The following is an 87056-nucleotide window of genomic DNA, read 5'->3' on the forward strand; positions in this document are numbered from 1 at the left end:
CACCTGGCTTAGTTTTGCCTTTGCTATAGAAATTAACCAAATTTGAACTCTGGTACCCTCGCATAGGTGCCAGAGTTTTGCTTTTAACACGAACCTGACAGCTATGTCTGACCTTTTTAATTTTGAAGCTTACAGCGCCAACATCACCAATTTTGTAATGGTGTATGGGATGCGCCTGGTGGTGGCCGTTATCACACTGTTAGTTGGCCTTTGGGTCATCAACTGGCTCAACCGCATGATGTATAATCTGATGGTGAAGAAGGACGTGGACGTATCGCTGCGCCCGTTCCTGAAGAGTGTGCTGGCCGTGGCCATGCGCGTGTTGCTGATTATTCTGGTGATTGCGCAACTAGGCGTCGAGATGACTTCGTTCATCGCCATCCTCGGATCGGCCGGTCTGGCCATTGGTTTGGCCCTGCAAGGTAGCCTTGCCAACTTCGCCGGCGGTGTGCTGATTCTCACTATCAAGCCCTTCCGGGTAGGCGACTACATCGAAGCGCAGGGACAGGGGGGCACCGTGGACATGATCAACATTTTCAACACGGTACTGAAAACACCTGATAACAAGACGATCTTTATACCCAACGGCCCGCTGGCCAACAGTGTGGTGGTGAACTACACGATCGAGAAAACTCGCCGCGTGGAGTTGAAGTTTATCGTTTCGGTGAACAACGACATCGGCAAAGTACGCCAGATTCTGCAGGACCTAATAAAGGGCGACGAGCGTGTACTGCCTGACCCGGCACCTGCCATTGTGGTAACCGATTTTGCCGAGCATTCCCTTTCGCTGAGCGTGCGCGTCTGGGTGAACAAAGAGAATTACTGGGCCTTCTTCTGGGACATGAACGAACGTGCCAAGTCAGCTTTTGAAGAGCAGGGTATCCAAATGCCGGTGCCGCGTAGAGAAATGGTAAGCAGTACCAGTGGGCAGACCCCAAAGGCAGTGCCGCAGGTATAGCTAGGAGGTATAGACTTAGAAACAAAACCGGCAGTTCAGGTATGAGCTGCCGGTTTTGTTTTTATGGATGTTTTGGACAAGATGAAATAGTATTAGATCGAGCTATTCAACTCTCCGCAATAAACGGTAATAAATCGCATTTCCTTTGCCATCATCTAATGACATGATGATATCACCTTTTTTGGCAAGCCCTTCTACATCCCTGGCAAATAAATTTACGCCCCATACCTCCTGGTAATTTTTGATATCCGGGTTATCGATGGTTATAAACTGACCATCATAGGTATAGTTCGGTGTCCTACTTTTCGGTAAAGTTTTAAACAATTCATCCAGCTCTTTTGCCGTGTGGCTCCCATCCATTGAAGTCATCATAGAATAAACCTTGCCGTCTTCATAGAAGGCAAACCATTGGTAAGGTTGAGGCCACGGGTCAACCTGATTCACTTCCTTTTTGGGCAGCTCTACCATTTTCCAAAACCCTACCAACTGTTGTCTTGACGGAGGTCCTCCGGCATCAGATTGTGAAGAATTAGTATTTTGTTCTGCAGCTACTGTGGATGGTCCTTGTTGAGCCTTTTGGGTTGTGCTGCACGCAGTTGCGAACGAGATGGTTAGAATAAGGAGTAAAATTCTTTTCACAAGATTCTTTAAATGCGCTGCAGTCACTTCACAGAAGTTTGATGTAATTACAACGAAGGTATACTCCTCCCCTAATCAAACTTAATAGCCCGAACAGGCTTAATGCGCGCGACCATGGCGGCAGGGATCAGGATGGCGAGCATGGTCATCATGAGGGTGATGACGTTGAGGGCGATGATGATGCCGAAGTTCCAGCTGATGGGCACAGTATCCATGTAGTAGTTTTCGGGATCGAGCGGGATGAGCTGGAAGTAGTACTGGATGGCGCAGAAGCCCAACCCGATCACGTTGCCCCACAGCATCCCTTTGAGCGTCAGGCTGAGGCCGCGGAAGTAGAAGATCTTTCGTATTTGAGCGTCGGTGGCCCCAATGGCTTTGAGCACGCCAATCATGCTGATGCGCTCGATGATCATGATGAACACCGTGGACACCATGTTGAAAGTCGCCACGAAGATGATCAGCACCAGAAAGATGACCACGTTTTTGCGCAACAGCTGCAGCCAGTCAAAGAGCTGGGCATGCCGGTCGGTTATTTTTTCGAGCTGCAGGTCGTAGTTCATCTGGTCGAATACCTGGTCGGCCACCACGTCTATCTGATCGAAATCCTTGAGCAATATCTCCACGCCGCCTACCAGAGTATCGGGCCAGTTGTTGAGCTCGCGAATCAGTTGCAGATCGCCGATAACGAACACCTCGTCAAACTCCTCCAACCCTGTGTTAAACACCCCGGCCACCCGCAGTTTTCGGGCTCGCGGCGGATTCTGGATGAAGTAAAAGATTGCCTCGTCCCCTACCTTAAGCCGGAGTTTGTTGGCAATTTTCCGGCTGAGCATCACGTCTTTGGAAGAGGCCGTATCTGAGAATGTCACCACCCCGCCCTCATCCAGATTGTCCCGCATGGCGCTCAGGTCATAATCTCTGCCTACGCCCTTCATCACCACGCCCAACACCTCGTCTTGTGTTTTGATGATGGCCGTTTTGCGGGCGAAGCCCTGTATATGCTTTATGCCCGCTATTTCTTCGGTGCTGTTTATACCTGTGGCTGTGCTGATGGGCGCGCCCTCGAAGGAATTGTTGGTATCATACTTACTGATCTGCAGGTGCGCCCCGAAGCTGAAAATCTTGTTCCGTATCTCATCACGGAAGCCTTCCAGAATCGCAAACGACACAATCATGATGGCAATGCCTGCAGCTATGCTTATAATTGCTATTTTTGTCACAGACGTGGTGAAAGAACCAGCCTGTACTTCGGAAATCTTATCAGATATGAATTTGGATACGTTCACTCGCTTGCGTCTAAACTGCCTTAAATATAGGTATGAATTTTGACTTCGTACCGCTTAAATTCGTTTTTGCCACCTAAACATACATACACTTACCCAACACGCATGATACAACCCATCTTAATCCTCGGTGCCCTATTACTTGGCCTCAACAGCTGTTCGCCTAAGCAAAGCCCCGCCACAACCGCGGAGCAAAACATACCCGCAACAGAAACAGCCACCGCCCCTGAAACGCCTGCAGCCAAACCGCTGGTACTGGGCGCCGAGCAACTGGACCGTTACCTGAAGCACCTGGAGGGCAAGCGTGTGGGTATGGTCGTGAACCAGACCTCTGTGATCGGCAAAACCCACCTCGTGGACACCTTGATCAGCCGCAGCGTGGAAGTGACTACCATTTTTGCCCCTGAGCACGGTTTCCGCGGTGAGGCCGATGCTGGTGCGCACATCAAAGACGCGAAAGACACCAAAACGGGACTGCCGATCATCTCGCTTTACGGCAGCAACAAGAAGCCTTCTAAAGCGCAAATGCAGAACCTCGACGTGCTTGTGTTTGACATTCAAGACGTGGGCACGCGCTTCTATACCTACATCAGCACCATGCACTACGCCATGGAGGCCTGTGCCGAAAACGGCAAGAAGATGCTTGTGCTGGACCGCCCCAATCCGAACGGTCACTACGTAGATGGCCCGGTGCTGGAGATGGAGCACAAGTCCTTCGTGGGCATGCACCCGATTCCGATTGTGCACGGCCTCACAGTAGGCGAACTGGCCGAGATGATCAACGGTGAGAAATGGCTGGAAGGCGAGAAAAGCTGCGACCTGACCGTGATCAAGATGGAGAACTACGACCACACGATGGCGTATGACCTGCCGGTGCGCCCTTCTCCGAACCTGCCAAACGCCCAGTCTATTGCCCTATACCCGTCCATCTGTTTCTTTGAAGGAACGAACGTGAGCGTGGGCCGCGGTACGCCTACGCCTTTCCAGGTGATCGGTTCGCCTTTCTACCAGAAGAAGGACTACTCGTTTACGCCTGTCAGCACACCGGGTGCCACTGACCCGCCGCATAAAGGTGTCAAGTGCTACGGCATGGATTTGACCGATCCGTCGTTTGCGCAGCCTTTCACCCTGAAGTACCTGTTGGAGATGTACAACAACTCGTCCAGCAAGGAAAAGTTCTTCAACAACTTCTTCGAGAAACTGGCGGGTACCTCGGAATTGCGCAAGCAAGTGATTGCCGGCAAAACCGAAACCGAGATCAAAGCCAGCTGGGAGCCTAACCTGTCGGACTACAAAGTGCTCCGCAAAAACTACTTGCTATACCCTGATTTTGAATAGAACCATGCCTGATCTACGCATTGTGTTCATGGGTACACCCGATTTTGCGGTGCCTACCCTGCAAGCACTCGTCGAACATAACTATAAGGTAGTAGCTGTGGTGACGGCACCTGACAAACCGGCGGGCCGCGGCCAGAAGATTCAGCAGTCGCCTGTGAAAGAGTACGCCGTGTCGCAAGGTATACCGGTGCTGCAACCAACCAACCTGAAGTCGGAGGCTTTTCTGGAAGAACTTCGCAGCTACCAGGCAAATCTGCAGATTATTGTGGCTTTCCGCATGCTGCCGGAGGTGGTGTGGGCCATGCCGGAGCTTGGTTCTTTCAACATCCACGGTTCTTTGCTGCCGCAATACCGGGGGGCGGCGCCTATCAACTGGGCCATCATCAACGGTGAGGAAGAAACCGGCGTGACCTCTTTCTTCCTCAAGCACGAGATCGACACCGGCGACCTGATCTTCCAGGACCGCCTACCGATACTGGAAGACGACGACTTTGGCAGCATGTATGAAAAGCTGAAGCACAAAGGCGCTGAACTGGCCGTGCGTACAGTACAAGCCATCGAACGCGGCGAAGTGCAGCCACAGCCCCAGCAAACATCAGCCGAGACCAAACATGCTCCGAAGATCTTCAAAGAGACCTGCGAGATAAACTGGAACCTGTCCGCCCGTCAAGTACGGGACTTCATCCGCGGCCTCTCGCCTTACCCAGCCGCCTGGACACGTTTCGATGGGAAGACGTTTAAAATTTTCAAGACACAAGTGCTGGAGGATACCGCCTATACCTTAGCGCCAGGCCAAATCAAAACGGACAACAAAACCTACCTGCATGTACAGACTGATGATGGAGTCCTCGCTATTTTAGACCTCCAGATAGAAGGCAAAAAGCGCATGCCGGTGCAGGATTTGCTCAGAGGGTATAAGTTTGAGGTATAGATTATTTTCAGGTATAACCTTAAGCATTTCAGCTTAAATTTAGTATCGACTGAAAAGCACATTAGCACATTAATATGATCGCCATCGTCGTAGCCATAGCCGAGAACAACGTCATCGGGAAGGACAACCAGTTGATCTGGCACCTGCCCGCCGACCTGCGTCATTTCAAGCAAAAGACCATGGGGCACCCCATGATCATGGGCCGCAAGACGTTTGAGTCCATCGGCAAACCTCTCCCCGGCCGCACCACGATTATAGTCACTCGGCAGGAAGATTATCAGGCTGAAGGATGTATTGTAGTGAACTCCGTTGAAGAGGCGATTGCAAAAGGCCGAGAGCTTGACAGCGAACAGGTGAGCATTGTGGGTGGCGCTGAAATCTACAAGCAGGCCCTCCCCTATGTAGATACACTATTCCTGACGGAGGTGCACCATGCCTTTGACGGGGATACTTTTTTCCTTGAGTTGAAGCAAGAGGAATGGCAGGAAGTGAGTTCTGAAAGCCACCAGCCGGATGAGAAAAATAAGTATACCTATACCTTTAAAGAGCTGCGCCGCAAGGTATAGCCGCAAAAAAGGGGCACCTTTGGGTGCTCCTTTTTATTTATTATAGAATTGGTCTACGCTTTAGCGCAGAATGTAAATCTTGCCATAGCCGTTCACGAAGCCTTTATCACCTTTCTTCCAGATGTGCTTCATCTCTTCAGCATCTTTCGGCATTACCACGCGGTACAGGTATACGCCATTGGCCAGTTTGTCGCCATACATGTCAGTACCGTCCCAGGCATATTCCGTTTTGTTGTTTCCAATACGGATCGGCCCGATTTCCTCCCGCAAAATCTCCTTCACAATCTTGCCCGTTACCGTCATGATCTGGATTTTAAAGTCATTGGGAATTACGCCGCCGGTCAGGGTAAAGATAAACTGTGTCTTCGTAGAGAATGGGTTCGGGTATGGGTAGAAGTTCGTGATTTTCGACTCGTTCTCTACCTCGAAATTGATCTTGTAGTCTTTTGAACCTGAATCTTTCCCGGAAGCATCTTTACCTCGAACCGTTAAGGTATACCGACCATTTTCGAGTTTTTCAGGCTTATACTCAAATCGAAAGTCATTTTTCTCATCGGCTGGGCTCACATGGAGTTCACCCGGTTTAGCCTCCTTCTTAACATCATACTGCCCCTGAATATTTGGTCCTTCAAGATAAACTTCCATCGCATCAGCATTCTCCAGGTATACATGTTTATTCTCATCTTTCATGGTAATACTGATAAGCGGACTAGGTGCCACCAGTTCTCCATCCATGATATGCACCCCGTCGAAAGCCACATCCATAATAGGGTGCAGCTTCGATTTTACGGCAAAGTTCACTTCGTAAATGTTGTTCTGATACTGCTGTTCCGGCTGCAATTGTGGGTTAACATACATCGACAACTTGTAGCTACCATCTAAATCAAGCGTCGACAAAGTATGGTTGAACGTAGCCGTCTTGTTGCCCTCAAGAGCTTCAATTTTGAACCGTGATACACGTGGCTCTATACCTTCTCCTGTCAGTGTCACTTCTACAGTAATTGAGTCGCGAAAAGCATACGGCGTCACGTTTTGAAAGGCCATTGGCATCTCAATCCGACCTCTACCCGCTTGCTGTGTTATTATTTCATCACTCACTTCTACTAAGTCTGGCCGGATAACTCCTTCAGGAGCCGCTTGGTAATACACCATCCACTGTTTCAGCTGTGGCGCAGTTCGGTCTTCTGTATCGGTCAGCTGTGCCTGAAGCTGTAAGTGCGGATATTGGGCTGCATTTATCTGGCTTAGGTCAAATGCCTTTGAAGTGATATTATCATTGAGCAAATCACGGTTGCCTTCCGAGTTTATACCATACAGGCTTAGTTTATAACTATCATTACCAGCTTTATAGCGTTCTATGTTATGGTGTAGGCTACCCCAGCTTAAGGCGGGCCCGATGAGGCTGGAGGTGATGGCGCCCTGGGTGTTAGTTGTTTGCATCAGGTATCGAAGAACAATACCCTGCGCTGTAGGAGGTATATCTCCATCTGCATTAGCGCCTATCTCCTGGATAGAACCAACAGTAGCACCTTTCTGCCCAATTATCGCTAAGGGGTAACCTGTCTTTATTTCATCAATTAACTCTGAACCGATGTTCCTAAAAGCCGCTTTTAACTCAGGAGTGAATAAATCAAATGGCACTTTGTTGACGGTGACACCTACCACATAATGTCCTGCAGGAATTGCATTCAAAAAGCGCAACATGTTTGCTCTAATGGTAGGATTATTCAGATCTCCAAATTGATATAAATTCCACATGAATTTACAAGGAGAAAATCCAGGAACAGTTACGTGATTAAGATTTTTGCTATCTAACACAAAGAAAAACATTCTTGGAACAGAACTAGCTTTAAAATTACCACAAGCTGCATCTATTTCAGATACACCATTTATATAGATGCCATGAGGCGGCATATCAAACCTTTCATCCCCACCTACTGTCCTGATTTCAAAGTTTTTAGTTACAGGGCTAAACTCAAGCTTATTAGAGTTACTTAATCGAATCCCATTTAATTCTGCTTCATTGTATTGGCCTGCATGACTTTGTGACCATCCGCCTTCATTGTTTTTGATATACCTGAATGATCCATTCACCCAGACGGTGTCTTCGCCTTGCTCAAATTTGTCAAATCGGGCTCGCCAAAAAAATACGGTACTGTCAGCATCTAGCTTATGTATGGGAAGACTTACCTCCCAAGCTGGCAATACCCCTGGGCTTGCCTGATGCGTTAACTTTATGCCTGAGTTAAAGACATGGGAAGTATCCAACTCAAAGTATACACCTTTAGGTTCCGCCCTTAGTTGCGTTGATTGAACTACCAAGTTTACAGTTGGACTATTAACTATAGAGTAATTCATTGGCGCTAATAAAGATATTCCTGAACGCGGCAGAAAATGGGATATCACCAATACGTTGTTGTTCTCGTTCAATTCATCAATCAGCCCCGTGTTATCGAGGGTAATCTCGAACCTGTTTATACCTGCCCCAGTAGAATCTGTATTTGGAAGCACTAACTCAAAACTCCCTTTGTAATAGATAGGCTTCACCTTAATTGAGACAGGTTCCTGTGCTGTGCCATTTGGCAAAATTCGTTTTACGCCAATGCTTACTGAGTCATTAATGGCTTTCCCTAGATTAATTGAATTCACACGAAGCACAAACTTTTTAGATAAGGCGATTGCTACCTCTCCGGATTCATCTCGCACCGTTACTGTATTGCTGTCGAAAGCATAGTCAGGCTTACTAGGTGCATATAATTTTACTGCAGGGTCCCCCTGTAGCACCATCTGCGTCATAGTAGCTACATGGTCTCCTCTTTGATAAAGTGAACTGGAAGCTATATATCTCCTGATAGTTTCTTTATGAATCTCGCCGATTGTACGGCCATAAAACTGGTTGTCACTAAAAGCGATTTGATAAAATCGGTTTGAGAATTCATTTAAGGGTCCGTCACCTCCAATATAGGATTGCGCCATAAAAGATATTGCCCCACGGTCAGGTGTCATCAGCCAGTCTTCCCCAAATGAAATTTTATTATAAATAGAAGCATCCCCACTATAACATCCATTCATGATAATGGCAGGGTACTTTCCCTTATTTCTATAACCATTTAGATTTGAAGAGGCAAAACCAATCTCAACGTCTGTAACATCTATGGCACTGTGTCCAAAAAAGGTAAGTAAGGATATACCTGCATTTACTTCATCAGATACATTGACATAAGTTGTATAATCTTTAAAATCTCTTCTGTACTTTTCAATGACGTTAGCTCCTAACAAGGGGCCTTCTGCAATACGTCTATAATTTGTTAGCCAATCTGCATACTGGTTCTGCTGCATACCATTTGCTCCCCCGCCAAGCTGAAGAATATTTTTTCTCCAAGCCAAGCCACCCGGCAATGATTCATGCTCCTTTACTTTATTTAAGTACGCGATGATATTTTCACCAGTGGTGGCCGACAGACGCCCAGTAGGCACACGCGGTTCATAGCGATTATTCCGAAAGTCGGAAGAAAAGAAAACGTCTGAAGAAGGCATCACACCTGTTGGCACCAAATCCATTTCATGCACTTTAGGATGCCGATCTCCTATGTGATAGAAGCTGTATTTGTTATTATGAATACTCCTATAATCCTCCCAAGCATACTTTAATCCTTTACCAATGATAAAAAGCTGTTTTTCGCGGTCTGAAGTGAGCATGAAGGTCATGAACTTACGTACAGCATTCGAAGAAAACTCACCATAGTGAAACTGATTAACAACTTGGTCAATCTGTACAACTAAAGTATCATAACCGCCACCAGCTGCTGCGGCTCTATAGGCAGCATATTGTTTTGGAGCAGGCATTTGGGAACCGCCTACGGCTTTCATCAAGCGCTTATTAGTAAGGATGATATAATTATGCGCATTCGTGTTAATGTTCCGGAATCGCATCATTTCAGCTTTACCGACTGCTTTGAACGCCTTGTTAGTATTGGCTAATAGTACTTTATGCGTGTTATTTTCTGTGGGAACGACAACCCCCTTCCCTCCAGCGTTCATGTGTCCTTCAATTCGAATCGGGTTGAAAGGGTCAGTAACGTCGTATGCTATGGCTGCTGCATCAGCACCGTTAAAGACATAGTAAGGATTGGGGGTACGGGTTGAGTCTGTACTGAAAAGCACAGAATTGCCGACCAACTGTGTTTTTTGAGCGAATATTAATGACACATAAGAAAGCGTGACATCATTGGAGGGAGTGGCGTCTGGCAATGTCTGCACTCTAATCTTTCCATCCGAGAAGATATCGCTATACTCTATAGCTCCGCTGATTTTCAGAAACTTATCTCCTTCGATGCTGAAACGATTAATTGCTCTGGCCACCCCTGTCTGCGGAATAATGTTAAATACCCCCGCATGTAGATTCTTATTGACACCCCCAACTACGGCCTCTACTCTGGGTTTAGGTCCTGTTGCTTCAACATTGGTTATTTTAGGTATATCGTAGTTCTTAGCTACCCGCGCGGCTACAGATGTATACCCTTCCCCTTCATCCATCCAAGCCAATAGAGCATCTATTGTTCCATGCTTCTGACCATAATAATACCTATCCACAAAATATTGTGTCACCTTCTGCAAATGATACGGCTCCGCCGTCTTCCCAGCCGGCGAAGGATTCACCTGTTGCATCCGCTTACCGCCAGCAGGATTCACCGTTAAGAAATAAGCAGCGGTATCGGTATAGAGGCTATACAACTGATGCGGCTGATGCGCCGGGTTCTTGTAAAGGTCCTGGTCCAGCCGACCGTCGTTTCGCTCGCCGTAGAACTCGATGAAGTCTTCTCTGTCCAGGCGCCCGTCGGCTTCGCCGGCTACGTGAATGGCGACTTCCCTGCCTCTTCTGAAAAGCTGAAAGTGCTGTGGGTTGGTGCCGGCCAGCCCAAGGCTATCCAGGAAGCCGTGGCTGAGGCGGTGGAGGCCTGTGTTAACTACTTTAAGCTTGTAATAGGTCTTGTTGTAGTCAATCCACTCGTTGCCGTAGGGCGTGGGCGACTGGGCTTGCGCCGCTGCCTGCAGGCCGAATGCTAGCACGCTAGCGAGTAAGAACTGAAGGAAGAGTCTGTTTATTTTCATCGGCTGTAAAAATTGAAACCGTATGTTGCTAATTGAAAGAATAACCTAATGAAATGATAATGGAGTAAAGCCCCGCAGCATTCGCCGTGTTGCCGTCGCGACCATTGATGCTCGACATGGCCAAATCAATGTTCAACCCATTGTTTTGGAAGCCCACCCCAAAGTTTGGCTGCACCTTAGATGACATCCCCCCGTCAAAATTCCGGAATTGCTGGTAGTTGTTCAGACCGCCTCGCACAAACACGGTTTGGGCGTAAGCCAACTCCATCCCCACATGCGGGTCCGCGGAGGCAAAGTCAGACTTGAGGAGCACGTTGCGCCTGCCGTCAAAGGTAAAGTCTACGTCAGTGGCCAGTATACCTGTGATCTTATCGGAGAAAGTAAAGTTCTTGGCAGCCCCCAGCACTAAACGTGGCAAGGTAAGTTCAGCGGTGCTTTCGGGCAGGTCGTTGCCGGTTTGTTGGTAGGTGGCCTCCAGCGCCTCTACGTTGTGGGTCCAGGCGGTGAAGGTAGTTGTTACGTCTTTGGCCATCACGCCAAACTGCCAGGTACCGCGGCGCAGCTGGGCGCCCGCATCAAAACCGAAGCCCCAGGCATTGGCAAACTCGCCTACGTTGCGGTAAATGATCTTGGCGTTCACACCCAGTGTTAGGCCTTGTATCAGATTACTTTTGCGGGCATAGGATAACAGCATGGCATAATCAGCCACAGAGAAGAAACGGATGCTGTCGTATTGGATGTAGCCGTATTCGTTCTGCAAGCGGCGGGTATCCACGATGTCGTCGACGCCAAGGCGGATAACCGAAACGGCCAGCGCACTGCTCGAGTCGATGGGCATGGCAAAGCTGCCGAAGTCGTTTTTGGCGATGCCCGCGAACAGCTCAGAGTGCATCAGGGCGATGTTATACCTGTTCGGAAGCTGAACCAGGCCGGCCGGATTCCAAAAGCCGGCCGTAGCGTCGTCGGTTATGGCTACCTGAACGTTGCCCATACCGAGCGCCCGGGCTCCCACGCCAATGTTCAAAAACTCGTTGCTGTATTTCGGCGTGGATACCTGCGCGTGCACAGCCCCACTCACAAAACACAACACCACAATAAGTATAGAAAGGGTAAATCTGTTCATAGGCACAGGGATACTGTCACTTCAGGGGTCTTAAAAAGAATTTATTCACTCGGCTCTAAAAAAAAATTTTACCGCTCTCCAGGTATGGCAATTTGCCTCCTAACACTTCAGAAACTGAATTAGTTGACTTTATGCGACATTTTTTCGCATCCAAAAATAATCATTTTTATTCACAATTAGCTGCCGCTTAAACCCTTTGAAAAAAGATTCGTAATTATTTTTACACAGTACCTTGCGTTACATAGTACCTTTTATTAACTTTGCTTCAACATTAAACGGAATCATCATGAAAGTAGAAAACACACAAGTGCAGATGCGGAAGGGAATTCTGGAATTCTGCATACTGGAGATTATCGCTCGTGGTGAGGTATATGCATCCGATATGTTGGAGGAGCTAACAGCTGCCAAGATGATAGTAGTGGAGGGAACCCTTTATCCTCTCCTTACTCGCCTCAAGAACGCGGGGCTTCTCGACTACAGTTGGGTCGAATCTACCTCTGGGCCACCCCGCAAGTACTACACACTTACCGAGACCGGTCGCACTTTCCTGGAACAGCTCCGGGATACATGGGGCGAACTGGTAGCTTCCACTGAATTCATCATGCAAAATAAGAAAGCGCAGTAATCATGAAAAAGAACATAAATATCAACCTGCAAGGCATCATCTTCCACATCGAGGAGGATGGGTATGAGCAACTGAGCCGCTATCTTTCTTCAATTCGCAACTACTTTTCGAGCTACGAAGGGCACGAGGAGATTGTAGCTGATATTGAAGCTCGTATCGCGGAGATCTTTTCAACGCGCCTTTCTCCAGGCAAACAGGTGATCACGCTAGAAGACGTGCAGGCCTTGGTTGCGCAGATGGGTGAAGTGACTGACTTCGAGATACTCGAGCCGATGGAAGAGGAGATGTCGCACGCCAGAAAAGCCTATAGCACCGGCGGCGCTCCTGAGCCGGAGTTTGCCGAGGCTGGAGGTGCAGCCGCTACAGCATCCAGGCCAAGACGCCTGTACCGCGATGTGAGCCGCAAAGTAGTAAGCGGCGTGTCGGCGGGTATAGCCAACTACCTGAACGCAGACCCGGTGTGGATCCGTTTGATTTTCGTATTCCTGGTAATAGGCACCCCGATCACGAAGGGTATTTCAGGTTCTTTTGGCCTGATCCTCTACATCATCCTCTGGATTGCGCTGCCTGTAAACTACTCGCTGCCAGAAATCACGGTGAAAAAGCTGTTCCGCGACCCCGATGACAAAAAACTGGCGGGTGTGGCAAGCGGCATCGCCAAGTATTTCGGCGTGGATGTAGCGGTTATCCGTATCCTGTTTCTGGCCCTGATCTTTGCGGGCGGCTTTGGTATACTGGCCTACATCATCCTCTGGGTAGCGGTCCCGGAGGCGGCCAGCCTGACCGAACGTATGCAAATGCAGGGGAACCCCGTTACGCTGGCCAGTATTGAGCACACGCTCAAGGAAAACCTGAACATGAAAGACCAGAACGGGGAGGAAAGCACTGCCGCCAAGGTGTTGCTGCTACCTTTTCGCATCATCTCCCAAGTCATTAACTGGCTTGGCCGTGGATTGGGTCCCGTACTTGGTGTCCTGATTACGCTGATCAGAGTGGCTGCAGGTATAATGCTGCTGGTTATCTCACTTGGCCTAACAGTGGCGCTTTTCACTTCGCTGTTTGTGACGCTAGGTATAGTAGATGGTGATTCGGCGTTCATGATGGGTGATTTTCCGGCCTCCGTGCTTCTGGAGGGCTTTCCCCGGCTCGGACTGGTGGCAGGTTTTTTTGTAGGCCTTATTCCGATTCTGTTCCTCATCCTGCTGGCCATTGGCCTGTTGGCGAAACGCTTCTTCATGCGTCCTCTGGTGGGTTGGTCATTGTTCGGCATCTGGCTGATCAGCTTGTTCACCATGGTCGCATTTATCGCGGCGCATGCTCAGAACTTCCGTCGCTCTGGCGAAGTGGTGACCACGCAGTCATTCCCGGTGGGTCCATACCAGACTATCACGCTGGACGGGTATAACACGAACTCGTCTTATGAAAACCGTATCTATTTTGATGTGCAGGGCCACACTGGTTCAAATCTGGAAGTGCAGCAACGCCTGCAGGCCAAAGGCAAAACCGAAGCCGAAGCGAAGCAGAATGCGGGCATGGTGAATTACCGTGTGGTGCAGAATGACTCTACACTCCGTTTCGACGACGGCTTCGAGTTCGCTTCCGGTGCAGCCTACCGCAGCCAGCGCATGGACGTAACCCTGCTCATACCACAGGACAAGCAATTGCGCCTGACCAACAACTTCCTGCGCATGGTGCCAAGCAGCGCTTTCGAAGAAGAGTACAGCCGTGAGAAAACCCTGCGCAACCTCTGGCAGGTAAAAGGCAATCTGCTTGCCTGCATCACTTGCGCCTCTGATACGCTCGACGTAGCCGACAGCGATTTCAGTTACAATGCCGCTGCTACAATGGGTGCTGGCGGAAGTGTGCTGATGGACGAGTCGGAGTATAGCTCGAACAAACAGACCTACGACTTCAGCGATTTCGATGCCATCACGGTAAACGGAGCTTACCACGTGCAGATTACGCAGGGCAGTAACTACAGCATAACGGCCAGTGGCGACGCTGATGATCTGAAAAAGCTCGAAATCAGGAAAGACGGCGGTGAGTTGGTGGTAGAACATGAAGACCGCACCATCAAGCTCTTTGAAAAACAGAAAACGGTGCTGATCCAAATCACCGTGCCTGAGCTGCGCAGCCTCGACCTGAACGGTGCCATCAAAGCGGACATCGGGCACATCAAAGCCTCTGACCTGAGCCTTGGCTTGACAGGTGCTACGCAGGCTTTCGTGGATGTAAATGTGAGCCGTTTGAATGCCGATATCGCGGGAGCGTCTAAGAGCACCTTTACAGGCCGCGCCGATAACGTAAACATGGATATTGCAGGCGCCAGCAAGTTGGACGCCACCAGACTGGTTGCCAATACCGTGGAGATAGAAGCCGTTGGCGCTTGTTCTGCCGATGTGCATGCTACCAACACACTGCGTGCTGATGCCGCGGGTGCCAGCAAAGTGCGATACAAAGGCAATCCGAGCAATGTTGTGACAGACGTATCGGGCGCCAGCAAGGTGTCGCGTATGTAGTAAGTTTCCAGAAAAGGGATAAGCCGTATGGCTTATCCCTTTTCTATACTTGAAATATACCTGTTAAGCATAAGTTCTAAGAAATCATTATTGATAAATTAAACCTATTAGAATGAAAACATGCACTTCCGCGATCCTGTCGATTCTGTTAATTACCCTAATTAGCTGTTCAGAAATGACAGGGGAATTTGAATACATGAATCAGCTAGAAAAAGCTATCGCTGAAAAATATGAAACCGAGCAAGTCGAGGTAAACATCAGAAACAAAAATGAATTGACTGTATCACTCATTGACTCCAAGTTTGATGATTATAGCCCAGCTGAAAAAGAACAGGTTTCCCGGGAAATTGGAAAGCTAGCACAGGAACTTAGAGAAGATAAGGGAAAAATAAAATCAGGTGTGGTGAATTTCCGGGATGAAGAAAATTATGGTATTGCCAAAACCAGCGACACGGAAACTTTCCAGATGTACAAATAGATAAGCCTACGCCCATCGGTATATCGAAACCGTGCTTAAGCCTGTGTCAAATCGAAGCCCTATGCTCGCTTGCAACAGCAGATTATCCTGGCGAACTCACGCTCGCCAGTTCACACTCCGTTATTAGCCGCCCTTCAGTGCAAAATAAAACTTTATACTCTATTGCAGGTGCTATACCTGAGAATTTGCTTAGCTGTTTGGTGAGTTTACTTGGCGAAGTCCCAGTTCTTCCCCCTTTTTGAGGAGGAAAGCGAAGGCTTCGCCAAACTCGTTTTTAACGGTCCCCTCCAGTATTGCCTCCGTCAAGGCTTCCTTCAGCTCCCCCACTGTTTTGGACGGCTTCAGGTCGAAAGTCTCCATGATGATCTCCCCTGTGATAACCGGCTGGAAATTGCGCAGTTTGTCACTCTCCTCCACCTCTACCAGGCGTTTCTCCACCTTGTCGAAGTTTTGCAGGTAACGCTTCACTTTGCTGTCGTTTTTGGAAGTGATGTCGGCGCGGCATAGCTTCATGAGCGCGTCAATGTCATCGCCCGCCTCAAACAGTAGTCTGCGGATGGCCGAGTCCGTCACGGTTTCTTTCACCAGCGCGATCGGGCGCAGGTGCAGGCGCACCAGCTTCTGCACGAACTTCATGTGCTCGTTCAGGGGCAGCTTCAGGTCCTTGAACAGCTTGGGCACCATGCGGGCGCCACGTTCCTCGTGGCCATGAAAGGTCCAGCCTACTTTTTCGTGGTAGCGCTTGGTATCGGGTTTAGCAATGTCGTGCAAAATGGCCGACCAGCGCAGCCACAGGTCATCCGACACTTCCGCTACATTGTCGAGCACCTGCAAGGTATGGTAGAAGTTGTCTTTGTGCGAGTTGCCTTTCACTGTCTCCACCCCTTGCAACTCCGCCATTTTGGGGAAGATAATTTGCAGCAGCCCGGATGCGAACAGCAATTTAAAGCCATAAGAGGGCTTTGGCGAAAGTACGATCTTGTTCAACTCATCCGTAATGCGCTCCTGCGACACGATCTTGATGCGCTCTTTGTTGTCGATGATGGCGTCGAAGGTGTCGGGCGCTATATCGAAGCTGAGTTGGGAAGCGAAGCGGATAGCGCGCATCATGCGCAGCGGGTCGTCGGAAAAGGTGATACCCGGCTCCAGCGGCGTGCGGATGATCTTGCGCTTCATGTCCTTCAGCCCATCGAAGCGGTCAATCAGTTGGCCGTAGGTGCTCTCGTTCAGACTGATGCCTAAGGCGTTGATGGTGAAGTCGCGGCGTTTCAGGTCATCTTCCAGCGTACCGGTCTCGACCTCCGGTTTGCGGGAGTGCTCCACGTAAGATTCTTTGCGGGCTCCTACAAACTCCACCTCCCATTCGCCGGAGCGCAGCATGGCTGTCCCAAAGTTCTTGAAAACCGACACCTTGGGTTTGTGCGGTAGCTTATGCGACACGCGCTCAGCCAGCGCAATGCCGTTGCCTACGCATACTACGTCAATATCTTTAGAGGGCCTTTTCAGGACCAAATCACGCACAAAGCCCCCAATCACGTAAGCGTCTACGCCTACTTCCGCAGCTGCGGCGGCCACCGTATCGAATATGGAGTGCTCTGGTAATTTTATCGTATCCATTCAGAAAAATCAAAACCTCGGGCAATGCAGAACCGCAGGCCCGAGGCGCAAAAATAAAGAGATAAATTCAGAGCGTAGGCAAATTTTCTTTAACGTCACTAAAACAGGTATAGCCTTTGTCCTGACAGACGCTATACCTGCCCTACTCCCGGATAACCGTTTGTTTACCGTTTTTATCAATCCTGATGATACGTGAGGGACGTGTTTCCACCTCCTCTTCCTGCCGCCATTGCACTACGTGATCTACCCGTTCCTTAATCGTATCAGAAACTTCATGGAAAGCCTTCGGAGCGACTTCCCCGCTCACATTGGCCGATGTAGAGACCAGCGGGCGGCCGATCTGCTGCATCAGCCGATGGCAAAATTCTTCTTTGGTGATGCGCATGCCGATGCTGCCGTCTTCCGCGATCAGCTCCTGGGGCAGGTTCTGCGCACCCGACAGCACAAAGGTGGTCGGCCGCTCCTGTGACTCGACCAGTTTCTCAAAGTCGTCTGGCACATCGCGCACGTAGCGGCGCAGCATTTCCACGTCGCTCACCAGCACGATCATCGACCTGGACTCCTCCCGCTCCTTTATCTTAAAAATCTTTTTAACGGCTGTGGCATTCTCGGCATCGCAACCGATTCCCCATACCGTATCGGTCGGGTATAAAATAACGTTGCCAACCAGCAATTCCTCCTCTGCTGCCTGGATCGCCTTGAGTAAGTGATTCATAGTATTGGTGGTTAAATTGTTTAATTGTTAAATGGTTGTTTCTCCAAGAGTTTACACTCAAATAGAAATGATAGCTGAGTCCAACAATTTAACAATACAGCCATTCAACCATTTACCTAATCTCCTGCGTCAGTTCTATCAGCACACCGTTGGCGCTCTTGGGGTGTACGAAGCACACCAGCTTGTTGTCAGCGCCTTTTTTGGGCGATTCGTTCAGTAGCATAAAGCCCTCACCCCTCAACCGCTCCATCTCAGCCAGTATATCCTCTACTTCAAAGGCGATGTGGTGTATACCTTCGCCACGCTTTTCGATGAACTTGCTGATGGCGCTGTCGGGTGTGGTGCCCTCCAAAAGCTCTATTTTAGTGCCACCTACTTTGAAGAAAGAGGTGTTTACGGCCTCTGACTCTACGAACTCCGTTTTGTAAGGCTCCACGCCCAGCAGTTTAAAATAGAGGGCATTTGCCTCACCGAAATTTTTAACTGCTATACCTATATGTTCTACGTTTACCATTTTCAATTTGTAATTAGTCTAAGTAAGCTTTTTTTGTTAATTTTGCAGAGAATTCAAAACTAATAATTTCTCACAACTGTTAATCAGACAGGACAAAAAGAGATAAAAGATAGTGATATGCTAACATTTCCGATATACTTAGACAACAACGCCACTACACCGCTTGACCCGCGCGTGCTGGAGGCCATGATGCCGTACCTCACTGGCAAGTTTGGCAACGCCGCTTCCCGTAACCACGCATTTGGCTGGCATGCCGAAGAGGCTGTTGACTATGCCCGTGAGCAAATCGCCTCACTTATCAACTGCTCACCAAAAGAAATCATCTTCACTTCGGGCGCTACTGAGTCTGACAACCTCGCCATTAAGGGCGTGTTTGAAATGTACGCTTCGAAGGGAAACCACATCATCACGGCTACCACAGAGCACAAAGCAGTGCTGGATACCTGCAAGCACATCGAGAAAATCGGTGGCAAGGTGACCTACCTGCCCGTAAACGCCGAGGGTCTGATCGACCTGCAGCAACTGGAAGAGGCCATCACCGACAAGACCATCCTGATTTCGATCATGTATGGTAACAACGAGGTAGGCGTAATACAGCCGATCCGCGAGATCTCTGCCATTGCCAAGAAGCGCGGTGTGCTGTTCTTCACTGACGCAACACAGGCGGTAGGTAAAATTCCGGTGGATGTAGAGGCTGACGGCATTGACCTGATGGCTTTCTCTGGCCACAAAATGTACGGACCGAAAGGCGTAGGTGCACTGTATGTACGCCGCAAGAACCCACGTGTGAAAGTAACTGCCCAGATGGACGGTGGCGGTCACGAGCGTGGCATGCGCTCTGGTACGCTCAACGTGCCGGGTATCGTAGGTCTGGGTAAGGCTTGTGAGATTGCCAAGCAGGACATGGAAAAAGACACAGCACGTCTTTCAGCCATGCGCGACAGACTCGAGAAGGAGCTTTTGACCATCGAGGAGTCTTATGTGAACGGTTCGCGTGAGCACCGTCTGCCGCACGTAACCAACATTTCCTTCAAGTATGTAGAAGGTGAAGGTTTGATGATGGGTGTGAAAGATATTGCCGTTTCTTCAGGCTCTGCCTGTACATCAGCATCTTTAGAACCTTCTTACGTGTTAAAAGCGTTAGGACTAAGTGACGACCTGGCACACTCTTCGCTGCGTTTCGGTTTGAGCCGCTTCACAACGGAGGAGGAGATTGACTATGCTATCAACCATACGAAAGAGGCTGTTGCCAAACTGCGTGGAATGTCGCCACTGTGGGAGATGTTCAAAGAAGGCATCGACCTGAACTCCATTGAGTGGGCGGAACATTAAGAGTTTAATTAATAATGTATAATGAGTAATGAATAATTACTCGGTATATTTTAATCATTCATCATTATTAACTAGTAATTAAAGACAGCTATGGCTTATTCAGATAAAGTAATCGATCATTATAATAACCCACGCAACGTTGGTACGCTTGACAAAGCGAAAAACAGCGTAGGTACTGGCCTTGTAGGCGCCCCTGAGTGCGGTGACGTAATGCGTCTCCAGATTGAAGTAGATGAAAACCAGATCATCACCGACGCGAAGTTCAAGACCTTCGGTTGTGGTTCTGCTATCGCATCTTCTTCGCTGGCTACCGAGTGGCTGAAAGGCAAGTCTGTTGACGAGGCACTGGCCATAGACAACATGGACATTGTGGAAGAACTGGCATTGCCTCCGGTGAAAATTCACTGCTCTGTACTGGCTGAAGATGCAATTAAATCTGCTATCAACGACTATAGAGTAAAGAACGGCCTTCCTGCATTGGAAATACCGAAGTCTCACCACTAAGACCTGGACTCACGCATGGAGTCAACGACCGAGGTGCATGTAGAAAGTGCACGTATTCAGAAGCAGATTGAGAACCACTTAGGTTTAAGCGGTGACAGTCTGCTTTTCGAATTCAGAAAACTGGATAACAAAGTGCGTCTGGACTTGATTACGGTGAACCCGCGACACCACCAGTCTTTCCTCTTCCACACGGAAGTAGGGTATGACAGAGTGGACACGCTCCGTAAAATGTGGGACTACGTGCAGAGTTATAAAGAAAAAGAAAGCCCCTACACCGTGCAGTGGATGGCCCGTGGAGACAAGGAGTTGAACACCTCCTACTTCCGTGCCCGCAACATGTACGAGGCGCTTGACAAGTTATACTTTGGTCGCGACATGAACACGATCACTGTTTTCAGTGTGGTGCTGAATCCGGTATCATAAAAAAGAATTGGTATGATAACAGTATCAGATAAAGCAAAAGAGAAAGTAGTGAAGCTGAAGCAGGATGCCCAGCTCGACGACACGTTTCGCCTGCGCGCATCTGTAGCCGGGGGCGGTTGTTCCGGACTTTCCTACAACCTCGACTTCGACGATGAGGTGAAGCCGATGGACCAGGAGTTTGAGGACAAAGGCATCAAGGTAGTGGTAGACATGAAGAGTTTCCTATACCTGGCCGGTACTGAACTTGACTTTTCAGACGGCTTGAACGGTAAGGGTTTCTACTTCAACAACCCGAACGCCTCCCGTACCTGCGGTTGCGGCGACAGCTTCTCCGTTTAGAATAACACCAGCTTATACAGAGCAGAAGGGCCAGCTAGAAATAGCTGGCCCTTCTGCTTTTATACCTGAGGCTGGTATAGCTGTTTCTTTAGGTATAGCTTCCATACCACTCAGGTATAATTTATCTCTTCAGGAATCGTAATGTCTGCTTCTCCCCTATCTCACTTGAAAGAACCAAGGTATAGTTGCCATGTCCCAGGCGACTGACATCCAAGGAGTGAGTAAAGCCTTTCAGAATTTGCCTGAGTACCATACGACCCATTTTGTCATATACCGCCACATCATAAGTTAAATGGGCAAGTGGTAATTCTACTCTGAGTTCCTGTTGCGCGATGGTTGGGTATACCATAGCTGCTTTAGCCTGCTGATTCGTGACTGCGACAACCTGGTAATAGGTATAGGTAAGATCTTCATCCACTTGCTTCAGCCGATAATACGACGTGCCCAATAGTGGCTCCCGGTCCTGAAAGGTATAGTTTGTAGTTAGGCTCGTCGTTCCTTGCGCATTTACAATGCCTACTGTCGAGAAGTTCTTTGCATCGGTACTTCGCTCAATTTCAAAATGCTTGCTGTCATGTTCTGAAGCCGTTGTCCAATCTAACTTAACTGCCTTGCCAACGGTGCGGGCGGTAAACTTGGTGAGCTCTACTGGCAACGGGATAAAATCAGGCTCAAAATTCCAGGTAACCTTTACGTCATCAATTGCCAAGCCATGGTCTTGCTCCAATTCGTCCGGGTCGTACCAACGCAGCATGACATAGTATCCATCAGGTATAGCTTCGGGCAAGGTATAAGTGAATTCTTTCCGGTTTTGGGGTGCGTTGCCATCAACATGACCTGCTTTTCTTTTGATGATAGGACTATTGAATTGAAGGGATGGTACTGCGGTCCAGCCACGAGTATTGATATCAACTGTTACATCAAAATTAGACGGGTATGCAGCAACAGCATAGGTGAAAAGAAGCCGTTGAATATCTGTTTTCTCGCTCCCGCAGCGCCATTGCTCTGCCGCAAATGCAATATCAATTGCTGTGATGGTTTTGCCAGAAGTATTTTGGAGTAGTAAATTGTAAGTAATTTCTGTTTTAGAAGCAGTTAGGGCACCAAGCGCTCTGTCAGTTGAACTTGTATGTCCATAGCTATATAATCCGCCTGTATTTCCAGACCCAGTATTCACCAACATAATATTACTAGCAACAGTGCGGTAAACAGACCAACCATCCGGAATAAAGGCATTGACGCCTAGCTCTGCCTGTGTTCCTGTACTTGGCAACGTGTTGAAATCCTGGGTATAAGTCGTCACTAACCGTCCCATTTCTACTGCCTGCCCATGAATAGGTATAGCATAACCTGCTGCAATCCACAGCACTCCCACTGCCGCAGACTTTACGGCTCGGGCAATAATTGTTTTCATGTAATGGCTAAAAGTAAAGTTGTAAATCCTTATAGTAGAACTATTCTATCAGAAAATATTTACACTAACTCTCAGCATTTTACGAAAGTTCAAAATTGAAATAAAAAGAATTGGACTAGTAGCTCCTGCTTGAATTTGATACTAAATTACCTTACCAAGTGCTACTTGTAAAGCGTTAACTACGCTTTACGATAATGTATAATTCTGAATTATAGTAAATTGGATTCCTTAAGGATAATTATCTTAAATTCGCCCATCAACCAGACAATAATCGAATCAAGTTCACGCCCACAACCTAACTAATGAGACAAAATTTTGCTGTTATCATTCCAATGGCAAATGAGGAGAAAGATTTTCAACCTTTTGTGAATGCACTAATAGAAGTGTTGAATCAGTTAGAGTGCGGACTTGTATACTTTATTGTAGATAAGGCATCAAAAGACAGAACGTTACAATTATGTCAACAAACCTCCTCCACGGATGCAAGGTTTGTAACAGTTTGGGCACCAGAAACGAGAAATGTTGTTGAAGCTTACATTTGTGGTTATCAGGTTGCAGCCAAGGCAAAACATGATTTTATCATAGAGATGGATGCTGGTCTATCACATGATCCTAATGCAATTCCAAGATTTTTATCTCTATTGCTTAAGGATTATGACTGTGTATTTGGGAGCCGGTTTATTACTGGGGGTGCTATAATAGATTCAAATTGGGAGAGAACGTTCTTATCGAGAGTAGGCACTTCACTTTCCAATCTACTATTAGGAACTAAGATGCATGACATGACCTCCGGGTTTCAAGGGTTCAGTCTTGAAATAGTAAAAAAGTTCTTAGCTTACAACCTACTATCTGAGGCTCATTTTTACCAGACGGAACTTCGTTACCTGCTTCGTAAAACCCGATTTGTCGAAGTACCAATTCAATATAGAGCACCATCACCAAGAGTTTCTGGAAAGGCAATTTTAAACTCCATATATGTACTACTTCACTATGTAGGCAAAAGAGTTGCATTTAAGGCTCCTTCAATAAAGTAAGTATCATAACTATAACACAACTAGGAATTCCTGTGTTCTAATTCCTCCGTATGAATAAAACTTTTATCGTGATTACTTCTATTGCTGATGAGTGTCACCCGGTTCTGACAAAAATAGCTGCAAGGGCGGTCAACCACCAAGTTCCAGTGATTGTGATCGGCGACATATCTAGCCCTAAAGAATTCTATTTGGAAGGTTGTGAATTCTATTCGATTGAACACCAGGATCAACTCCCATTTAAGTTAGCTGAAAAACTACCTGTTGGCCATTACTCCCGCAAGAACCTCGGTTATTTGATGGCAATTGAAAGAGGAGCGGAAATTATAGTAGAAACAGATGATGACAATATACCACTAGCGGCTTTCTGGGATGAAAGGTCAATTGAGGCTGAAGCTCACCTTCTGGAAAATACAGGGTGGACAAATGTTTACAGGTATTTCGCCGATATTAATATATGGCCAAGAGGCTTTGCTTTAGAGCACTTACATGAAGAAATTCCAGATTTAGGCGAAACTATTTTTGTAAAAAGTCCCATACAGCAGGGCTTAGCTGATGAGAATCCTGATGTAGATGCGATATATAGACTAACTATGTCACTGCCTGTGTATTTTAAAATATCCAAGAGTATTGCATTAGGAACGAATTCCTTTTGTCCCTTCAATAGCCAAAATACAACGTGGTTTAAAGAGGCCTTTCCTTTATTATATCTACCTTCTTACTGCAGTTTCAGAATGACGGACATCTGGCGCTCTTTTGTAGCTCAGCGTATTGCCTGGACATGTGGATGGCCTATTTTATTTCATAACAGCACTGTTCGTCAGGAAAGAAACATTCACAATTTAATGAATGATTTTAGAGACGAAATTCGCGGTTATGAGAACAATAACAGGATTTTTAATAGCCTTAAAGGATTGAATTTAAAAGATGGTGTTAGCTCTATACCTGAGAACATGATTAAGTGCTATACTGAGCTAGTAAAACTAGGGCTATTGGATTCAACAGAACTGGATTTGCTCGAGGCCTGGCTTGAAGATATTAGCGCTCTTAACTCTGTCTGAAAATAGCTAAAATGAAGAAAGCTCGATTGGTTACTATCTTTTACGGCCTATTTATTTTTGTTTTAGCTATTAGACTTCTACAAAATATAATGAATGGCTATGAAAAGGAAAGTTGGCACATTACAGAGTATCTTATTAACTACCAGGGTGGCTTTGTGCGGAGAGGCCTATTAGGAGAAGCTCTTTTCCATGTTTCCCAATTTACAAGTTCCAGCCCTTATTATATTATTATTACATTAAGTTTATCTGCTTATATAGGCCTAGTTTACTTCATCACCAGAGCTTTCATAAAAAAAGGATACCCAATATTTATTCTACCATTTGTTTTTTTCCTAGGTAATCCAATAATAAATGACTTTTGGGTTAGGAAAGATATTATTGAGCTTTTGCTATTTATTTTGATAATACATCTAGCGACTAAAACGGGTAAAAGATTCATCGTATTAATTAATACGGTGTTAATTGCTGGTATCCTGATTCATGAATCCATCGCATTTTTCTGCTTGCCAATCTTAGCGTTAATTTTCTTCTATAAAAATCGTAAGGCTGAGAATGCTCAATATTTTTATACCTCTGTGTTATTCACTTTTTTACAGTTATTACCTGCATTGACTGCTTTCCTGAGTGTAGTTTATTTTAAAGGCTCAGTTAGTGCAGCAGATATTATCTGGCAGTCTTGGAGAGACGTAAAATTCCCTATAGAGAATGAAGCTTATACTACACCTCAAGCTTCTATTGATGGCATCTCATGGACATTATCCAAGGGGCTGAGTTACTTCTATATAACTATAAAGAATTTTGATTTTGACATATATGCACCGTTCGCCTGGGTTCTTATTATAACTTCCATCTATTTTGTATTAATCAATATAAATAACCTAAACTTCGGTATTTTTAGGCATAAAACAGGGGGAAATATAAATAGGGCATATCTATCTGCCCTATTATTGATTCAGTTAATAGCTGTAGTGCCGCTATTTATACTTGGCTGGGACTATGGACGTTGGGTTTTCCTTTGGACAACTTCTTCCTTTATTGTCCTTCTAGTATTACCACAGGAAACCCTTTCTGATATGTTGCCCCAATACATAATTTCAGTCACAGACAATATTAACAGACAATTTGATAACTATTTAAGTAACTCTAGAGCATTCCAGTCCTTGCTCTGTCTAATTATAGGCGTGCCTTTCTATAATTGGAGTATTATAAATTATGTTGATACACTTGCACCAATATTAGTATTGCAGTTTATTTCAGATACCTTCTACGAAGGAGTAGTTTTGATAAAGAGTATTTTCAGCTAACCTTGCGTAGATGAATCCAAAGCCCAACTGCTGAATTACGCTCCTTTACTTACAATCTGATTGAGGTTGGCCGTTTTGAAATGCTGGTATACCCTCAACACAATGGCAAGCGCCACAGCTGCTTCGGCAGCGGCAACCAGGATGACGAAGAGGGAGAATAGCTGGCCCTGCAGCAATTGAGGGTCGTGACGGCTAAAAGCCACCAGATTGAGATTAGCGGCATTAAAGATCAATTCTATACCCATCAGCACCACCACGGCATGGCGTTTGGTGATAACAGCCAGGACGCCGATCGTGAAGAGGGCAGCGCTTAGTAATAGAATATGTTCTAAAGGAATCTGGCTAAACATTATACCTTCTCTTTACCAGTGGCTATGTAGGCGGCTCCCATAAGCGCAATAAGCAGCAGCAAGGAGGCTATTTCGAAAGGCAGCACAAAGTCAGTCATCAGTTTTATACCTATCAGTTGTACGGTGCTCTTCTGACCGCCCAGTACATTCGTATCAGCCTGCTGAATCCATGGAAGAGAGCTGAAACCTGCCCGCCAAATAGTATAACTCAACCCGATCAGCGTGAGCAGCGATATGCTGATACCCCATCCTACATTCGTATTTTCTGACATCACGGACTTATTGTGTACCCTACTGCTGAGCATGATGCCGAAAAGGATCAGCACGAGCACACCGCCCACGTAGACCATCAGCTGCGTGACGGCTACAAAATCGGCGAAGAGCAGCACGTAAATGGCGGCTATGCTCAGCAAGGTGAGCAACAGCGAAAAACCGGCGTACAGCAGGTTCCGCGTCAGCACCATATAGGCTCCCGAAAGTATCGCTACGGCTGCGAAAATGTAGAACAGCATTTCTTCAATCCCAGTATTTTAGTAATGGCTTAATTGGCACATGTGAACAGCAAAAGGAGCCATCCCCAGCTAACATATTCAATCCTTAATCTAGCAATTTTACTTACTGCTGCTTCCGGGCTGCCAGCGCTGCTGCTTTGGCAGCTGCCATTTCTTCCTGCTGCTTGGCCAGTAGCTGCTTTTTCTCTTCAGCCTGCTCTGGCGACAGGTCTGTGAAGTGGTAGATCATGTTTTTGATGTCCACTTCAGCAAAATCATATACAGGAGTCATGGTCAGGCAGTCGGTTGGGCAGACGGTGGTGCAGAGACCGCAAAAGCAGCACTTGGCCATATCAATATCGAACACAGGCGCATAAAGGCGCTTTTTGGTGCCGTCTGACGTCATCCCGATTTCCTCGGTTGCTTTCACCGACTCGATGGTGATGCAGTTTACCGGACAGATTTTGGCGCAGAGGTCGCACACAATACAATCATCGATCTCGTTGTGCAGGCGGTAGCGGCCGTTCTCCGGAACAGGTATAGCCTCGTAGGGGTAAGTGAGCGTCACCAGCCCCTCGGGTTGCTTGAAGTAGTTCTCGTCCATAGCCGGCACAGGCGCGCGTCGCTTGTCCGCATTCCGGAAATGCCGCCAGGTCAGTCGCAAACCGCTCAACAGCGACTTCATTACCACCCAAAAACCTGTTTTATGTTGAACGGACGATCTTTCCATATTAACTGTGTAAGAATAAGCTGGAAGCCACTTTCATCCTCGCTTGAGGGAATTGGCAACCCAATTTTCACTACTATATTCTTTCTTACGCTCTATCTCTTAAACTCAAACCATCAGCAGCCGCCAGATGCCAGCTAGCAGCACGATGCCAAGCGCCACTGGTGTGAGCACTTTCCAGCAAAGGTGCATGAGCTGGTCCACACGCAGGCGCGGATAAGTCCAGCGGATTTGCAACTGCAGAAACAACAGCACAAAGGTCTTGCTGAGCAGCCAGAAGCCGCCCCACAGGATACCTGACAACTCCCCTACCGTGCCGGTGGTCCAGTTGGCCAACTTCAGCGTGGTCAGGTTCGGCAGCGGCGTGTTCCAGCTTCCGAGAAAGAGGATGACGGCCACCAGACTTACCAGCACCATCATGCTGTACTCTGCCAGAAACAGGATTGCAAACCGGAAGCCCGAGTACTCCACGTGAAAACCCGCGACCAATTCCGACTCCGCCTCTGGTATATCAAACGGCGCACGGTTACTCTCGGCCAGCGTTGCGATGAAGTAAATCACAAAAGCCACCAGCAAAAGCGGCGCACGGAAGATGTTCCAGGTCGTAATGCCTCCTATGTTGGTGGTGTTTATACCTAATGCTTCGATGCCGAAGAGCCAATTCTTTTCAAACTCAAGTCCGGGGAAACGGTTCAGCAGGACACCTTGCTGGTAGCTGATCTCCTGAAAATCGAGCGACTGGCAGATCATCACAACAGAGAGAATAGCCAACCCGGCCGGTATTTCATACGACACGATCTGGGCCACGGAGCGCATGGCGCCCAGCATGGCGTACTTGTTGTTGGAGCCCCAGCCTGCCATGAGCAAGCCCACCACGTCGAGCGAGATGATAGCAAGCAGGTAAAACACGCCGATGCCAATGCCAGCAGGTATAAGATCGGGCGTGAAAGGGATGACGGCAAAGCCCGCGAAAACAGCTGCAAAGATCAGGATGGGTGCCAGCTTAAAGAGCTTCTTATCGGCAGCGGCGGGCACAATATCCTCTTTCTGCAGGAGCTTCAGCACATCCAGCACCGACTGCAACGAGCCATAAGGCCCCGCTTCCGTTGGCCCCATACGGTCCTGCATAAAAGCAGCCACCTTGCGCTCTGCGTACGCCAACACAATGACGATACCCAGCAAGAGCATAAGTGTCAGCAGAAAGGCAAGCATAGGCTGTCAGGGTTAAGGAACGCGCAAAGGTAGTTTTTAATGAGCTAATGTGCTAGTGGGGCACACGTACTGTCTGCTTAAATACCATTAGCAGCTGTCAGGATGATCGGCTCTCCGTCTGTGATCAGGATGGTATGCTCGTGTTGTGCAACGTAAGCTCCCGCATCGGCCACTAGTGTCCAACCGTCGCCTTTCTCGCGCACATAGCTCCCTTTGGTTGAGATAAAGGTTTCTACGGCCACCACAGTGTTTTTGCGGAACCTCCGGGTTTCAAACTTGTCATAGAAACAGGGAATCTCGTGCGGCTCTTCGTGCAGACTTCGTCCTACGCCGTGGCCGACCAGGTTTTTGATCACCTTGAAGCCATTCTTCTTTGCTTCTGTCTCTATCGTTCGGCCAATTTCAGCGATCTTTTTACCGCCTTTTATTTCCTGCAGCGCCTTATGCAGTGCCGTGACAGACGTTTCTACTAACTTGCTGAGGCCATTAATGTCTTCGCCCAGGATAAAGGAGCCGCCGTTGTCAGCGTAATACCCATCGAGTTCAGCAGACACGTCAATGTTCACCAGGTCGCCATCTTTCAGCACTGTTTTATCGGACGGGATGCCATGTGCCGCCTCGTTGTTGACACTGATACAGGTATAGCCGGGAAAGTCATAGGTAATTTTGGGTGCCGATTGTGCCTTGTAAGACTGCAGAATACAATAACCAAATTCGTCCAGTTCCTTCGTCGTCATACCTGGCTTGGCATGTTCCCGCATCTGCCTGAGAGTAAGCGCCACCGCCTCACTCACCTTTTTTATACCCTCCAGATCCTCTTCTGAGTCTATTGACATTGCTTTGCCTCTTTTGATTTTGATTAAAATTTACCCTTCCACCAGGTGCGGTACGAACTGCGACAGGTTGGTGATGATGCCCTTCTCTCGTCTGAAACCAATGGCGGCCCCTTCGCCTGACCAGAACACGCCGGCCTGGTACTGGAAGCCGTTGCTGTCTTCGGGCAGTTCGCACCAGCGCTGGTATACCTGCTGCTGCTGATCATACTCGCCACGCACTTTCGTCACACGCCCTCTGTCCACTACCTCCACGCTTTGCCCTTCACGGCCGAAGTACGGCTTTTTGATGTACTTACCTGCCAGCGGCTCAATATCTGCTTCCAGCAAAAGTGGGTGGTACGGGAAAGCCTTCCAAAGCCAGGCCAGCATGCCTTTGCTCTGAAACAACAAGGTATAGGCGGGGTTGGCAATCGTGATCGTGCGGGAGCGTGAAAGCAAGGTCAGGGTTTTCAGGAGTTCGGGCTCCTCCCAGGCAATCTGTTCCCAAGGCAGGAGCTTGAACAGGAACGGAAAGTGCCGCCACTGTCCCTGCTCTACCTGCGCCCACACGCCTTTCTCGTCGCCTTCTGTGGAAAAATTCACCTCCTCGATCGGGCACAGGTGGGCCTCAAAACCCGCTTCGTTCGCGGCTTGCGTGATGACGGCGCAGTTGGCTTCGTCTTCGGCACTGGCCCCGAGGTAGGTTACAAGTAGGGCGGGCGCTAAGTCCTCGTTACGCTCGCGCCATACCCTGAGCTGCTCTACCAAGGCCTCGTACAGGCCGGAGTACTGCAGTGCGTCATTTTTGCCTGCTGCAGCTAAACTAGCCCACTGCACCACAGCCGTTTCAGGTATAGAAGTGGCGGTGTCAGCATTGAACTCCAGCATTTTGGGGCCGTCCGGCGTCATGGCCAGGTCAAAGCGGCCGTACAAGTGCATCTGGCGCTCGTCGTTCCAGGATAGACGAACCAGTTGCCATAGGTTTTCAGGTATACCCAGCACATTCAGGAATGCATCCGGAAGATCTTTCGGGATGGCCTGCACCATCATCGTATAAAGTGAACTGGCGGCATCGAGCAATTCCTCAGCTTCGTCCTCGGTGATCACTACCGCCTCGCCGGGCACGTAATTGGCGCATCCGTCTTCCACGCACCACTCCCAGCCCAGTCCGCGCACGGCCTTCTCCACATCGCCTGTATGGGGCTTTATCTGTATGCTCGTCTTCGAATTCTCTGACATGAACAGTCTTTATCTAATAAGTTGAAATGCGAAAGAAGGTAACGGTACAAGCAGAGTGGCTTACACCGATACCTTCAGCACAAGGTATAGCCTATTCGAAACAGGAAGCTATACCTGCCTCATGTTTATACCTGAGGTAGGCAAAAAAGTCTTTGCTTGTTTTAATTAGCTTAAGCTCCCGCTCCGCTGCTGCGTCCACGGAAGTAGCCACTACGACCTGAACGCGGCGCTGTAGACTGCTGACGATACGTTTGCACGTTCTGGCGCCAGGCTGCGGTTTTGTTCATCACGCCTTGGTTAGCATAGTAGGCAGGTCTCGGTGACATCATGCGACCGGCCATATAGCCCATCGCACTCCACCACAACACATTGCCCAACCCGAAACCACTCCCCTGGTTGTACTGCTGCTGGTTGTTGGCCAGGTCACGCATCTGGTTCTCCAGTGCCAAGCCCTGCAGCGTGTCCACGCGGCCGTCGTTGTACTTCAGAATGGCCATACTATGGCCTGGCGCCGTGGTTCGCTCATCTGTGATTTTCCACTGGTCCGGTGCTTCTTCAGTCAGTTCGGTTACTACACCATCTGGTGCTGGCACTTCTGTGCTTGCGTTTCTCTCGTCATTTTGCTGCGTGTTGGAGTCGCAGCTGGTCAATCCCATCGTAGCGGCAGCTGCCACAATAAAGGCGTTGCGTTTAAAGTCCCCGATGGTCAAATATCGCTTTTTCATAAGATTTTCACGGTTGCAGGATAAAGGTACTCTTTTTACGGGATTTTTGGAAGGAGGGGGTTTGGGGTTGAATGGGTGAATTGTTAAATTGTTGATGGTTGAATTGTTGGGTGCATGATTAACGCACGCCTGCTACTCCTTTTTCCGAGGGCCCCTACCCCCGGAGTGGATTTCTGTAAACGACTTGAACAGGCATTGACCAATCTGAACTTTCTCAATCTAGATACCCAAAATGCCCTGAATGCTCTTTCGGACATCTGTGTCCGAAAGTATTTCTGTCGGGGACATCCTTGTCCCCCTATACTGGTGAACCTGAGCTCGGGGATGTGGACATCCCCAGCAGATGGCTTTCGGACATGGATGTCCGAAAAAGCATTTGGGAGAGCTTCTGAAAAAGAGACCAGAGTCCGCCTAATGACGCACACTCGCGGACGCGAGCGAAGGCGAAAGTGGAATGTGCATGATTCGGACAGGTCGCTGTCCTTACAAACGAATATTTCTGTAAGGCTCTACTACAAGGCCCTTCGGGATTTATCAATCCCGAAGCTAACGGTCGGGGATTTCCTAATCCCCGTGTATAGGTTTTGCAGGTATATGGGGACAAGGATGTCCCCCGCAGAATTACTTTCGGACATGGAAGTACGCTTTGCAGGTATATGGGGACAAGGATGTCCCCCGGCAGAAATGCTTCCAGACATGGATGTCCGAAAGAACTAGTGGAGCTAGTGTAAAGCCGTTGCACAAGAATGACTTTACATTTACGTTCGCTATATTTCAACTTTCTAACTTTCACCTTTTCTACCTTCCAAACTCCCCTACTCCCACAGCGGGTAATGTTCCAGGTGCACTTGGCGTTTGAAGAAGATGCGGGTGCTTTCTTCGAATGACCTAGTAAAATCCGACACATAGAAGGCATGATCGCCCAGAAGCTCAGCAGATACCAGCTCGTTGGCTTCCAGGAACCTGCGGACATGTTTTGCCACGATCTGGCTGGCATCGAGCACGTCCACTTTGCCCTGGTAGTAGTTTTCAATCTGCTTCTTGATGAGCGGGTAATGCGTACAGCCCAGTATCAGCGCCTCTATACCTTGCAGCTCCGGTGCCGACAGGTAGGCGTGGATCACATTCTCAGAGATCGAGTCATTGAAAAAACCCTCCTCTATCATGGCGGCCAACAGCGGCGTAGCATGCGACTTCAGCGTGATATCCAGGTCCAGCGCATCAACTTTTTTGAGGTATACATTTGAGTTGACGGTTTGCTTCGTGCCGATGAGTCCGATCGTTTTGCCTGCGTAGGTCTTGCCAATGTGCTCTACCACCGGATCAATCACATTGAGCACGCGCGCTTTGCTGCCCACATATTCTTTCACCAGCTCGTAAGCGGCCGCGGAAGCCGAGTTACAGGCAATCAGAATTACTTTGCAGTGTTGCCGGAGCAGCAAGTCACAAATCTTGACGGCATAGGCTTGTATCGCGGCAGTCGACTTGTCGCCATAAGGCAAGTGCGCTGTGTCCCCGAAGTATACCAGCCTCTCCTGCGGCAGCGCCCCCACGATTGCCTGGGCTACCGTAAGTCCGCCGATGCCACTGTCAAAAACCCCGATAGGGTACGTGTTTTTTCTATCTCCCATACTGCGCTAAGTTACGTCAAAACCAACAAAATAAGTCGTTCACCATCATTTTACAGCCATTCACTTATTATGTATTTTTCATTGAATTTTTCAAACTTATAATTGAGTTAAGAATCAGTCTGGAAGCGCAACAAGCACAGCTAAATATTATTTTTACAATATATTTTGTTAATAAAATTTAGTTGCTTATATTTAACTACTTTACTTAAAGGGAGTTGCTATTAAATTCTACAGTAGCCGAACACGACACCCCGTTGGCTTTATCAACAAAGCAGATAAGGCAGCATATCCACCTCTCAGCTTAACCCTTATGCCAACAGCTATCACCGACTCCGTGTTCATTATGTCGACCGCTTCCCCAGTTGTGAAGCGCACCCCCTTGTATGGTAGTTTTATGAGTCGCTTCGTGGCGTTCCTCATCGATACGACCATACTCGTGTTCTGGTATTCGATCATACTTTACTCCATGGCCGAGTATTCTTTGCAATTCAATACGTGGAAACAGGTGATTTATGACGGCAGTGTCAGTTTACTTGAGTTTGAAGTGGTCCTGCAGCTGTTCTTCTACAGCCTGTATTTTCCGGTGCTGCACTGGCTGTACTATACCTTGCTGGAGGCCTCCCCAAAACAGGCTACCATCGGCAAGTTCACCCTAGGCCTCAAAGTGACAGACCTGCGTGGCAAGCGCATTACTTGGCTGCAGGCCAATGTGCGCTATTTTTCCCGCATCCTTTCAGCGCTCCCCCTGCTGCTGGGCTTTGTGCTCATACAGTTCCAGCGCCGCAGACAGGCACTGCACGATTACGTGGCCCGAACAGTGGTAATGACAGACCAGTAAATTGAACTATTTCCCTACTATATATCAAACACTGCTTTTTCTGTAACGTATACTATACCTTGTACAACAAATAGAAAGGAGGTAATGATGCGTTTTATCCCAACCCGTTTTCACGGCATATTGGACTATTTATACGGTATCTTACTTATAGCCTCGCCCTGGCTATTTGACTTTGCTGCAGGCGGTGCCGAGACGTGGGTGCCTGTTGTCATTGGCGCGATCGTGCTCCTGCAAACGATCTTCACAGATTTTGAAATGGGGCTGGTGAGAAAAATCCCGATGCAGTCCCACTTGATGATGGACTTTGGTATTGGTGTCATCCTGGCGCTATCGCCCTGGTTGTTCGGATTTGCCGACCTTATCTATACACCGCACCTGATCTTTGGTGTGTTTTCGATACTGGCCTCACTCACAACGCACCGTACGCCAAGCAGAGCTTACAAGACCCACGTAGCGCACGAAGATCCTTTAAAATAAGCCACATAAACCATGTGTAACCCAACAGGCTGACTCCAACAAGTCAGCCTGTTTTATTTTGCCTGCTGCATAGCGCAGAAATGCCTAAATTTGCCTTATGAATTACCTATCCGCAGATAATATATCGAAAAGCTTTGGCGAACGCTGGCTTTTCAAAAACCTGAATTTTGGCCTCAGCCAGGGGCAGCGTGTAGCGCTTGTAGGCGTAAACGGCTCCGGCAAAACCACCCTGCTGAACGTGCTGGCAGGCAAACTGCCCCCTGATGAGGGCAGCGTGAGCGTGCGCAAAGAAGTCACAATCGGTTTCCTGGGCCAGAACCCGGAGTTTGACGAGGAACTGACCGTGCAGCAAACCATTTTTGGCGGACAGGGCGAAGTGCTCGACACCATACGCGACTACGAGGTAGCCATCTCTCACCCGGATACCAGCGCGGAGGTCATGCAGCGACTGATGGAGCGCATGGACGAATTGCAGGCCTGGGATTTTGAGATCAAAGTCAAGCAGATTCTCTCCAAACTAGGTATACACGACCTGGAGAAGCAAATCAAGCACCTTTCGGGCGGACAGCGTAAGCGTGTGGCCATGGCTCGTGTGCTGATCGAAGAGCCCAGCATGCTGATCCTGGATGAGCCTACCAACCACCTGGACCTCGATACCATTGAGTGGCTGGAAGGCCTGCTCTCTACCCAAAACACCACCCTGCTGATGGTGACGCACGACCGTTACTTCCTCGACAAAGTGGCCAACGAAATAGCCGAGCTCGACAACGGCGAACTCTATACCTACAAAGGCAACTACAGCTATTTTGTAGAGAAAAAGGCCTCCCGCGAGGAAATGGCTGCAGCGGAAACTGAAAAGGCGCGCAACCTGATGCGCAAAGAGCTTGACTGGATCCGTCGTCAGCCAAAGGCCCGTGGCACCAAAGCCAAGTACAGAGTAGACGCTTTTGAGGAACTGAAAGAAAAAGCGGCAAAGAAAGTGAGTGGCCCGCAACTGGAGCTCTCCGTGAAGACCACCCGTCAGGGCGGCAAGATCATCGAAGTAGACCACATTTCGAAGTCCTTTGGCGAAAAGAAGATTGTGGACGACTTCTCGTATGTGTTCAAGAAAAAGGACCGCATCGGTGTGGTGGGGCCGAACGGCGCCGGCAAGTCTACGTTCCTGAACATGCTCACCGGCAAACTGCAGCCCGACAGCGGCACCATCGACGCCGGCCAGACCACGGTATTCGGTTACTATACCCAGGATGAGCTGACCTTCAAGGAAGACCAGCGCGTGATCGACATCGTGAAGGAAATTGCTGAAGTGGTGGAGATGGCCAATGGCGAGGTGATCACGGCGAGCCAGTTCCTGCAGCACTTCCAGTTTGCGCCGCCGCAACAGTATACCTTTGTGAGCAAGCTGAGCGGGGGCGAAAAGCGCCGTCTGCAGTTGCTGCGCGTGCTGATCAAGAACCCTAACTTCCTGATTCTCGACGAGCCTACCAACGACCTCGACATCATCACGCTCAATATCCTCGAGGACTTCCTGCTCAACTTCGGCGGCTGCCTGCTCATGGTATCGCACGACCGTTACTTCATGGACCGGCTGGTGGAGCATCTGTTCGTATTCGAGGGCGAAGGCAAGATCCGCAACTTCCCGGGCAACTACACCGACTACCGCGAGTGGCTGAAAGAGCAGGAAAAAGTAGTGCAGGAGATAAAACCAGCAGCTCCCGTGGTCGAGCAGAGACAGGAAAAACCGGAAGGCAAGCGCAAACCGACCTACCAGGAGAAAAAGGAATTTGAAGAATTGGAGAAAGAAATGCCACGCCTGGAGGCCCGCAAGGCCGAACTGATAGAAACCATGAACGCCGGCACCACCACCGACCACGCGCAGCTGAACGCCTGGGCCAAAGAACTGGAGCAGCTGAATGAGAAACTGGAGGAAAAAGAGATGCGCTGGCTAGAATTATCTGAAATCATGTAATTCGCACCAATGCTATACCTTTAAATCGCCGAAGCAACCCGTTTGTTTCGGCGATTTTATTTCAGGCCTCTCACCGTCACGTAGGCTTTCTGGTTGCGTTCGCCCACCTTCACGATTTCCCGCTCAAACTTACGCGGGTGGTTGATGATCTCGTAAAAACTATCCAGGTAGCTGAGCGACTGCCGCAAGCCTGATTTACTCAAAGGCTCACACTGCCTGTATACCGCGTAGATCGGGGTGCGGTAGGAGTTAAATGTATTGACCATTTCGCGGTGCACATTTTCCGGAAATTCGTATGCCCGGTACAGGCGCTGCCTTGTTGACTTTATACCCAGTTCAGGAGGAGGCGAAGCATACGGCGCCCCCACTATACCTGCATAGTCGAAGTCGAAAGGTACGGGAATGGGCGCTGAGAGCGAGTCAGGGGCCAGCAGGTCGATGTTGTGGCGGTAGGGCACCGACCAGTCGGTGTTGCCGATCATGTACTGAAAGAGCGCCAGCCGGGCCATGGCTTTCTGTTCCATGTGAGCCATGCCGATGATCCTTTTGGCAGGTATGAGCTTCAGGCGGGTGCGCTTGGCCACGGCCTTGTCATCCTCTATCAGAAAGGCATAGCGCACCTCCTCTTTCCGCCGTCCGGTGCTGTCCTGGTAGGTAACCTGGCACAAACGCACCCGAAAACTCTCCTCCGCCAGAATGTTGTATACCTTGTAGACGAGATACTCCTTGATCACATAATCGTCATTGATGCAGTGCGTCACCAACTTTATCTTGTTCTGCCCTTCGAAGATAGAGCCTTTTGGCATTTGCTTACGGACCAGGTTGAGCATGAGCGGAGGGAATCGGCAGACGTTCACATCGCGACGGCGGTTGCCTCGCACCATCACCCGGAGTGGCATGTTCACAACAGCACCCGTAGTGTCAGCGTAAGAGAGTGTAGCGGTGTGATACTTCCTTTCTTCGCCGCGGTCTTTCAGCAACTTCTGGTAATTAACCACCAGCGTAAACTTCAGCAGCGAATCCTCCGAAAACAGGTCTTTTGGTTTCGCCGCCTGCCCGCTTTGCTGTGCTGCTATACCTGGGTTTTTGGTGGGGTATACCTGTGCCATCCCCTGCAGCGGAAGACACAGCACGGCAGTCCACACCAACAGGTATAGCTTATACCTATAGCCACCAAAATTTCGGAAAGCTGCCATTGGATGAGAGAATAAACGATGCAGCCCGTAGCAACACAAATCAGATAAAAGCTATACCCTGTCTAGCCAGGTATAGCCATCAGGGAACAGGCACCTTGCCTGCCGGCAGCCTGCGCAAGCTGCGACGCGTAAATAGTTCGGTCATGACCGTACCTTCCGATTGCGGAAAAGCTATACCTAGCATCGGGGCCACCGTTGCCGAAATATCCACCAGCGTATACTTGGTTTCCACAAATCCTCCCTTCCGGAAGTCAGGGCCCAACGCCAGCAGGCTGATGCGCCGGCAGCCCTCGCAATCATCGCCGTGGTCTACCCAACCGCCGTCCACCGAATCCAGGTGGCGGCCGTGGTCCGTGGTGATCAGCAGCGTCGTTTTTTTGCGGTAATGCTTGTCTTTTCGCAGGAAGTCCCAGAGTTGCTTCGCATAGCGGTCACCACGGGCAATACCGCGCAGGTAGAACTCCCAGTTGCCTGCGTGGGCAAAGCCATCGGGCTCCATAAAGTTGATCAGCATCAGGTTGGGTCGATTGGTTTTCAGCACCTTCAGCACCTCAATTAAAGTCAGGGAGTCGGCCCGGTAGCCACTGCCCGGCCCGCTGATGCCACAGTTCAGCGAGGGCAGCTCATGGCCTTGCCAGTCGGGGTTCAGGGTGTTGCCCAGGATATCCAGTTTGTCTTTGCTCGACACGATCCAGGCGGCAGTGGCGGGTTTGCCCGTCTGCTTGCGCCAGACCTGAAAAAAGGAAGGGTTCGCAGGGAGCTCTGCCCCAGTGTTGTCGATGGCTTGATTTATCCCTGTGGTGATGGCCGTATGGCCGGAGTTGGTGTAGGTATAGCCTTCGTTCCGGAAGTTGTTGCAAAAGGTGCCCTGCGGTACCATTTTCTGCGACATGTTCGGTATAAGGCCCGGTACGGCTCCCCAGGTTTCGGAATAGCGCACCCCGTCAATCACCAGGATGATCACATTCTCGGAGCGTAAGCCTCCGGCTCCTCCTCCCGCACCGGATGCGGCGCAGGAGCTGAGTAGTGCCGCTACTGACAGGATCAGCATCATTTGTTGCCAACCTGCTTGCTGCTGCTTCAAAAACTCCCGGAGTGCGACCATACGTGACACAAAGCAAAGATCATAAAATCCTATAATCAGGTATACGATTTCCACTAAAGTTCAGGCATCTATCCCAAGTGACCTTGTAAATTCGAAAAACCCGGCAGAATAACTTGCGTTTACGCTCAAGAATACTCTAATTGCGAACATCAAAAGATAAATGCATACACCAGCAGCCATAGCGACCCTCCCATTGCCTTTGCCACTCGGCACTGCGCTGCTGCATGCTGTTTCCGCTGATTGCTATCGTGCCGCCTATTATTGCTACGGTTATTATTACCGATGCTTTACTGCGCTCTCTCAGGCAATCAGGCGACTCAAAAACCGCACCTAAACAGGAAAAGCCTCACCATAGGCAACCCTAAACTGATACAACTGAAGCAGAGCGAAAGCTCTGCTTTTTTCATTTTATACCTAATCCAAAGATTTAAAACCGAACCATATGACAGCCATGAACCTGACACAGAACTACAGCAGCTACACGTCCGAGAACCACCAGGTATGGGCCATCCTCTACGACCGCCAGTTGCACAATCTTCCCGGCAAGGCAATACCTGAGTTTATGGAAGGGCTTGACAAAGTAGGCTTCAGCCGCGACCGTATACCTGATTTCAACGAGATCAATCAAAAGCTCAAGCCGCTGACCGGATTTGAAGTGGTGGCTGCGCCCGGGATCGTCGATGATGCCCTGTTCTTTCAGTTGATCGCCAGCAAGCGCTTCCCAGCCACCGTGTGGGTGCGCCGCATGGACCAGCTTGACTACCTCGAGGAACCCGACATGTTCCATGACGTATTTGGCCACGTGCCACTGCTCACCATACCGGTGTACTGCGAGTTTCTGGCCAAGCTGTCCGAGCTGGCCCTCACCCACCTCGACCGACCCGATATCATTGATAGACTCACGCGCATCTACTGGTATACCATTGAGTTCGGTTTGTTCCGCAAGCCGGGCCAGCAAGCGCAAATTTACGGAGCGGGCATCCTTTCGTCTGTTGGCGAGAGCAATCTGTCTGTATCGGAAGAAAGCGTGAAACTGGACTTCGATGTTACCCACATTCTGGACACAGCTTACATTAAGGAGACTTTCCAGAGCCAGTACTTTTGCATCCACAGCTTTGAGCAGTTGCTCGAGAGTTTGCCAATAATTGAGGAAGCCCTGCAACGCCTACGCGCCCAGGTTGCATTGGCCGCTACCAATTAGCTTTAAAATCAAGCCCCGCCTGCGGCAGGTATATATACCTACCGCAGGCGGGGCTTGCTAAACTATACCTGTCAGGTTAGTGCGTGAGGTCGTGGCTGACCATGAAGCCCAGCTTGCGCGGCCTTGACAGCTGGGAGTTTTCAAGTTTCTGCTTATAGGTAATGCGCTCAATATCCGAGACATCCTGCCCCATTAGGTCGTTGTTCACTGCTGCCACCATAGCGCTCTCCACGATCAGGCGCAGCATGTCGTCGCTTATCACGTTGCGGGCAATACGGTCCGAAGGCAAATCCATCTGCTTCACCCCTTCTATCAGAAAGTGATTTTCAATGTTGATCAGCATGCGGCCCACCAGGTAACCCGGGTCGTCGAGGCGGTTATACTTGATGGTATCGGCCATGAAGTTGTAGGCCATGATGTGCCCGAAGAAACGACGGCGAAAGTCTTCTTCTACATAATCGTTGCGCATGATCTCGTAATCGTCCGGGAAGGTAATGATGTTGGAGTGCATCACAAATACAAGCAGATCGCCTGAGAACTTGATCTGAAATTCCAGGTCGCTGATGGCCTTGTACTCGATCACCACATCGGCATTGTGCGTCGTGATCCGGGTGGTCAGCTCGTCCACAATTTCCTGTGAGAGCTCCTTCATGCGGGTAAAGGTTTGGTAAGTGTTGCGGTAAATAGCCTGCTTGGTAGCTGACTTTTGCTGTAGTCCTTGTATTATATCGTCGAGTCTATCTTTCATACTTGCTTTTTGTCGGGTGCTGTGTTTTTTACTCTAATCCTTTGGAAATAGTTATTTGGCAACCTTTTACCAGCTTCATCCACAGGCTCTTCGAGGTGCTAAATAATAAGTATCTGCCATATTAGGGGGTATCAGCAAGATTATCCAGCACCTGGGCCTGGTGCTGCGCGAAGGCTGGTGGAGGCGTTACAGTTTCAGCTGCCGTTCCTTCCACCACGAAAGCAACCTGCCGGATGCCGCTCGGGCCATTGGGCTGGGTGAGCAGCATGCGCCTGGCCTGCGGCTGTTCAAACACTTCGGGCACGCTGTTGACGGCGCCTGCCGGCACATGCAGCCTGTGCAGCTCCCGCAGCAGCCCATCGCGCTCTTGTTGCCTGATCAGCTGTTTCAGTTGTTGGTTCACCGCGCTCCGGTGCTGCACTCGGGCGCTATTGGTGGCATAGTCGGGGTTATCGGCCAGGGCAGCATCTCCCAGCACCCGGCACAGCCGTTTGAACTGTCGGTCGTCGCCTATGGCAAGCACGAGTTGCAAACCATCTTTGCAGGTATACACACTGCCGTAAGGCACAATGTTGGGGTGCTCCGACCCCATGCGCTGCGGATTGTGCCCCGCTACCAGGTAGTTCGTTCCCTGATTGGCCAACGCCGACACTGCCGCATCAAACAGCGACACCTGCACATAGCTCCCCTTGCCGGTGCACCCGCGCTGAATCAGCGCCGTCAGGATGCCTTCCTTCAGCTGGTGCGCCGCCAGCAGATCCACCAGCGCGACGGGCATTTTGGTGGGAGGCCCGTCCGGTGAGCCGTTCATATGCATAAACCCACTCTCCGCCTGAACCACAGCATCGTAACCCGCCCGCTGGTCTTCCAGTCCGTAGCCGGTAATGTGCCCGTATACCAGTCTCGGATTGAGCTGGGCTAAGGTATGGTAATCCACTTGCAGTTTCTCGGCGTCTCCTGGCTTGTAGCTGGCAATAATCACATCGGCTTTGGCAGCCAGTTTGTGCACAGCCTGCAGTGCATGTGGCTGGGTTATATCAAGTCCCACGGAGAGCTTCCCCCAGTTAGCCGCCGAAAAGTAAGCCGACACACCGCCCCTCGCCTGCTCGCCTGCCAGTTTCCAGCTACGCGTTACATCACCGCCGGTCGCCGCGTTTTCCAGCTTCACCACGGTAGCACCCAGCTCAGCGAAAAACTGCCCCACACTCGGTCCCGCCAGCACACTGGCCAGTTCGAGCACCAGCATATCTTTAAAAACAGGTTCTGCCATCGTCATCAGGTATAAGGTATAGAGCGTGCCGTTGCCTCAGGCTGACGCTCCGCGAGCAAAGCTATTAAAAAGGGCATAAAAAAAGCAGCTCTTCGGGGGAAGAGCTGCCAGTATGTTTTGGCTATGTTTTGTAATTAGGTTCCGATCAGGAGGTGTGCTATATCAAAATAAAGATAGCATTGATGATGTTTACACCCAGTAGAAGATAGAAGTTCGGAGATTCTTGTATAGCTTTTTTCATTTTAATTTTAAATAAATCTTTCTTTTATATGTTTTAAGATGATTGATTATATCACTTTGGGCTTGTTTACGCCTCCCTTAATCAAATGTTTCGGCGTTAATATAAAAAAATCTATGTAAATAAAATTAAATATAATTTAAGTACTATAATGTTAAAAAGCATTCTTGATTTTTACTGAAATTTAAAGCATTCTATCTATATAGCGATTTTCTAATGCTTTGAACTTTTCGAATGCTGCGTCAACTTTTTAATTGTATCGTTATATTCTCTACTGATTGACGATGCAATATTAATATAATTTTCAATATAAATAACATCAACTTTTAAATTTTTCTCAAATAAGGTATAAAAATCGTATCTTTACCCCTATAAATGCGGTTTAAAGGCCGCTAGGCCATAAAAATAATTTTAAGGAGATAACTTTGGATTTTCGTTCATTTAACCTTCACGAAGACGTGATCACCGGAATTGAGTCGATGGGCTACAATACCCCGACCCCGGTACAGCAGCAAGCCATTCCACTTATTCTGGAGCAGAAAGATATTATCGCCTGCGCCCAGACGGGTACCGGAAAAACAGCCGCCTACCTCTTGCCGCTGATCGACCGTATTTCGCACGCCAACTACGACTTCACCAGCACCCTTATTCTGGTTCCTACCCGCGAACTGGCAAAGCAGATAGATGAACAAGTGGAAGGCCTGGGCTATTTCGCCCCGGTAAGTTCCATCGCCATCTACGGTGGCAGCAAAGGCGACGAGTGGGAGCAGCAGAAACGCGCTCTCACTGGCGGTGCTGATATCATCATCGCTACGCCGGGTCGCCTGATGTCGCACATGGCGCTGGGTTATGTAAGGCTGGACCAACTCAAGTACTTGGTGCTCGACGAGGCGGACAAGATGCTGGACATGGGCTTTATGGATGATATCCTGAAGATAGTGCGTGCCCTGCCTGCTGAGCGCCAGACGCTCCTCTTCTCAGCCACCATGCCGAAGAAAATCCGCGACCTGTCGCAGCAAATCCTGCAGCAGCCCTCCGAGATCAACCTCGCTATTTCGAAGCCAGCCGAAGGGATAGACCAGCGCCTGTACCTGACCTACGACAACCAGAAACTTCCTTTGCTGGAGCACCTGATTCGTGAGTTGGAGGTATCGAACATGATTATCTTTACGTCCCGCAAGTCGAACGTGAACCAGATCGTGCGCTCTCTGCAGAAGATGGGCTTCCCGGCAGAAGGTATAAGCTCGGACCTGACACAGGATGAACGCGAGAAGGCGTTGCAGGGCTTCAAAAACAAGAAATACAAGATTCTGGTGGCGACCGATATCCTCTCTAGAGGTATAGACATCGACAGCCTGAGCCATGTACTGAACTTCGACATGCCGCAGGATGCCGAGGACTACGTGCACCGTGTGGGCCGTACGGCCCGTGCCGCCTCTACAGGTATGGCTATTACGTTTGTGAACGAGAACGACATGTACCGCGTGCGCAAGGTAGAGCAGCTGATAGAGCGCGACCTGCCGAAACTGCCGCTTCCGGAAGGTTTCGGCGCAGCGCCGGTTTTCGATCCGACTCGCCGTGATTTTGGCCGCGGAGGCAAAGGTGGCGGAAAACCTGGTGGTGCAAGACAGGGCGGCGGCCAGCGTTCCGGCACAGGTGGCGGAGGAGACCGCAACCGGCGCAGAGGACCAAAGCCGGAAGGCACGGCCGCGCACATTGACGGAAACAGCCGCCCGATAAAAGCAGCCACCCCGAAGCCTAGAGCAGAACAGGGCGCTCCAAAGGCAGAAGGGCAGGAAGGCGACCAGAAACCGAACCGCAACAAGAGTCGTAACCGGAACCGAAATCACAACAAGCCGGGCAACGCAAACCCGCAGAACAGCACCCCACCCGTTCCGCAAGACAATAACTAAACAGAAAGGGCCACTCCTACCGGGGTGGCCCTTTCTGTTTAGTTATTGTGTGCAGCTTCATCGGTGGCATCACTTGTTTTCATCTATGGAAAACGGTCCTTTGTATAATATTCAGAGATTAATATATATTATTCAATACCTTTCTATTCGTTACTGCTACGTCCCACGGCATCTGTTGTCAATTCAGGCTAAAGTGAAGTGCAGAGACAGGGCTGCTACAGCCTGGTACTGATCGTGTCATCCAAACAATTTACTCCAAAATGAAACAAACCTTACTGCTGGCGCTGCTCTGGTGCCTGACTTGCATGGCTTATGCCCAGGCACCACTGCCAACTGGCACTATCAAAGGTATCGTAGCCGATTCGGCGACACAGGCTAAACTGGACTACGTAACAGTGGTGGTGCAAGAAGCGGGGAAAAACCAAGCCATCAAGAGCACTTTCACAAAAGACAACGGCACGTTTGAGCTGATAGGCCTTGAACTGAAGCAGTACCAGTTGGTGCTCTCCTATGTAGGCTACAAAACCAAAGTGCTGCCACTCCCGGCCTTTACCGGCACGACCATCGATCTGGGCAAACTGTCGCTCGTATCGTCTGCCAAGCAACTGAAGGAAGTGCAGATCGTGACAGAAAAGCTGCTGGTGGAGCAGGACATCGACAAGATAACCTATAATGTGGATGCTGACCCCGAGAGCCAGACCATGACGGCGCTGGACATGCTGCGCAAGGTGCCGCTGCTGAGTCTGGACGCGGAAGACAACATCAAGCTGAACGGCAACAGCAACTACCGCGTGCTTGTCAACGGCAAAACCTCCTCCCTGTTCGTGCGCAGCCCGAAGGACGTGTTCAGAAGCATGCCGGCCACCACCATCAAAAGCATCGAAGTGATTACTAACCCGCCGTCGAAGTACGAGGCTGAGGGAGTGGGCGGCATCATCAACATCATCACGCATAAGAAAAACATTGGCGGGTATAATGGCTCTGTAAATGCGCAGGCCTCTACCCCGAAGGGAACCAACTTTGGCGGCTATCTGACAGCCAAGGTTGGCAAGGCTGGTTTTTCCGGATACTTCGGAACAGGCTCTTACAACAGCCCTGCCAATAGCAACAACCTGTACAGGGAAGATAAAATACGCCAAACCGTGCTGGAGCAGATGGGTGAGAGCCGCAACGATAACACCTACCAGTACGCCAGCGGGGAATTCAGCTATGAAATGGATACGCTCAACCTGTTTACCGCTAACTTCGGCATGAACCTGAACACAGGCAACAACCTCCTGACGCAGCGTGTCGAACTGTTTGATGCCAGTGGAGCGCTGACGCAGGCCTATACCCGCCTGAACAACGGCGATTACACCTGGAAGGGCAGCGACTTTGGAGCGGACTACCAGCGCACGTTCAAAAAAAATAAAGACCAACTGTTCACGCTTTCGTACCGCTTAAGCAACAGCGGCAATGGCAGCGGTTCTGATTTCACCCTCGCCCCGGTGCTCAATTTCAACGGCCAGATAAGCCAGACGGACAACGACGGCAGCTCCATGGAGCACACCATACAGGCAGATTATGTGCAGCCGATTAAGAAGCACACGCTTGAATTCGGTTTGAAAACGATCTTCCGACTGAACAGCAGCGACTACTTCTACAGCAACCGGGACCCGGAGACGGGCAACTTTGTGATGGATCCGAGTCTGAGCAACAACTTTGAATACCGCCAGGACATTTATGCGGCCTATACCTCGCTGAGCCTCAAAAAAGGCGACTGGGGCCTGAAAACCGGTGCCCGTCTGGAAGAGACCAAGCTGGACGCCAACTTCAAGTCATCCGGCACAGTGGCTACTCCAGACTATTTCAACCTGATCCCGAACATCACCCTGTCGCGCAAGTTGAAGGGCACGAGCACCATGCGCTTGTCCTATACCCAGCGCATCGAGCGGCCGAGCCTCTACTACCTGAACCCGTACGTAAACCAGATCGACCCCCTCAACATCAGCTTCGGTAACCCGAAACTGGACCCGGCCACGAATAATGTGTTTAACCTGGCCTATAACACCTTTGTGAAAGGGACGTCCATTAACGCGAGTATCTTCCACAACTTCACGAACAACTCCATCCAGAGCTATACTACACTTGGCACTGATACGGTGGCCCGCACTACCTATGGCAACATAGGCCGCAACCAGACATACGGTTTCTCTTTGAGCGGCAACACCACCCTGTTTAAAAAGTTGAGCATCAACCTGAACTCCACGACCAACTATGTGAAACTGAGCAGCGTGATCGGCGGCTTGCCTCAGAACAACGAGGGCTTCACTTACAATGTGTTTGGCTACTCGAGCTACCGCTTCGACAAGGGCTGGCGTGCCAGCGGTAACATTGGCTACTCCTCTTCGCGCATCCTGCTGCAGGGCCGCTCGGCCGGGTATGTGTGGAACAGTATTTCGGTGAACAAGCAGTTCCTGAAAGACAACAAGGCGACGATCAGCTTCTCGGTGAACAGCCCGTTCCAGAAAAACCGCCGCTCCCTGAACGAGATCAACGACCCGCGCTTCACCCAAAACCAGGAGAACATCTTCTTAATGCGCCGCTACAGTCTGGGCTTCAACTACCGCTTCGGTAAGCTGAAGGGAGACATAGCCCGCAAGAAGCGCGGCATCAAAAACGATGACGTAAAAGGTGGCGAGCAACAAGGTGGAAGCGGTGCAAACTAAGATTTTGTTAGGCTAGTTCCGGGAGCCGCACTTTAAGGTGGCTCCTGGTCTTACCTAAACTGCCTTTGAAGCTGGTAAAAATAAACTAGTCTCTCCCAACATACCAGGGTTAGGCGGGCGAGATGCTGGCTATATTGATGCAACATACCACTCAAGCAACCTTACATGAAAACATTCTTATTAACCTTCGCTCTATTCAGCGCGTCTTTTCTATCGAAAGCGCAGGATGCCAGTGTGGAAAGATCCACGACAGGAATCCAGGTGGGCTTCCTTGGAATTTGGGCACACAACGAAGCAAGACTGGCAAACAACTTAGCTTTGCGGAGTGAAGTCGGCTTTAACACTGGAATTTTGGGAGGCGGTCTCCACAGTGACACGTGGGTATTTATGACACCTATGTTCATTTTGGAGCCAAAGCTCTACTATAACCTCGACCAAAGAAGCCTGAAGTCAAAAGACATCTCCGGAAACAGCGGCAACTTCTTTTCACTTCGGACTACCTACTTTCCCGATTGGTTTGTTATTTCGAACTACGATAACATCAATGTGCTCAACCAGATATCGGTCATACCGACCTGGGGAATTAGAAGAAATATCGGAGCGCATTTCAATTATGAAACAGGTGTCGGATTCGGCTATAAACATGTCTTCACCAAGTCAGGGTATTCCTATAACACAGGGCAACCCGTATTCGACCTGCGCCTGAGAATCGGTTACCGGTTCTAAAAAAAGGACTATTGCCTCCGGTTATCCGGTCTTCTATATGCCAAAATAGCTCCCCTAGTGAGATGGGACCTGCCCTATACCTGAATAGGCCACACTATAGGGTATAAAAACAGGAGGGGAGATTTCATAGCATACTTCATCCCCAAACCCTTTATGATCGATCAAGACAATCCTGACTTTGGCAAGCTAACAGGTATGACCTAAAGCAATGTGCTCCCTTACTGCGGCCGGCCGCAATTCCTTAATCGTTCCCATGCATATGCTCGTTTAAGTATACAACCAGTATTTAAACCCGCATCGCTATGCGCATCCTCTACATTTTCCCACATCCCGATGATGAGTCCTTCGGTCCGGCGCCTGTTATGTGGCAACAGTTGGAGCAAGGGCACCAGGTATACCTGCTTACCCTCACCAGGGGCGGTGCCACCAAGGTGCGGCACGAACTGGGCCTGAGTGTAGAAGAAATGGGGAATGTCAGGTATAAGGAGATGCTGGCGGTAGAACGAGTGCTGGGCCTCACAGGTATGACCGTGCTCGACCTGCCTGACAGTAAACTGGCAGAGATGGACCCGCGCGAGATTGAAAAGGTAGTGGAAGCGCATATCCGTCAGTTGGAACCTCAGGTGATCGTGTCGTACCCGGTGCATGGGGTGAGCGGTTTTCACGACCACCTGGTGATGCACGCAGTCATCAAGCGGGTATACCTGGAGCTGAAAGACGATGGCGCTGATTACCTAAAGCGGCTCGCTTTCCTGACACTGCCCAACAAAACAGAGCAACCCCTGCAGTCCGGCAAATTCCTGATGAAGCACAGCAACCCCGACCTAATCGACTGTGAAGTAAAACTGCGGCCTGAGGATATTGAAATCATGAAGAAGGCATTGAACTGTTACGATACCTACCAGGATGTGATCAAACAGGCAAATGTGGTGGAGTCGATTGGCGAAACTGTTTACTTCGAGGTATACCAGGAGAACCTCAAGCCGCCGCTCGCCAACCTAATTGATGGGCTGTAGATTTATAAGGACAATGGAGGGTTTGGCAAAGCATTAATGCGCCAATAGGGCTATAAGCAGGGCTGGTTCAGTGGCGTTTGCTAATTTTTTTGTGGAGAGCTGTAAGGAACAGGCCAGAAGTAGCCTAAACGCACGAACGAAAGCAAATAAACAAGCGGCAGACGAATGAAAACTGCTCACGCTTTGCAAGTCATTTGTCCTTTGCCTAAATTTCCTTTTCGATCATCTATACCTATACCTGAATCATGAAAGCACTTTTGCTCATCGACATACAAAATGATTTTCTTCCCGGCGGAGCGTTGGGTGTGCCAGAAGGCGACCAGATCCTCCCGATCGTGAACCAGATTCAAGACCAGTTTGACCTGATAGTGGCAACGCAGGATTGGCATCCGGCTGATCACAAGAGTTTTGCCTCCAACCACGAGGGCAAGAATCCATTTGAGACAACCGAGCTGCTCGGGCTGCCGCAAGTGCTCTGGCCAGAGCACTGCCTGCAAGGTACACCTGGAGCCGATCTGGCCCCTGCCCTCGAAGCAAATAAAATAGAAGCGATTTTCCGGAAAGGCACCAACCCGGAAATAGATAGCTACAGCGGTTTTTATGACAACGGCCGACTAAAGTCCACCGGGCTGGCAGACTACCTGCGCGGCAAAGGCATAACGCAGCTATACCTGGCAGGTCTGGCGGCGGATTACTGCGTGTACTATTCCGCCAAGGACGCTTTGGACGAAGGCTTCGAAACGTTTGTGCTGGAAGACGCCGTCCGCGCCATCAGCCCGGAAGGCTACGAAGCAGCCCGGAAAGACATACTGCAAAAAGGGGGCAACCTCATCCAGAGTAGTGACCTGTTTATCAGCTGATCAACCGGTACCTTAGATGCCATACCTGTTTCTTAAATTTTTCAGGGATCGGGCAGGTATAGCGCAGCATTAGCTGATACCCATACGAGGGCAAAAGACTTCCTCCAATGGCACCATAAAAAAAGCAAGAGCCGCTTATAAAAGCGGCTCTTGTCGGTTAATGCTATACCTGTGCTTTCATTTAATAAGCACTCGCCTCGTCCAACTTTTTAATGGCGTCTTGGTCCAGCCGGAGGTCAGCAGCTTTTACCAGGTCCTCCAACTGCTTAAGTTTAGTGGCGCTGGCGATTGGAGCCGTTATACTGGGCCGAGCCATCAACCAGGCCACTGAAACGCTGGCTGGCGTCGTGTTGTACTGCTCAGCCACTTCATCCAGCGCCTGCAGAATGCGAAAGCCACGCTCGTTCAGGTAATTTTTCACACCATGCCCCCGTGGGCTCTGCCCCAAGTCCGCCTCGGAGCGATACTTGCCGGTCAGGAAGCCGCTGGCCAGCGCGTAATAGTTGATCACACCCAAGCCATACCGGGTACAAAGCGGCTCTATTTCTTTTTCGTAGGCTTCGCGGTCGTAGAGGTTGTATTCCGGCTGAAAGCTCTCGTAACGTGGCAGGTTGTTTTGCTCGCTTGCCTTCAGGGCCTGCTCCAGACGCTCACCGCTGAAATTGGACGCCCCGATCGCACGCACTTTCCCTTCCTGTATCAGTTTGGCGTAAGCTTCCAGCGTTTCTTCAATGGGTGTTTCCGGATCGTCGTAATGCGACTGGTACAGGTCAATGTAGTCGGTCTGAAGCCGTTTGAGAGAAGCCTCTACTTGCTGCCGGATATAGTCTTTGCCCAAACCGCCTTTGCCTTCCAACTTGGCGCCGACTTTGGTGGCAATGATGATCTGCTCCCGGCCTCCGCGCTGCTTCAGCCAGTTGCCGATGATTGTTTCGGACTCACCACCTTTATTTCCCGGCACCCAGGAGGAGTAGGAATTGGCTGTATCGATGCAGTTAAAACCCGCATCAGTAAAAGCATCCAGCAATTTGAAGGAAGTTTGCTCGTCGGCTGTCCAGCCAAACACGTTTCCGCCAAATACCAAAGGCGCTATTTCAAGGCCAGAATGACCAAGCTTGCGTTTTTCCATGTCATCAGAGTTAAAGGTAAATACTCTCTTACGGACGTAGTGGCTGAAGGTATGGCAGGTATAGCCCGCAATGCATTTCTGCTAGAGCACCTGCCCAATGCCGAAGAGCAGCACAAAGAGCATGGTCGTGATGGCCATTTGTTTGAGGTATGGGTCCAGCTCAGCGGAAGTCTGCTTACGCCATACGTTCACGCCGTTCGAGATTAAGAGTGGCAAAGCCAGCACAAACAGAAACTGCCATACGCTGTAGAAGTGGAGAAGCACGTAAGCAAAAGCACTAGCCACACCACACACCAGCAGGATGATGTGGTAGATGCGTGCCCGTTTTGGGCCGAGCCGAACAGGTATAGAGCGCTTGCCGGCGAGCACATCCGAGTTGATGTCACGGATGTTGTTTACGTTGAGCACTGCCATTGAGAAGAAGCCGCAAACCATGGCTGGCAGTATCACCAGCGGCTCCAGTTCCCGCGTCTGCAGGAAAAAGGTACCCAGCACACCCACCAGACCAAAGAAGATGAACACGAACACATCACCCAGTCCGGCGTAGCCATAAGGATTGGAACCAGCCGTGTAATTGATGGCCGCCCAGATGGAAGCCAGTCCAAGCGCTAGAAAGATCAGAAACAGGTAGATTCCCTCTGCTCCGAAAGCCACCCACAGCAGCAGCAAACCCGTTACCAGCGAGAGCAGGCTGAACACGGCCATGCCTTTCTTCATGTGCTCGGCCTTGATATGGCCTGCCTGCACCGCCCGTTTCGGTCCCTCCCGGTGCACGCTGTCGGCCCCATGAATGGAGTCGCCGTAGTCGTTGGCCAGGTTGGAAAGTATCTGCAGAAACAGCGTAGTGAGTACACAAAGGAAAACCACTGTAGCATCAAAGGCATCGTAGGCAGCAGCCATAAAGCCACCCATACCGATGCAGGAAAAGGCCAGCGGTAGCGTGCGCGGCCTAAAAGCGGAAATCCAGGCCTTTACCAGACCTGGATTCTGCGGAATGTGTTGTGTTGTATTCAAGGTGTTTTCTATAAAATCAGGTATAGTACTCGGGCCTATACCTGTCACATTACTTCTGAATAGCCGCCAGAATCTCCTCTCCCATCGGCTTTACTTTGGATGGGTAAAAGGCCACTACTTTACCGTTCTCGTCGATCAGGTACTTGCTGAAGTTCCAGCTTGGTTCCTCGTGGTTCGGGCTGTTTTTTGCCAGCCACTGGTAGAGCGGGTGCTGGTCGTCGCCTTTCACGGATACCTTCTCCATCATCTGGAAAGTTACGCCGTAGTTTTTCTGGCAGAAGGCTGCGATCTCTTCTTCTGAGCCTGGCTCCTGACCACCAAAGTTGTTGGCCGGAAAACCCAGTATTACGACCTTGTCGCCATGCGTTTCGTGCAGCTTTTGCAGGTCAGCATACTGCGGGGTATAGCCGCACTCCGAAGCCGTGTTTACCACCAGCACTTTCTTGCCTTTATACTTCGATAGATCGATTTTCTGTCCTTCCAGGCTTTCTACCTCGAAAGAATAAAAATCAGTGTTCTGTGCCGTTTGAGACGTTTGTGATTCCATCGTCGTTGTACCTGTTGCCGGATTGCTTGTGTTAGAACCACCTGAACAGGCAGTTACTATACTTAGTACAAGTCCTAGGGTTAAAAGTTGTGCGGTGCACTTCATGTTTTTTTTTTGCTTAAGGTATACGTATATGCGGCTAAACCGGAATGTATTGTTTTTGTTTTGGCTACCAATGGCGCGAGCGTCCCCGCTCGTGTCTGTTATCTTGGGGCCTCTGGCCCAGTTAAATTTGACTCATCCAATTTTAGCACTTTGCTCAAACCAGCGGTTTGATTCGAAACAAACCAGGTATAGCGTATGGGCCAGAGGCCCCGCTATAGTAGGCAGAAACGAAGAGGTTCGCGCCATTACTATACCTATATAGGCATCAATCTTACATGCGCTCCGGCACCACTATTCCCAGCAGACTCATGCTTTCGCGCACGAAGCGGGCGACCATGGCTGAGAGGGCGATGCGGAAGTTGCGGGCCTGCTCGTCTGTTTCGTTGAAGATCGAGATCTCCTGGTAGAAACGATTGTAAGCCTTGGCCAATTCGTAGGCGTAGTTCGCGATTACGGAAGGCGCATACAGTTTGCCTGCCTCCTGCACCACTTCCGGGTAGCCTACTAGTAAGGTTATCACTTCCTGCTCGGCCTCGTGCAGGTTTTTGAAGTCGCTAAACGAGGCGGCGTCTACGGCTATACCCATCTCGCCAGCCTTGCGCAGGATAGCCGAGATACGGGCATGCGTGTACTGCACAAACGGACCGGTGTTACCACGGAAGTCGATCGACTCCTGCGGATTGAAGAGCATGCGCTTCTTCGGATCCACTTTGAGCAAAAAGTATTTCAGGGCACCCATTGCCAGGGTATGGTATAGCTTCTGCGCCTCTTCCTGCGTGAAGCCTTCGATCTTGCCTAGCTCCTCGGTCTGCTGACGGGCCGTGTCGATCATCTCCTGCACCAGTTCATCAGCGTCCACCACGGTGCCTTCTCTTGACTTCATCTTACCCGATGGTAAATCCACCATGCCATAGGACAGGTGATAGATGCCTTCAGCGTACGGCTTGCCCAGTTTCTTAAGCACCGCCTTCAGCACCTGGAAGTGGTAATTCTGCTCGTCGGCCACTACGTAGATCGACTGATCGTACGGGAAGTCGTTGTGCTTCAACTCGGCCGTGCCCATGTCCTGGGTGATGTAGACCGAAGTACCATCGGAGCGGAGCAACAGCTTCTCATCCAGGCCTTCGTCGGTGAGGTCCACCCATACCGAGCCGTCTGACTTTTTGAAGAAAACGCCTTTTTGTAGCCCTTCCTCCACACGCTCTTTGCCCAAGGTATAGGTCTCCGATTCGTAGTAGAATTTATCGAAATCAACGCCGATGTTACGGTAGGTCGCGTCGAAGCCTTCGTACACCCAGCCGTTCATGGTTTTCCACAGCGACACTACTTCCTCGTCGCCCTGCTCCCATTTCTGCAGCATGGTCTGGGCTTCCAGTATCAGCGGGGCCTTTTTCTTGGCCTCTTCTTTGTCCATACCTTGCGCTACCAACTCGTCGATTTGCTCTTTGTAAGCCTTGTCGAACAGCACATAGTATTTGCCCGCCAGGTGGTCGCCTTTGATGCCGCTGCTTTGCGGTGTCTCGCCGTTGCCCATTTTCTGGTAGGCTAGCATTGACTTGCAGATATGGATGCCACGGTCGTTTACCAGGTTGGCCTTCATCACGTGGTGACCGTTCGCCTTCATGATCTCCGACACGGAGTAGCCCAAAAAGTTATTGCGCAGGTGGCCCAGGTGCAGTGGCTTGTTCGTGTTTGGTGAGGAGTACTCCACCATCACTTTTTTGCCGGAATCGGCTGCCTGCCCGTGGCTTGGGTTGGTCATCAGTTCGCGGAACAGGCGCACCCATACCTGCTCTTCGATCTCGAGGTTCAGGAAGCCTTTCACCACGTTGTAGTTTTTCACCTCGTCGGCCTGCTCTTTCAGGTAGGCCCCCAGTGCCTCCCCGATCTGCTCCGGGCCTTTACCGGCTTGCTTGGTATAAGGAAAAGTTACAAAAGTGAAGCTGCCGGCAAACTCCTTGCGGGTGGGTTGCAGACTGATGGTAGAAGCGTCAACGGTAAGGCCGAACAAAGCCTCCAATGCTTGGCTGATGCGCTGGCTAATGGCGTTTTGAAGTTGCATTAAGTAGATTAATGTATAGCTGTTTTATTAAATTCGCGGTGTAAAATGGCGTCAGTGGCAGTCTCCAGTATGTCGAAGGCGTTCTCGGCCATGGTGTTTTCCGTGTCGAGCGTCGGGTTTATCTCAGTCATCTCGTAGCACACAATGCGTGGGTCCTGCAACAGGTGGTAGTTGAGCAATTTCGCTTCCTCCACTGTCAAGCCTACTTCCACTGGCGTTCCCGTTCCTTTCGAAAACTTCGAGTCGAGGCTGTCCACGTCAAACGACACATAGATGATGTCGCAGTCACGCAGGCGCTCGAGCGCTTCGGCTGCCACTTGCTCCGGCCCTTTCTGGGTAAACTCGGCATAGGTAAAGTTTTTGATGCCGTACTTGCCCAGCAAAAAATCCTCCGGCTCTTCCGTGTCGCGCACCACAATGTATACCAGGTGCTCTGGCTTGAGTTTCGGGCCGTCAAAGCCCAGTTTCTTGAGCGAGTTCCAGAAGAACACCGTCTCCTGCTCTGGGTCGTTTATCTGCCGTTCCAGGTTGTCAAGGTTCAGGGCCATGGCCAGCGGCATGCCGTGCACGTTGCCCGATGGCGAGGTATACGGCGAGTGGATGTCAGCGTGTGCGTCTACCCAAATCACACCCAACGTCTTGTCCGGGTAGGCGGCTTTTATACCTGCTATGGTGCCGTGCGCGTTGGAATGATCACCGGAAAGCACCAGGGGGAACATGTCCAGCTCCAGCGTTTGCACAACAGCATTGGCAATGTTCTTCTGCACAGCCAGAATGCTATCGATGCGATGGGCATTTGGAAAAAGGTCCTTCTCGAACAGGGTATAGTTCAGGTCAGGTACGCTGATAGAGTTGAAGCGCTTGAAATAATCGCAGCCTTTGTCCCAGCAGGCTACCCGTAGCGCGTCTATACCCATGCTGGCTCCGCGCGTACCTGCGCCGAGTTCTGAGCGTACTTCTATCAGTTTAATCTTTTTCATAGGCAAATTGGTGGTTTGCTGTAGTTCAGTTTTGCTTTCCTCACAAAAATCTCCTCTCCTTGGTCATCACCCCCTCATCCTCTTGAATCAGGTTCGGGATCTTCCATTGCGGAGAGACTCGTCATCCAAAAACACACTCCAAACTTTCTGTCATGCCCTTGAGCAGCTGCTACTAGGATTCTTTCAGGATGACAAAAAAGTAAAATGAAACGGCCCTGCACATTCTAAGGCGTGCAAAAAACCAAAGAATGCTCGCACTGCTCCTCCTCTCTATTTATTTTCCCGCTTTAAAGAGCGTGATTGAAATAAATAACTGAACGTTTCTTATAATTTAAACAAAGTTTTTGCAAAGATGGTAAATAACGAACAATATTGCATGTTTTCTTAAGCCCACAAGCACCAGAATGGATAAATACACCGACCTGATTCACCAGACTTTTGATTTTCCTACAGACGAATTCACCGTGGAGAACAACGAGTTGTTTTTCAATGGCATCCCCCTGATGGACCTGATCAAACAGTATGGCACTCCTTTAAAACTAACATACCTGCCCAAGATTAGTTCGCAGATACAGAAAGCAAAACGTCTGTTCAACGACGCCATTCAGAAGCTTGACTACCAGGGCACTTATACCTATTGCTACTGCACCAAGGCCTCGCACTTCTCTTTTGTGATGGAAGAGGCGCTCAAAAACGACATCCACATCGAAACCTCCTCAGGTTACGATATGCAGATCGTGAGGGCGCTTTACAAGAAGGGCAAGATCAACAAAAATACCTATATCGTTTGCAACGGCTTCAAGCGCGAGCGCTACCGCCAGTGGATCACCGAGTTCATCAACGACGGCTTTGTGAACTGCATGCCCATCCTCGACCACATCGGCGAGATTGAGTATTACAAGGAGCACGTAAACGTAAAGACGAAAGTTGGTATGCGCCTGGCCTCGGACGAAGAGCCGAAATTCCAGTTCTATACCTCGCGCCTGGGTGTGCGCTACAACGACGTGATCGACCTGTACGAGCAGCAGATCAAGCCGGATGACCGCTTCGAGCTCAAAATGCTGCACTACTTTATCAACACAGGTATAAAGGACACCTCTTACTACTGGTCGGAGTTGAGCCGCTTTGTGCACAAGTACTGCGAGCTGAAGAAGGTATGCCCGGAGCTTGACACCATCGACATCGGCGGTGGCTTCCCGATCAAAACCTCCATCCAGGCCGACTACAACTACCAGTACATGACCGAGGAGATCCTGCGCACGATCAAGCGCATCTGCAACGAAGAAGGTGTGCCGGAGCCGAACATTTTCACGGAGTTCGGTATCTTTACGGTAGGCGAAAGCGCGGCCAACATTTACTCTATTCTGGATGAGAAGCTCCAGAACGACAAGGAACTATGGTACATGATCGATGGTTCGTTCATCACCAACCTGCCGGACGCCTGGGCACTTAACCAGCGCTGGCCGCTACTGGCCATCAACCACTGGGACAAGGAGTACCGCAAAATACAGCTCGGCGGCATGACCTGCGACAGCCAGGATTACTACAACTCAGAGATGCACTCGTTCCAGGTGTTCCTGCCGAAAGCACCGAAGGAGGAGCCGCTGTACATCGGCTTCTTCCATACGGGTGCTTACCAGGAGCAGTTGAGCGGCTACGGCGGCATCAAGCACTGCCTGATCCCTTCGCCGCAGCACATTTTGGTGGATCGGATGGAAGACGGCACGCTCAAAAGCTGGCAATTTGCCCCGGAGCAGACCTATGAGTCGATGCTAAACATTTTGGGATACGAAATTTAAGGCTGCGGTCGTTAAATTTGCGTATACTGTTTTGCATTTATAGTAAAAATTGTATTTTTGGTTTACCATCGTTTATTTAAATATTTTACCATGAAGAAATTAGCAGCATTCGGCGCATTCATCCTGGCACTGGGTATGACTTCCTGCAAGACATACTGCCCAGCCTACAACTTCGCCAGCGTTGAGGTGTCCGAGCAGAACGCCCCGGCAACTGACCTCGTGCAGGACACTGAAGTGATCAAAGGCTAATCCGCGCGATTACCTCTGGATATAAAAAAACCGGCTTAAAGGCCGGTTTTTTTGTTTTTAGTCACCCTGTGAATGGGGGCTTCCCGCCCACTAGGTTGTTTTTATAAATTTCCGGTGAACTGCTCGCTCCCAGCCCTCTTTTTGAATTAGCACTTCATGTGCCGTTTAGCAAACCATTCGTTACCGCCGTTTTCCTCATTTAGTAGGTGTCAATCTTTTCTCATGAAATCGAATGCTCCTTTCCGAAGTTGGATGCCATATTCCAGGTAAGCCTTCATGCAGGCAAGAAAATTTCCCCAGCCCTCGGTATTTCCTATAACCCATTCCAGGTTAGCTTCACTGAAAGTTTTTCCGCCTTCGGTTACTCTTACTACTGTGCTTTGGTTGGGCTGCGCTTCCAGTGTAATGTTCACGGTGGTTTCCTCGTCCCAGCTAAATGAAACCAGACGGTTGGCTTCGGCCTTCAGCACTTTCACAGGAAATACATCAGGGAATTCCGGAAATTTCCAGGTCAGGTCCTCCCCTGCCTCCATCCGCCCGCTACTTTCCGAAATGAAGTAGTTCGTCATTTTGTCGGGATTCACAATCCCTTCAAAAACTTCATTAACCGGCTTTTGGATTTGAATCGTGGCTCTTGCAATCAGGTCCATCATGAATGTTGTATTTACTCTTCGTCAATAATTTATAAGAAATTCATTTACCACGCCACGCTCCACAAAGACAGCGTCCAGGTATAGCTTGGTCTCATTATTCTTGGTCACATACCAGGAGAAGTCTGATTTTCGTCCCGCAACCGCTTCGATTGTGTAAACACCGCAGACATCTTTCCCTATCCACTGACCTCCTTCACTTTCTTTCACGGTGCCACAACTTTCTCTGCTTATGATCCCTTTGGTTAACCCCTGCCCGCAATTACACCAATTAAGCATAAACTTATCGGCATCAGTTTGCGGACTTGTATTCACAAACTTAATTTTAAGTATAGCGGTAGGGCTAAGCGTATGACTGAAATTAGTGCTTCCCCCTTTGTTTAATGTTGAAAGGGAAGCGTCTATGTAACCGTCTGTATACCCTTCTTTCCTGTTATTTTCATTGATGGAAATATCGAGCAGTTGGGCTCCATGAAACACCTTAAGCTTGGCTTTATAATAACCGTTTCTATCAGTAGTTGCCTCACCTACGGTTTTGCGTTTTCCATCCGTGATGATTCCCATACCTGATGGTGACTTTATGGCGTCGACACTAATTTGCACTCCTTCAATCGGCTGATTCGTGGTATCATCTGTTATTTGCCCTTCAATGATGAAAATATCAATATCTTCCTTCTCGCAGGAACTGAATACAATCAATAGCGACAGGAATAGGATCGGATAATTGATTGTCTTCATATTGATCGCTTTTTGGTTGAATTTTGAGTCACCTTGCTGAGAACGATTAATATAAACGGATTTGTGCAAACGAAGCCCGAAGCATAGCAAGGGTTAAGTATGCACTTTGTTGTGCTTTCGTGATTTTAATTTTAAGTGTCAACTCCAGCCGGCGGCGGAATAAGGGCTCCACTCATCCTTATGATGAACATGTTGACAAGGCTGCCGGCCACAACGGCTAAAATGTTTCTCAGGGTTGAGTTCATTTTGATTTCGATAGATTGGATGACAGGCTATTCTTGTGAATCTACTGGCAAATCATCAGCATTGAACTCATATAGCAGCAACTCTTCCGGATCTTTCGGCAACTGTACCTGTTTGCTATACCTGAGGCCGAGTTTCTCCAGCAGTTTTTGTGAAGCCACATTGTCTTTTACCGTGATCGCCTTTAGCTGGGTGATGCCGAACTCCTCTATACCTGCCCGCTTTACTTCCAGGGCCGCTTCAAGTGCATAGCCTTGCTTTTCGTGCTGCGGCAGGAATGCAAAACCAATGTCAATCCCTTCCAGCCCCTCCCGGTCGTAGAGCCCGCAAACACCCAGCTTCTCCCGGTCTGATTTTCGGATGACGGTATAATTTGCATAACCTAGCCGCTCCAACTGCGCAGTCACTCTGTTTCGAATGTAGGTGGCAGCCTCCTCCTCCGTTCGCACATTCCTGTCCCCAATGTACCTGAGCCAACTCGGGCTGTTAAGCAGTTCTAACATAAAAGCAGCATCCTCCTCCGAAGTGGGTATCAGCAGCAGGCGCTCGGTTTCGAATGATCTGTAGTGCGTCATAATGTTCTATACTAAATCAATTTGTGTGCTGCCTGAAGAACTCAACCACCTCGTTGTTGATTCTCAAATCAGTGCCATGCCCTATAGCAGGGTACGTTCTGAAATCAGCTTGTACCTTGTTTTCCAGGTATACCTTCTTTACAAGCTCCCATCTCTCAGGCACGAGCTGTTTTCCCATCAGGCGGTAGACGACCTCCCGCTCTGCCTCACTGTATGCATCATCAAAAGCAACCGCATCATTGTCATCTAATTCGCCCATGTACAGCAATTGGGGCAGTTTCCTGAAGGCCTCCAAGTTCGCTGGCTTTCCGGTTATTTCCTGCAGGTCTGCTATACCTAGCGGATAATACAGGGGCTCTCCGGCTAAATCTGCAACCGGTAAGGTGGCAATTCCATTGATCCCACCCATGGCTGCAGCTTTAACTTTCTCCGGATGCAGTAGCGTAAAACGATTGGCAAATGTTCCCGAGGCTGAAAATCCTGTCATGAAGAATTTATCTTCCAGTTTGTAGCCCTGTGCTCCTAGTTGTATTTTGGCGTCTTCAACCATTGCCAGCAATTGCAGGTCCAGACGCTCTATCTCCGCTTCATTTGTTAACAGCACGTCCCGGTCCAGTGCGTGGGTATAGTAGGTCCAGTTTGTTTGCGACCTTGGGAAGATTGGCACCAATAAAGGGATTCGTAATTTCTTAGACGCAAAATTCCCCACCGAACTAACACTTGCAGCATACCTGGCTCCTTTTTCGTGATAGGATAGGGTATCGTTAAGCCCTGTATTGGTCGTCTCCACTAAGAGGTGATTTGTGACGTCACTTTGGATCCCTTTGGGCAAATAGACCAGGTATTCGAAGTTAAAACCCGCTTCTGGTTTTGCCGCAAATTTCAGCAAGGTATCCGATGCCAGTGCTGAAGGTTTTCCGGAATTGTTGCCTTGGATTGGTAGATGTGAACCGCAACTAAAAAAGAGCGAAGTAAACACCATAGCCAAAAGTGTTCTCATATACTTCATCGTAATTAATTATTACGCACACACCAATATAACAATAACCCTATGAAAAATCTATTGGTAGCATCCTAAATTATAGGGCAGTACCAACTTTATTTTCAAACTTTTCCTACAATTACCTGCGCTGCTTCCCACAGATCATTCACCTGCCAGGTATAGCTGCCGGTGGCATACTTGTCGCCTACTATGATCGAGCGTATACCTACTTTTTCGGCAGCTTCCAGGTCGCGGTGGGAGTCGCCTACCATCCAGCTTTGCACAGGATTGATGCTATACCTGGCCATGGCGCGCTCCAGCATCAGGCTGTCGGGTTTGCGGGAGAGCGACGCGGAGTAGTTCGGGTGCGATGGCGCGTAGTAGAGAGCGTCAATCAAATGGCCGCAGCTTTCCTGCAGTTTCTGGTGGCAGGCCATCACATCGGCCCTGGTATACAGGCCTTTGGCTATACCGCCCTGGTTTGTAACCACAACCAGCAAATAGCCGTTTTGCTTCAGAAGCGCCAACGCCTCCGGCACGCCCGGCAGCACTTCAAAATCTTCCAAGGTATAGGTATAGTCTCCTCGTTCGCGGTTGAGCACACCGTCACGGTCCAGGAATACGCACTTTCGCTGCATTGTTCATCTATGGGTTCAGGCGCTAAAATTAGAATTATTACGTTGGATATGCATGCCCCGGCAGTAATACTGCCGCACAAAGGCACAAATAACAGCAGCTTACAGACAGCAGAATATGAGAGTAGCGATAATTGGAGCGGGAATTTCAGGTCTGTCTTTGGCCTATTACCTACAGCGGCAGGGCGTAGCCTACGATCTGTTCGAGGCTGGCAGTGAGGTAGGCGGCAACATGCGAACCTTGCGCAAAAACGGCTATACCTTCGAGCTGGGCCCTAACACCCTGCAAATGAACGAGGAGCTCCTGCAGCTCGTCACTGAACTCAAACTGGAGACCGAACTACAGCCGCTCACCCCGCGCAATAACAAAAGGTACGTGCTGTACGATGGCAAGCTGCACCCGGTGCCCTCCAGCCCTAAGTGTTTTCTGGCTAATGACCTTTTCTCAAAAGAAGACAAGTACAGAATTTTGCAGGAGAGAAAGCAACCGCCTGCCGAGGTAGAAAATGAAACCATCTCAGACTTTTTTGAGCGTCGCTTCGGCGTTAAGCAAATGGACTACCTGGCAGCCCCTTTGATAAGTGGCCTCTACGGGGGCGACCCCAGACAGCTGCTGGTCAGCAAGGCGCACCCTGAGCTAAAAGCCCTTGAAACAGCGTATGGCTCGGTGCTGGAAGGCATGGTGCAGAAAAAAAAGCGGGGCGTGTTTCAGCGCGCCTTCTCTTTCCGAAATGGCATGTCTACGCTGCCGCAGGCCATAGCCGACAAGCTGATTTCACTGCACCTGGACCATAAGGTGGAGTTCATCACCCGCATCAAGGGCAAGTACATCATCAGTTGCGCCGCCAACGGCGACCACGACAACGAAGAGTATGACATCCTGGTGCTCGCACTGCCTGCCCATCAGGCTGCCGAACTGATCGAATTTACTTACCCAGGGATGTCGGCTGCGCTGCAGAACATCAACTACCCGCCCATGGCTGTGGTGCACACCGTGTACAACCGCGCCGAGGTAGGATACCCGCTGCAAGGCTTCGGAGCGCTGCATCCCTGGGAGGAGCAGTCTTTCACCTCAGGCTCCATCTGGACGAGCTCCCTGTTTGATAACCGCTGCCGCCCGCACGAGGTGCTGATTACCTCTTATGTGGGCGGCACACGCTTTGCCGAACACGCCCGGCTCGACGAACGCAGCCTCCTCGATCAGGTACACCAGGAGCTCCGCGAAACCTATCAAATCAAGGCGCTGGCACCTGTCTATCAGCACCTGCATCTGTGGCCGCACGCGCTACCGCAGTTCGACCTTTACATAGAGGATGCCCATCACATGGCAGAAGTACTGGAGCAGGATGGCCTGTATATATCGGCGAACTGGTTTGCCGGCGTCTCGGTACCGGACTGCGTGCGCGAGGCGAAAGCCATTGCCACCAAAATTAATCCACGTGCCGTTTCCCGCTCAATAGCCGAATAGCTATATTTGCGGTATGAATGACTCGCTGGTGATCGTACCGACCTACAACGAAAAAGAAAATATTGAGGCTATTATCCGGAAGGTGATGTCACTCCCCCGCCCTTTCGACCTGTTGATCGTGGACGACAGTTCCCCGGATGGCACCGCCGATATCGTTCGCAGCTTGCAGCAGGAGTTTAAGGAGCGTCTGCACCTGGAGTCGCGCACCGGCAAACTGGGTCTGGGCACCGCCTATATCCATGGTTTTAAGTACGCGCTGCGCCAGGGCTACGAATACATCTTTGAGATGGACGCTGACTTCTCGCACAACCCCGATGACCTGGTGCGCCTTTACCAGGCCTGCGCCGAAGAAGGGCATGACATGTCCATCGGCAGCCGCTATGTGCAGGGCGTAAACGTGGTGAACTGGCCGATGAGCCGCGTGCTGATGTCGTGGTTCGCCAGTCTGTACGTGCGCCTGATCACCGGCATGCCCATCGCCGATACTACCGCCGGTTTTGTGTGCTACCGTCGCAAAGTGCTCGAGACCATCCAGCTCAACAAGATCCGCTTCGTGGGCTACGCTTTCCAGATCGAGATGAAGTTCCTCACTTTCAAGTATGGCTTCAAGATAAAGGAGGTGCCCATCATTTTCACCGATCGCACCAAAGGGCAGTCCAAAATGTCGAAAGGGATATTCAAGGAAGCGGTGCTGGGGGTGATCCGGATGAAGGTGAACAGTTTTTTCCGCCATTTTGACCGCTACTAGCCGCGGGCTATACCTGGTTGCCTATCTCTTTTTTCAGAAATATATTCTCGTCGCAAAGCAGTGTATCCCGCGCTAAATCAATTAACTTTATGGATTAGGTATAGCTGTGTCTGCTTCTGTATGTAGGCTAACGTGCTAAACTCTCGAACCTATGGACGATATTCTTTTCTGGGTCTTATTCAACGCGTTTATCCTGATACTACTTGGGTTAGACCTGTTTGTGTTCCACCGCAAGGAGCATGTGGTGAAGATAAAGGAAGCCCTGCTTTGGAGCGCGTTCTGGATCGCCCTTTCGCTTCTCTTCAACCTGGGCATTTATTACTGGAAGGGTCCTGGCCCCGCGATGGAGTTCCTGACAGCGTACCTGATCGAGAAATCACTGAGCGTCGACAACCTCTTTGTCTTCATCCTGATTTTCAGCTTCTTTAAGGTACCGCAGCAGTACCAGCACAAAATTCTGTTCTGGGGTATTATCGGCGCTTTGGTGCTGCGTGGCATGTTTATTCTGGTGGGCGTGGCACTGATAGCCAAATTCCACTTCATCATCTACATACTCGGGGCCTTTTTGATCTACACAGGCGCCAAGATGGCCTTTACCAAAAGTGATGATGAGCTTCACCCGGAGCAAAACCCTTTAATTGTATGGGCAAGCCAGAAACTGCGCTTCACCAAGACAGCTGTGGGCGGCAAGTTCTTCACCCGGATAGATGGAAAACTCCACGCCACTCCGCTCTTTCTGGTGCTGATCATGGTGGAGAGTACGGACGTGGTGTTCGCGGCCGATTCTATACCTGCTATTCTGGCTATTTCGAAAGATCCGTTCATCGTCTATACCTCTAACGTATTTGCCCTGCTGGGCCTGCGGGCACTTTACTTTGCCCTGGCAGGCATCATGCAGTTGTTCCACTACCTGCACTATGGCCTGTCGCTGATTCTGGTCTTTATCGGAGCCAAGCTGTTGCTGAGCGATATTTACCATTTGGATATGCGCTATGCCCTGTTGATCGTGGCCGGTATTCTGACAGTGTCTATTGTGGCCTCGCTCCTCTTCCCTAAAAAGGATAATGAGCTGCCACCTCCTAGTGATGCGAACATTCCCTAAAGAAGATTATTTAAGATTTTTAGGAAAAAAAACGCCACATATTTGTTTTTGTGAGTTTAAATACTTTCAATTGCAGAATAATTGAGAAGAAATGATTTTCGCTAACGCCTGCATTTTTACAAATTCTAAGCTGGTGCCTCCAACGGGGCTCCCTGGTAGAACTTTGTGCGTTAGGTAAAACATCAACATACACAGATACCACAGGAGCCCCGCCACAAGCGGGGCTTTTTTGTTTTAAGGCATATTCTAAATTACATACACCCATGAGTACAGCAGCACACAGCAGCATGAAGTTAGCAGGACAGCAGAGCCAGTTGGTAAGCAGCAAGCGCCCGATGGTCATCGCAGGTCCGTGCAGCGCTGAGAGTGAAGAGCAAATGTTGCAAACCGCACTTGGCCTGAAAAAGGTAAAAGGCGTGTCGGTGTTCAGAGCGGGCATCTGGAAGCCTCGCACCCGCCCGGGCAGCTTTCACGGCGTAGGAAATATCGGGCTGGAGTGGTTGCGCACCGTGAAACAGGAAACGGGACTGCGCACCGCCTGCGAAGTAGCCAATGCTTCTCAAACTGAGCACGCCCTGCAGCAGGGTGTGGACATTCTGCTGATCGGTGCTCACACCACGGTAAACCCTTTTCTGGTGCAGGAAATAGCCGACGCCCTGAAAGGCGTGCATGTGGCTATACTTGTAAAGAACCCTGTAAACCCGGACCTGGCTTTGTGGCTGGGAGCACTGGAGCGTTTGCACAATGGCGGCATCACGGACCTCGGCGCCATGCACCGCGGCTTCTCAACTCTGGACAGCGCCCCTTACCGCAACCACCCGAAATGGGAGCATGCCCTGGAGCTACGCCGGCAGGTGCCTGACCTGGCCATGTACTGCGATGCCAGTCACATAGCGGGTCGCCGCAGCTTGCTGCGCCCGGTAAGTCAGCGCGCCCTTGACCTGGGTTACGATGGTTTGATGGTAGAGTCGCACCACAACCCGGCCGCTGCTTTGAGCGATGCTCAGCAGCAGATCATGCCACAGGAGTTGCATATGCTCTTGCAGGCTCTGAAGCAGCAGCAGGCACCAGGTGAAAAAATGAAGCAAAACGCACAGTTGGAGAAGCTGCGCAAGGAGATAGAACATCTTGACGACGAGTTGTTGACTTTATTGTCGCGCCGCACCAAAGTCACAGCACAGTTGGAAGACTATAGCAAGCCAGTTGAAAAAAGCGCTGAGACGCCGGACCCGGTGCGCTGGGATATGGTGTTGGAAAACCTCCTGCACCAAGCCAGCAGCGCAGGTATAGATCAGGCCTTTGTAAAGAACATTTTCCAGGAAGTGCGCTCGCAGTATGCCCGCACCCACCTCTACAACTACGGTCTGAGTTCGTAGTCTGATTTCTGAGTAAAACCAAACAGCCTGGCAGCTTCTTATTCAAGATCTGTCAGGCTGTTTTTTTATGTACAATTACTATAGATCAGCTAATCGATCTCTATTCAACCAAGCCGTTTATCAGGCTTTTCCGCAGAGGATACTGATAAACTTTCAATCCAATTCTGACACACCACACTATAAATATATAACGTTTATATAAAAATATTTTTACTTGAATATTTGAATAATAAAATTAAATGAAACAATTTTACAATAACATAGGTTATAGCATAAAGATCAATATATACCTATCCATAAATACTAACCCTTTATAAAAATCACAATGAAGAAACTGTACATTATCACTACTGCGCTACTTATGTTAGCCGGAACTTTCACAAGCTGTACAAAGGAGCTTGACGAGGTAGGTTTGAGTGCTACGTCTATTGATGCGGCTAAGAAAGAAGCTAGTACTACTAATGGAAACAATATTCCAAAAGTAGAGGCTGACATCAATCTAAGCTTCTCACCTACAACACAAACGATTGGCAAGGCTGTTACAATCACTGTTGGTTTTGGCACCAATGTACCAAAGGATGGTAAATTACATCTAGAGCAGGCTACAGGTGTTGATGCTGATGGTAAAACTATCTGGACCAAGGTAAATGAATATCCAGTAGTAGTGGGAGGTGTCTATACTCACGAATTCACCTCTAATGTAGTTGGAACTTTTGAATTCAGAGCTCACTACATTGCTCAAGGAAATAATGGTTTCAGCAACACTTTCAAGTACGGCTCTGTAACTTTTACAGCAGACTGTATTCAGGGAATGACTGCTACTGTTGTTGAGAAACAACTCATCGGGAATAATATGTTCAGATTAAAAGTTGCGTTCACACTGACTACCTGTGAGGCTTATTCAAATGTACACATCCAAGGTGGCTTGACTGCAAAAGTATCTAATGTAAGTGTGAGCGAAAATGGTACTGTTAGAAAACATACCAACAATGATAACTATGTTATATTTTGGGATGAGGCTTCACTTGTAAAAGGCACAAAAACTTACTATGTAACTTTCGAGCAGGAAATCAAAGGTGCTGGTGAAGTCACTGGTAACTGGTCAGCTAAAACAGCTGACGGATCTGTGGTAGCCTCTTCAACGGGAGCTTATTTCGATCCTGCAGAGTAATCTAGGATAGTAAACATTCATCAAAAGAAAAAAGGCTGCTTTTAAAGCAGCCTTTTTTCTTTTGATACGAACTATAACACTTCTATACCTGCTGTCTGTCGTAATTTTCTGTATTCCAATGGCACGATTAGGGTTACTCGGCTGTTAAGTGCTAAATTGCAGCAGAACAAAAGCATTACAATATGAGAACCCCTATTTCAAGACTTCGCACGATCGGTATTTACGAAGGTATCTCTTACCTGCTCCTGCTAGGCATTGCGATGCCGATAAAATATATGGCTGGTATACCTGAGGTGGTGAAGTACACAGGCTGGGCACACGGTTTGCTGTTTGTGCTGTACATGATGTCGGTATTGGAAGTGACACTGACGCATAATTGGTCCATCAAGAAAGTAGCAGCTGCCGTGGTCGCATCGCTCCTACCATTCGGACCGTTCATTTTAGATAAAAAATTACTGAAAGAAGAGGAAAACAGAAAGGAAAAGCCTGTCAAGCAGGTTGCATAACAACAACCCTCAACTATTTAGCCAATAGCAACAAAAGGGGCTGTCCAGTTAGGACAGCCCTTTTTTAATGCCTCACTCTCCTTTTACAGACAAGCCATACCTGCGGGCAATAGACTGCGCAATCACGCTGGAAGCCAGGAGCTGCAGGGCGTGGTAAATCATGATCGGCAATAGCATCAAGCCCACCATGTTGGCATCGGGGAAAAGCACTTTAGCCATCACCGTACCATGCACCAGCGACTTTTTGGAGCCACAGAAGATGGCCGTGATACGGTCAGCAGGGCTGAAGCCCATCAGGCGGCTGATGACGTGCACGATGCCGTATACCAAAAAGAACAAGCTGATCATGGCCAAACCGAGCAACAGTAGGTTGCCGATGCTGTAACCGCTGAACATATCGCGGGCAAAAGACTCGCAGAACGAGGTATAGACAATCAGCAGGATGATAATTTGATCGGATAAGCGCAGCTGCTTGCGGTTGCGTTCCGCAAAAACTCCCCAGTAACGGTGCAACCCTATACCTAGTGCAACCGGCAATAACACCTGCAGCACCAGCTTTCCCATTACCTGCCCCATGTCGAAGTCGCCGGATCCGGCCGTCAGGTATACCCCCATCCAGAGCGGCGTGACAAACACCCCCACCAGGCTCGAAATGCTGGCGTTGAAAATAGCCGCCGGAATATTGCCCCCCGCTATCGACACCATCACTACAGACGAAGACACCGTAGAGGGCAAAGCCGCCAGGTAGAAAGTCCCGAGCCAGAGCAGTTCGTACGGGGTGCCTTTAAACAGCCCCTGCAGCGGCATAATCAGCAGCGGGAAAAGCAGAAAAGTAGAGGCCTGCACTACCAGGTGGAGTCGCCAGCTGCCCAGCCCGGCCCGGAGCTTCTCAGGGCTCAGGCGCAGCCCGTAAAAGAAGAAGATCAGGGAAACCCCTATACCTGCCACATCGCTCAGTGAGACTGGTTCGCGGTCAATGCCGATATCCGGCCAGAGCCAGGCCAGCACGATCATTCCGACCAAGGCCAACAGAAACCAATCGAAGCCAGCACGCACGAGCAGTTCCTGTACGCTTCGCACATTGAATCGAGGCTTTCTCACCTGCCGGTTTGGCTCATCAGGAAGGGGTGTTTGGGGTGTGCTCACAGGTATGTTTCGCTTTGTTGATAAAGATGGCCTGGTATAGCCGGGCTCAAAACAAAACAACGGCCGGCGCAATAACAAGCGTCGGCCGTTGTTTCAGGTATAGCGCAGGCCTAAAAGCCTAGCATATCAATCGTCTCCAGTTCAAACTCAGTGGAATCTTCGTACTCAGCATCCGGCGCCGTCACGATCAGGTCGCGGGCACGGCCGTAAAGCCGCACATTCGGTTGCAGGTTTTCATAGTCTTCCTGCGAGATAAGCCCGCGCCGGGCCATGATACCCCCGATCAGGCGATAGTAACCTGACTTCCAGCTGCGAAGGTTGCCGTAACTGTCAAAGGAGGAGCGGTATCGTTTGGGGCTAGGTATAATACTGGTCAGGAAGATAGACTCCGCCAGGTTGAGTTCAGAGGGCTGCTTGCCGAAATAAAACCGCGAGGCATCTTTGGCGCCGTACACGTCCGGACCCCACTCAATGATGTTGAGGTATATCTCGAACATCCGGTTCTTCGAAATGATCTTCTCATTCTCGATCAGCCACACAATGATGGCCTCCTCTACCTTGCGCGACACGGTTTTCTTACGCGTCAGGAACACGTTCTTAACCAGCTGCATCGAGATGGTGCTGCCACCGCGCACAAAATCACGGTTTTTGATGTTGGTGGCAATGGCCTGCCGGAATGCCTCTTCGTGGAAGCCCTTGTGGCTGTAGAAACCGGCGTCTTCGGCTGTTAGCACGGCATTGCGCAGGTAAGGCGAAATTTGCCCGAGCGGTGCGTAGAAAGGGTTAGCCGGCCCCACCATAAACGTACGGATCGGCTTGCCATATTCGTACATGGTGTGCATAAACGGCCCCTTCAGCTTGTCGAGGTTCGCTTTACCCCATTTCACGACCTTAAAGTCATCCGACGCATCCAGGTCAGAGTCAAACACCACGCGCTCCACACTGTCGAGGTCAACATGGAATTTCATTTTATACTTCAGCTTCCCTTCTGCCTGTATACCATCCAGGGTTTCGAAAAGCCCGGTTGGCAGCGACCCAAAAAAGTCGTTGGCTGGCAGCTCCTCTGTACGCACTTTCAGGTCAATGATCTTGGAGTTGGCATTGTTGTAGGAGGCGTATACATTGGCACGGGCCTTGTTCACACGCACCTCCGTCAGGCTGTCCACTACAAACAGGTTCTGCCCCAGCGAAATTACATAGTCAACGGCACCCTCGCGAAGGAGGATAGGCTCATCAGCCAGTTTCTCGTGGTTCACTGTCATGTTGTTCACCATCGCGCTGCCCTTCACGGTCAGCACGTCACGGCGAAAGCGCTTCTCCTTCATGCCCAGGTGCAGGGTATCGAAGGCCACGGTCCCGCTGAATTTCTCCTGGATATAAGGCAGCCTGATACCCAATGTATCGGAGGCGTAGAAGCTTGCCTTAATGTTGTAGTCGCGCGGGTTGATGGTACCCTTCACAAACATGTTGTTGGTGAGTGAATCGGTGCGGATGGCTACCTCCGACTCAATATTCCCATCCTCAATCGTCAGGAAAGGCATTTTGATGTCGATCGTACGGTTGGGAGAGGTATAGGAAACGTTCAGGTTGCTAAAATCCACCTGATCGGGCACGTTGTCGAACGCCGTTTCAAGCACGCGGTTGAGCAGTTCGCCGTAATTGCGGTCACCCTTAGCAGACGTGTCGGCAGGCTGCGTGCTATCTTTCCTGAACAGAAACGAAAAGTTGTTGCGGTCCCCATCCTTAATAGCCGTGAGGTAGCCGTTGGCCACGTCGAGCTCGCGCAGTACGATGCGCCCTTTAAAAAGAGAGCGAAAACCCACTGTGGCATGCACGCTGTCTGTTTTAAACAGTTGCGGCTGCCCGTGGGGCACAAGAGTTATATCGCTCAGCACCACCGAGGTGAGGCCGTTAAATGCGGCATTCCCAATGTTTAAATCTACGGGGTAGCGGCTCTCCACTTTCTCCACCACACGATTCACGGTATAGCTTAGCAGGCTGCTCCTAAATGCAAACAGGGAAATAAGAAGGATCAGGAAAAGGCCCAGCACACTGCCGACCCCTATTAGTATTCTTTTTTTCAATCGCTGGTTCAAAATATCAGGATGCGAATTACGCCAATTAGATTAAGAATAAATATATAGTGCACATATTATATAGCACCTCATCACGCATACGTAACACCGTATGGTTTGTGTTATCTAACCCGCATACGACCACTGCCGGATTTGGATGTACAGATAATTATTTCACAGCACAGCCCCATGCAAGAATAAAGCCAATCCTTTCATTTGCAATACCTTACAGCAAATCAACAGCAGCGGCAGCGCTTGCGTTCTTTTTGAAGCCAGTGGCGCCTTTTACCTTCTATTTAAAGCTGATTAGTTGCCAAATAGCTTCTGGCTTATTTGTCTCACGATGGCTTTAAGCTTATCTTTGACCAACGAAACATTCTCTTTGCATGAATCTGACATCACTTACGGCCATTTCTCCGGTAGATGGCCGCTACCGCCGCAATACGACAGAGTTAGCTGCCTACTTTTCTGAGTTCGGACTGATCCGCTACCGCGTGCTGGTAGAAGTGGAATATTTTATAGCCCTTTGTGAGCTGCCATTGCCACAGCTGGCCGGCGTGCCGCCCTATCAGTTTCAGGAGCTGCGGGCTATTTACGAGCAGTTTTCAGAAGCAGACGCCCTGCGCATCAAGGAAACGGAAAAGACCACGAATCATGATGTGAAGGCGGTAGAGTATTTCATCAAGGAAAAGTTTGATGCGCTTGGATTAGGCCAGTACAAAGAGTTCATCCACTTTGGGCTGACCTCTCAGGATGTGAACAACACGGCTATACCACTCTCCTTGCGCGAAGCCGATGAGCGTGTGCTGATGCCTTTGTACCAGCAGCTCCACCAGACCCTGGTAGAGTTAGCGCAATCCTGGAAAGACATCCCAATGCTGGCCCACACCCACGGACAGCCTGCCTCCCCCAGCCGCTTGGGCAAAGAGATCATGGTATTCGCCGAGCGCCTCGAAGCACAGATGGACCAGGTACGCCAGGTTCCTTTCTCAGCCAAGTTCGGTGGCGCGACCGGCAACTTCAATGCCCACCACGTGGCGTACCCGGATGTGAACTGGCCGGAGTTTGGCAACCGTTTTGTGCAGGAAGCGCTGGGCCTACGTCGCAGCCAGTACACCACCCAGATTGAGCACTACGACAACCTGGCCGCTTACTTCGACGGCATCAAGCGCCTTAATACGATCCTCATCGACTTCTCGCGCGACGTTTGGCAGTATGTATCGATGGGATATTTCAAGCAGAAGATCAAGGCGGGCGAAGTCGGTTCTTCGGCCATGCCGCATAAAGTTAACCCAATCGATTTCGAGAACGCCGAAGGCAACCTGGGTATAGCTAATGCCGTGCTGGAGCACCTGTCGGCCAAACTGCCTATTTCCCGCCTGCAGCGCGACCTTACTGACTCTACTGTGCTGCGCAACATTGGTGTGCCATTGGCGCATGTGGTTATCGCTCTGAAATCGCTGGAGCGCGGCATTGGCAAACTGGAACTGAACGAGGCAGCCCTCCGCCATCACCTGGAGGAGAACTGGGCCGTTGTAGCGGAAGGTATACAGACCGTGCTGCGTCGCGAAGGGTACCCGCAGCCATACGAAGCCCTGAAAGACCTGACCCGCAAAAACGAGAAGATCACCGAGCAGACCATCTCCAGCTTCATCGACACCCTGCAGGTGAGCGATGCCATCAAGGCCGAACTCAAAAAGATAACCCCGTATACCTATACTGGTGTGCAACTGCTCTAAGGTATAGCAACACAGGTATAGAAAAGCCCCTGCCGGATCATACCAGCAGGGGCTTTTCTATACTTGTTAGGTTTGGTTACTGCTTCTGAGCGACCGGCCCGTTTACTTTGATCTGCAGCAGCTGATAGCCCGTCTCTCCCGAAGCTGTCATACCCTGCACGACCACCAGGTACGTACCCGGCTGATCGGAGGTATAGAAGCTCACCTGCTCTTCTTTTCCAGGCGCAAGCTTGATCTCCGGAGCCCAGTGCAACAGGTTCCTGAAATCCGCCAGTCGGCTACTCTTCTGTTCCGGGGTATCGTAGGCTGGTGCGTAGAACTCGCGCTTCTGCTGAAGTCCCTCATACGCCTGCATCAGCGCTCTTGAGTCCAGTTCAAAGCCCGCCAGATCACCTGCGTACGTTTGGTAGCTCACCAGCCCCTCGTAGGCCATCGGGCCGTGGAAGAAACGGCTGGCGATCACATCGAGTTGTTTCACCTTGAGTGGATCAAATGCCATGATCTTGTCGATGTTGAACACAGGCACCCCGTCCAGCAGCACCATGGGGTTTTGGCGGAAGATGGCCTTGTAAGGGCGGTTCATGACCATGAAGTGGAAACTGCGGCCGCGCGTACGAACCTGTACCCCCTGCACATACTCACGCATCACTTCCTCCATCACTTTAAAGCGCTTGTAATCATCGAGCAGGTAACGTTCCGACGGCTGTCCGTAAAAAGCCGAGCTGTCTATACCTGGTGTGGAGAACCTGTTGCGGTAGGCGCCATAGTAGGCATGCTCCACCTGTACCTGCATGTGCCGCGCTGTGATGTCGCCTGCTCTTGACTCTGTGAGTTGCAGAGGAGCTAGCGGCCTGGAGGTATAGCGTGCTGAGAAAGGACTGAGCAGCTCAAAGTGGTAGGTGCTGTCTTTAGAGAAGTCAGACTGCAGCACCAGGTCCTTGTTGCCATAGTAGTCTTTCAACTCAAACAGTAGCTTGCCGTCTGCATTGCTCTGGGCATTGTAAAAGCGGATTGGCTGGCCCGGCGATGCCAGGTATGTCATAATGCCCGGAGCCGGCTTCCCGGAGCTTTTGTGCGTGACTTTGCCGAAGAGCAGATGACCGTGGTTCTCTGGCAGATACGCATGCCTGGCTGGTTCCTTCTCTATCACCTTCTCCCATGTAAAACGGCTCCAGCCATGGGTCAGCATCAGGTTGTCCATGGCCTGGCGATCTGATTGACCGGCATCCGAAAAATACCAGGCGGGGTTTTCTATTGAACCCTTGAGATCGGATTCGAGCCAGACGTAGCTGGCAATATGTGTCTGTGGTGCAAGCTGCAGCGAATCCAGTTTATACACAGCCATCGATAGATTAGCCGGCGTTTGCGAAGACGCCTGCAGCGCCAGGCTCACCTTGTCACGCAGGTTATATTGCTGTTGCGGTGCCGCGACTTGCAGAGCCAGCTCTTTTGCCGGGTGCTTGAAGTACAGGCGCTCGCTTACGGGCTGGCCAGCTGTGTTGAACACCGTAAAGTGCGTGATACCGTCTGTCAGAACATCTTTGCTTACCCTAAACACATATCTCCCGTTTTGCAGCAGTGCTCTTTCTGAGCTAACCACCTGCTGCCGGGTATGCCCCAACAGGTATACCTGCTCGTCCGGTTTGCCTACCGAACGCACCAAAAGATGCAGGTACTGGTCTGTGCTATCTGCCAGCTGCAAGGTATAGCCACGTTCGTGTACCTGCGGTAGGGCCTGCTCTAAAGTGCTTCCATCTGGCAACTGTAGTTTCGCGGTATAGCGTTTCCCCTGCTGTGGCGTAAAGGCAAAGCGGCCCATCCCAAACTTGTGAGGTGCAAGAACTGCTACTGTATCCCCTTCCTGGTTGAGTACCTGACCAACCAAGGCTGCTCCTTTGCCGTTTTGGTTATCTGAGATCTTAAAAGCAACATTGCTTGCTATACCTGCCAGTAAACTGCCGCCCTCGGGGAAGAACTGCAAGGTATAGCTTTTGGCTTTCGGTGCCTCCTGCTTCGGCAGCTGCTCAAAGGTGTTGATGATGGTTACCTGCTGTTGAAAGTAGAACTCCGGATCAAAATTTTTCATCCAGCTGGTATAGGCCCGCACGGTGTAATTGCCCGTCTGAAGCGTGGTGGGCAGTTGGAAATAGCCGCTCCCTGCCCCGTCTTTCATGGCTACTTTGGCTTGCAAGGCAGGCTTCTGGTCCGCATCCAGCAACTCCACATACGTTACCTTGCTCATGTCGAGGGGCTGGTGCAGGCTGCCGTCTACGTTGTATACCTTAAACCACATCTCGTCTCCGCAGGCATACACCGGCCTGTCGATGTGCAGGTATAGCTTCTCCTGCAGCGAGGCCTGCCGGTGCTGCTGCAGGCTATTTAACGCCTCATGCTGCTGTCCGGACTGGGCACTTACAGTTCCTATACCTGCTATACCTAGCGCCAGGCAAAACATGGTGCGCAGCGCGTACCTTCTCCTGCCAGGCTGAGGTTGGTTATATTGAAAGTTGCTCATCGCTTCGGTCGTTTGTTTCAGGTATGGCATCTATTCCCAAAAGGCTGGTTTAACATTGGAGCCCTGCGTGGTACAGTCCACACAGGGGCGCGTCCCGTAGGTATAGCCGATCGGGCTAGGGCCAGTGCCATATATCTCATCCACAGGAATCAGGTAGCCACCTGTAAAGACCTCATCCACCTGACCTGATTTGATCATCACCGTATCAACTTCACAGGAAGGATAATAGAGGCGCCAGTCACGCGGCAAGTCACGGCTGTCAACAAATACCCTTTTCGTCTCCACAGTAGTTGCTGATATATACCCAATAACTGTTTCCTCTGGATTAGATAAACTGTGGATGTTACTTGTCAGCTGAGAAGGCAACGGATCGAAAAGAGTACCGATGTTTTCGGTGTTCTTCTTGAGCATCTCCAGGTATTCGAACGCCTCACGCGTCAGGGCATACTGCTTCACAAGGATGCTGTACTTCATGCTGACTTTCTCTGAATTGTAAGGTATAGAGAGTAGTCTGTAGTCGCTGATCCTGTCTTCGCTCAACTTTACAGATGATCCTATCTCAACCCGCGTAGAATTCGCTGATTTCCAGCAGTAAGCGATAGGAACATCACTCGGCTCACGAAAACGCACTTGCCCGTTCTCATAAATAAGGACGGAATAAAGTGCAGAACGAAACTGCCAGGTCTCTTCATAATCCCATTTATAATAATGGGTGTTGTTGTTTGGGTCCTGAGAGCTCACATAGATTTTCACTTCCTCTCCATCTGCTTTCCAATTCACGCTTTCGATGGCTGGACTTGTTTTCACTGCTACATAATCAGACGCATATTCGCTGCCAGATCTGGTGCGTATGTACAGTCTGTACTTCATATCGCCTCTCAGTTGCAGGTTAGGGTGCCTGTAGGTGCCGTAGCCTGTTTCATGCAGCCCAAAGCGCTCGCCATGCTCCGACTCTACTATCACAGTGGCATTTTCTTCAGCGGGGGGTGCTCCGGTATCGTTGAGGCTTTGGGTGCGGAGCAGCTGTATGGTGGTGGGGCCGTTGGCGTTCAGGAAGCCATTGACTACCAGAAAACTGCCAGGCGACTCCTGTACCTCAGGGAAGTAAGGGTCGACGCAGCCACTGAAAACAAGCATCACAAGCCAGACTATTGGGTTTTTCCAGTTCCGGATCTTCATGGCAATTAAAACTTAAAATTATAGGTGATGGTAGGGATCGGGTGTCCGAAGATGGACATTTTATAACCTTTGATCTGCCCTCCCTGTGACTTAAAGTAAACGGAGTAAGGGTTCTTGCGCCCCGTCAGGTTGTACACGGCCACGGTCCAGGAACTGTGAGCCAGCTTCGCGATCTTGTGATTGCCCTCTATGTTCAGAGCCAGGTCTACGCGGTAGTAATCCGGGATGCGGTACTGGTTGCGGTCGGAGTACAGGATACGGTGCGAGCCCCCATCGTAGTATTTGGCCAGCGGCAGCGTGATAGGGCGACCGGTGCTGTACGTGAAGTTAAGGGAGGTGCTGAAACGCTGACTGAAGCGGTAGTTGCTGATCATGGTCACGTCGTGCGGCTTGTCGAAATTGCTCGCATACCACTCGCCTCTGTTGATCACCTCAGACACAGTCGGGTCGTTGAGGCGCACCATGGTGCGGGAATAGGTATAGCTTACCCAGCCATTGAGTTTACCGGTCGATTTTTTTAGCATCAGCTCCACGCCATAAGCCTTGCCTTCGGCATTGGCCACATCCGTTTCAATGTGATGGTTCATGATGATGTTGGCGCCACTTCGGTAGTCCAGGAAGTCCTGCATCCACTTGTAGTAAGCTTCCGCTGAAAACTCGATGGTGTTGGCGCGCAGGTTGCGGTAGTAACCCACAGCTACCTGATCGCCTACTTGCGGCTTGATGTTGCTGTCGCTCAGCTTCCAGGTATCGGTGGGGGCCATGGTAGCCGTGTTGGAGAGCATGTGCACGTACTGGCGCAGTCTGTTGAAGCTTACTTTCACAGAAGAGTTGTCTGACACCACGTAGCGGGCCGAAAGTCTGAACTCCGGTCCGTGGTAGGTCGCAATGGACTTGCCGCTGCCATGAGAAACCGTGTCAACGATCGTATTCAGGGACATGGGCAGGCCTGGCGCATACTGCAACACGTCCCGCTCGCCGAGTGCCGTGAAGAAAGAGTAGCGCAGGCCCGCCGAAACTGAAAGTTTCTGGCTGATGTCATAGCGGTCAGACAGGTATAGCGCACTCTCAACGGCCTTTTCCTGCTGCAGCTTATCAGCTTTGATCAGTGACTCGGCATGGTTTGGCACCAGACTGCCCGGGTTCACCTCATACCGGATGGCGCTGGCACCAAAATCCAGAGTATGTTTTGAATCAGGGAAGTAATTGAAGTCTACCTGCATCCCTGTCTGGCTGATGCCGAAATCCATGTTCGCAGCATTGGCGGCATTTTCCTCGTTTGAAATATTATAGCCGTAGTGGCTGTAAGTACCCGTTACCACGCTGTAGAGTTTGTTGTGGAAGTTGTGCTTCCACTTCAGGCTGGCGTTCTGGTTCTGGAAGCGGTACAGCGTGTCAGAAGCGAGTTTGAAACGGTCTTTGCTGAGGTAACCGGTCAGGTATAGGCTGTTCTTCTCGTTGATTTCGTGACTGATGTGCGTGTTGATGTCATAGAAAGAGGCCTCACTGTTGCTGAAAGACTTGTTCGGAATCTTCTTGAGTAGCCAGTCAGAATAGGTAGAGCGCCCTCCTACGAGAATCGACGTCTTGTCTTTGATGATAGGTCCCTCCAGCGTCAGGCGGCTTGTCAGCAGACCGATACCCCCCGCTCCGCTGAACTGCTTTTTGTTACCTTCCCTTGAGCTCACCTCCAGCACCGACGACAAACGGCCACCGTAGCGTGCAGGCACGGCACTCTTGTACAGCTCCACCGATTTGATCACATCCGGGTTGAAAGCGGAGAAGAAGCCAAACAAGTGCGAGGGATTGTAGATCGTGGCATCGTTGAGCAGGATCAGGTTCTGGTCCGTTGAGCCGCCGCGCACGTTCATTCCCGTACTGCCCTCCCCCACTGACTTTACGCCGGGAAGCGTCAGCACTACTCTCAAAATATCTGTTTCGCCGAAAGCTGTTGGCACCTGCCTGATGGTCCGGATGTCCAACCGCTCCATACCCATCTGCAGCCCCGTAACGTTGCGGTCCTTCTCGGCTTCCACCAACACCTCTTTCAGGGAACGAATGTCTTCTTCCACTTCGATGTCCAGTTTGCCGTCGCTGTGCAGTATTACCTGGCGCTTCGTGTTTTTGAGTCCAACCGCGCGGATGTTCAGCTCATGCCGACCTACCGGAAGTGACAGGGAATAGTAGCCATACTGGTCCGAAGCCGTGCCGATGGAAGGGGATTCGATGTAAATGTGGGCTCCAATGATGGGCTCTCCCGTGTTGGCATCGCGCAAGGTTCCTGCCAGGTTCGCTCTGCCGGTTTTGCTTCCATTCGGCGTGCCTATCTCGTACAGCTTGATCTCGGATTGGATCCGCTTCTTGTTATCCTGTTGTTGTGGCAGGTAGGCGGGCGCGGCCAGTTGACTGTTTCTTCTGGCCTCTTCCTCATCCTTGAAGAAGTTGGAAGGCAGGCTGGTCATGATCGGGTTTTGCCGTGTAATGAAAACCTGGCGCTGTTCCGTGATGGCAAATTTATAGTCAGTCCCTTTCAGGATTTGAGCAAGCACCAGGTTAAGCGGCTCTCCTTCTACCTCCACATCCACTTTAATGCTGTCGGCTACGGCCTGTTCGAAGTAGAACTTATAGGGCAGCCGGGTCTCCAGCCGCTGCACGAAATCCTGGAAGGTCAGGTTGCGGAAAGAACCGCTTATGAGCGGGGCCTCATTCCTTTGCTGGGCCAGCACCGGTACCGCCGTCGTGATAGAGCACAGCAATACCAGCAAAAACATTCTGTAAAGTTGGGTCATAAGAAGAGAAGAGAGCTTAAACAGATTTTTAGATGGATCGGAAGCAGGCCGCTTTATTGTTGGAGCGAATCATAGTGCTCCGCCGTTTTCACGATCGCGTTTTCCCGCTCTTTTCGGAAGCGGAGTTTATTGGCGCTGGCAAATTTATTCAGGGGCTTTTTCTGGTCCTGCAGCACCCGCATCACGGAGCGCTTGTTGCTAACGGGGTGGTATACCCCGTCCTTCACCAGGTAGAACTTACTGGCATCCCGATACTCTCCCTCCATACCTTCTGTGCTTGCCCGCTCAAAGAGCGTCTTTTCACGCTTCATGAGCACCTGCACCTTGCCGCTGTAAAGCAGGTCGTAAAATCCTGGCTGAATCGAAGGTGCGGTTGTGCTGTCTGCCTGCAACCTGATAAAGGTATGCCCGTGGAGTTGGAAGGCATCCACGCGGCTTTTGACCAGTCGCTGCGGCTGTCCGCTGCCGTGGTTCACAATCACGAGCTCGTCCAGCATCAGGTCATACAGCATGGGCACTTCCTCAAACCAGGCCCCGTCATATTTCACGTTGCCATTCTGGTAGATCTTATCCTGATAAAACTGGTGCCCCTCCACATGGGACTTGACAGGCACGTAATACTCCGGCCCATTGTACAAGTGCGCGTGCACCCCCACGGCTGTGCGGTACTGCTTCAGGGCATCCGAAACGGCGTGGCTTACAAAACTGGTATCAGTCTGTGCGTAAATTGTGAAGGGCAGTAGGTTTAGTAAAAGAACAAGCGTTAGGTAAGCAGGGCTTTTGCGCATAATGATTGGTTAGCTTCACAGCGAATACAGACATTAAATATAAAGTATGTTTGATGTTATGACAAGCGAGTGAATAAATTATTTAGATAAATATTACAGTTTATCTACCTGAAATACATTAAAGCATCTCCCTTAAATAGAACTTAAAATATATTCATCTTGAATTTACTACCAGGCAGCTTATCTCAGAGTGACAAGTTTTCCAAAAAACTACCGCACTTATCCATTAGATTAGCTTATAACACCATGCTGTTACCAAGTATAGCATTATTGATTTGAGGGCGGGCTATTAACCTATTTGTACTTATTTCATTTGCCAGGACTAGGGAAAAGTTTTCTAATCTCCGACTCTGTCAGGTAATGGAACGAACACACTGCCGCTATACCTTCTCCATCAAATCGTATATTGCGCCAACAAACCGGCTCCAACTGAAGCGCTTTTTATACCGTGAGATGTTCTGAGCAAATACCGCTGCGTTCGCCGAGGTATAGAAATCCAGTATGGCGTCTGCTATCGCCTCTGGCTTCGGCTCCAACACATACCCCACTTCTCCGTGCGGCACCAGTTCCGACAGTCCGCCCACATTGGTCACCACCATTGGCTTGTCAAAATGGTAGGCGACCTGTGTTACGCCGCTCTGGGTAGCGTTCTTGTAGGGTTGCACCACCAGGTCGGCTGCGCAGAAATAATGCCGGACCTCCGCATTAGGTATAAAATCCGTCCGGAGCACCAGCCTATCCTGCAGCCCGTGTTTTCCGATCAGGTCAAGGTAGGGTTTCGCTTCTTCGTAAAACTCTCCCGCGATCAGCAGCTTCAGATCAGGTATAGCCCGCAACACAGGTATAGCCATAGCCTCCAACAGCAGGTCAAGTCCTTTGTAGGCCCGGATAAAGCCAAAGAACAGCAGATACTTTACATCTGGGTCCAGCTCCAAAGCGGCACAGGCTTCGGCTTTGCTTTCGGCAGGGCCAAAATTATCGTAGAGAGGATGCGGCAGGTATACGTTGGGTTTATTCGGCTCGAAGCGCTGCAAATCCTGCTGCACAGCTCGCGACATGGTCAGGAAACCGTGACAGGCACTCAGAAAATACTTCGTGAAAGGAATATCGCCCGGCCGCTTCTCGTGTGGCACTACATTGTCGGTAATGGCCAGGATGCGGCTATACCTGTTGCGTTTGATCAGGCGGGCAATGGTGCCCAGGGCTGGTCCCATAAAGGGCAGCCAATAGCGGAAAATCACCAGGTCTGGTTTTTGGCGCCTGATGTAATTGCCCGTGCGCACCCAACTAAGCGGGTTAATGGAGTTGATCAGCGACTTAATGGTGATGCCTTGGGGGGCAGGCTCGCTGGTAAACTGACTTTTGCCGGGGAAAAGAAAGGAAGGATACTGCAGGCTGAACGAAACGATCTCTACTTCGTCGCCGGCCTCCTGAAAGGCCACTGCCAGGCGCTCGTTGAACGTAGACATACCCCCACCCCGCAAAGGGTGCGCAGGCCCCACGATCACGACGCGCCTCCCTGCCATTATTTTTTGATCAGGCCCGCCCTATCACGGATTAGGTATTCATTCTTTCTGTTGGAGGTCATCGACATCATCTCAGCCAGGAAACCCGCCAGGAATAGCTGCACTCCCAGAATAACCGCCACCAGCGACAAATAGAACAACGGCTGGTCTACCATATCGCGCACCCGGCCTTCCGGGTACAGGGAAAATACTTTTTGGACGATCAGCCACAACGTAATGCCCAGACCGACCACAAAGGAAAGCGTGCCAAACGTACCAAAAAAGTGCATGGGGCGCTTTTTGAAGCGGCTTACAAAGGTGATGGAGAGCAGGTCCAGAAAGCCATATACAAAGCGCTCAAGTCCGAACTTGGTAGTGCCGTACTTACGCTCCTGGTGCTGCACCACTTTTTCACCGATGCGCGTAAAGCCGTGCCACTTGGCAATAACAGGTATGTAGCGGTGCATCTCGCCGTGTACCTCAATGCTCTTGACGAGCAGCTGGCGGTAGGCTTTGAGCCCGCAGTTAAAGTCATGCAACTGTATACCTGACAGGCTGCGGGTTGCCGCATTAAACAGCTTGGTCGGAATGGTTTTGCTAATCGGGTCAAATCGCTTCTGCTTCCAGCCAGACACCAGATCAAAGCGCTGGTGCTTGATCATGTCATAAAGGCCAGGAATCTTCTCCGGGCTATCCTGCAGGTCGGCATCCATGGTGATGACCACTTCGCCGCTACAGCGCTTGAAGCCCTCGTTCAAAGCGGCAGATTTGCCGTAATTGCGGTTAAAGCTGATGCCTTTGACCGTGTTGTCTTCGGCACTCAGCTCTGTGATCACATCCCAGGAGCGGTCCGTGCTGCCGTCGTCTACCAAGATGATCTCGTACGTAAAACTGTGTGCGTGCATCACACGCTTGATCCAGCGGACCAGTTCAGGCAGCGATTCCTCTTCGTTTAAAAGAGGAACCACCACTGATATATCATAAGGGTATTGCATGCTTTTTATTCAAACTCCGGACGCTTGTGCTTCATAACGGCGGCAATTATGAGCGATAGGATAAGCCCAGAAAAAAACGCGTTAGTAATAGCGCTGGTCAACTGTTTTAGGGGTGTAAAAGACGCCATGATCTCTTCTCGCTGGCTATCCAGCATAGAATCATCAACACCAAATGCAGCCATCTGTTCCATTGTTGCATCGACAAGCTTCTCAGGCATACCCGGATCGATAAACTGGATATAGAGCATGCTGAACAGGCCAGAGATGATACCTGCAATGATGGACACCATGATGCCAAGTCCCAGGCCCTGTCCATAAGACATAAGACCGTCGTTCTGCTTCCTGAACTCTTTTAAGGCTAATACGATACCGATTACAGAGATGACAACCGAAACGAGAAGCGCAACAAAGAAATTGCCGTAGCTTTCTGTCAGGTAGCTGATTGTCGCGAATACTACATACAGTAAGCCTGTCAGCAAGCCGTACTTAAGAGCAACGGCATAAATTGAAGGTTTGGTTTCGAGTTGAGAAGATGTGTCAGTCATAAGGATTTGGGGTTTATGTGAAGATGAATTACTTTCTGAAAAATACAGCAGCTACCACTGAAAACATCATCCCTACAAACATCCTGCTCAAAAAATCATGTGCGGCCAGCATAGTGGGCGACAAATTGTCCAACTCCTTGTAAGCTTGCTCGTAATTTGCCTCGCCTAATACTTTAATCTGCGCCTCACGGCTCTGGTCGAGCAGTGCTCTCAATTCAACTACATGTTGTTGTATGATCTCGGGTCCTACCAGGTATAGCATCAGGTATAGCAGCATGGCAGCGCTCATGGCTGTGTAAAAGGTAACCGACAGGCTCACACGCAACCCTTTCCAGAAACCAACTTCCGCATCGTGAAAACGCTTGAAGTAGCGCAACCCCATAAAGATAAAAACAGGCAAAGGGAGGTAACTCCACCGCCCTGTATCTCCCAGCGCGTTATACCCCATCAGGTATAAGGCGAGTATGATGACAAAAGAAGCCAATCCGCACAGCACGCCATAGCGCACTCCCACTCTTACTATCGTTTGATCCAGCATTTGTTACACGCTTACTCAGGTCAGCCAGGTAGCTGACAGAAATATAGCTATAAATATATTAAAAAGAATGATTAAGTACTACTTGCCCTTTGTTGATAAGGCCAATTACCTTGCCTGTCAGCACGCCTCCCAGGAACGGAGAGTTCTTCGATTTAGATCGGGTGCCTTCAGACGTCGGAGTCCATTTTAGGTCCGGATGAAAAAGTGTCAGACAAGCCGGCTCACCTTCTGCTATGCCACAGGCCGGCATGCGCAGGATCTGGCGGGGAGTGGCGGTCAGTTTTTGGATCAATTGCTCAAGTGGCAGTGTATCGCGCATAGTGGTATTGGCCACAGCAAAGGCGGTCTCGAGGTTGATGATACCGAACTCAGCCAGGTCAAATTCCAGCTTCTTGCTCTCTGTGTCCTGCGGTTGGTGCCCGGACACGATGGCATCGATGGTGCCGTCGCCAAGTCCTTGCAGTATGGCCGCTCTGTCGGCTTCGCTTCTGAAGGGGGGCGATACTTTATAATTCGTGTCGAATGCCGTTAGGGTGTGGTCCGTATACGCAACCTGGTAACTAGCAACGTCGCAGCTTACCTGCAGGCCTTTGGCTTTGGCGGCACGTATGGTATCCACGGCAGCCGCTGTCGATATAAGCGAGAAGTGCAGTCGCCCTCCTGTATACTCCAACAACTGCAGGTCGCGTGTTACCATCACTTCTTCGGCCAGGGCAGGTATACCTTTCATACCGAGTTGGGTGCTCACAATCCCTTCGTGCATCTGCCCATACTCTGTCAGGCGCGTATGCTCCGGACGGTTCATCAGCACGCCATCAAAAGGCTGCAGGTATTGTAGTGCCTTTACGATCACCTCGGCCCCCTGCAATGGTTTTGCGCCATCACTGAATGCAACGGCTCCGGCACGCTGCAAGTCGATCATCTCGGTCAGTTCCTTGCCATGCGTATCTACCGTTACGGCACCAGCCGGTAACAAATTAACAGGCAGGCTTGCCGACTTGGCCTTGATAAAATTGATGGCCCCTTTGGTTTGCACAATAGGCTGCACGTTGGGCATACAGAGAACATCCGTAAAACCGCCTGCCGCCGCAGCCGCCGCCAAAGACTCTATGTCTTCTTTGTGCTCCAGCCCTGGCTCACCCACCTGTGCATACAGATCAACCCAGCCCGGCGACACACAAATGCCTTCCAGCTCAATGGTCTGGTCCGCCTGCTGCTCGTCTCCTCCAACTGAGGTGATCAAGCCATTCTCGATAAGTATGTTTTGGCGCTGAAGATGAAAAGCTGATGAAGGATCGTAAATGCGGACTGCTTTGAGAAGAAGTTTCATGTTAAAGGAATCTGATTAGAGCTATTTCTGCCATCAAGAAAATCAGACACAATATTAGGCAATATTTCCAAAGGGTGACGCCAAAAAATCTTTTTTCGAACTCGTCTTTTACGGTAAAGGTGTCGCTGTAGTCATAAACGTGCACGTGCTGCTGGCCTTTGGGCAGGAAGCTTCTTAACTCTTCCGGACTGTACTGCTCCAGCAAAGACTCCTGCTTATCAAAATTAAAGGCAAAGCTACCCACTGTTTCTCCCTGAAGCTGCAACTGGTAATAGCCTGCCTCATCCAGGTCCGGCGGCACGTTAAACACGAGGCGCCCTCCCCTGATCTGCTGCTCCGGTATAAAAACAGTGCTGTCCTTTACAAGCTTATAAATGCTCTCACCGCCTTCCTGCTTTTTCACAGGTATAGTAATCGCCCTGTTCTGTAGACGGTAGGCAATCTGCTGCTCCTGCTTGTAGCTACTGATCGCCAGCCGGTACATGACCGGCACGAAGAGCGCATGATTCACCAGTTCGTTCTGCTCAGGATCCAGGGGCGCAGCCATCAGGTATACCTTTCCCTGCCCTCTATCGAAGCGTGACAGGTATGGGGCACCGCCTCTGTATTTGAGGATGTCTTCAGAAGAACGGGACCATACCAACTTCCTGACGGAGGAAGGCATCTGCATTTTGGGATCGTAATCCGCGAAAATGGTTTTGAAAAAAGGATTATCACGGGCCGGAATGGCAAGCGAAGTCTTCGTATTGCTGCCGGCATTTAAATTGGCAGGTATAGCGAGCGTCTGCATAAGGGCCGCATAGGATGCACTTCTCTCCGCTGCTGGTGGAATAACGGCTAGTGTCCCACCAGACTTCACATACGTATCGAGCGTTGAGGTGAGTGCTGACGGTATTTCCTCTATACCCTGCAGTATGATTATGTCTGAACTATTCAGGCGTGCATAGTCGATATTATTGGGTGAAAAGCGCTGTGTCTGAAATAGTGGCTCGTTTCGGTACAAACGTTGCAAAGGACCGGATTCATCTCCACTGATTTCTGTAATGGAAAGACGGCTGGAAGGCTGAAGCACAAAATAGTATAAGTTGTCGAATTCAACCGGATAATCCTCTACTTCTACCCAAGCCTGCTTACTCCCCTGCCCTCTAAGCGTAAAGTTGATCGCAGTTTCAGTAACCTGCTTTGCCGGCAGGTCAATGCTTAAAGCTGCTATTTGCACGTTGTCGATGACCAGCTTCACGGGGCAGCCAGGTATAGCCTTGTCACCTGCATTGTATAGCCTGACATACAAAGTACCTTCCGCATCAGGGCGAACGAACTCATCTGCCAGGTATACAGAATCAACAAAAACGTTAGATGTACCCGCTGCTTTTAGAGGCACAAGGTGGTAAACACGGTTACTGTCAACTTTACCTAATAGAGAAGGCTCAAAATACGATTTCTGAAAATCGGAGAATAGAAAAACATGCTCCGCAGCAACTTGATTAGCATTCATCACCTGTTGGCTTACAAATGGCCTGGTGGAATATGATAACTGATCCAGGGTGTTTGCAGCATCGGCAGTACCGATAGTGGCCGCTCTGTTATAATTTGAATTAGTGTTAACACTAATAGCAGTGGTTGAAGGGAATATATCCAGAACACGTTTTGCCTGGTCGGCAGCTACCGTCAGCAAGGTCAGATCCTCATCAGCGTGGAGGTTTTGCATACTGAGAGAATTATCGAGCGCAATGGTCACCTGAGAAGAATCGATGGGGCGCACCGCTTCGGAAGCAGGCAGGAAAGGTTGTGCAAAAGCCAATACCAGAAAAGTGATGAACAGGATACGGGAGGCAAGAATCAGCAACTCCTTTAAATTTCGTTGGCTCGCGGTAAGGTCTTTGGAAACCTGTATAAACTTAACATTACTGAACTCTACGCGCTTAGCCCGACGTAATTGTATAAGGTGTAATAAGATCGGGATCGATATCGCCGCAAGCGCCCATAAAAAAGAGGGATAGAGAAATGCCATGTCAACAAGTTAGAGAGGATGTCTGTAATATACAACGTAAAGGTTGAACATTCCCATACGCTGATGCCCTTATTGTGACGGTGTATAGTGGAGCAATACCCTATATACTCGCAGTATTGGGTACTAAAACCGAATCATCCACAATATTGCCAGTGCTAATCCAAGAGTTGTAACTATTGTTCTAGTAAGTTTGTCTTTCAGCGTTCCATCCTGGGGACACTACTACGAGGCCCTGAACAGTTTATCACACCATCATGTCCCCGTGGCTAGGACCGTGGATTACCAGCTATCATAGTACCGGCCTCCTCTGATAGCATACCTCTTCCGCATATTCCCTACCCTTCGTTACTACCGGGGCGTTTGCCTATGGCTGTCTTCATTCCGTTTACCTTCCAGCTCTCGTTGGTCCTTGCACCTCACTGGGGTATTACTTCCTTCCTTCCTCCCAGTTCTTTTCCTCCTGGTTGGCGTGTAGTATAAATGAGTCAGCCCCTGACTCTTTGCGGGAATCAGGGGCTGAGGGGTTGGGGTTGGCGGCCAC

General features: G+C 50.0%; 75 protein-coding genes (1 of these 75 cut by a window edge). 33 read left to right on the forward strand and 42 right to left on the reverse strand.

The features are described from left to right. Both Q4E40_RS03415 and Q4E40_RS03420 read left to right on the forward strand, forming a co-directional pair. Nucleotides 1–12, forward strand: the final stretch of a protein-coding gene (locus Q4E40_RS03415) for a peptidoglycan DD-metalloendopeptidase family protein (RefSeq protein ID WP_303410038.1). Its footprint begins 690 nt before the window's first position; only the last 12 of its 702 coding nucleotides appear in the window; its start codon lies beyond the left edge, outside the window; the stop codon is at nt 10–12. Nucleotides 13–103: 91 nt separating this feature from the next. Next, complete coding sequence (locus tag Q4E40_RS03420) at nt 104–958, forward strand: mechanosensitive ion channel family protein (RefSeq protein WP_303410039.1); 855 nt, start codon at nt 104–106, stop codon at nt 956–958. A gap of 102 nt (nt 959–1060) precedes the next feature. On the opposite strand, the gene Q4E40_RS03425 is transcribed toward Q4E40_RS03420, so the two are convergent. Then, nucleotides 1061–1597: a hypothetical protein gene (locus Q4E40_RS03425; RefSeq protein ID WP_303410041.1), complete on the reverse strand. Its 537-nt coding sequence runs from the start codon at nt 1595–1597 to the stop codon at nt 1061–1063. A gap of 71 nt (nt 1598–1668) precedes the next feature. Then, nucleotides 1669–2883 carry an ABC transporter permease gene (locus Q4E40_RS03430; protein ID WP_303410043.1) on the reverse strand — a complete coding sequence of 405 codons (1215 nt, stop codon included), beginning with the start codon at nt 2881–2883 and terminating at the stop codon, nt 1669–1671. 102 nt (nt 2884–2985) lie between these two features. Here Q4E40_RS03430 and Q4E40_RS03435 point away from each other — a divergent pair, with 102 nt between their 5' ends. The 3 genes from Q4E40_RS03435 (at nt 2986) to Q4E40_RS03445 (ending at nt 5715) form a co-directional block, all read left to right on the forward strand. After that, entirely contained in the window at nt 2986–4218 is a 1233-nt protein-coding gene (locus Q4E40_RS03435; RefSeq protein ID WP_303410045.1) for an exo-beta-N-acetylmuramidase NamZ family protein, read from the forward strand. Between the two features lie 4 nt (nt 4219–4222). Continuing rightward, nucleotides 4223–5149, forward strand: coding sequence for a methionyl-tRNA formyltransferase (gene fmt, locus Q4E40_RS03440; protein ID WP_303410047.1), 927 nt, complete (start codon nt 4223–4225; stop codon nt 5147–5149). A gap of 74 nt (nt 5150–5223) precedes the next feature. Beyond that, entirely contained in the window at nt 5224–5715 is a 492-nt protein-coding gene (locus tag Q4E40_RS03445) for a dihydrofolate reductase (RefSeq protein WP_303410049.1), read from the forward strand. A gap of 60 nt (nt 5716–5775) precedes the next feature. Here the strand turns inward: Q4E40_RS03445 and porU2 are convergent, their stop codons facing one another. Further along, complete coding sequence (gene porU2, locus Q4E40_RS03450) at nt 5776–10827, reverse strand: putative type IX secretion system sortase PorU2 (protein ID WP_303410051.1); 5052 nt, start codon at nt 10825–10827, stop codon at nt 5776–5778. A 28-nt stretch (nt 10828–10855) separates the two neighbouring features. Beyond that, nucleotides 10856–11950 carry a putative type IX sorting system protein PorV2 gene (locus tag Q4E40_RS03455; RefSeq protein ID WP_303410052.1) on the reverse strand — a complete coding sequence of 365 codons (1095 nt, stop codon included), beginning with the start codon at nt 11948–11950 and terminating at the stop codon, nt 10856–10858. Between the two features lie 286 nt (nt 11951–12236). On the opposite strand from Q4E40_RS03455, the gene Q4E40_RS03460 reads away from it, so the two are divergent. From Q4E40_RS03460 to Q4E40_RS03470, 3 genes are all read left to right on the forward strand, one after another. Beyond that, entirely contained in the window at nt 12237–12575 is a 339-nt protein-coding gene (locus tag Q4E40_RS03460) for a PadR family transcriptional regulator (RefSeq protein ID WP_303410053.1), read from the forward strand. A gap of 2 nt (nt 12576–12577) precedes the next feature. Then, complete coding sequence (locus Q4E40_RS03465; protein WP_303410055.1) at nt 12578–15094, forward strand: GIN domain-containing protein; 2517 nt, start codon at nt 12578–12580, stop codon at nt 15092–15094. A gap of 112 nt (nt 15095–15206) precedes the next feature. Further along, a complete protein-coding gene (locus Q4E40_RS03470; RefSeq protein WP_303410056.1) occupies nt 15207–15572 on the forward strand; it encodes a hypothetical protein in 366 nt (121 codons plus the stop codon). 189 nt (nt 15573–15761) lie between these two features. Here Q4E40_RS03470 and Q4E40_RS03475 read toward each other — a convergent pair whose 3' ends face one another. The 3 genes from Q4E40_RS03475 to mce all read right to left on the reverse strand — a co-directional run bounded on the left by Q4E40_RS03475 (nt 15762) and on the right by mce (nt 18418). Then, nucleotides 15762–17189 carry a CCA tRNA nucleotidyltransferase gene (locus Q4E40_RS03475; RefSeq protein WP_303410057.1) on the reverse strand — a complete coding sequence of 476 codons (1428 nt, stop codon included), beginning with the start codon at nt 17187–17189 and terminating at the stop codon, nt 15762–15764. A 142-nt stretch (nt 17190–17331) separates the two neighbouring features. Next, nucleotides 17332–17904, reverse strand: coding sequence for an L-threonylcarbamoyladenylate synthase (locus tag Q4E40_RS03480; protein WP_303410059.1), 573 nt, complete (start codon nt 17902–17904; stop codon nt 17332–17334). Nucleotides 17905–18016: 112 nt separating this feature from the next. Beyond that, nucleotides 18017–18418, reverse strand: coding sequence for a methylmalonyl-CoA epimerase (gene mce / locus Q4E40_RS03485; protein WP_303410061.1), 402 nt, complete (start codon nt 18416–18418; stop codon nt 18017–18019). Nucleotides 18419–18535: 117 nt separating this feature from the next. Between mce and Q4E40_RS03490 the strand changes: the two genes are divergently transcribed. From Q4E40_RS03490 to Q4E40_RS03505, 4 genes are all read left to right on the forward strand, one after another. Continuing rightward, nucleotides 18536–19750 (forward strand): IscS subfamily cysteine desulfurase, encoded by a 1215-nt coding sequence (locus Q4E40_RS03490; protein WP_303410063.1) that lies wholly within the window; start codon nt 18536–18538, stop codon nt 19748–19750. A gap of 90 nt (nt 19751–19840) precedes the next feature. Continuing rightward, a complete protein-coding gene (gene iscU, locus Q4E40_RS03495; RefSeq protein WP_303410065.1) occupies nt 19841–20254 on the forward strand; it encodes a Fe-S cluster assembly scaffold IscU in 414 nt (137 codons plus the stop codon). 15 nt (nt 20255–20269) lie between these two features. Then, nucleotides 20270–20677, forward strand: coding sequence for a hypothetical protein (locus tag Q4E40_RS03500; RefSeq protein WP_303410066.1), 408 nt, complete (start codon nt 20270–20272; stop codon nt 20675–20677). A 12-nt stretch (nt 20678–20689) separates the two neighbouring features. Beyond that, a complete protein-coding gene (locus Q4E40_RS03505) occupies nt 20690–21016 on the forward strand; it encodes a HesB/IscA family protein (protein WP_303410067.1) in 327 nt (108 codons plus the stop codon). 121 nt (nt 21017–21137) lie between these two features. Here the strand turns inward: Q4E40_RS03505 and Q4E40_RS03510 are convergent, their stop codons facing one another. Continuing rightward, nucleotides 21138–22430: a T9SS type A sorting domain-containing protein gene (locus tag Q4E40_RS03510; protein ID WP_303410069.1), complete on the reverse strand. Its 1293-nt coding sequence runs from the start codon at nt 22428–22430 to the stop codon at nt 21138–21140. A gap of 302 nt (nt 22431–22732) precedes the next feature. Here Q4E40_RS03510 and Q4E40_RS03515 point away from each other — a divergent pair, with 302 nt between their 5' ends. The 3 genes from Q4E40_RS03515 to Q4E40_RS03525 are packed head-to-tail and all read left to right on the forward strand — an operon-like array spanning nt 22733 to nt 25826. Continuing rightward, nucleotides 22733–23464, forward strand: a complete 732-nt coding sequence (locus Q4E40_RS03515; protein WP_303410071.1) for a glycosyltransferase — start codon at nt 22733–22735, stop codon at nt 23462–23464. Nucleotides 23465–23514: 50 nt separating this feature from the next. Beyond that, nucleotides 23515–24522: an STELLO glycosyltransferase family protein gene (locus Q4E40_RS03520; protein ID WP_303410072.1), complete on the forward strand. Its 1008-nt coding sequence runs from the start codon at nt 23515–23517 to the stop codon at nt 24520–24522. 11 nt (nt 24523–24533) lie between these two features. Further along, nucleotides 24534–25826 (forward strand): hypothetical protein, encoded by a 1293-nt coding sequence (locus Q4E40_RS03525; RefSeq protein ID WP_303410073.1) that lies wholly within the window; start codon nt 24534–24536, stop codon nt 25824–25826. A 35-nt stretch (nt 25827–25861) separates the two neighbouring features. Here Q4E40_RS03525 and nuoK read toward each other — a convergent pair whose 3' ends face one another. From nuoK to murI, 8 genes are all read right to left on the reverse strand, one after another. Continuing rightward, a complete protein-coding gene (gene nuoK / locus Q4E40_RS03530) occupies nt 25862–26176 on the reverse strand; it encodes an NADH-quinone oxidoreductase subunit NuoK (RefSeq protein ID WP_303410074.1) in 315 nt (104 codons plus the stop codon). Further along, on the reverse strand, nt 26176–26688 hold the full coding sequence (locus Q4E40_RS03535; protein ID WP_303410075.1) for an NADH-quinone oxidoreductase subunit J family protein: 513 nt from the start codon (nt 26686–26688) through the stop codon (nt 26176–26178). The genes nuoK and Q4E40_RS03535 overlap by 1 nt, the downstream gene beginning before the upstream one ends. Nucleotides 26689–26791: 103 nt before the next feature. Continuing rightward, the gene (locus Q4E40_RS03540) at nt 26792–27397 is read right to left on the reverse strand and encodes a NuoI/complex I 23 kDa subunit family protein (RefSeq protein ID WP_303410077.1); all 606 of its coding nucleotides are present in this window, start codon (nt 27395–27397) and stop codon (nt 26792–26794) included. 105 nt (nt 27398–27502) lie between these two features. Further along, entirely contained in the window at nt 27503–28606 is a 1104-nt protein-coding gene (locus Q4E40_RS03545) for a complex I subunit 1/NuoH family protein (protein WP_303410079.1), read from the reverse strand. A 77-nt stretch (nt 28607–28683) separates the two neighbouring features. After that, nucleotides 28684–29442, reverse strand: coding sequence for a type I methionyl aminopeptidase (gene map, locus Q4E40_RS03550; RefSeq protein ID WP_303410080.1), 759 nt, complete (start codon nt 29440–29442; stop codon nt 28684–28686). Nucleotides 29443–29472: 30 nt separating this feature from the next. Beyond that, entirely contained in the window at nt 29473–30660 is a 1188-nt protein-coding gene (locus Q4E40_RS03555; protein ID WP_303410081.1) for a glutathionylspermidine synthase family protein, read from the reverse strand. A gap of 170 nt (nt 30661–30830) precedes the next feature. After that, nucleotides 30831–31385, reverse strand: coding sequence for a Cj0371 family chemotaxis-regulating polar lipoprotein (locus Q4E40_RS03560; RefSeq protein WP_303410082.1), 555 nt, complete (start codon nt 31383–31385; stop codon nt 30831–30833). Between the two features lie 815 nt (nt 31386–32200). Further along, nucleotides 32201–33016 (reverse strand): glutamate racemase, encoded by an 816-nt coding sequence (gene murI, locus Q4E40_RS03565; RefSeq protein WP_303410084.1) that lies wholly within the window; start codon nt 33014–33016, stop codon nt 32201–32203. A gap of 310 nt (nt 33017–33326) precedes the next feature. Between murI and Q4E40_RS03570 the strand changes: the two genes are divergently transcribed. From Q4E40_RS03570 to Q4E40_RS03580, 3 genes are all read left to right on the forward strand, one after another. Beyond that, nucleotides 33327–33854: an RDD family protein gene (locus Q4E40_RS03570; protein WP_303410086.1), complete on the forward strand. Its 528-nt coding sequence runs from the start codon at nt 33327–33329 to the stop codon at nt 33852–33854. 120 nt (nt 33855–33974) lie between these two features. Continuing rightward, entirely contained in the window at nt 33975–34331 is a 357-nt protein-coding gene (locus tag Q4E40_RS03575) for an SPW repeat domain-containing protein (RefSeq protein WP_303410087.1), read from the forward strand. Between the two features lie 97 nt (nt 34332–34428). Then, nucleotides 34429–36300 (forward strand): ABC-F family ATP-binding cassette domain-containing protein, encoded by a 1872-nt coding sequence (locus Q4E40_RS03580; RefSeq protein ID WP_303410088.1) that lies wholly within the window; start codon nt 34429–34431, stop codon nt 36298–36300. 56 nt (nt 36301–36356) lie between these two features. On the opposite strand, the gene Q4E40_RS03585 is transcribed toward Q4E40_RS03580, so the two are convergent. Together Q4E40_RS03585 and Q4E40_RS03590 are read right to left on the reverse strand one after the other, a co-directional pair. Then, complete coding sequence (locus tag Q4E40_RS03585) at nt 36357–37496, reverse strand: hypothetical protein (protein ID WP_303410090.1); 1140 nt, start codon at nt 37494–37496, stop codon at nt 36357–36359. 79 nt (nt 37497–37575) lie between these two features. After that, nucleotides 37576–38601, reverse strand: a complete 1026-nt coding sequence (locus tag Q4E40_RS03590; RefSeq protein WP_303410150.1) for an alkaline phosphatase family protein — start codon at nt 38599–38601, stop codon at nt 37576–37578. A 442-nt stretch (nt 38602–39043) separates the two neighbouring features. On the opposite strand from Q4E40_RS03590, the gene Q4E40_RS03595 reads away from it, so the two are divergent. Further along, nucleotides 39044–39802, forward strand: a complete 759-nt coding sequence (locus tag Q4E40_RS03595; RefSeq protein WP_303410091.1) for a phenylalanine 4-monooxygenase — start codon at nt 39044–39046, stop codon at nt 39800–39802. 76 nt (nt 39803–39878) lie between these two features. Here the strand turns inward: Q4E40_RS03595 and Q4E40_RS03600 are convergent, their stop codons facing one another. Both Q4E40_RS03600 and Q4E40_RS03605 read right to left on the reverse strand, forming a co-directional pair. Next, entirely contained in the window at nt 39879–40550 is a 672-nt protein-coding gene (locus Q4E40_RS03600) for a hypothetical protein (RefSeq protein WP_303410093.1), read from the reverse strand. 121 nt (nt 40551–40671) lie between these two features. Further along, nucleotides 40672–41820 carry a CaiB/BaiF CoA transferase family protein gene (locus tag Q4E40_RS03605; RefSeq protein WP_303410095.1) on the reverse strand — a complete coding sequence of 383 codons (1149 nt, stop codon included), beginning with the start codon at nt 41818–41820 and terminating at the stop codon, nt 40672–40674. A 717-nt stretch (nt 41821–42537) separates the two neighbouring features. Between Q4E40_RS03605 and Q4E40_RS03610 the strand changes: the two genes are divergently transcribed. From Q4E40_RS03610 to pncA, 5 genes are all read left to right on the forward strand, one after another. Then, complete coding sequence (locus Q4E40_RS03610; RefSeq protein ID WP_303410151.1) at nt 42538–43971, forward strand: DEAD/DEAH box helicase; 1434 nt, start codon at nt 42538–42540, stop codon at nt 43969–43971. Nucleotides 43972–44231: 260 nt separating this feature from the next. Continuing rightward, on the forward strand, nt 44232–46679 hold the full coding sequence (locus Q4E40_RS03615) for a TonB-dependent receptor domain-containing protein (RefSeq protein WP_303410096.1): 2448 nt from the start codon (nt 44232–44234) through the stop codon (nt 46677–46679). 396 nt (nt 46680–47075) lie between these two features. Then, nucleotides 47076–47405: a hypothetical protein gene (locus tag Q4E40_RS03620; RefSeq protein WP_303410098.1), complete on the forward strand. Its 330-nt coding sequence runs from the start codon at nt 47076–47078 to the stop codon at nt 47403–47405. A 302-nt stretch (nt 47406–47707) separates the two neighbouring features. Further along, nucleotides 47708–48421, forward strand: a complete 714-nt coding sequence (locus Q4E40_RS03625; RefSeq protein ID WP_303410099.1) for a PIG-L deacetylase family protein — start codon at nt 47708–47710, stop codon at nt 48419–48421. A gap of 245 nt (nt 48422–48666) precedes the next feature. Then, the gene (gene pncA, locus Q4E40_RS03630) at nt 48667–49281 is read left to right on the forward strand and encodes a bifunctional nicotinamidase/pyrazinamidase (RefSeq protein ID WP_303410100.1); all 615 of its coding nucleotides are present in this window, start codon (nt 48667–48669) and stop codon (nt 49279–49281) included. Nucleotides 49282–49462: 181 nt separating this feature from the next. Here the strand turns inward: pncA and Q4E40_RS03635 are convergent, their stop codons facing one another. From Q4E40_RS03635 to rocF, 5 genes are all read right to left on the reverse strand, one after another. Continuing rightward, complete coding sequence (locus tag Q4E40_RS03635) at nt 49463–50410, reverse strand: aldo/keto reductase (RefSeq protein WP_303410101.1); 948 nt, start codon at nt 50408–50410, stop codon at nt 49463–49465. 81 nt (nt 50411–50491) lie between these two features. Next, nucleotides 50492–51424, reverse strand: a complete 933-nt coding sequence (locus Q4E40_RS03640) for a 1,4-dihydroxy-2-naphthoate polyprenyltransferase (RefSeq protein ID WP_303410102.1) — start codon at nt 51422–51424, stop codon at nt 50492–50494. 49 nt (nt 51425–51473) lie between these two features. Next, nucleotides 51474–51971, reverse strand: a complete 498-nt coding sequence (locus Q4E40_RS03645; RefSeq protein WP_303410104.1) for a glutathione peroxidase — start codon at nt 51969–51971, stop codon at nt 51474–51476. A 376-nt stretch (nt 51972–52347) separates the two neighbouring features. Continuing rightward, nucleotides 52348–54138 (reverse strand): arginine--tRNA ligase, encoded by a 1791-nt coding sequence (argS, locus tag Q4E40_RS03650; RefSeq protein WP_303410106.1) that lies wholly within the window; start codon nt 54136–54138, stop codon nt 52348–52350. Nucleotides 54139–54146: 8 nt separating this feature from the next. Then, nucleotides 54147–55118: an arginase gene (gene rocF / locus Q4E40_RS03655; RefSeq protein WP_303410107.1), complete on the reverse strand. Its 972-nt coding sequence runs from the start codon at nt 55116–55118 to the stop codon at nt 54147–54149. 404 nt (nt 55119–55522) lie between these two features. Between rocF and Q4E40_RS03660 the strand changes: the two genes are divergently transcribed. Continuing rightward, nucleotides 55523–56917: a type III PLP-dependent enzyme domain-containing protein gene (locus Q4E40_RS03660; RefSeq protein ID WP_303410109.1), complete on the forward strand. Its 1395-nt coding sequence runs from the start codon at nt 55523–55525 to the stop codon at nt 56915–56917. 90 nt (nt 56918–57007) lie between these two features. After that, nucleotides 57008–57166: a hypothetical protein gene (locus Q4E40_RS03665; RefSeq protein WP_303410111.1), complete on the forward strand. Its 159-nt coding sequence runs from the start codon at nt 57008–57010 to the stop codon at nt 57164–57166. 209 nt (nt 57167–57375) lie between these two features. Here Q4E40_RS03665 and Q4E40_RS03670 read toward each other — a convergent pair whose 3' ends face one another. From Q4E40_RS03670 to Q4E40_RS03690, 5 genes are all read right to left on the reverse strand, one after another. Next, nucleotides 57376–57819, reverse strand: coding sequence for an SRPBCC domain-containing protein (locus Q4E40_RS03670; RefSeq protein ID WP_303410112.1), 444 nt, complete (start codon nt 57817–57819; stop codon nt 57376–57378). Between the two features lie 21 nt (nt 57820–57840). After that, nucleotides 57841–58554: a hypothetical protein gene (locus tag Q4E40_RS03675; protein ID WP_303410114.1), complete on the reverse strand. Its 714-nt coding sequence runs from the start codon at nt 58552–58554 to the stop codon at nt 57841–57843. Nucleotides 58555–58826: 272 nt separating this feature from the next. Beyond that, nucleotides 58827–59372 carry a GNAT family N-acetyltransferase gene (locus Q4E40_RS03680; RefSeq protein WP_303410115.1) on the reverse strand — a complete coding sequence of 182 codons (546 nt, stop codon included), beginning with the start codon at nt 59370–59372 and terminating at the stop codon, nt 58827–58829. A gap of 16 nt (nt 59373–59388) precedes the next feature. Then, the gene (locus Q4E40_RS03685; RefSeq protein WP_303410116.1) at nt 59389–60372 is read right to left on the reverse strand and encodes an alpha/beta hydrolase; all 984 of its coding nucleotides are present in this window, start codon (nt 60370–60372) and stop codon (nt 59389–59391) included. Between the two features lie 104 nt (nt 60373–60476). Next, on the reverse strand, nt 60477–60992 hold the full coding sequence (locus Q4E40_RS03690; protein WP_303410117.1) for a D-glycero-alpha-D-manno-heptose-1,7-bisphosphate 7-phosphatase: 516 nt from the start codon (nt 60990–60992) through the stop codon (nt 60477–60479). Between the two features lie 115 nt (nt 60993–61107). Here Q4E40_RS03690 and hemG point away from each other — a divergent pair, with 115 nt between their 5' ends. The 6 genes from hemG to Q4E40_RS03720 all read left to right on the forward strand — a co-directional run bounded on the left by hemG (nt 61108) and on the right by Q4E40_RS03720 (nt 67360). After that, the gene (hemG, locus tag Q4E40_RS03695; RefSeq protein ID WP_303410119.1) at nt 61108–62457 is read left to right on the forward strand and encodes a protoporphyrinogen oxidase; all 1350 of its coding nucleotides are present in this window, start codon (nt 61108–61110) and stop codon (nt 62455–62457) included. A 13-nt stretch (nt 62458–62470) separates the two neighbouring features. After that, nucleotides 62471–63205 (forward strand): polyprenol monophosphomannose synthase, encoded by a 735-nt coding sequence (locus Q4E40_RS03700; RefSeq protein WP_303410121.1) that lies wholly within the window; start codon nt 62471–62473, stop codon nt 63203–63205. Between the two features lie 151 nt (nt 63206–63356). Continuing rightward, the gene (locus Q4E40_RS03705) at nt 63357–64307 is read left to right on the forward strand and encodes a TerC family protein (protein WP_303410123.1); all 951 of its coding nucleotides are present in this window, start codon (nt 63357–63359) and stop codon (nt 64305–64307) included. Nucleotides 64308–64570: 263 nt separating this feature from the next. Beyond that, nucleotides 64571–65683: a chorismate mutase gene (locus tag Q4E40_RS03710; protein ID WP_303410125.1), complete on the forward strand. Its 1113-nt coding sequence runs from the start codon at nt 64571–64573 to the stop codon at nt 65681–65683. 325 nt (nt 65684–66008) lie between these two features. Further along, entirely contained in the window at nt 66009–66854 is an 846-nt protein-coding gene (locus Q4E40_RS03715) for a hypothetical protein (protein WP_303410127.1), read from the forward strand. Nucleotides 66855–67036: 182 nt separating this feature from the next. Further along, nucleotides 67037–67360 (forward strand): DUF3817 domain-containing protein, encoded by a 324-nt coding sequence (locus Q4E40_RS03720; protein ID WP_303410128.1) that lies wholly within the window; start codon nt 67037–67039, stop codon nt 67358–67360. 72 nt (nt 67361–67432) lie between these two features. Here the strand turns inward: Q4E40_RS03720 and Q4E40_RS03725 are convergent, their stop codons facing one another. Together Q4E40_RS03725 and Q4E40_RS03730 are read right to left on the reverse strand one after the other, a co-directional pair. Next, complete coding sequence (locus tag Q4E40_RS03725) at nt 67433–68440, reverse strand: bile acid:sodium symporter family protein (RefSeq protein WP_303410152.1); 1008 nt, start codon at nt 68438–68440, stop codon at nt 67433–67435. A gap of 176 nt (nt 68441–68616) precedes the next feature. Beyond that, nucleotides 68617–70590 carry a biosynthetic peptidoglycan transglycosylase gene (locus Q4E40_RS03730; RefSeq protein ID WP_303410129.1) on the reverse strand — a complete coding sequence of 658 codons (1974 nt, stop codon included), beginning with the start codon at nt 70588–70590 and terminating at the stop codon, nt 68617–68619. A gap of 377 nt (nt 70591–70967) precedes the next feature. On the opposite strand from Q4E40_RS03730, the gene purB reads away from it, so the two are divergent. Continuing rightward, nucleotides 70968–72320 carry an adenylosuccinate lyase gene (purB, locus tag Q4E40_RS03735; RefSeq protein WP_303410131.1) on the forward strand — a complete coding sequence of 451 codons (1353 nt, stop codon included), beginning with the start codon at nt 70968–70970 and terminating at the stop codon, nt 72318–72320. A gap of 76 nt (nt 72321–72396) precedes the next feature. On the opposite strand, the gene Q4E40_RS03740 is transcribed toward purB, so the two are convergent. From Q4E40_RS03740 to Q4E40_RS03785, 10 genes are all read right to left on the reverse strand, one after another. Beyond that, entirely contained in the window at nt 72397–74835 is a 2439-nt protein-coding gene (locus tag Q4E40_RS03740; RefSeq protein WP_303410132.1) for a hypothetical protein, read from the reverse strand. A 30-nt stretch (nt 74836–74865) separates the two neighbouring features. Next, nucleotides 74866–76014 carry a DUF4249 domain-containing protein gene (locus Q4E40_RS03745; RefSeq protein ID WP_303410133.1) on the reverse strand — a complete coding sequence of 383 codons (1149 nt, stop codon included), beginning with the start codon at nt 76012–76014 and terminating at the stop codon, nt 74866–74868. A gap of 5 nt (nt 76015–76019) precedes the next feature. Beyond that, on the reverse strand, nt 76020–78803 hold the full coding sequence (locus Q4E40_RS03750) for a TonB-dependent receptor (protein WP_303410134.1): 2784 nt from the start codon (nt 78801–78803) through the stop codon (nt 76020–76022). Nucleotides 78804–78856: 53 nt separating this feature from the next. Further along, nucleotides 78857–79591, reverse strand: coding sequence for a hypothetical protein (locus tag Q4E40_RS03755; protein WP_303410136.1), 735 nt, complete (start codon nt 79589–79591; stop codon nt 78857–78859). Between the two features lie 380 nt (nt 79592–79971). Next, nucleotides 79972–81117, reverse strand: coding sequence for a glycosyltransferase (locus Q4E40_RS03760; protein ID WP_303410137.1), 1146 nt, complete (start codon nt 81115–81117; stop codon nt 79972–79974). Next, a complete protein-coding gene (locus Q4E40_RS03765) occupies nt 81117–82091 on the reverse strand; it encodes a glycosyltransferase family 2 protein (protein WP_303410139.1) in 975 nt (324 codons plus the stop codon). The genes Q4E40_RS03760 and Q4E40_RS03765 overlap by 1 nt, the downstream gene beginning before the upstream one ends. Nucleotides 82092–82096: 5 nt before the next feature. Next, nucleotides 82097–82636 carry a DUF4199 domain-containing protein gene (locus Q4E40_RS03770; protein WP_303410140.1) on the reverse strand — a complete coding sequence of 180 codons (540 nt, stop codon included), beginning with the start codon at nt 82634–82636 and terminating at the stop codon, nt 82097–82099. 28 nt (nt 82637–82664) lie between these two features. After that, entirely contained in the window at nt 82665–83174 is a 510-nt protein-coding gene (locus tag Q4E40_RS03775; protein WP_303410141.1) for a DUF4199 domain-containing protein, read from the reverse strand. 58 nt (nt 83175–83232) lie between these two features. Then, nucleotides 83233–84504: a dihydroorotase gene (locus tag Q4E40_RS03780; RefSeq protein ID WP_303410142.1), complete on the reverse strand. Its 1272-nt coding sequence runs from the start codon at nt 84502–84504 to the stop codon at nt 83233–83235. Between the two features lies 1 nt (nt 84505). After that, complete coding sequence (locus Q4E40_RS03785; RefSeq protein ID WP_303410143.1) at nt 84506–86515, reverse strand: BatA domain-containing protein; 2010 nt, start codon at nt 86513–86515, stop codon at nt 84506–84508. Nucleotides 86516–87056 lie beyond the last annotated feature (541 nt).

The organism is Pontibacter coccineus (genome assembly GCF_030546575.1).
Lineage (GTDB): Bacteria > Bacteroidota > Bacteroidia > Cytophagales > Hymenobacteraceae > Pontibacter > Pontibacter coccineus.

Coding starts and splice junctions, on each gene's coding strand:
- Q4E40_RS03420 (WP_303410039.1), top strand. CDS start 104: ATGTCTGACCTTTTTAATTTTGAAGCTTACAGCGCCAACATCACCAAT.
- Q4E40_RS03435 (WP_303410045.1), top strand. CDS start 2,986: ATGATACAACCCATCTTAATCCTCGGTGCCCTATTACTTGGCCTCAAC.
- fmt (WP_303410047.1), top strand. CDS start 4,223: ATGCCTGATCTACGCATTGTGTTCATGGGTACACCCGATTTTGCGGTG.
- Q4E40_RS03445 (WP_303410049.1), top strand. CDS start 5,224: ATGATCGCCATCGTCGTAGCCATAGCCGAGAACAACGTCATCGGGAAG.
- porU2 (WP_303410051.1), bottom strand. CDS start 10,827: ATGAAAATAAACAGACTCTTCCTTCAGTTCTTACTCGCTAGCGTGCTA.
- Q4E40_RS03455 (WP_303410052.1), bottom strand. CDS start 11,950: ATGAACAGATTTACCCTTTCTATACTTATTGTGGTGTTGTGTTTTGTG.
- Q4E40_RS03460 (WP_303410053.1), top strand. CDS start 12,237: ATGAAAGTAGAAAACACACAAGTGCAGATGCGGAAGGGAATTCTGGAA.
- Q4E40_RS03465 (WP_303410055.1), top strand. CDS start 12,578: ATGAAAAAGAACATAAATATCAACCTGCAAGGCATCATCTTCCACATC.
- Q4E40_RS03470 (WP_303410056.1), top strand. CDS start 15,207: ATGAAAACATGCACTTCCGCGATCCTGTCGATTCTGTTAATTACCCTA.
- Q4E40_RS03475 (WP_303410057.1), bottom strand. CDS start 17,189: ATGGATACGATAAAATTACCAGAGCACTCCATATTCGATACGGTGGCC.
- Q4E40_RS03480 (WP_303410059.1), bottom strand. CDS start 17,904: ATGAATCACTTACTCAAGGCGATCCAGGCAGCAGAGGAGGAATTGCTG.
- mce (WP_303410061.1), bottom strand. CDS start 18,418: ATGGTAAACGTAGAACATATAGGTATAGCAGTTAAAAATTTCGGTGAG.
- Q4E40_RS03490 (WP_303410063.1), top strand. CDS start 18,536: ATGCTAACATTTCCGATATACTTAGACAACAACGCCACTACACCGCTT.
- iscU (WP_303410065.1), top strand. CDS start 19,841: ATGGCTTATTCAGATAAAGTAATCGATCATTATAATAACCCACGCAAC.
- Q4E40_RS03500 (WP_303410066.1), top strand. CDS start 20,270: ATGGAGTCAACGACCGAGGTGCATGTAGAAAGTGCACGTATTCAGAAG.
- Q4E40_RS03505 (WP_303410067.1), top strand. CDS start 20,690: ATGATAACAGTATCAGATAAAGCAAAAGAGAAAGTAGTGAAGCTGAAG.
- Q4E40_RS03510 (WP_303410069.1), bottom strand. CDS start 22,430: ATGAAAACAATTATTGCCCGAGCCGTAAAGTCTGCGGCAGTGGGAGTG.
- Q4E40_RS03515 (WP_303410071.1), top strand. CDS start 22,733: ATGAGACAAAATTTTGCTGTTATCATTCCAATGGCAAATGAGGAGAAA.
- Q4E40_RS03520 (WP_303410072.1), top strand. CDS start 23,515: ATGAATAAAACTTTTATCGTGATTACTTCTATTGCTGATGAGTGTCAC.
- Q4E40_RS03525 (WP_303410073.1), top strand. CDS start 24,534: ATGAAGAAAGCTCGATTGGTTACTATCTTTTACGGCCTATTTATTTTT.
- nuoK (WP_303410074.1), bottom strand. CDS start 26,176: ATGTTTAGCCAGATTCCTTTAGAACATATTCTATTACTAAGCGCTGCC.
- Q4E40_RS03535 (WP_303410075.1), bottom strand. CDS start 26,688: ATGCTGTTCTACATTTTCGCAGCCGTAGCGATACTTTCGGGAGCCTAT.
- Q4E40_RS03540 (WP_303410077.1), bottom strand. CDS start 27,397: ATGGAAAGATCGTCCGTTCAACATAAAACAGGTTTTTGGGTGGTAATG.
- Q4E40_RS03545 (WP_303410079.1), bottom strand. CDS start 28,606: ATGCTTGCCTTTCTGCTGACACTTATGCTCTTGCTGGGTATCGTCATT.
- map (WP_303410080.1), bottom strand. CDS start 29,442: ATGTCAATAGACTCAGAAGAGGATCTGGAGGGTATAAAAAAGGTGAGT.
- Q4E40_RS03555 (WP_303410081.1), bottom strand. CDS start 30,660: ATGTCAGAGAATTCGAAGACGAGCATACAGATAAAGCCCCATACAGGC.
- Q4E40_RS03560 (WP_303410082.1), bottom strand. CDS start 31,385: ATGAAAAAGCGATATTTGACCATCGGGGACTTTAAACGCAACGCCTTT.
- murI (WP_303410084.1), bottom strand. CDS start 33,016: ATGGGAGATAGAAAAAACACGTACCCTATCGGGGTTTTTGACAGTGGC.
- Q4E40_RS03570 (WP_303410086.1), top strand. CDS start 33,327: ATGCCAACAGCTATCACCGACTCCGTGTTCATTATGTCGACCGCTTCC.
- Q4E40_RS03580 (WP_303410088.1), top strand. CDS start 34,429: ATGAATTACCTATCCGCAGATAATATATCGAAAAGCTTTGGCGAACGC.
- Q4E40_RS03585 (WP_303410090.1), bottom strand. CDS start 37,496: ATGGCAGCTTTCCGAAATTTTGGTGGCTATAGGTATAAGCTATACCTG.
- Q4E40_RS03590 (WP_303410150.1), bottom strand. CDS start 38,601: ATGGTCGCACTCCGGGAGTTTTTGAAGCAGCAGCAAGCAGGTTGGCAA.
- Q4E40_RS03595 (WP_303410091.1), top strand. CDS start 39,044: ATGACAGCCATGAACCTGACACAGAACTACAGCAGCTACACGTCCGAG.
- Q4E40_RS03600 (WP_303410093.1), bottom strand. CDS start 40,550: ATGAAAGATAGACTCGACGATATAATACAAGGACTACAGCAAAAGTCA.
- Q4E40_RS03605 (WP_303410095.1), bottom strand. CDS start 41,820: ATGGCAGAACCTGTTTTTAAAGATATGCTGGTGCTCGAACTGGCCAGT.
- Q4E40_RS03610 (WP_303410151.1), top strand. CDS start 42,538: ATGGGCTACAATACCCCGACCCCGGTACAGCAGCAAGCCATTCCACTT.
- Q4E40_RS03615 (WP_303410096.1), top strand. CDS start 44,232: ATGAAACAAACCTTACTGCTGGCGCTGCTCTGGTGCCTGACTTGCATG.
- Q4E40_RS03620 (WP_303410098.1), top strand. CDS start 47,076: ATGTTCATTTTGGAGCCAAAGCTCTACTATAACCTCGACCAAAGAAGC.
- Q4E40_RS03625 (WP_303410099.1), top strand. CDS start 47,708: ATGCGCATCCTCTACATTTTCCCACATCCCGATGATGAGTCCTTCGGT.
- pncA (WP_303410100.1), top strand. CDS start 48,667: ATGAAAGCACTTTTGCTCATCGACATACAAAATGATTTTCTTCCCGGC.
- Q4E40_RS03635 (WP_303410101.1), bottom strand. CDS start 50,410: ATGGAAAAACGCAAGCTTGGTCATTCTGGCCTTGAAATAGCGCCTTTG.
- Q4E40_RS03645 (WP_303410104.1), bottom strand. CDS start 51,971: ATGGAATCACAAACGTCTCAAACGGCACAGAACACTGATTTTTATTCT.
- argS (WP_303410106.1), bottom strand. CDS start 54,138: ATGCAACTTCAAAACGCCATTAGCCAGCGCATCAGCCAAGCATTGGAG.
- rocF (WP_303410107.1), bottom strand. CDS start 55,118: ATGAAAAAGATTAAACTGATAGAAGTACGCTCAGAACTCGGCGCAGGT.
- Q4E40_RS03660 (WP_303410109.1), top strand. CDS start 55,523: ATGGATAAATACACCGACCTGATTCACCAGACTTTTGATTTTCCTACA.
- Q4E40_RS03665 (WP_303410111.1), top strand. CDS start 57,008: ATGAAGAAATTAGCAGCATTCGGCGCATTCATCCTGGCACTGGGTATG.
- Q4E40_RS03670 (WP_303410112.1), bottom strand. CDS start 57,819: ATGATGGACCTGATTGCAAGAGCCACGATTCAAATCCAAAAGCCGGTT.
- Q4E40_RS03675 (WP_303410114.1), bottom strand. CDS start 58,554: ATGAAGACAATCAATTATCCGATCCTATTCCTGTCGCTATTGATTGTA.
- Q4E40_RS03680 (WP_303410115.1), bottom strand. CDS start 59,372: ATGACGCACTACAGATCATTCGAAACCGAGCGCCTGCTGCTGATACCC.
- Q4E40_RS03685 (WP_303410116.1), bottom strand. CDS start 60,372: ATGAGAACACTTTTGGCTATGGTGTTTACTTCGCTCTTTTTTAGTTGC.
- Q4E40_RS03690 (WP_303410117.1), bottom strand. CDS start 60,992: ATGCAGCGAAAGTGCGTATTCCTGGACCGTGACGGTGTGCTCAACCGC.
- hemG (WP_303410119.1), top strand. CDS start 61,108: ATGAGAGTAGCGATAATTGGAGCGGGAATTTCAGGTCTGTCTTTGGCC.
- Q4E40_RS03700 (WP_303410121.1), top strand. CDS start 62,471: ATGAATGACTCGCTGGTGATCGTACCGACCTACAACGAAAAAGAAAAT.
- Q4E40_RS03705 (WP_303410123.1), top strand. CDS start 63,357: ATGGACGATATTCTTTTCTGGGTCTTATTCAACGCGTTTATCCTGATA.
- Q4E40_RS03710 (WP_303410125.1), top strand. CDS start 64,571: ATGAGTACAGCAGCACACAGCAGCATGAAGTTAGCAGGACAGCAGAGC.
- Q4E40_RS03715 (WP_303410127.1), top strand. CDS start 66,009: ATGAAGAAACTGTACATTATCACTACTGCGCTACTTATGTTAGCCGGA.
- Q4E40_RS03720 (WP_303410128.1), top strand. CDS start 67,037: ATGAGAACCCCTATTTCAAGACTTCGCACGATCGGTATTTACGAAGGT.
- purB (WP_303410131.1), top strand. CDS start 70,968: ATGAATCTGACATCACTTACGGCCATTTCTCCGGTAGATGGCCGCTAC.
- Q4E40_RS03740 (WP_303410132.1), bottom strand. CDS start 74,835: ATGAGCAACTTTCAATATAACCAACCTCAGCCTGGCAGGAGAAGGTAC.
- Q4E40_RS03745 (WP_303410133.1), bottom strand. CDS start 76,014: ATGAAGATCCGGAACTGGAAAAACCCAATAGTCTGGCTTGTGATGCTT.
- Q4E40_RS03750 (WP_303410134.1), bottom strand. CDS start 78,803: ATGACCCAACTTTACAGAATGTTTTTGCTGGTATTGCTGTGCTCTATC.
- Q4E40_RS03755 (WP_303410136.1), bottom strand. CDS start 79,591: ATGCGCAAAAGCCCTGCTTACCTAACGCTTGTTCTTTTACTAAACCTA.
- Q4E40_RS03760 (WP_303410137.1), bottom strand. CDS start 81,117: ATGGCAGGGAGGCGCGTCGTGATCGTGGGGCCTGCGCACCCTTTGCGG.
- Q4E40_RS03765 (WP_303410139.1), bottom strand. CDS start 82,091: ATGCAATACCCTTATGATATATCAGTGGTGGTTCCTCTTTTAAACGAA.
- Q4E40_RS03770 (WP_303410140.1), bottom strand. CDS start 82,636: ATGACTGACACATCTTCTCAACTCGAAACCAAACCTTCAATTTATGCC.
- Q4E40_RS03775 (WP_303410141.1), bottom strand. CDS start 83,174: ATGCTGGATCAAACGATAGTAAGAGTGGGAGTGCGCTATGGCGTGCTG.
- Q4E40_RS03780 (WP_303410142.1), bottom strand. CDS start 84,504: ATGAAACTTCTTCTCAAAGCAGTCCGCATTTACGATCCTTCATCAGCT.
- Q4E40_RS03785 (WP_303410143.1), bottom strand. CDS start 86,515: ATGGCATTTCTCTATCCCTCTTTTTTATGGGCGCTTGCGGCGATATCG.